Below are 110396 nucleotides of genomic sequence, written 5' to 3' on the forward strand. Positions count from 1 at the left end.
CCAGCTTGTCCACCGCACGCAGCACCGCCAGGCGCTGGCCCGCATCCTCGACCCCGGCGGCGCTCAGAAGGCCGTTCAGGAGCTTGCGATTGTTGATCTTGACCACCGCCTGGCCGGGCTGAAGGCCGATCGCCTCCAGCCCCTGGCTCATCATGGCGATCATCTCGGCGTCGGCCTCGGGACGGGCCGAGCCCACCGTGTCGGCGTCGCACTGGATGAATTCGCGGAAGCGGCCAGGCCCCGGCTTCTCGTTGCGCCAGACCGGGCCGACAGCATAGCGGCGGAATGGCTTGGGCAGGGTCTCCCAGTGCTGGGCGGAAAAACGGGCGAGGGGCGCGGTCAGGTCATAGCGCAGCGCCATCCACTGCTCGTCATCGTCCTGCAGGGCGAAAACGCCCTCGTTCGGCCGGTCGCTGTCGGGCAGGAACTTGCCGAGCGCGTCGGCATATTCGAACGCGCCGGTGTCCAGCCGCTCGAAACCGCAGCGCTCATAGACTTCCGCGATCGCCTCGATGATCCGGCGCTCTGCGCGCAGGTCGGCGGCGCGCTTGTCGGCGAAGCCGCGCGGCGTGCGGGCGATGGGTCGGAAGGTCTCGCTCATGCTGCGGCGCATAAAGGATCGCGCGCGCGGGGGCAAGAAAGCCGCTCGCCGCCGGGGCTGGAACCAGCGGAACGGGCGCCCTATCTCTCCCGTTCGCCCCAGGATCGAAAACGACGGGCGCAGGAGCCTCGAACACCATGAGCAAGGCTGCAGCATCCGAGGCTGAGTCCCCGTCGCGCCTGATCGACGCTCGCATCGCCGAGCTGGGCGACTGGCGCGGCGAGACCCTCGCCCGCGTCCGGGCCCTGATCAAGGAAGCCGAGCCCGAGGTGGTCGAGACCTGGAAATGGCGCGGGGTGCCGGTCTGGGAACGCGACGGCATGATCTGCACTGGCGAGACCTACAAGGCCGCCGTCAAGCTGACCTTCGCCAAGGGTGCGGCGCTGGACGACCCGGCAGGCCTGTTCAACTCCAGCCTGGACGGCAACGTCCGGCGCGCCATCGACCTCCACGAGGGCGAGCCGGTCAACGGCGAGGCGCTGAAGGCGCTGGTGCGGGCGGCCGTGGCCCTGAACCGGTCGAAGGGTAAGAAGTAGCGAGCATCGGGCGGTAGCACCCCGTTTACCGGATCGGGTTAACACCGGGGAAACCACGTTCGCGCTCACGAGGCCGTCCATGTCCTGCGATGTCGCCGTCGCCGCCTTTTTAATGTTCGCCTCCGCTGGCGACGCCCAGCAGGCGCGGCTGATCCTGGCCGACGCCGCGGCGCCGGCCTCGGTGGCTGGCGAGCCGCTGTTCCACGACATCGTGCTGAGGGCGGCCGGGCTGAAGTCCCAGGTCGAAACCTGGCGCGCCGGCATCGGCCAGGCCGCGGGCCCCGTGCCGCTTAGCGGCTTTGAGGCCTTCAGCGCCCGTATCGGCGAGCTTTCGGCCCTCGACGAGAACGGCCACAAGCTACTGGTCTCGCGCGGCGCGGCCGACGACCTCAAGTGCATCCTGCACGGCATCGCCCAGGACCTGCCGGCCAAGCTCGAAGCGGTGAAGGCGGCCAAGACCGGTCATGAGGAAGACCTGGCCCTGCGCGACATTGCCTATCTGCTCAACGACAATGTCGAGGTGATCACCGCCCCGCCGCAGCCGCCGGCCTGATGGACTTCAAGGTCACCGCGATCGTCGCCGCCGCCGCCCTGGCCGCGACGCTCTTCTTCGGCTGGCGCGGGGCGCGGCCGCCCAACCTGATCAAGGGGCCGCGCATGATACCGCACCGGTTCCTGATGGTGCTGTCGGCGGCGGTGCTGCTCTTGATGCTGGTGCATCTGGTCAACCTGGCCGGCATCCACACCGGCGGGACCACCCGCTGATCTAGACTTCGGTCTTGGTGATCTTGCCGGTGGCCAGGCGGCGGTCGGCGGCGCCCGAATATTCCGTGCCCAGATAGGTAGCCCGGGCCCGGTCCAGGGTCTCCTTGCCGCCGCGCAGGCCGCGCTTGTGGCCGCCCTGGCCCATCATCTGGGCGGCGTAGGCCGCTTCGCTGACCTTGGGCGGTTCCGGCTCCTCGCGGACGGGCGTGGTGGCGATGGCCGGCAGGTTGGGCTGGGCCGGTTCGGCCTCATGCGTCTCCTGCGCTTCGGCGCCCGAGACGCCGCCCACGCGCACCACCCGGCTGACGCCGGAGACGGGTCTCAAGGGGCGGATCGGGTCGGTCATCGCGCGGCCAGCCTAGATTGCGCCGGTTAAGAAGCCGTGGCCGGTTCCGCGGGCCTATTCCTTCGCCGCCAGCTTGGCGATCTGCTGCTGCATTTCCTCGATGCGCTTCTTCAGGTCGTCCAGGCCGGTGTCGGCCGGCGGGGGCGTTTCGGCGGCCGGCTCCGCCGCCGGGGCCGCAGCGGCGGGCTCGTCCGGGCGGCCGAAGGCGAATGGGGTGAACATCTTCATTGCCCGGTCGAACATGGCCATGTTCTGACGGACCTGCTCCTCCATGAAGCCCATGCCTGGCGGAACCGAAAGCCCGGCCGCGCCCATCTGCCCGCGCATCCGCTCCTGCTGGCGGGTGAAGTTGTCCAGGGACAACTCCAGGAAGCTCGGCACAAACGCCTGCATGCTGTCGCCATAGAAGCGGATCAGCTGGCGCAGGAACTGGATGGGCAGCAGGTTCTGTCCCCGGCTCTCTTCGTCGAAGATGATCTGGGTCAGGACGGACCTGGTGATGTCCTCGTTGGTCTTGGCGTCGTAGACGACGAAATCGACGCCCTCCTTGACCATCTCGGCCAGGTGCTCGAGCGTCACATAGGCGCTGGAGCGGGTGTTGTAGAGCCGCCGGTTGGCGTACTTCTTGATGACCACGCGCTCACCGGTTTGGTCGGCTTCTGCCATCGGGTTCCTCAGGGCGGCGCCACTCAAGGGCAATGGAATCGTTGTTTTCCGCGCTGCAGTATCGCGGATGCAGCAGACAAGCGCCAGTCGTCGATTTGACACTCGAAATCGGCATGATCGCGTGACGAACCCGCCCGGTTGGGGCAATGGTTAGGAGAGCCGCGCCCGCGGCCGCACGGCCGGTATCGTTTGGGCGCACACTTGTGGAGCAAGGTTCATGAGCAAAGTCGTCATCGTCTCCGCCGCCCGCACGCCGGTCGGTTCTTTCAACGGCGCCCTCTCGAGCCTGCCCGCCCATGAGTTGGGCGCGATCGCCATCAGGGCCGCGGTCGAGCGCGCCGGGGTCGACGCCAAGGAGGTGGACGAGGTGGTGATGGGCCAGGTGCTGCAGGCCGGCGCCGGCCAGGGCCCCGCTCGCCAAGCCTCGATCAAGGCTGGCGTGCCGGTGGAGAGCCCGGCCTGGAGCCTGAACCAGCTCTGCGGCTCGGGCCTGCGCGCCGTGGCCCTGGGCGCCCAGCAGATTCTGGAAGGCGACGCCAAGATCGTCGTCGCCGGCGGCCAGGAGAGCATGAGCCAGTCGCCCCACGCCGCGAACCTGAGGAACGGCCAGAAGATGGGCGACCTCGGCTTCGTCGACACCATGATCAAGGATGGCTTGTGGGACGCCTTCCACGGCTATCACATGGGCCAGACCGCCGAGAACATAGCCGCCCGCTGGCAGATCACCCGCGAAGACCAGGACAAGTTCGCGGTCGCCTCGCAGAACAAGGCCGAGGCCGCCCAGAAGGCCGGCCGCTTCAAGGACGAGATCGCCCCCGTCACCATCAAGGGCCGCAAGGGTGACACCGTGGTCGACCAGGACGAATATATCCGCCACGGCGCGACCTACGACAGCGTCTCGGGCCTGCGCCCGGCCTTCACCAAGGACGGCTCAGTCACCGCCGCCAACGCCTCGGGCCTCAATGACGGAGCCGCAGCCCTGGTGCTGATGAGCGAGGACGAGGCCAAGAAACGGGGGCTCAAGCCCTTGGCCCGCATCGCGTCCTGGGCCCATGCCGGGGTCGAGCCGGAGATCATGGGCACCGGCCCGATCCCCGCCAGCCGCAAGGCCCTGGCAAAGGCCGGCTGGTCGATCGGCGACCTGGATCTGATCGAATCCAACGAGGCCTTCGCCGCCCAGTCGCTGAGCGTGGTGCGCGAGCTGGGCCTGGATCCCGACAAGGTCAACGTCAACGGCGGCGCCATCGCCATCGGCCATCCGATCGGCGCCTCGGGTGCGCGGATCCTGACCACCCTGCTGCACGAGATGGGCAAGCGCGACGCCAAGAAGGGCCTGGCGACCTTGTGCGTCGGGGGCGGCATGGGCGTGGCGCTCTGCGTCGAGCGAGACTGAACTAGAAACGGCGAGGCTTGGGCGAGGAGACGGCAGCATGAGCAGAGTTGCTATGGTCACGGGTGGGACCCGCGGCATCGGACGGGCGATCGTCGAGCGGCTGAAGAACGACGGCTTCAAGGTCGCGGCCGGCTACGCCGGCAACGAGGAGGCCGCCAAGGGCTGTAGCGACGAGTTGGGCGTGATGATCGTCAAGGGCAATGTCGGCGACTTCGCCGACTGCAAGCGGGCGGTGGCCGAGGTCGAGGCCGAACTCGGACCCATCGACGTGCTGGTCAACAACGCCGGCATCACCCGCGACGCCATGTTGCACAAGATGACCTTCGAGCAGTGGAACGAGGTGATCTTCGTCAACCTGGCCTCGATCTTCAACATGAGCCGCCAGGTGATCGAGGGCATGCGCGAGCGCGGCTACGGCCGCATCATCAATGTCTCTTCGATCAACGGCCAGAAGGGCCAGATGGGCCAGACCAACTATTCCGCCGCCAAGGCCGGAGTGATCGGTTTCTCCAAGGCCCTGGCCCAGGAGACGGCCTCCAAGGGCATCACGGTCAACACCGTGGCGCCCGGCTATATCGACACCGAAATGATGTCGACCATTCCCCAGCAAGTGCTGGACAGAATCGTCGGCGGCATTCCGGTCGGGCGGCTGGGCAAGGCCGAGGAGATCGCGGCCTGCGTCGCCTTCCTGGCCCGCGAGGACGCCTCCTTCATCACCGGGGCCACCCTCACGGTCAACGGCGGCCAGTATATGGCCGGTTGAGCGTCTAAAAAGCGCCCTAGTCCGAGTGCATTCGCAAGGAATGCATAGTCTAGTCCTGCCACCGCCGAAGCAGGCGTCCGCGCGGCGCGGTCGCGGCTGTCGCGCGGACAGGGCTCGGACGGCGTGCAGCGTCGCCGAACGTCGTTCTTCGGGCGCGCGGCTCGTGGCCTATGCTTGGCTGATGCTTGGCCTGCTCTTCTGCGCCGATCCAGCGGCGGCCGGCGGGGTCAATCTGCACAGCATGCTCTTCGGCGGCCACGGCCAACCGCAGCAGCACCCGGACGCGCCGCCGGTGGGCCGCTACCAGCCGGAACGCGGCGAGGGCTTCGTGCTCGACCAGTCCGGCACCCCCACCCTGCTGCGTTTCGAGGGCAGTCCGGAGGTCTGGGTGCTGCGCGCCCAGCCAGGTCCGCGGGGCGACACCATCTATCGCAACGACATGGGCCAGCCGGTGCTGAGGGCGACCAAGCTCGGCGGCATGACCCTGTTCACCCTGGACAATCCGGACGGCTCGGCGGTGGCCTATGACGGCGAGGCCGGCTCCCTGCGCCTGCCTTCGATCATGTCGGCCAGCGTGCTGTTCCAGCACATGTACCAAGCCAGCGTTCGCTCCAGCCACGCGGCCCAGCGGGTGATCCCGTTCATCTCCGTCGACGACGCCACGCCCGAGACCGCCAGCCTGATCGCCGATTCGGCCACCGTCACCGCCGAGGCCATCACTCGCGTCTCGCGCCTGGCCAACGGCCACGTCACCCTGACCCGCGTGGTCAAGGTGCTGCTGGCCAAGGGCCGCAAGCCCGACGCCCAGATCAATTCCGGCGGGGCCTTGACGGTGTTCTACACCCCGGAGGCGGGGGTCGAAGGCCGCCCCTCGTCGGAGCGGATCTTCCACATCATCGTCAAATAGGGCTCACCCGGCGATGTAGTCGTCGATCACCCGGGCCAGCACGGTCAGCGGCACCGTGCCGGCGGTGACCACCACGTCGTTGAAGTCGCGCAGGTCGAAGCGAGCGCCCATGGCCTTCTTGGCCTTCTCGCGCAGGCGCACGATCTCGGTGTGGCCGACCTTGTAGCCGCAGGCCTGGCCGGGGCCGGAACAGTAGCGGTCGACCTCGCTGGTGATGGCGGCCTTTGAGCGACCGGTGGCGCCCACCATCCACTCCACCGCCTGTTCGCGGGTCCAGCGCTCGGCGTGCAGCCCGGTGTCGACCACCAGGCGGCAGGCGCGGAACTTCTGCCCCTGCAGATAGCCCAGCCGGCCCAGCGGATCGTCGTCGTACAGACCGACCTCGTCGGCCAGTTGCTCGGCATAGAGCGCCCAGCCCTCCACATAGGCGTTGAAGCCCAGCATGGTGTTGATCAGCGGCAGGGTGTGCCGCTCGGTGACGAAGGCCCCCTGCCAGACGTGGCCGGGAATCGTCTCGTGATAGGTCAGGGATGGCAGCGAGAAGCGCGGCCAGTTGGCCGTGTCATGCAGGTTTATGTAGTAGGTCGAGGGCCGCGAGCCGTCGAGCGCGCCGGGGTTCATGTAGCCCAGGCCCTGGCCCAGCTCGATATCCACCGGCACCCGCTTGACCACCACGTCGGCCCTCAGGTGCATCCTGGACAGCTTCGGCATCAGCGGCCGTACGGCGGCGATGCGGCCGCTGAGATAGTCCAGAAGCTGGGCGCGCCCATCGTCGGTATTCGGGTAGAGGTTCTTGGGGTCCTTGCCGAGCGCGGCCATCCGCTGGCCCACCGTGCCCTGGTTCAGGCCCTGGGCGCGGAGCAGGGCGTCCATCCGGGCCTCGATCGCCTTGTTCTGCTCGATCCCCATCAGGTGAACCTCGTGGGGGGTGAGGGGCGTCGAGGTGCCCACCTTGAGGCACCAGGCGTAGTAGGCTTCGCCATCGGGCAGCCGCCAGACGCCGGCGTCATGGCCGGCCTTGGCCGCATTGGCGTCCAGGGCTGCGATCTGCCGGTCCAGCGCCGGGAACACCTTGTCCTCGACAAGCTTGGCGCAGCGTGTGGCGTAATCGGCCGAGAGCCCCTTGGCCGCCGCGCGCTTGGCCAGCGAGGCGACCAGGCCCGTCTCGGCCGCGGGCGTGGCGCGATAACCCTTCATCTGGGTCAGGGTCGTGGCCAGGATGAAGTCCGGCGGGATCACGCCCAGGCCCGCGTCCTTCTTCACCCGCTCGGTCTGCTGGTCCAGCTGCGCGGCCATGGCCTCGACCCGGGTCAGATAGGCGTCGGCGTCGGCTGCCTCGTCGATCTTGTGCTGCGAATTGAGGAATTCCGGCACGCCGCTGAAGGCGCCGGTCTGCTGGCTGACCACATAGGGCGTTGCCGCCTCGCCCATGGCGGTGATCAGGGTGTTGTCGCCGTACTGGAACTTGGCCGCCGCCGCGCCCAGCTCGTTGGCGTAGACCACGGCGTCATAGTTGGTGGCGTCCGCGCCCTTCAGGGACGCCCGGTCGATCGCCTTCAGCTCCTTCAGGCGCGCCGCGCTGCGGGCGTTGGCCGCTTCCACTGCCGCCCAGCTGGCATCGTCCAATTTGCTCTTCAGCGCCGCATGCGGGCCCTTGTCGAGGCCGAGGGCTGTGGCGCCTTGCGGGCTCTCCTGCAGCAGTTCTTCCGCGTAGCCGTCGAACAGGACGCTCAGGGGGCTGGCGGCCCAACCCTGGCCGGGCTCCAAGCCCACGCCCAGCGCCAGGCCCGCGGCCCCGGTGGAAAGCAGGAAATCGCGGCGATTCAACATGGAAAGACCCTGGCTACGCTCGAAACAGGGCCAAGGGGTAGGCCGGGATGGAAATTTCGGCAAGCGGGGGAATAAAATCGCGCCCCGCCCGTCTGGAGAAGGGAGAACCCTTCCCAGACCCGCGAGGCGCCATGTCCGACCCGTCCCTCAATCCCGAAGCCGAAGGGCAGGGCCTTGCCCGCCGCGGCCTCCTGAAGTGCATGGCCTGGGCCGGGACCGGCATGGTCTGGTCCTTCAGCGGGGGGGTCGCCGCCTCCAGCCTTCTGGGCGCTGGCCCGGCCGTTGCGGCGCCGGCCGCCGGCCTTTCCTTCGTGCAGATCAGCGACAGCCACATAGGCTTCAGGAAGCCGGCCAATCCCGACCCCATGGCCACCCTGCGCGAGACTATCTCCAAGATCAAAGCCCTGCCGGTGCGGCCCGATTTCGTGCTGCACACCGGCGACATCACCCACCTGGCGACGCCGGACCAATTCGACACCGCCTATCAGGCCATTTCCGAAATCGGCCTGCCGATCCATTTCGTCCCCGGCGAGCACGACATTGTCGGCGGGACCGATCCCGGTCCCTATCGCGATAAATTCGCGCCCCAGTCCAAGGGGAACGGCTGGTACAGTTTCGACGCCGGCGGCGCGCACTTCATCGCACTGGTCAATGTGGTCACCCTGGGCGACCGCGGCATGGGGACCCTCGGCGCCGATCAGCTCGCCTGGCTGAAGGACGACGTGTCGGGGCTCTCGGCTTCGACCCCGATCGTGGTCTTCTCGCATTTCCCGATGTGGGCGCTTTTTCCCGACTGGGGCTGGGGCACGGCCGACTCCGCTGAGGCGCTCAACACCCTGTCCCGGTTCGGCTCGGTCACGGTGCTGAACGGCCACATCCACCAGGTGCAGCAGAAGGTCGAGGGCAAGGTCACCTTCCACACCGCCCGCTCGACCGCCTATCCCCAGCCCGCCCCCGGCGAAGGCGCGGGACCCGGCCCTCTGGTGGTGCCCCCTGAACAGCTTCACGGCGTCATCGGCCTGACCGAGGTGCGGGTGCAGCCGGGTTCGGGCCCCCTGGCCATCGTCGATCAGTCGCTCGCCTAGAAGGTCCGTTCCATGTTTGCTTTCCGCCTTCTCCCGCCCCTGGCGACGGGCTTCGCCGTGCTCGCCCTGGCCGGCGCAGCCGAGGCCAGCGACGCGTTCGCCGCCCTGCACGGCGATCCGGTTCACGGCAAGACGCTCTACCAGGCCTGTTCCGGCTGCCATTCGCTGGACGAGAACGACGTCGGCCCCAAGCACCGCGGCGTGGTGGGCCGGCACGCGGCGATCGTGCCCGGCTACAACTATTCGCCGGCGCTGAAAGCCTCGGGCCTCACCTGGACCAAGGCCAATCTCGATCGCTGGCTGACCAATCCGCAAGGGCTGGTCCCCGGCGCCCGCATGTTCTTTTCGGTGAAGGACCCTCAGTCCCGCGCCGACATCATCGCCTATCTCAGCGAGCAGCGTTAGCATGGGCCTCCCTTAGCCGACGCCGCCCGCCCAAGGACAAAGTTGAACCCGAGGCCGCCCACAAAGGACGAGACCGCGCGCTTTTCGGCCCTCGCCCTGCCGCACACCGACGCAGCCTACAACCTCGCCCTGCGCCTGACGCGGCAGGCCGAGGCGGCGGAGGACGTGACGCACGACGCCTTCGTCAGCGCGCTGGCGGGGTTTGCGGCCTATCGCGGCGGCGACGCGCGGGCCTGGATCCTGACCATCGTGCGGCGCAAGGCCTATGACTGGCTGCGGGCTAGGGCGCGGGTCGTGCCGCTGCACGGCGGCGCCGAGGGCGAGGAGGAGCTGGAGTTCGACATGGCCGACCCCGACCAGGAGAGCCCCGAACAGGCGCTGATCCGCAAGGGCGAGGCGGCCGGGGTGCATGCGGCGCTGGATTGCCTGCCGCCCCGCCTGCGCGAGGTCTTGGTGCTGCGCGAGATGGAGGAGCTGAGCTATCGCGAGATCGCCGAGGTCACCGACGCCCCGATCGGCTCGGTGATGTCGCGCCTGGCGCGGGCCCGCGGCCAGCTGGCCGAGGCCTGGCGGCGGCTGCAGGGGCAGAAGGAGGGCGCGGCATGAGCGACTGCGGCCACGATCCCCTGATGATCCAGGCCCTGGCGGACGGCGAGCTTGACGCGGTCCACGCCGCCGAGATCGAACGCCGCATCGGAGCCTGCCCCGACTGCGCCGCCCTGCACGCCGAGATCCTGGCCCTGCGCGACGCCCTGGCCACGGACGGCATGCGGGTCGCCGCGCCGGACCGGCTGAAGCGGCGCATCGCCGAGAGCCTCGCGGCGGCTGCGCCGGCCGAGGCTATGCCGCGGATGACTCGCCGCCCTCGCCATTGGGCCTGGCTGGGCGCCGGCGCTGGTGTGGCGGCTGCCGCCTCGATTGGCCTGTTCGCCGTGGTGGGCGCCTTCCAAGAGGACGTGGCCCTGACCGCCGACCTGGTCGGCGGCCATGTGCGCTCGCTGCAGGCCTCGCACCTAGTGGACGTGGAAACCTCGGACCACCATGTGGTCAAGCCGTGGTTCGACGGCCGGCTGACCTTCTCTCCGCCGGTGATCGACCTGAAGGACCAGGGCTTCCCACTGGTCGGCGGGCGGCTGGACTATGTGGCCGGCCGGCCCGCGGCGGCGGTCGTCTATCGGCGCGGTCGCCACCTGATCAACCTGTTCGTCTGGCCGGACGCTTCGGCCGGGGGCCTGGAGCGTTCAACCGAAGCCGACGGCTATGCCGTACGCCGCTGGCGCGCCCACGGCATGGCCTTCGCTGCGGTTTCCGACGTCAATCCGGCCGACTTGGCGCTGTTCGAGACGGATCTGAAGGCCAGCGGCGGCTGAGGGCGGCAGGCCCCTGTTTGCGTGGTTCGAGACGCTCGCTTTCGCGAGCCCTCACCATGACGAAGATGGGGGATTGCTAAGCCTGGTCATGGTGAGGAGCGACCCGCCAGGGTCGCGTCTCGAACCACGCAGCGGCGGCTGAAATCCTAACGCCGCCGCAGCCACAGCAGCATCAGCACCGGCGGCAGGGCCAGCTCTATGATCATCAGGCTGAGGAAGACCGGGTGCGGCGGCCCGACCCGCCACCAGGCGATCGCCCGGCCCACCCCACCGGCGAAGAACACGGCGGCCAACAGAGGCACGCGGTGGCGCTCGCGGCGCAGGTCGCGGGCGGTCATGACGGCGAATCCGCCATAGACCACCCAGAAGGGCGCGTAGAAGCGCAGCTCGCTGTCGGCGGTCGGGGTGAAGGGCTCGGTGAGCAGGGGCGGCGCGCGGCTGATTAAACCGAACAGGGTTTCGGCCGAATGGGCCGTTGGGGTCGGGCCCAGGAGGACGATCGACAGCCCGATCGCCACCGCTGCGACCCCCAACGCCATCAGAAGGCCGCTCAGAATCCGCACGCCGGCCATGGCCGATCTTCCCTATCCGAAGGCCCTGCGCACCTTCAGGCTCAGGATCGGTCCGAACTGCATGCGGCGATAGTCGAATTCGTAGGGCGTGGGGGTCAGCGCCCGGTCGGTCGCATAGAGGGCGAAGGTGCGGACAAAGCCGCCAGAGAACAGGTTGCCGGCCTCGGCGCGCATGCTGAGACGGTCGGTGGGCTTGTATTCGATGAAAGCGGTCAGGCGCGGGGCATAGTGCAGCAGGTCGACCTCGTCGAACCGGTAGTAGGTTTCCTTCCAGCCATAGAGGAAATCCAGGCCCCAACTGGCGCGCCAGGACGGTATGTCCTGGGTGAAATGCGCCTCGGCTTCCAAGGGATGAACCTGGGTCTGGGCGCGGACCAGGTGGGTGGTGGGGTCGGTGACCTCCGCGTCGCGCCAGGTGGCGGTGGCCTTGAACTGCCCATGTTTGATGGCCAGGCGGTCGAGCGGCACGGTCACATCGACGATCAGGTCGTTCTCGCGTCCCCTCGGCAGGTTGCCGCCTTCGTCGAACTGCTCGCCGCTATTCGGATCGAGGCCGACGATCCGGTCGACCGCGGCCTTGATATCCAGATGGCGCAGGGTGACGGTGGCGTCTCCGCCGCCCCAGAAGCGCCGCTCGAGGGCGATTTCCGACACCCAGGACTGCTGCGGCAAGGCCTGGGGATTGCCGGCATGCACCCCGCCGGCGTTCAGCGAGCCGGAGGCGGAGAAGGCGGCGAAGTCCAACTGGCCGACCTCGCGTTCGCCGCGGATGCGGATCTGGTCCTTGGGATCCGGCGACCAGGTGAACACGGCCCTGGGCTTGGCGTAGAACAGGGTCTTGCTGGCGGTCACCCCGCCGGTGGCTGCGACGGTGGACTCTTCGAGCCTTATCCCGGTCTCCAGCGTGTAGTGCGCGTTCGGGCTCCAGGTGGCCGACAGCGCCTCGTCGCCGCGCTTTTCCGAGACGTGTTCGTTGGCCGCCGGCAGTTGCACCGGCGACAGGTTGACCACGTAGGATGTCTCGGATCCCAGGGTGTTGTAGGCAGCCTCCAGGGCGCCTTCGATGGTCAGGGTCGGCGTCGGCCGATAGCGCAGGGTGCTGCGGGCGATGCTTTCGGCGGTGACATTGGAGATCGAATACACCTCGTCGTCGTGGCCCGGCTGCCCGTCGAAGGCGTTGTAGAAGGCGTGCTCGTGCGAGCGTGAAAGCTGCTGGATGGCCAGGGCCTCCCAGGTCAGCTTGGGGCCGAAATTACGCTCGTAATGCAGCCCCAGTTCGCTCTTCAGCGTGTCGTTGGCGTCCTTATAGGTGTCGTCCGCCGACGGGCCGGGGAAGTAGGCGGCGTCGACCTCGTGGTCGAGATAGGTCTCCAGGCTGACCTGGCCGTTGATCTTGAACTTGCCGCCCGCCAGCGGGCCCTGATAGGCCACGGTCAGGCTGGACTGCTGGTCTCGCCCCTTGGCCGAAAGATGGTAGGCGTCCAGCAGGTTTCCGGCGCCATCCCTCAGGCTGTGCGGCCCCGAGCCCAGGCCGTCGTCGACGAAGCGGCCCGAGAACAGGCCGATCTCCAGGCTGTGGTCGTCGAGCCGCTTGCTCCACTCGATCCGGATCGCCGGCAACGCGCCGCTGCCCTCGACCAGAACCTTGTCCTGCAAGGTCACGGCGCCGACCGCCGCGCCGGAGCCGGTCTTGCGCACGATGTTGGCCACCAGGGTGCGGCCCTGCATGTCGATGCCCGGTGCGCCGCCGCGGATGATGTCGATATGGTCCACCTGGGTGGCGGGGATGCGCTTCAGCGCCTGTTCCAGGTCGTCCTGTTTGCTGGTCGGCCGCTCGCCGTCGATCAGCACATTGCCCGCCCCGTCGGCGAAGCCGCGCACCTGCGCCCCGCCATCGAAGGTGAAGCCCGGCAGGCGCAGGATCATGTCATAGGCGGTGGCCGGCCGCGCGGCGGCGAAGAAGTCAGCATTGTAGCTGGTCACGCCCCGGCTAGGGGTCTTGGCCTCGGCGTCGGTGATGATCGGGGCGGCCGCCGTCGTCGCCAGCGCCGGCGCCGGGGCGACCACCACCGCCAATATGCTCGCCGCCGCGCCGCTGCGCCAATCCATGCCCGTCGTCTCCCCGCTTCGGCCTCTTTGTCTGCGCGGTCGGGGCCCCAGGGCCAGTTAAATTTCGGACATGCAACAAGGCCATTTTGCGGCGAACTTGGCTGGGTGCTAGAGCGAGGCCATGGCCTGGACCCGCCGCTACGACGACGCCGAACCGCAACGGATCAACAAGTGGCTGGCCCAGAGCGGGGTCTGCTCCCGCCGCGAGGCCGAGGCCCTGATCGCCCGGGGGCTCGTGAGCATCGACGGCGAGACGGTCAGCGACCCCGGGCGCAAGATCACGGCCGGCCAGACCCTGGTGCTGGCCGATGAGGCCACGGGCGAGTTGGGCTCGACCCTGACCGCGGTGCTGCACAAGCCGGTGGGGGTGGTCTCGGCCCAGCCGGAGCCCGGCCAGGTTCCCGCCGTCCGCCTCCTGACCCGCGCGACCCTGGTGGGCGAGAGCCCGAGCATCCCGGGCCGCGACACCAGCCTCGCGCCGCTCGGCCGGCTGGACATGGACTCCCGCGGGCTTCTGATCCTCTCCGAGGACGGGGTGCTGGCCAAGGCGGTGATCGGCCCGACCTCGACCCTGGACAAGGAATACCGGGTGCGGGTGGCGGGCGAGATTACCGAGCGCAAGCTGGAGCGCCTGCGCCACGGCCTGTCGCTGGACGGCCGTCAGCTCCGCCCGGCCAAGGTGACGCGGACTGGAGACCAGGCCCTGACCTTCGTGCTCAAGGAAGGCCGCAACCGCCAGATCCGGCGCATGTGCGACCTCGTCGAGCTGAAGGTCGTCGACCTGTTCCGCGTCCGCATCGGCCCCCTGCGCCTGGGCGACCTGAAGGAAGGCCGCTGGCGGGCCCTGACGCCCGAAGAGCGCGCCGCCATGCTGGCCTGGCGGTAAGGATCAGTCGCTCGACAGCGCCTCGACCAGCCGGGCCATGAAGGCGGCGCCGCGCTCCATCTGGGCGATCTCGACATATTCGTCCGGCTGGTGCGCCTGGTCGATCGAACCGGGGCCGCAGATCACGCTGGAAAAGCCGGCCTGCTGGAACTGGCCGGCCTCGGCGGCGTAGGGCACGGCGCGCGGCGGGCCGTTGTCGCCGGCCAGGCGCCGGGCGAAGGCCTCTGCGGCGCCGCCTTCTTCCATCGCCAGGGCGGGGGTCATGGCTCGGGTCTCGATCCTGGCGCCCGCGTCCGGGAAGCGGGCCTTGAGTTCGGCGTCCATGGCCTCGACCTCGGCCCGGAAATCGGCCAGCAGGGCCAGGGGGTCCATGCCGGACGGGGTGCGCAGGTCGAAATAGAAGACACACTCGCGGGCCAGGATATTGACCGCCGTGCCGCCGTTGATCAGGCCGATGGTCAGGGACGCGCCCTTGGGCGTGAACGGCGAGGCCGGGTCGGCGTCCCTCGCCAGGCGCTCGGCCAGGGCCGACAGCGACCCCATCAGCCGGATCGCCGCCATGTTGGCCGAGGCGCCAAGGTGGGTCTGGCTGGAATGGGCCTCGTGGCCGTTCACGGTGACGCGGAAGCTGGCGATGCCCTTGTGCGCGCTGACCGCCTCCATGTCGGTGGGTTCGCCGACGATCACCAGGCCTGGCCGCGGCAGGCTCCTGACGATCTCCGCGATCAGGTGCGGCGCGCCCAGGCAGCCCACCTCCTCGTCATAGGAGAAGGCCAGATGCGCCGGCCGCTTCAGGGCGGCGGCCTTGAACTGTGGCGCAGCCGCCAGGGCCAGGGCCAGAAACCCCTTCATGTCGCAGGTTCCGCGGCCGTAGAGCCGCTGGCCCTTGCGCGTCAGGGTCCAGGGATCGCTGGTCCAGGGCTGGCCGTCCACCGGCACCACGTCGGTATGGCCTGACAGCACCACACCGCCTTCCACAGCCGGGCCGATGCTGGCCAGAAGGTTGGCCTTGGTCCCGTCGGGACTGACCACGCGGCGGGACTCGATCCCGAGCTTGGCCAGCTCGGCCTCGACATAGGCGATCAGTTCCAGGTTCGAATTGCGCGAGGTGGTGTCGAACGCAACCAGGCGGGCCAGTTCTTTGGTCGCTCGGGCGGCGAGGTCTTCGGTGCTCAGCATGGGGCGACCCTAGCCTTGTGCGCGCCCCAGCCCAAGGGGCGGGATCTCAGCTAGGCCAGGTCTCTTCGCTCATGGCCAAGGCTTCACCGGCGAAATGCAGCCCGCCGCACAGGATGACGTGCGGGGCCGGCCCGTCGACGCGCAGGGCGCGGTCCAGGGCGGCAGGGATGTCGGCGGCCACGTGCGGCTCCAACCCGACCTGGGCGGCGGCCTCGGCCAGCTCTTCGCGGCTGGCGGCGTTGGGCGAGTCGAAGGTCGTCACGAACACGGCCGGCTTCAGCGAGGCGAAGGGCTCGAAGAAGCCGCGGGCGTCCTTGCGGGCGAACATGCCTACGATCAGAGTCACCGGGCGGCCGTCCTTGGCGGAGAGCCGGCGGACGGCGTCGGCCAGGGCGCGGCCGGCGTGCGGGTTGTGGCCGCCGTCGATCCAGAGGTCGGCGCCGCGCGCCTGGGCCCTCTCGCCGAGCGGCCCCTTGATCAGGCGCTGGAAGCGAGCCGGCCAGACGGCAGAGGCGACACCCTTGGCTATGGCTTCGTCGGTGATGCGCGGATCGCCGAGCTTGACGATCGCCGCCACCGCCAGGCCGGCGTTGTCGAACTGGTGCTGGCCGAACAGGCTGGGCGGGGGCAGGTCGAGCAGGCGATCCTCCAGCTGCACCCGAAGGCGGCCCTGGTCTTCGAAAGCGTCGAAGTCGCGGCCCATCAGGGTGATCGGCGCGCCGACCAGCTCGGATTCGGCCTCGATCACGCCGAGAGCCTCCTCCATCTGCCGGGCGCAGACGCAGGGGCGGCCGGCGCGCAGGATGCCGGCCTTCTCCCAGGCGATCTTGCCGAGCTCTGGGCCCAGCAGCTCCAGGTGGTCGTAGTCGACCGGGGTGATCACGGTCACCGCCGGGCTGTCGAACACATTGGTGGCGTCGAAGCGCCCGCCCAGACCTACCTCGATGATGCAGAGGTCGGCGGGCGTATCGGCGAAGGCCTTCAGCGCAATGGCCGTGGTCATTTCGAAGAAGCTGATCGGCTCGCCGGCGTTGGCGGTTTCGGCCTGTTCGATCAGATTTTCCAGCTGGGCTTCGGTCAGCAGGGTCCCGGCGACGCGGATGCGCTCGACAAAGCGGACCAGGTGCGGCGAGGTCAGGACGTGGACCTTCAACCCGGCCGCCTCGGCCATGGCGCGCAGGAAGGCGGTGGTCGAGCCCTTGCCGTTGGTGCCGGCCACGTGGATCACCGGCGGCAGCTTGTCCTGCGGCCGCCCGAGAGCGTCCAGCAGGCGCAGGATGCGGCCGGTGGTCAGGTCGATCAGCGAGGGGTGCAGGGCGCGAAGGCGCTCGACCAGCACGTCCTGGGCGCGCAAGGGGTCATACATGGCTTAGATGATGGCCTTAAGCGGCGGGGCGGCGAGCGCGCCCCATCAGAAGCGTGGTCATGATCGAGCCCAACGTGGCCGGCAGCTCGCGTCGCCCCACAACCCGGTCGACCATGCCCTTTTCCACCAGGTATTCCGAGCGCTGGAAGCCGGGCGGCAGGGTCTCGCGGATGGTCTGCTCGATCACGCGGGGGCCGGTGAAGCCGATCAGGGCGCCGGGCTCGGCCAGGTGGATGTCGCCCAGCATGGCATAGCTGGCCGTCACCCCACCGGTGGTGGGATCGGTCAGGACCACGATATAGGGCAGGCGGGCCTTCTTCAGCTCCTGGATGGCCAGGGTGGTGCGGGCCATCTGCATCAGGGCGATAGCGCCCTCCTGCATTCGCGCCCCGCCCGAGGCGGTGAAGGCCACCAGGGGAACTTCGCGCTTCAGCGCCTCTTCAGCCGCGGCGATGAAGCCTTCGCCGGCCGCCATGCCCAGGGACCCGCCCATGAAGGCGAAGTCCTGCACCATGACCACGGACTTGACGCCCTTGATCTCGCCGGCCGCGACGGCCACCGCGTCGGTCTCGCCGGTGGACTTGCGGGCCGCCGCCAGGGCGTCCTTGTAGGGCTTGCCCTCGACGAACTTCAGCGGGTCGTCATTGGTCTTGCGGATCGCGACCACATCGTGGGCGCCGCCGTCGAAAGTATAGGCGAAGCGCAGCTTCGGCCCGATGCGCATGTGCCGGCCGGCCGGAGTGACCCAGAGGGCCGCCTCCAGGTCGGGCCGATAGATCATCTCGCCGGTGTCGGGGCACTTGACCCACAGGTTCTCGGGCGTGTCGCGCTTGGCGACCAGGTTGCGCACGCCAGGCGCGATCTTGGCCAGCCAGCCGCCCCGTTCCCGGGCCGGGCGTTGGTTGGAAGTCGATGCGCCCGGAGGGACGCCCTGTCCCCCGCGGGGGCCTTTGGCTTCGGACATGCTCATGCCGGGACGGAACCTTGGTCGATTCTCGCGCGACGCACAGCCTGGGCCAGGGCGCGCGCGGTATCCAGAACTCGCGTAGTCACATTTTCGTTTGGCGCGGCTTCGGCGATCTGTTCGACCAGGGCCGAGCCCACCACCACCGCGTCGGCCACACGGGCGACCGCGGCGGCGCGCTCAGGCGTCTTGACGCCGAAACCGACCGCGACCGGCAGGCCCGAGGCCTTGCGCACCCGCGCCACGGCTGGCGCCACGGCGTCCGCGTCGGCTTCCTTGACCCCGGTCACCCCGGCGACCGAAACATAGTAGACGAAGCCCGACGTGCGCCGGACCACCACCTGCAGCCGCGCATCGTCCGAGGTCGGGGTCGCCAGGCGGATCAGGGCGACCGCTTCCTGGTCCAGGGCGTCCAGCAATGGATCGGCCTCTTCCGGCGGGCAATCGACCACGATCAGCCCGTCGACCCCGGCCGCCGCCGCATCGGCCGCGAAGGCCTCGAGACCGTAGGACAGAAGCGGGTTCAGATAGCCCATCAGGATGATCGGGGTGTCCTGGTCGCCCTTACGGAACGCATGGGCGAGGGCCAGGGTCCCGCTCAGGGTCATGCCGGCGGCGAGGCCCCGCTGGGCGGCGCGCTGGATCGGCGGCCCCTCGGCCATGGGATCGGAAAAGGGATAGCCCAGCTCGATCAGGTCGGCCCCGGCGGCGGGCAGGCCCTTCAGGATGGCCAGAGCCGTTTCCCGGTCGGGATCGCCCGCCATGACGTAGGCGACGAAGCCGGCGCGGCCTTCGGCCTTCAGCGCGGCGAAGCGCCGTTCGATACGTTGAACCGTCAAATCTTACGTCCCAGGTGATCGGCGACCGTGGCCACGTCCTTGTCGCCGCGGCCAGACAGCAGCAGCACCACGATCCCGTCCTTGCCGACCTCGCGCACCACGTCGGGCAGACGGGCCATGGCGTGGGCGGGTTCGAGCGCGGGGATGATGCCTTCCAGCTCGGCGCAGCGCTGGAACCACTCCAGGGCTTCGTCGTCGGTGGCCGAAAGGTACTGGGCCCGGCCGATGTCGTGCAGGAAGGCGTGCTCCGGCCCGATGCCGGGATAGTCCAGGCCCGCCGAGATCGAGTGGGCGTCGGTGATCTGCCCGTCCTCGTTCTGCAGCAGATAGGTCTTGTTGCCGTGCAGCACGCCCGGGCGGCCGCCGGTCAGGGAGGCGGCATGCAGGCCGGTGGAGATGCCGTGGCCGGCGGCCTCGACCCCGACCAGGCGCACGCCCTCGTCGGCCAGGAACGGGTGGAAGATGCCGATCGCGTTCGAGCCGCCGCCGATGCAGGCCACCACCGCGTCGGGAAGGCGTCCCTCTGCTTCCAGAATCTGGGCTCGCGTCTCGTGGCCGATCACCGCCTGGAAGTCGCGCACCATGGCCGGATAGGGGTGCGGGCCGGCCGCTGTGCCGATGATGTAGTAGGTGTCGTGCACGTTGGTGACCCAATCGCGCATGGCCTCGTTCATGGCGTCCTTCAGCGTGCCGGTGCCGCTGGTGACGGGGCGGACCTCGGCGCCCAAAAGGTTCATGCGGAACACGTTGGGCTTTTGCCGCTCGACGTCGGTCGAGCCCATATAGACCACGCAGGGCAGGCCGAAGCGGGCGCAGACCGTCGCCGTGGCCACGCCATGCTGACCGGCGCCGGTCTCGGCGATGATGCGGGTCTTGCCCATGCGCATGGCCAGCAGGATCTGGCCCATGCAATTGTTGATCTTGTGCGCGCCGGTGTGGTTCAGCTCTTCGCGCTTGAAATAGATCTTGGCGCCGCCGAGGTGGGCGGTCAGCCGCTCGGCGAAATAGAGCGGGCTGGGCCGGCCGACATAGTGGGTCAGGAAACCCTTCAGTTCGGCCTGGAACTCGGGATCGGCCTTGGCCGCGGCATAGGCCCGGTCCAGGTCCAGCACCAGCGGCATCAGGGTTTCGGCCACATAGCGGCCGCCATAGTCGCCGAAGCGGCCCACGGCGTCCGGATAGGCGCTGTAGTCGTTTGGTTTGGCGGTGACGTTCACTGAATGACCTAAAAGGTTAAACGCGGCGTACGGCGTCCAGGAAGGCGGAAATGAGGCCGGGGTCCTTTAGCCCCGGGCCGCGCTCCACGCCAGAGGAAACATCCACCAGCGGGGCGCCGGAGGCCTTTGCGGCCTCGCGCACGTTCCAGGGATCGAGCCCGCCGGCCAGGAAATGCGGCCGCTGAAAGCGCCGACCGGCCAGGATCGTCCAGTCGAAGCTGGCGCCCATGCCGCCGGGCAGGTCCGCGCCCTTGGGCGGCTTGGCGTCGAACATCAGGTGCTCGACAAGGCCGTCATAGCCGCCGGCGGCCTCCAGGTCTGGGCTTTCCGAGACCGGCAAGGCCTTGATCAGGCCGGCGCCGGTGCGCGCGGCGATCGCGGCGGCGCGCTGGGGGCTCTCCTTGCCGTGCAGCTGGATCAGGTCCGGCTTCAGGCTGGCCATGATCCGATCGAGGACCTCATCGTCGGGATCGACAGTGACGGCGACCACGCCCGCCTTGCCCCGGGCCGGCTCGGCCAGGCGCGCAGCCAGTTCGGGCCGCACGTTGCGTGGACTCCTGTCGAAGAACACAAATCCGATATAGGCCGCGCCCCCCTCCAGCGCCGCCTTGACGCTGTCAGGCGTCGACAGGCCACAGATCTTGGCGGCGAGGGGTTCGGGGCGCATGAGCGGGGATTAGGGGGCGTTGGGCGACAAGATCAAGGCCCACATATACCGCTCATCCCCGCGAAGGCGATGGCGCCTACCCCCGGCTCTTCAAGAGATCCCGAATTTCGCCCAACAGGGCCTCGGTCGGTGTCGGCCCCGCCGGCGGAGCCTCTTCCCCGGCCTTCTCCCGCTTCAGGCTGTTCACCCCCTTGACGATCAGGAAGATCACGAAGGCGACGATGACGAACTGGATCACGGTGTTGATGAAGGCGCCGTAGAGAATGGCCACCTCCGGCTTCTTGGCGGCCTCGTCGGCGGCCTTCAGCACGATCTTCAACTGAGAGAAATCGATGCCGCCGGTGACCAGGCCGATGGGCGGCATGATCACCTGGTCGACCAGGCTCTTGACGATGGCGCCGAACGAGGCGCCGATGATCACGCCGACGGCGAGATCGACAACATTGCCGCGCGCGATGAACTCCCGGAATTCCTTGAACATCTCAGGTCCCTCCAACCCCGCCCTCTGGTGGCCAGGGTTGAACGGCTCAGCAGCGCCCGTCAACCGGATATGTGAGGGGCCTATTCGTCCTCGGCGTTCAGCCGCTCGCGCAATTCCTTGCCGCTCTTGAAGAAGGGCACGTGCTTGGCCTTCACCGCCACGGTTTCGCCGGTGCGAGGATTGCGGCCGTTGCGGGCGGGCCGGGAGCGAACAGAAAAGGCGCCGAACCCGCGCAATTCCACCCGGCCGCCGCTCTCCAGGGCCTGGGTCATCCGGTCGAGGATCACCGCCACGACCTTCTCCACGTCCTTTTGCGTCAGGTGCGGATTTTCGCTCGCGAGCTTGGCGATCAACTCGGACTTAATCATAGGCAGCCCACCCCCCCTTTGACCGCGCGGACCATGACCAACTCGCGCAGGATGTTCAAGGGCTTAGCCGTCAAATTGTTGCGGGAGCCGCCTCCTGAAGCGCAAGTTTTCGCCAAGCTTGACCGAAACGCCAAAGAAAACGGCGGCCGAGCTTGCGCCCAGCCGCCGCGATGGTCTCTCGAATTCGCCCGCCGGAACGGGCGAAGGCGAGCCTTATTCCTTGTTGGCCTTCTCGCGCAGGGCGGCGCCCAGGATGTCGCCCAGCGAGGCGCCCGAGTCGGAAGAGCCGAACTTTTCGATGGCTTCCTTGTCCTCGGCCATTTCCAGGGCCTTGACCGACAGCGACACGCGGCGGGCCGCCTTGTCGATATTGGTCACCTGGGCGTCCAGGCGGTCGCCGACGGCGAAGCGTTCCGGGCGTTGCTCGGAGCGGTCGCGCGACAGGTCCGACTTGCGGATGAAGGCGGTCATCGGCGCTTCGTCTTCACCGAACTTCACCTCGATACCGCCGGAGGTCACATCGACCACCGTAACGGTGACCGTCTGGCCCTTGCGGTAGGTGTCTTCGGCCATCGGGTCGCCGGCCAACTGCTTGATGCCGAGCGAGATGCGCTCCTTCTCGATGTCGACGTCGAGCACCTTGGCGCGGACCATCTCGCCCTTCTTGTAGCGCTGGATGGCTTCTTCGCCGGGGGCGTTCCAGTCGATGTCCGACAGGTGCACCATGCCGTCGATGTCGTTGTCCAGGCCGATGAACAGGCCGAACTCGGTGGCGTTCTTGACTTCGCCCTCGACGGTCGAACCGACCGGATGATTGACCAGGAACGAATCCCAGGGGTTGTCCATCGCCTGCTTCAGGCCGAGCGAGACGCGGCGCTTGGACGAATCGACGTCCAGAACCACCACATCGACTTCCTGGCTGGTGGAGACGATCTTGCCGGGGTGGACGTTCTTCTTGGTCCACGACATTTCCGACACGTGCACCAGGCCCTCGACCCCGGCTTCCAGCTCCACAAAGGCGCCGTAGTCGGTGATGTTGGTGATGCGGCCGGTGAACTTGGCGCCGACCGGATACTTGGCCTCGACGCCATCCCACGGGTCGGACTGCAGCTGCTTCATGCCGAGGCTGATGCGCTGGGTGTCCGGGTTGATCTTGACGATCTGCACCTTGACGGTGTCGCCCACGGCCAGGACTTGGCTCGGATGCGAGACACGCTTCCAGGACATGTCGGTGACGTGCAGCAGCCCGTCGATGCCGCCCAGGTCCACGAACGCGCCGTAGTCGGTGATGTTCTTGACCACGCCTTCGCGGATTTCGCCTTCCTGCAGCTGGCTGACCAGCTCGGTGCGCTGTTCGGCGCGGGCTTCTTCCAGGATGGCGCGGCGCGAGACGACGATGTTGCCGCGCGGGCGGTCCATCTTGAGGATGGCGAAGGGCTGTTCCTTGCCCATCAGCGGGCCGACGTCGCGCACGGGGCGGATGTCGACCTGCGAGCCGGGCAGGAAGGCCGAGGCGCCGCCGAGGTCGACGGTGAAGCCGCCCTTCACGCGGCCGACGATCGAGCCCATCACCGGCTCGTTCTTGGCGAACACGCCTTCCAGGCGGGTCCAGGCCTCTTCGCGGCGGGCCTTGTCGCGGCTGATCACCGCTTCGCCGAGGGCGTTCTCGACGCGCTCCAGATAGACTTCGACGGTGTCGCCGACCTTGACGGTCGCCTTGCCGTCCTCGCCGACGCCGAATTCCTTGACCTGGATGCGGCCTTCGGTCTTCAGACCGACGTCGATGATCGCAAAGTCCTTTTCGATCCCGACAACCTGGCCCTTGACCACGGAGCCTTCCAGGAAGTGGCGGCCGCCGAGGGCCTCGTCGAGCAGCGCGGCGAAATCGTCGCGGGTGGGGTTCATGCTGGCGTCGTCAGCCATGGGTGTCTTTCTTGCAGGTTTTCGGAAAGCGCCTTCCGGCCCACGCGCGAACGGCGTCGGCGCGTCTATGCGCGTCCCTTTGGGTTAGGGGTTGAACCGAAGAGCGCGAGGCGGGGTCTTTTGGGTCCCGTATCGCACCGGATTAGTCGCCCGCGGCCGTCTGAGGGGAAAGGCGCGGTTGGATTAGCCCTTCTGAGAAGCTTCCCCTTTTAGAGAGGTTTCCCAGCGGGCGCGCGCCGCCTCGACGATGCGGCGGGCCGCATCGGCGGCCTGCTCTATAGTCATTTCGCTCGTATCGAGCAAGACCGCGTCCTTGGCCTGGACCAGGGGGGCGGTCGAGCGGGCGCTGTCGCGTTCATCTCTCAAGGCGATATCGGCCAGGATCTCGTCCAGGCTGACGCCCTGGTCCTTCAGCTGCAGCCAGCGGCGATGGGCGCGCACCTCGGGGCTGGCGGTGACGAACAGCTTGGCCGGCGCGTCCGGCGCGATCACCGTGCCGATGTCGCGGCCATCGATGACCGCACCGGGCTCCTGGGCGGCGAAGGCGTGCTGGAAGTCCAAGAGCGCCGCGCGCACGCCGGCGTGCACAGCCACGCGGCTGGCGGCCTCGCCGGCCTCGCGGGTGCGCAGGGCGGGGTCTTCCAGGTCGTGCGGGTCGAGCCGGCGCGCGGTCTCGGTCGCGGCCGCGGCGTCGTCCGGGTCTCCGCCGGCGACCTGCAGCGCCCGGCCCACCGCTCTATAGAGAAGGCCGCTGTCCAGGTGGGGCAGGCCGAGTTCGCGGGCCAGGCCCGACGCCACCGTGCCCTTGCCCGAGGCGGCCGGGCCATCGACGGCGATGACGAAACTCATCCCAGGTCCGCTCCCAGCCCGCGCATCAGCTCGACAAAGCCGGGGAAGCTGGTGGCGATCATGCCGGGCTCGTCCACCTCGACGGCTTCCTGCGCGGCCAGGGCCAGGACCAGGTGTGACATGGCGATGCGGTGATCGCCGTGGGTGACGACCCGGGCGCCGCCTCGGACGGGATGGTTGGCGCGGGCGGAACCGATCACGGTCAGGGCCTCGGGCTCCTCCTCGACGCCGACGCCGCAGGCGGAAAGGCCGGCGGCCATCAGGGCCACGCGGTCGCTCTCCTTGACCCGCATCTCGCCGATGCCGCGCATGACCGTGCGGCCCTCGGCGAAGGCCGCGGCCACGGCCAGGATCGGATATTCGTCGATCATCGAGGGCGCGCGCTCGGGCGGCACCTCGACGCCCTTCAGCGCCGAATGGCGGGCGGTCACGTCGCCGACGCTCTCGCCGCCGGCGTCGCGCTCGTTCGAGATGGTCAGGTCCGCGCCCATCTCGCGCAGGGTTTCGAACAGGCCGGTGCGCAGGGGATTGAGCAGCACGCCCTTGACCGTCACCTCGGAGCTCGGCGTGACCAGGGCCGCGACCAGGGGGAAGGCGGCGGAGGACGGATCGCCCGGCACCTCGATCGTGGTCGCCATCAGGCTTTGGCCCGCGGCCAGCCGGATGACGCGGACCCCGTCCTCGTCCATGACCTCGACCACGGCGCCGAAGGCCCGCAGCATGCGCTCGGTGTGGTCGCGGGTCGGCTCCGGCTCGCGGACCGTGACGCCACCCTTTGCGTTCAGCCCGGCCAGCAGCACGGCCGACTTCACCTGGGCCGAGGCCATTGGCAGGCGATAGTCGATCCCTTCCAGCGCTCCGCCTTTCAAGGTCAGGGGCAGTCGCCCGCCGGCGCGGCCCAGGAAGCGGGCGCCCATCTGCGACAGAGGCTCAAGCACCCGGCCCATCGGCCGCTTTCTCAGCGAGCCGTCGCCGGTGAAGGTGGCGGCGAGGTCGAAGCCCGCGGCGGCGCCCATGATCAGGCGCACGCCCGTGCCGGCGTTGCCGCAGTCGACCACATCGGCCGGCTCGGAAAATCCGCCCTGGCCGACCACCCGCCAGGCGCCTTCGCCCAGCCGTTCGACTTCGGCCCCGAAGGCGCGCATGGCTGCGGCGGTTCTCAGCACGTCGTCGCCTTCCAGAAGCCCGCTCACCCGGGTCTCGCCACGCGCCAGGGCCCCCAGGATCAGCGAGCGGTGCGAGATCGACTTGTCGCCCGGCGCGCGGACTTCGCCTCGCAACGGGCCGCCAGGCCGAGCTTTCAGAGCCTCCGTGGCCATGCCGCGAACCAAACCTTTTCGACTGGGGGCGAAAATAAGGGGATCAGCTTTTGACAGCGGCCTTCCCGCGTGGCAAGGGAGCCGCCGCTTTCGCACAGCATTCAAGAAGGTCACGCCTTGGCCAATCCCGAACTGGGCGCCAAACAGATCTGCCCCAATTGTCAGAGCAAGTTCTACGACCTGGGCAAGCGCCCGGCCGTCTGCCCCAAGTGCGGCACGTCCTTTGATCCCGAAGAAGCCCTGAAGACCCGCCGCGTGCGGGCCCGCTCGGCTGCGCCGGATTACGAGGACGAGGTCGAAAAGCCGGCCAAGGTGGTCACCGAGGCCGACAGCGACGGCTTCGAGGACGAGGTCGACGAAACCCCCGAGATCGACGAAGCCGCCGACGAGGTCATCGAGACCGACGACGACAGCGAAGCCGTCGAGGGCGGGCCGACCAGTCCGGCCGACGACCTGGGCGTGGATTTCGCCGAGGACGAAGAGCTGGACGATGAAGGCGACGACGTTCCGTTCCTTGAGGATGAGGACGACGACGACAATTTCGAAGACGAGATCGAGGGCCTGCCCGACGATCGCGACGAGTAGAAAAGGCGCGACAAAAAATGCTGTCGGGGTGGCTTGATCCGCCGATCCTCTCAGCATAGTGTCCGCCGCCTCGCCGGAGGGGGTCCTTCAAGCCTCCTCCCGCGAAACCCGAGACCTCGGGGCTATAGCTCAGCTGGTAGAGCGCTTGAATGGCATTCAAGAGGTCAGCGGTTCGACTCCGCTTAGCTCCACCATGGAGGCCCGCAGTTCAAAGCTGCGGGCCTTCGCCTTTTCGGCGGGTCGGTTCGAGACGTCGCCGCATGCCAAGCCCCTGACCTGTCTCAAATGTGGCTCGATTGTGACGGGGACCGACCGAGTCGCGCCCCTGTCAGCCCCATTCTCCCGCAAAGCGGGCTGCGACATGGGCGCGCGGCGACGGCAAGCCTTTGTGATCTAGATCAATTTCCACGCCAGATAGCGGCATGTTGCATTCTTGAAAAGTTTGCGGGGCGGTGCTCCACTCGCCCTGTCCGCGCAATCGCTCGACTTCGGTCGCGCCGTGCGTGGCGAAGGCCGGGGGTATTGCGGCATAGTGGACAGGGCCCATGCGCAGACGAGCCATTGTGAGGCTGACCACCCGGTTCATCCTCGACTACATCGCCATCCTCTCGCAGATGTTCGACCACGACATCGTCAAGGGCTTGGTCTATCTGGCCATCTGCGACGCCAACATCGGCTATATCGATGGCCAGGCGGACTTCTCGGAGTACTACGGCCGGCTGGAGCGCACTGCGCCCGATGAGATGCGCCGGCCGATTCGCCCGCACAAGCTGGCCATGTCCTTAGGGATTCCCCGTGAGACCGTGCGGCGCAAAGTCACCGCCTTGATCAAGGCGGGCTGGGTCGTGGAGACCGACCAGGGCGTCTATGTGCCGACCGAGGTTCTTACCAGCGACCAGGTCAAGGCCACGCTCATCCAGAATTCGCGCCTGCTCGTCGAACTCTATGCGCGCCTGGCCAAGGCCGCGGTTCCTGGCGCCGTCGCGCCGCCGGCGACGATCGACGACCTGCCGCACCGGGCGATGGCGCGCGTCGCCGCAGGCTACTGCCTGCGCAGCCTGGAGGAGATGCGCGGCCTGTTCGAAGGCGATCTGCTGACCGGTTTCGTCTATCTGTCGGTGGTCGACGCCAATACCAGCTATCTCGATGACCTGCCGGTCCGCGCCTATATGAACCTCGAGGACCACGTTCCGGACGAGGCGCGGCGGCCGGTGTCGGCCCTGGCCCTGGCTGCACGCACCGGACTGCCGCGCGAGACCGTGCGCCGCCATGTGCGCAAGCTCGAGGCGCTGGGAGTGGTGCGCAGTGTTCACGGGGGGCTGATCGCGCATCAGGAGCATCTTCGCAGCGAGACCGTCATGGCCGCCGCTGCGCGCAACGCCGGCAATCTTCGCCTGCTGATACAGGAACTGCAGGCGGTCGGCTTCCCCCACCCGGTTCCGCACGCTCAGGCGCGGGTCGCCGGGCGCTAGAGCATCGCGAAAGCGGTCCTCAATACTGGACAGGGAACCGGCGTTTCCGCCTCTCAGTGGCTGAACAGCACGCAGCGCGGCGAGGCGGCCAGCAGGTCTTCGGTCACGCCGCCAAGCGCCCATTCCTGCAGGCGGGAACGGCCATAGGCGCCGGCTACGATGAGGTCGGCCTGCAGGCGGTTTGCGGTTCGCTCGATCGCCTCGGCCGCGGTGCCTTGGCCCTTCGGGGCAACCAGGGTGTCGGCGTCGACGCCGTGGCGCGCCAGGCGGGCGGTCACTTCATGCAAACCCACCTGCTCAACCTCTTCGCTCTCGCCGCTGACCACCAGCACGGTGACCTTGTCGGCCCGCATCAGGAAGGGCAGGGCGTCGGCCAGGGCGCGCCGGGATTCGCGGGTATTCTTCCAGGCCACCAGCACCTTTTCCGCCTTCAGCGGCGCGCCGGTGTCGCCTGCCAGCAGCACCGGCGTCCCCGCCTCAAGCACCACGTCGGCGACCGGGGCGGCGAAGGCCGCGGCGGCGCCACGTGGCGGCCGGCTGAGCACGACGAGATCGGCTCCCCGGGCGTGTCGGACGAGTTCGACCGCGGGATAGTCGTAGCCGGTCAGCCAGTCCACGCCCTCGGCGCAGCCCTCGGTCAGCCGGCGAAAGCGCTGTTCGGCCAGCGGCAGGTCTGCGGCGATTCGCTCCCGCACGGCCTCGATCACCATGCCGTCGGCGGCGGCGAACCCCGAGGTCATCAGCGGGAAGAAGCCTTCGGCGCCAAGGCCGACAATCCTGGCCCCGAACATCCGGGCGACACCGCCCGCCAGCGCCAGGCGCGCATCTGCGGCATCGCCGGCCTCAGCGTGGACCAGAAGGGTCTTATAGGACATGGCTCCCCTCCCTTTTCCCGGAGCGCGCCCCGGCAAAGACCAAGCTCCAGCTAACCCAGAGGAAGGCTATGGCGCGCTGACTCAGATCAAATCGACAATGCCTCGCTGCGCGGGATCGTTCAGGGCGCTTTCGGCTTGCGCCGGCCGGCCCCGATCAGCACGCCGGCGCCGAAGCCGGCGAACACCAGCCCCAGCACCACCCCGGCCAGCCAGTTGGGCAGGGTGGGCAGGGCCAGGGACAGGACGACGCCGAACGCCGCCGCCGCCGCTCCGCCGACCACCAGGGCGATCCGGGGCGCACTGTGCGGCTTGAACCGTTCCAGCCCGAACACGATCTCCGCGACGCCCAGCATGATGAAGCCGACCGTGAGCGTCAGGGCCAGTTGCTCCATCGACACGGCGGCATGCCAGACCAGTTGCAGGCCGAGACCCAGACACAGCACCACCCAGCCCACCGCCGCGAAGAAACCGCGCGGCGAGCGGTCCAGCAGCAGCCAGCAACCGCCCCCCAGTCCGGCGAGGCTAAGGCCCCAGGCCAGTTCGGCCCCGCCGAAGGCCGGAGCCAGGGCCGACAGCAGGCCCAGAAGGATCAGGAACACCCCATAGAAGCGGTCGGCCGCACGGGCCCGCTCGAGGGTTTCTGGGCTTTGCATGCTCAATCTCCGCAAGGCTCCCCAGCCTCGGGGCCGGTCAAGCGTCGCTTTCGGCGCCAAGGTTCGCGAGACGGCCTTCACCGTCAACCCCGCACGGCTACGGACCCGGGCGCTGCTTGAACAGCCCCGGCCCGATCTCCACATATGGTGTGTTCCGTCAGGGGCAGGCGCCGCATCAGGGCCTGACCAGGGCGGACGAAGTCGCTTGACCAGTGAGGACTTCGCGATGAACCGCACGCTGATGTTCGACAGCCCGTTTCTGCTCGGCTTCGAGCATACCCGGAACCTGATCGAACGGGCGGCCAAGGCCGCTTCGGAGAGCTATCCGCCCTACAATGTCGAGGAGACCGGCATGGGGCAGGTGCGCATCACCCTGGCGGTGGCGGGCTTTTCGCCCGACCAGCTGCAGGTCACCGTCGAAGACAACCAGCTGATCGTCGCCGGCCGCAAGGACGCCGATCCCAAGAGCGCCGAGGAAAAGGCTTTCCTGCATCGCGGGATCGCAGCCCGGGGCTTCATCCGGACCTTCGTCCTGGCCGATGGCATGGAGGTGGATCAGGCCATACTCGAACACGGCCTGTTGCATATCGATGTCGTGCGGCCCGAGCCGGCCAGGCTGGTCAAGCGCATCCCGATCCGTACGGCCGGCTGAACCCAGCGGCTCGACGGCAGTTGTAGTCATTGGAGGTGGTCAGATGACACCGCATTTCACCAACGAAGCTTTCGCGGCCCTCGGCGCGCCGAACCTGGTCTATGTCCGGCCGATCAAGGCCGGCGAAGTGATCGGCGCCGCGCCGGTGCTGACCGAAGACGGCGTCCGGCTCGAGCCGGACCAGATCCTCTATGCCGTGCACAGCGCCAACGGCGCGCGCATCGCCGTCCTGGCGGACCGCGACAGCGCCATTGCGGCGGCCATGGCCAATGAAATGGCCCCGGTCTCGGTCCACTGACCTACTCGGACAAGTCCTGCGGCCGGTCGATGTCGTAGAGCACCCCGTCGTCGGCCGCCTGGACCGTCGCCAGCGCCGGACCCAACTCCGAGAGCAAGGGCCCGGCGCCGCGGTCGCCCTCCAGCGCCGCGACCGCTCGGAACAGCCCGCTTCCCAGCAGCACCGGATGGCCGCGCCGGCCCTCGAACACCGGCGCAGCGGCGGCCGCGCCCGTGGCCAGGGCCTGGGCCAGGGGTTGCAGGATTTCGGCGGATACGCGCGGCATGTCGCCCAGGAAGACGAAGGCGCCGCCGCAGTCCGCCGGCAGGCTGGCCAGGCCGGCTTGCAACGAGGCCGACAGGCCCTGGGCGTGGGCCTTCGCTTCCACGAGCCGCAAACGCGACTGCTCGCCGTGCGCCGTCGCCCAGGCCTGGGCGGCTTCGGCGACGCGGGGATCCGCGCCCCAGACCAGGGTGACCGTTCGAGTTGGCGCTGCAAAGGCCGCCGCCAGCGCGCCGTGAAGCAACAAGCCGTCGCGCCAGGGCGCCAGCAGCTTGCCGCCGCCGAAGCGGGAGCCGGCGCCAGCGGCCAGGACCAGGGCCTCCAAGGCTTCCAAGGCCGATGTCGGGTCTACCCCTGTCGCCACGCACGTTTCCTGACTATCTTGTGGGGTCCATGACCCCGTTCGACGCCGCCATAGTTCATAGCAGCCCCAACGCCCAGCGGCCCGCCCTGGTCGACGGATTCGGCCGCAAGGTGACCTATCTGCGCGTTTCGGTCACCGACCGCTGCGATTTGCGCTGCGTCTATTGCATGGCGGAGCGGATGACCTTCCTGCCCAAGGCCGAGGTGCTGTCGCTGGAGGAGCTGGACCAGGTCTCCACCGCCTTCATCGAGATGGGGGTCAAAAAGCTGCGCCTGACCGGCGGCGAGCCCTTGGTTCGCAAGGGCTTTCTCGAGCTCGTGGCGGGTCTGGCCCGGCACCTGAAGACCGGCGCCCTGGACGAGCTGACCCTGACCACCAACGGCACGCACCTGGCGCAGTACGCCGCCGACCTGGCCGCTCTTGGCGTACGGCGGGTTAATGTTTCCCTGGACACGCTGGACGCGGACCTCTTCGGCCGCCTGACCCGCGGGGGTCGCCTGGATCAGGTGCTCGAGGGCATAGAGGCGGCCCAGGCCGCGGGCCTTGCGGTCAAGATCAACACCGTGGCCCTGGCCTCGGACAATGCCGCCGAGTTGCCTAGCCTGATCCAATGGGCGCATGGCCGCGACATGGCCATCACCCTGATCGAGACCATGCCGCTGGGCGAGACCGGCGAGGACCGTACTGACCAGTTCCTGTCGCTTCAGGCCGTGCGCCGCGAGCTGGAGAGCTACTGGACCCTGACCGAGCTCGACATGACCACCGGCGGTCCTGCGCGCTACGTACGGGTGGAGGAGACCGGCGGGCGGCTCGGCCTTATCACCCCGCTGACGCACAATTTCTGCGAAAGCTGCAATCGCGTGCGGTTGACCTGCACCGGCACCCTGCACACTTGCCTCGGCCGCGAGGACGCCAGCGACCTGCGGGCGGTGATGCGCGGCGGCGCCTCGTCCGACGAGTTGAAGGCTGCCATTCGCTTGGCCATAGACGGCAAGCCCCAGGGCCACGACTTCCACATCGAGCGCGGCTCGGCGCCGGCCCTCGCCCGGCACATGTCGACCACCGGAGGCTGACGGCCATGGCCCGCGTGCTGCTGTTCGGGCGCCTGGCCGACATAGCCGGCTGGCGCGAGCGGGTATTCGAGCCAACTCCTGCCAGCCTTTCCGCTCTCAAGGCGCTGGTCGCAGCCCTTGATCCCGCCCTGGCTGAGGCCCTGGACGGCAAGGGCGTGACCGCGGCGGTGGCGCGGGTGGCGGTGCGCGGCGACGTGGCTCTCTCCCCCGGCGTCGAGGTCGCCTTCATGCCGCCCATGAGCGGGGGGTGAGGCTTGCGTGTGCTGTTGCAGGCCGAGCCGTTCGATCCGGGCCAACTCCTGACCGGTTTCTCTACGGGCCGCGCCGAGACCGGCGCCGTCGTCAGCTTCACCGGCCTGGCGCGCGCCGGCGAGGGGGCGGTCGAGCGGCTGGTGCTGGAGGCCTATCCCGGCTTCACCGACGCCGAGATCGTCCGCATGGCCGAGGCGGCTGTGGCGCGGTTCTCGCTGCAGGACGTGCTGGTGGTCCACCGCACCGGCGAGATCGCGCCGGGCGAGGCGATCGTGTTCGTGGCCACGGCCGCCGCCCATCGGCGCGAGGCCTTCGAGGCCGCCGACCACCTGATGGACTATCTGAAGTCCCGCGCTCCGTTCTGGAAGAAGGAGCGCGGCCCGGACGGCGAGCGCTGGATCGAGCCGACCGAGCGGGACCTGAAGGACGCCGAGCGGTGGACGTGACGCCGCTCCTTCGATCCCCTAGATAGGCCGCAAGTTCCCGCAACCCGCGAGGCCCGCCATGACCGCCCCCTTTTCCGCCCCAGGCGGCAGAATCGACGAGAGCCTGAACTTCAAGCCGGTACGAGTGGCGGTGCTAACCGTCTCCGACACCCGCGACGAAAGCAATGACACCTCTGGCGATCTCTTGGCCGAACGCGTTGTGGCGGCCGGCCACGTCCTGGCCGCTCGCGCCATCGTCCGGGACGACCGGGCTGCCATCCGGGCCAAGGTGACGGGGTGGATCGCGGCCGGCGAGGTCGACGCCATCGTCACCACCGGCGGCACGGGCCTGACCGGTCGCGACATCACGCCCGAGGCGCTGGAGCCGCTGTTCGACAAGGTGATCGACGGCTTTTCGGTGGTGTTCCACATGGTCAGCTATCAGTCGGTGGGACTCTCGACCCTGCAGTCCCGGGCTACGGCCGGGCTGATCGGCGGGGTGATCGTGTTCTGCCTGCCGGGCTCCAACGGGGCGGTGCGCGACGGCTGGGACAAGGTGATCGCCGCCCAGCTCGACAGCCGGCACAAGCCCTGCAACATGGTCGAGCTGATGCCGCGGCTGAACGAGGTCTGAGCGGCGTGGCCAAACTCACCCACATCGACGACCAGGGCCGCGCGCGGATGGTCGACGTCTCGGACAAGCCCGCCACCGCGCGCGAAGCGGTGGCCGCGGGCCTGGTTCGCATGGCGCCCGAAACCCTGGCCCTGGCGCTCGGCGGCGGGGGCAAGAAAGGCGATGTGCGGGCTGTGGCCGAGATCGCCGGCGTGATGGCCGCCAAGCGGACCAGCGAGTTGATCCCCATGTGCCACCCGCTTGTGCTGTCGAAGGTCGCGGTGGAGGTGGTCGAGGCGCCGGAGGGCCTGGCCGTGACGGCCCGGGTCAAGACCACTGGCCCAACGGGTGTCGAGATGGAGGCCCTGACCGCTGTCTCGGTGGCCTGCCTGACCATCTACGACATGCTGAAGGCGGCCGACAAAGCCATGACCATCGAGGCGGTGCGCCTGTTGGAAAAGAGCGGCGGCGCTTCCGGTGATTTCCGGCGGGACGGGCCATGAAGAACCTAGCGGTCGAGGACGCCCGCGCCCTGGTGCTGAAGGGCCTGCCGCCTGTCGGCGCTGAGACCGTTTTGCTTGCTGAGTGTCCCGGCCGGGTGCTCGCCGAAGCGGTCGTCGCCGCGCGCGACCAGCCGCCATTTGACGCCTCGGCCATGGACGGCTGGGCGGTTCGCGGCCCTGGGCCATACTACCGCATCGTCGGAGAGAGCGCGGCCGGCCACCGTTATCCCCGGCCCCTGGCGGCGGGCGAAGCGGTTCGCATCTTCACCGGCGCGCCGGTCCCGGCGGGCGCCGACAGGGTCGTGCTGCAGGAGGACTGCGCGCGCGCCGGCGACGATGTGAATGCGCCCGCTGCGGAGCCGGGCGCGACCACCAACATTCGCCCAGCCGGCGGTGATTTTCGCGCCGGCGATATGCTGCTCTCGGCGGGCCAGCGGCTCGACGCTTGGCGGCTCGGCCTGGCCGCCGCGGCGGGGCGGGCGAACCTGCTGGTCGCGCGGCGGCCCAAGGTTGCGATCCTCTCCACCGGTGAGGAGATCGTTCCGATCGGCTCGGTCCCGGGGCCGGATCAGATCTTCAATTCCGGCGGCCCGACCCTGGCCAGCCTGGTCGAGCGCTGGGGCGGCGAGGTGGTCCATCTGGGCCAGGCGGGCGACGACGAGACGGCCATCGCCGACGCGGTATCGGCCTGTGGCGGCGAGGTGGTGGTGACCCTGGGCGGCGCCTCGGTCGGCGACCACGATCTGGTCAAGCCGGCCCTGACGCGGCTTGGCCTCGATCTCCGTTTCATCACCATCAAGCTGCGCCCCGGCAAGCCGACCTGGTTCGGGATCCTGGACGACGGTCGGCGCGTGCTGGGCCTGCCCGGCAATCCGGCCTCGGGCCTGGTCTGCGCCGAACTGTTCCTGCGTCCGCTCCTCAACGCCCTGCAGGGCGCGGCGCCGGGCCCAAAACTCGAGACTGCGCAATTGATGCGGCCTGCGCCCGCCAACGGCCCGCGCGAGCACTGGGCCAGGGGCCGCCTCGCGACGGTCGGCGGCATCCTGCAGGCGGACATCATGGGCGACCAGGACAGCTCCCTGGTCTCGGTCTTCGCCCACGCGGACGCCCTGATCCGCCGTCCGGCCGGCGCGCCGGCGGCTGAAGCGGGCGCGGTGGTCGAGGTCCTGCGGTTGGATCGGCTCTAAGCCCTCGCGGCGTGGCCTTCGCGCTCGCCGATAATCTCGGCGATGACCGCCACCGCCACTTCCCAGGGCGCCTTGCCGCCGAGGTCGAGGCCGATCGGGCCTTTCAGCCGGGTCAGGGCGGCCTCACCGACGCCGGCTGCGCGCAGGCGCGCCAGGCGCTCGGGCAGGCGCCGGCGCGCGCCCAGCACGCCCACATAGCCGGCGGCTGAGGGCAGGGCGGCCAGCAACGCAGCCTGGTCGGTGTCCCAATCGTGCGTGGCCACCGCCACCGCGGTCCAGGGGTCGGGGTTCAGCGCCGCCAGGGCTTCGGCAGATTCGCTGCGGCTGTAGGCCACGTCGCCGATCGCTGGGGCCTCGGCCGGACCCTTGGGGCGGATCAGATGAGTCTCGAAGCCGGCCTGGGCGCCAAGCTGGGCGATGGCGAGGGCGATCGGGTCGGCCCCGACCACCGCCAGGCGCGGGACCGGCAGGTAAAGGCGGCGCACCTCGAATGGCTCGGCCGAGATCGCGCACGCCGGCGCCTCGCCATTGGGCTCGATCAAATCGCGACGTTCCCCGTCGGTGCGCCAGAGGGCGGGGCGGCGGGCGGTGGCCAGCTCAAGCAGCCGGCCCACAGCTGGGTCATCCGGCGCCAAGCGCTCCACCAAGAGCTCGATCCGCGCCCCGCAGAGCAGGCGGATGTCCGGCCAGGGACCGCCTTCGCCATAGACCAGCCGCCGCGGCCGTCCATCCGCCAGGGTCTCGGCCGCATGCAGGGCCACGTCGCCCTCGACGCAGCCGCCGGACAGGAACCCGGAGACGATCCCCTCGGCGAACAGCATCTGGGCGCCGGGCGGGCGCGGGCCGCCGCCCTCGACCGTGTGCAGGGTGACCAGGGCGGCGGGAAGGCCGCGCGCGCGGGCGTCGGCCAGGGCTGGCCGCATGTCGTCGGCATAGCCGAACAGCGGCCAGTCGGGGAGGGAGGAAAGCATCGCTGTGAAGTTGGGGGCGAGTCGCCGCGCGTCAAGCAATTATCGCTACCAGTTCTTTAATGGTTTTCGGCGCAGGGTAGCGAAACGACAAGAACAATCCGGTGTGATGTCTTATGAGTTCGCCGCTCGCCAGGCTTGGATTCGGGGCTGCGCAGTTTCCGCTGGATGGCGCTGCCCCGGCGCGTGGACGCCCGCCCGAGGCGGAAGTGGCCGAGATCATGAGCCTGGCCGCGCGCTCGGGCCTTTCGGTGTTCGACACCACCCATGGCGCCCCGCACGCCGAGCAGGTGATCGGCGAGCGCATGCCGCGCCCGGCCCCCTATCGCGTGATGGTCAAGACCTCGCGCGCCGATCGCGGCGGCGACTATATCGAGGACGCCGCCCGCGCCAGCCTGCGACGGCTGGGCATGCGCGGCGCCGACGCCATCGTCGTCCAGGTCGCCGGCGACCTGATGAGCCCCTATGGCGGCGACAGCTGGAACCGGCTCTGCGCCCTGCGCGACGAGGGCGTGTTCAAGAAGATCGGCATTTCGGTGTTCGCCTCGGACGACCCGGTGGGCCTGGTCAAGCGCTTCAAGCCCGATATCGTCCAGGCTCCGGCGAGCCTTCTGGACCAGCGCCTGCTGGCGGACGGGTCCCTGGCGCGCATCGCCGAGATGGGGATCGAGGTGCAGCTGCGCTCGATCTTCCTGCAAGGGCTGCTGTTCCTGCCGCCGGACCGCGTGCCGGGGCCGATGAAGAACGCCGCCTCGATGATCTCGCGGGTTCGCCGCATGATCGCCGAGGGCCGCTCCGATCCGCTGCAGGCCGCCCTGGGCTTCGCCCTCTCGCGGCCCGAGGCCTCCAGCGTGCTGGTAGGCGTGACCTCGGCGGCGGAGCTGCAGGCGATCATCGCTGCGGCCAACCGCCCGCCGCCGGACCTCGACTGGAACGAGATGGCTCTGGCCGACGCCAGCGCCCTCGATGGCAAGGGCTACGCGGCCTAGGGGCTACACTCGCAGCCGGCTCTCCACCACCGTCACGGCCTGACCGCGCAGCAGCACGCGTGCGCCCTTCAGCTCGACCTCCAGGTCGCCGCCGCGGCCGGGGTAGGCCTGGTGGCAGCGGAAAGCGGGGCGACCAAGCTTCTCCGCATAGAGCGGGGCTAACATGCAGTGGGCCGAGCCGGTGGTCGGGTCCTCCGGTATGCCTGAGCCCGGCGCGAAGAACCGGCTGACCACCTGATAGGGACGGCCCGCGTCGGCGGTAGCGACTACAGAAACGTTGCCGCAGCCTGCACTGGCCTCGGCGCCGATCGGCTCCAGTTTGCTGAGATTGGGCGTCAGCGCGCGCAGCGTTTCTTCGCTGTCGAGCACCGCAATCAGGTACTGGCCGACCCAGACCTCGGCCGGTTTCACGCCCAGGGCCTCGGCCAGGCCCTCGGGCTCGACGGTGCGGCGGGGCGGGTCGGCGGGAAAGTCCATCTCGATCCCCGCCTCGGTCCGGCGCACGGTCAGGACTCCGGACTTCAAGGTCTCGAAGGCGATCTCGGCGGCCTGGACGCCCAGCTCGTTCAGCAGCACGTGCGAAGAGGCGAGGGTGGCGTGGCCGCACAGCGGGACCTCCACCGCCGGGGTGAACCAGCGCAGCCCGAACCGGGCGGGGTCCGCCGTCTTGAGCAGGAACGCGGTCTCGGCCTGATTGTTCTCCGCCGCCAGGGCCTGCATCCAGCGGGCTTCGGGCCAGGCCTCGAAGGGCTCGACCACACAGGCGGGATTGCCCTTGAACGGGGCGGCGGCGAAGGCGTCGACGGTCCATTGGCGCATGGGAGGGGCTCCAAATTCAGCAATGGACAGAGACATCTCGCGAGATTATCACTATGTCAAAATCAATATTGTCATAGATACAATCATGCAGGCAAGCTGGAGCCCGACCCTGCCGGAGGGCGAGACACCGGTCTACGAGCGTCTGGTCGGGGCGCTGGCGAACGATATCGCCACCGGGGCGCTGGCGCCGGGCGATCGCCTGCCGCCGCAACGCGACCTGGCCTATCGCCTGGGCCTGGGCGTCGGCACCGTCACCCGCGCCTATGCCGAGGCCGAGCAGCGGGGACTGCTGTCCTGCCAGGTCGGTCGCGGCAGTTTCGTCGCCTCCCGGCTGAGCGAGACCCCGGCCGATGGCCCCATCGACCTGACCCGCAGCCTGCCACCCATGGCCGCATCCTCGGCGCGGCTGTCGGCGGCCTTGGCGCGGGCCGCGCGTGATCCCAAGGCGGTTGAGCGACTGGCCTACGCCCCGCCGGCCGGGTTCGCCGAGGACCTGGAGGCGGGCGCTGCCTGGCTGAAGCAGATCCACCGGTGGGACGAACTGGAGCCTGGGCGGTTGCTTACCTGCTCGGGCGCGCAGCAGGCGGTTGCGGTGGCTCTGGGCGTCGCCGCGCGGCCGGGCGAGGCGGTTATCGGCGAGGCCGCGAGCTTCGCGGGCCTCAAGTCCCTGGCCGGTCTGATGGGCTATCGGCTCATCCCCGCCGGCATGGATCGCGAAGGCTTGACGCCCGAGGGGCTGGCGCAAGCGGCCAGGGAAAGCGGCGCGCGGGTCGCCTATGTGCTGCCGACCCAGAACCCCACCGCCCGGCTGATGAGCGAGGCGCGCCGGCGCGAGATCGTCGAAGTCGCGCGATGGCTGGACCTGATCCTGATCGAGGACGACCTCTACGGCGCCTATGCCGGCGGTTTCGGCCTGCCGCGCCTGGCCCCGCTGGCGGCGCTGGCGCCCGAGCGCACCCTGTTCGTCAGCGCTCTATCCAAGTCGGTGGCCCCAGGGCTCCGGCTGGGCTGGCTGGCCCTGCCCGAGGGCGGCGATTGGGCCGACCGGGCCTATTCGGCCCTGCATGCGGTGGCACTGGGCGGGCCGACCCTGGGCGGGCTGATCGCCTGCCGCTGGATCGCCGACGGGACCGCAGAGACCATCCTGGCCGAGAACCGGCTGGAGCTGGAGGCGCGCGTGGACCTGGCGGCGGAGGCGCTGGGCCCGGCGATGGAACGCCCGACCATGGCCGCCTTCCCCCACGTCTGGCTGCCCCTGGCGGAACTGGAGGCCGAGCGGGTGGGAAGCCGGGCGCTGAGGGCCGGGGTGGAACTGACCCCCGCCGATGGGCCGATCCTGCCGGGCGGCGGCATGTCGGGGCTCAGGCTTTGCCTGGGCGGCGCGCCCGACCGGGCCAGCCTGGCCCGCGCCCTCGCCGTCGTGCGCGACGCCCTGGCGCCTGCGGCTGCACGGACCCTGGTCTAGCCATGGCGCAGGTCGTGCAAGCCCCAGCTGGATATGAGTTGAGCGACGATCCCGAGCGGTTCGACTTCGACCGGGGCTGGCGCTGGATCGGCCAGGAGAGCTACTGGGCGGCCGGCATTCCGTGCGACCTGTTCGAGAAGGCGCTACGAAACAGCCTGACCGTCGGCGCCTATGCGCCGGACGGAGCCATGGCGGCCATGGCGCGGGTGGTGACCGACCGGGCGACCTTTGGCTGGGTCTGCGATGTGTTCGTGGACGAGGCGCATCGCGGCGCGGGGCTCGGCAAGGCGCTGATGAACTATCTGAAGGCCCACCCCGACCTGCAGGGCTTTCGGCGGCTGCTGTTGGCCACGCGCGACGCTCACGGCCTCTATGCCGGCTTCGGCTTCAGGCCGCTATCGGCCGTGGAGACCTGGATGGAGATCCGCGAGCCGGACGTCTACCGGCGTTAAGCCACCATTGCTTCGGCCTGCTTCAGGTCAACCGAGACCAGTTGCGAGACCCCGCGCTCGGGCATGGTGACGCCGAACAGCCGGTCCATGCGGGCCATGGTCACCGGGTTGTGGGTGATGGCGATGAAGCGGGTCTGGGTGCGCTGGGTCATCTCGGCCAGCATGTTGCAGAAGCGATCGACATTGGCGTCGTCCAGCGGCGCGTCGACCTCGTCCAGCACGCAGATCGGGGCCGGGTTGGCCAGGAACACGCCGAAGATCAGGGCCGCGGCGGTCAGGGCCTGCTCGCCGCCGGACATCAGGCTCATGGTCGAGAGCCGCTTGCCGGGCGGACAGGCGAAAATCTCCAGGCCCGCCTCCAGCGGGTCGTCGGACTCGATCAAGCGCAGTTCGGCCTGGCCACCGCCGAACAGGGCCAGGAACAGGCTCTTGAAGTGCTCATTGATCACCTCGAAGGCGGCCAGCAGACGTTCGCGCCCCTCGGCGTTCAGGGCCTCGATGCCCTCGCGCAGGCGGGAAATGGCGCCGGAGAGGTCGCCGCGCTCGGTCTTCAGGGTGTGCAGGCGGGTTTCGTACTCGACCATTTCTTCCTCGGCCCGCAGGTTGACCGGGCCGATGGCGTCGCGGTCGCGCTCCAGGTTGGACAGGTGCTGCTCGACCCCGGCCGGATCGGCCGGCACAGCCACGGCGTCGTCGCTGAGCCGGCGGCCGAGCTCCTCCGGCTCCATGCGGACAGCTTCGCGTAAGGCTCCGGCGATCTCCACCAGGCGCTCGCGCCCCGCCTCGTGGCGGGCGGCGGAGGCGGCGCGCAGCTCGCGGGCTTCGCCGGCGGCGGCCTCTGCGGCTCTGGCGGCCTTGTCCGCATCGGTGCGGGCGGTTTCGGCGGCGGTGAGGGCGTCGGCGGCCTTGACCTGGCGGGCCTCAGCGGCGGCCAGCTGGTCGAACAGGTCGGCCCTGCGGCTCTCCAGCCCGCGCGGCGCCTCGCGCGCAGCGTCGAGGGCGATGACGGCCTTGTCGAGATCCAGGCTGAGGGTCTCCAGCCGCTTGGCGGCGGCTTCGGCCCGGCGCGTCCAGTCGGCGCGGTCGCGCTGGGCGCGCTCCAGCCGGGCGGCGCGGCCGGCGCGCTCGCGGGTCTCGGCGTCCAGGGCGGCGCGGGCCCGGGCGGCGGCCTCGCGAGCGGCTGTGACGGCGGCGCGGGTCTCGGTCAGGCGCACGGCGGCCGTGTCATCGGCGCTGAGACCCTGGAAGGCGGTTCTAGCGGCCTCGGCGGCGGCTTCGGCCTCGGCGCGCTCGGCGTCGAAGCGGGCGATGGTCTCGTCCAACGACTGAGCGCGAGCCTCGCGGCGGGCGATCTCGCGGGCCCAGCGGTCGGCTTCGTCGCGGGCGACGCCGACGGCGCGCTCGGCCGCTTCCGGAGCTTTGCGGGCGCTGCGCAGGGCCTCTTCCGCGGCCCGCAGCCCCGTGGTCGCCGCCTGGTGCGCCTTAGCGGCCTCGGCGGCTTCCGGGGTCAGGCTTTCGATCTCGGCCTCCAGGCCCGCGAGGCGGCGGCGCTGCTCCAGGCGCACGGCCGCCGGCCGCGGCGCCTCGGCGCGGGCGACAAAGCCGTCCCAGCGCCAGAGGTCGCCCTCGCGGGAGACCAGGCGCGCGCCTGGCGGGATCAGGGCTTGCAAGCGCTCGCCATCGGCGCGGGCGACCACGGCGGTCAGGGCCAGGCGCGCGGCCAACTCCGCCGGCGCCTTGACCTGCGGCGCGAGAGGTTCGGCGCCCTCGGGCCAGACAATGCTGACGGCCGGATCGCGGCCGGCCCAGTGGGCGGCGGCGCGCTTGTCTAGCGCCGCGTTCAGGTCGTCTCCCAGGGCTGCAGCCAGGGCGGCTTCGTAGCCGGCGTCTGGGGAAACCTGATCCAGGGCCGGCGGGTAGGGGCTCTTGGCCGAAGTCTGGGTCAGCTGGGCGAGGCCCCGGGCCTCGGTCTTCAGCCGGCCCAGGCGGTCCTCGGCCTTGCGCGTAGCGTCGCGGGCGGCGGCCTCGGCGGCGGCGGCTTCGCCTTGCGCCTTCTCCGCGGCGGTCAGGACTTCACGAGCTTCGCGCAGGGCGGCCAGCGCGGCCTCGAAGCGGGCCTTGGCCGCCTCGGCCTCGGGTGCGGCGACGGGGCCCAGGGCCTCGCGGTCGGCCTTGGCGGTGTCAAGCGCCCGGCGGCTGCGGGCCAGGCGCGCTTCGGCCTCGGTCTGGCGCTGCTCGGCGGCGCGGCGCTCGGCTTCTTGCGCGGCGACCTGGGCGGCCAGGGCCTCAAGCCCGCCCTCGGCCTCGGCTCTAGCCGCTTCGGCCGCCTTCACCTGCTCAGTCAGCTCCGGCACACGTTCGGGCGCAGCCTCGGCGGCGGCGTCGAGCTCGGCCAGCTCGGCCTCGATGCGTGAGAGGGCGATCTTGGCGTCCTGGGCGATCTGCTCTTCCCGCTCCTGATCGGCGGTGAAGCGCTCGACGTCGGCGGCGTGGCGGTCGACCTCGGCCTGGGCCTGCTCGACCTCACGCTCCAGCCGGTCGTTCTCGATCGCCAGGCGATGCAGCACGGCGCCGGCGATCTGCGCCTCCTCGCGCAAGGCGGGCAAGCCGGTCTCGGCCTCCGCCGCGGCGGCCTGGGCCGACGCCGACGCGCGTGCGGTTTCCTCGACCCGCGCCAGGGCGTCGCGCGCCTCGGCCTCGGCCCTGGTCAGGGCGGCCAGGGCGTCGCGCCAGCGGGCGTAGTGCAAAGCGCCCTGCAACGCGCGGATCTCGGCCGACAGGCGCTTGAACTTCTCGGCCTGACGCGCCTCGCGCTTCAGCCGGGCCAGGGCCGTTTCCAGCTCCTTGGCCACGTCGTCCAGCCGGTCGAGGTTGGTCTCGGCCGCTCTGAGGCGCAGCTCGGCCTCGTGCCGGCGGGTGTGTAGGCCGGAGACGCCGCCGGCCTCCTCCAGGATCATGCGCCGGTTCTGCGGCTTGGCGGCGATCAGCTCGCTGATCTGGCCCTGGCGAACCAGGGCCGGAGAATTGGCCCCGGTGGAGGCGTCGGCGAACAAGAGCTGCACGTCGCGGGCCCGCAGTTCGCGCCCATTGACCCTGTAGGTGGAGCCGGCCCCCTTATCGATCCGCCGCACCACCTCCAGCACCGGCTCATTGGCGAACTGGGCCGGCGCCGTACGGTCGGCGTTGTCGATGGTCAGGGTGACTTCGGCGTGGTTGCGCGAGGGGCGATTGCCCGAGCCGGCGAAGATCACATCGTCCATGCCGCCGGCCCGCATGGCCTTGGCCGAGGTCGCGCCCATCACCCAGCGCAGGGCTTCCAGAAGGTTGGACTTGCCGCAGCCGTTCGGACCCACGACCCCCGTCAGGCCCGGCTCGATGCGAAACTCGGTCGGCTCGACGAAGGATTTGAATCCGGAAAGGCGCAGCTTCTGGAAGTGCAAGGCGGCCCTAGTGCGCCTTTCGCGCCGCGGCTATGGCGGCGTCCAGCTCGGCGAGAGTCATCTCGCCGGAATCGTAGCGCTTGCCGTTGATGATGAAGGTGGGCGTGCCGGTGATCTCGTCCCGCCTGGAATAGAGGTCCACACGGGCGTCGAGGTCGGCCAGGCCCTTGCCGTCGAATACGCAGGCTTCGAACTGCTGCTGGGTCAGGCCCTGGGACTTGGCCGCCGCGCCCAGCACGCCCTGGATGTCGCCATTCTGATAGATTTCATGCTGGTGGCGGAAGACCTGGTCCAGGATGGGAAAATACTTGGCCTTGCCGCCGCAACGGGCGGTCAGGAACCCCGCCGCCGCAACCTCCGTCGGCGCGGTCAGGATCTCGCGCATCACATAGCGCACCTTGCCGGTGTCGATGTACTTGGCCTTGAATTCGGGGAAAATTTCGTTGTTGAACCGGGCGCAGTGTGGACAGCTGGCCGAGGCGTACTCGATCACCGTCACCTTGGCCTTGGGGTTGCCCAGGGTCATGTCGTCAGGCTTGACCGTGAAGTCCGGCGCAGCCGTGGCGCCAGTCGCCAGGGCTATGACGAACAGGCCCGCCAGGGCGGCGGCTCTGCGATTGAACAGGCGCACCTCGAGGGTCCTTTCGGAAGTCGCGCTACGGATTAAAGCCCGATTCTGGCCTTACGGGCGCCCTTCACCCTATTTCCCCGCCTGGGCGGCGGCGATGGCGGCGTCGAGGCTGGCCAGTGTCTGCTCGCCGTCCAGCTTCTTGCCGTTGACGAAGAAGGTCGGGGTGCCGGTGATACCGTCCTGCTTGGCGTAGCGCTCGACCCGGTCCTGCAGCTGGTTGATGGCTTTTTCGTCGTTGACGCAGTTGTTGAACTGGCTTTCCGACAGGCCGGCGGACTGGGCGATGCGCAAGAGGCCGCCGTGGAAGTCGCCGGACTGATAGATGGCTGTCTGGTCGTGATAGATGGTGTCCAGAACTTTGAAATAATTATCCTTTCCGGCGCAGCGCGCGGTCAGGAAGCCGGCGGCGGCGAAGTTTTCCGGCGGGGTCAGGAACTCGCGGAACACATAGTTGATCTTGCCCGTGTCGATGTACTTGGCCTTGAAGGCCGGGAAGACGTCGTCGTTGAACCGGGCGCAGTGCGGGCAGCTGGCCGAGGCGTACTCGATCACCGTCACCTTGGCGGCGGGGTTGCCCATGCTCATGTCGTCGGCGGTGGCGGCGGCCTTGTTGCCGAACAGTTTGTCGCAGCCCGCCAGGCTGACCGACAGGGCGGCGGCGAGGACGAGGACGCGACGATCGAAAAGACGCATGAGCTGGCTCCTGCCGCAGGCATTGTTCTTTGTTTGCGGCTTCGCCGCTGGCGGGCCGCTTGTCAACGGGCGGGTTGTTGGCGGTTCAGCTTCCCCGCCGAAGAACCTCGCGGCCGAGGGTCCTTAGCGCAGCAGTAAGGCCTAAATCTGTTCCGCGGGCCAGGCTAGCCTCCAGCTCGGCCTCGGCGGCGGCGTCCAGCGGCTTGGCCTTGCGCCGGCGGGTTTCGGCGGCCTTGGTGGCGGCTGGCGGAGGGCGCCGCACCACGCCTTGGACGATGCGCAGCCGCTCGACTGCGCCTGCGCCCAGGAACAGATTGACCCGGGAGATGATATCGGCGGCCTGGTGCTGAATCAGGGTGGCGGCGGGGCCGTCGACCTTCAGCTCCAGCGCTGCGCCGGCGCCGCCGCGGCCCTTGCTCAGCTTCACAGGCTCGGTGCGGGCGGCGATGGCCTCGCCGACGATCTCGCGCCAGCGGGCCTGCAGGCCCTCGGGGCCTTGGCCGAAGCGCTCGTCCAACTGTTTGATCAGGCCGTTCAGAGCCTTGCCGGCCGAGGGCGCGACGCGGCGCACGGGGCGGGTGCGCTTTTCGGCCAGGATGCGGCTGGCTTCCTCGGGGCTGGGCAGTGGGCGCTGCATGTGGAACAGGATAGCTGTGGGCGGCGGCCGAGTCTCGCCCGCATCACCCCAGGAGCATGGATGCTTTCTGTCGCAGAGACCCGCCGTCGGCTCCTCGCCTGGTATGACAAGAGCGCCCGCAGCCTGCCCTGGCGTGCGCCGCCGGGCGCGCATCGGCGGGCCGATCCCTATCATGTATGGCTGTCCGAGGTGATGCTGCAACAGACCACCGTGCCGCACGCCACGCCCTATTTCCTGAAGTTCCTGGCCACGTGGCCGACGGTCGCCGACCTGTCCGCCGCGCCGGACGAGGCGGTGATGGCCGCCTGGGCCGGGCTCGGCTACTACGCCCGCGCCCGCAACCTTCTGGCCTGCGCCCGCGCAGTGGCGGCGCTGCCGGGCGCCGCCTTCCCCGACACCGAAGAAGCCCTGCGAGCGCTCCCGGGCGTGGGCGCCTATACGGCCGCGGCGGTGGCGGCGATCGCCTTCGACCGGGCGGCCAACGTGGTCGATGGCAATGTCGAGCGGGTGATGGCGCGGCTCTACGCAGTCGAGGAGGCCCTCCCTGCAGGCAAGCCGGCGCTGAAGGCCCTGGCTGCGGGCCTCGTGACCGGCGAGCGGCCGGGCGACTGGGCCCAGGCGCTGATGGACCTGGGCGCCACGGTCTGCCGGCCCAAGGCGCCTCAGTGCGAGGCCTGCCCCCTCGCCGGCGGCTGCGCGGCCAGGGCCACGGGCGCGCCGGAGAGCTATCCGCGCAAGCAGGCCAAGGCGGAGCGGCCGCGCCGCTATGGAGCCGCCTTCCTGGCGCTTCAAGGTGACCAGGTCGGGCTGGTGCGACGCCCGCCGAAGGGGCTCCTGGGCGGGATGCTGGCCTTGCCGACCAGCGACTGGGGTGAGCGGCCCCTCGCCGAAGCGGAAATCATGGCGGCGGCGCCGGCGGCCCTGATCTGGCGTCCGGCCGGCGAGATCGAGCACGTCTTCACCCATTTCGCCCTGACCCTGTCGGTCTGGCGGGCCGAGGCGGCGGATGCGGTCGAAGGACTGATCTGGTCGCCGCGCCGCGACCTTGAGGCCCTGCCCAGCGTGTTCCTGAAAGCGGCGCGCCAAGGCCTCGCCGCGCCAGTCGGCAAGGGAGTGAATATGAGGCGGACCGGTTAGATCAGGCGGCGCGGATGCCGGTCGGAGCGAGGTCGCCCTGGACGCCCAGCAGCGCGTCGTAGCCCAGGATCATGTCGACATCGACGCCGTTGCTGGCCAGGGGCAGGCGCAGCCACAGGATCGACAGGTGCCCGGCGCCACGCCAGGCGAAATTGTGCACGCCGACGCCCGGGCGGCGCTGCTCGACCACCTTGTCCAACTCTGCGCGCCAGTACTCGGCCGAAGCGGAATTGTAGACCTCGCCCAGGGTGTGGCCGGTGATCTCGCGGCCATAGACGCTGTAGAGCCCGGTGCCAGCCAGGCGCAGGCGGTAGTCGCGCGGGTCGGACAGCACGTCGATCAGGCTGACCGTGGGCAGGTGCCGCTTGAAATGCGCGGGGTGGATGCTGCGTCGCCCAGGCAGCTTCGCGCCGTCGCGGCGTGAGGCCCAGTAGGCGAACAACTCCTCATGTGCACGAACCGCCGTAGCGGGCCCGCCCGAATGCGCAAGCATCTGCGGATTCCTTAACAACCCGTTGGAATCACAATAAATGATTATCACTCGAGCAACGAATCGCTGGCAAGCGGAAATCCTGTCCGTGACAAGGCTTTGTCGCGGGTTGTGGCGTGAGCTCCGCACAGGTCCGAAGCAGCCGCCCCAATTCGATCGCGTTAAGATTTGGCGTGGGGCGGACCGTTCTTTTCGGCCAACGAAAAACGCCCGGGATCGCTCCCGGGCGCTCTTCTCAAGGTTGTCCCAGTGGGAAGCGGACGGCTCAGCGGCCCTTGCGCGGCGCCTGGCGTCCGCCCTGACCCAGGCCCATCTGCTTGGCCAGGTCCGAACGGGCCTTGGCGTAGTTCGGGGCTACCATCGGATAGTCCTTCGGCAGGCCCCACTTCGCCCGATATTCCTCGGGGCTCATATTGTACTTGGTGCGCAGGTGGCGCTTCAGCGACTTGAACTTGCGCCCGTCCTCCAGGCACACCAGATGATCGGGGGTGATGGAGCGCTTGACCGGGACGGCGGGTTCCTTGGGCGGCGCTTCGACCGGCGCCGGGCCGGCGGTGACCCCGGAAAGGGCCCGATGGATGCTCTGAATCAGCGAGGGAAGGTCGGCGGCCGATACTGAATTGTTGCCCACGTACGCGGACACGATATCCGCCGTCATCTCGATAATTTCCGATGTGTCGTCCATCTTTATCTCTGTCCGTCTCGGTTTGATCCCAGCGGCGCTTACACGTTCTTACGCCAAGTGCCGACCTGCATATAGAGCTTCACAGGCGGGGACAACGGGTAAAATTCAAGCCAGAACACTATTTCAGCGCCAAGAAATGGCCAAGATCACGACATGGCCTCACGAGAGCCACAAATCCTGGAGAGATTGATTTCGAAGTTGAAATCTGTGCTTCAGCTTGCTGTCTTGAACGAACCCGACGGGAGCATGGCCAGCACGGACGTTGCTTAACGCCCGAATTCACCCGAAAACGCGAGCATGGCCGTGCGCTGTGGCACCGAGTATTCGTCGGTCACCCCTGCGCCGCCCTCCTCGATCGCCTTCAGCAGCGCCGGTGTCAGGGCGGAGGACAGGGACCAGTTCCAGTAGCGCAACACCGTCTGCGCCCGGTCGACGGCGATCATGTCATAGGTCACCAGCACCCGCTCGAGCGCGGGGTCGGGGCCGCCGTCGGGGTCCGTTTCGGGGCGGCCCAGGCCGCGCCACAGGCTGCGCAGGGCCGACTTCGGCAGGCCGGTGGCCTTGCACAGGATGGCGATCGGCTCGCCCCCGACATCGGCGAAGATCTTGGCCCCAGTCATCGGCTTGACGCCCGAAAGGTAGGAGATCTCCTCCGCCGTCTCCGAACTCAGGCCCGGTTCGGCGGCGGCGATGGCGGCTTCCAGGCTGTCGAACGGGCTCTTTTCGATCGCGGCCCGGTTGCGCTGGCGCCGTTCGATGAATTGCAGCGCCTTGCGCGAGAGGGGGTCTTGCCAGCTCTCTTCGGCGGCCAGGGAGAAGACGTCGCCGGCGGCCTCCTGCATCACCTCGCGCGACACGGCGAAGCGCTGCAGGATCTGCCTGCGGGCTTCGGCGTCGGCCCACCAGAACAGCACATAGGCGTGGGAGGGGCGCAGCTCAGCGCGGCGCAGCAGCAGCGGCAGGATGCGGGGATGGTTGCGGGTGGCGGCGACCAGGGTTTCAACCGCGTCGGCCGACAGCCGGGCGAGATCGTTGCGCAAAAGGGCTTCGACCACCTCGGGCTCGAGGTCGACGGCGATCAGGGCCTCGGCCACCACGTCGCTGACGCCGCGCCTCTGGGCGACCGCCTTGCGATGGTCGTGGGTCGTGCGGCGGACGCAATCCACCAACTCGGCGTCGCTCAGCGAGGCGCTGTTGGCCAGCAGCACATTGGCCACCTCGAAGGTGTCGCGAAGCAGCAGGCGCGCCAGGGTCGGCGGAATCTCGGTCAGGTTGGCCAGGCGGTTGGCGACGCGCACCCTATCCTCCGCCGAAGCCTCGCGCAGCATCTCGACCAAGAGGTCGGCGGTCACCGCGCGCTCGAAGGTGTTCACGCGGCTCAAGGGCAGGCAGACCACGTCGGCCAGCCGGCGCAGCAGAGCCCGCCGCGCGCGCGACGGCGGCGGTTCGGGCTCCTGGTCGGCGCCCAGGCTGATGGTCGACGGTTCGCTCATGGCGCGGGTTGAACTAGCGCTCGCAGGTATCGCCAGGGACGGACCATGGCGCGCCGCGAGTTAACCCAGGGTTTGCATCGGAAGTCCACCGGCTGGACGCTCGCTAAAACGTCGCAGCCCATGGGCGCCGTCTCCGGCCTACTTGAATTCGGGCTGGGTCCAATTGGGCCAGATGTCGGGCAGGTCGCTGGACACGTGGTTCGGATAGTTCGGCGCCCGCTTCTCCAGGAAGGACGAGACCCCTTCCTTGGCGTCCTCGGCGCGGCCGCGGTACTGGATGGCGCGGCTGTCGGCGCGGTGGGCGTCCATGGGATGGGCGGCGCCGAGCATGCGCCACATCATCTGCCGGGTCAGGGCCACCGAGACCGGGGCGGTGTTGTCGATGATCTCGCGGACGATCGCGCGGGCGGCGGGAAGCAGTTCGTCCGGCGCGTGCAGCGAACGGACCAGGCCGCGCTCGTGCGCCTCGGCGGCAGGGAACACCCGGCCGGAATAGCTCCATTCCAGGGCGGTGGAGATGCCGACGATGCGTGGCAGGAACCAGGACGAGGCGGCCTCCGGCGTGATTCCGCGGCGGGCGAAGACAAAGCCGAAGCGGGCCTCGGTCGAGGCGATGCGGATGTCCATGGCCAGCTGCATGGTCACCCCGATGCCGACCGCCGCCCCGTTCACCGCGCAGATCACCGGCTTGAGGCTGTCGAAGATGCGCAGGGTGACCCGCCCGCCGCCGTCGCGATAGACGTCGCCGACCTTGGCCTCCTCGCGGGCGCTCTCGCCGCGGGCGGCGTAGTCGAAGGTCTGGCCGCCGCTGGAGAGATCGGCGCCGGCGCAGAAGGCCCGCTGGCCAGAGCCGGTGACGATCACCGCCTTGACCGCGTCGTCGGCGTCGGTCTCGTCGAACGCCGCGATCATCTCCAGCATCATCTGGGCGGTGAAGGCGTTCATCTTGTCGGGGCGGTTGAGGGTGATCGTGGCGATCCCGTCCTCGACCGAATACAGCAGGGTTTCGAAGCTGGGCGTCGCCATTCTCTAAGCTCTCCTCTGGTCTTTCCCCTTGCTGGCGCCCCTGTCCGAGCGTCAGTCAAGACGGCCTGTCGCCCAACGTTGCCAAGCGCGCCAGGGCGGGCCATACCACCTTAGTGAACAACGATAATACGTCCAGGAGGAGACGATGGCCGAACGGCTGGAAGCCGACTACGTGATCGTGGGGGCCGGCTCGGCGGGCTGCGTGCTGGCCAATCGGCTGAGCGCCGACGGCCGGACCCGGGTGATCCTCTTGGAAGCCGGCGGCGATGACCGTCCGACCAGGAACCCCGGCCAGTTCATGTCCAACCTGATGATCCACGTCCCGGTCGGCTATGCCGAGACGCTGAAGGATCCCAAGGTCAACTGGCTCTATCCCACCGAACCCGATCCCGGCACCGGCGACCGGGTGCACGTCTGGCCGCGGGGCAAGGTGCTGGGCGGCTCGTCCTCGATCAACGGCCTTTTGTATATCCGCGGCCAGCACAGCGACTACGACAACTGGCGCCAGCTGGGCTGCGAGGGCTGGTCCTGGGCCGACGTGAAGCCCTATTTCCTGCGCGCCCAGCATCAGGAACGGGGCGATATGGGCGGTATGCACGGCGTCGGCGGGCCGCTGAACGTCTCGGACGTGACCCAGAAACATGAAGTCTCCGACGCCGTGATCGACGCCTGCGTCGAGGCCGGCATCCCGCGCAACGCCGATGTCAACGGCGCCGAGCAGGAGGGCGTCTGCTACTATCAGCTGACGGTCAAGAACGGCCAGCGCTGCTCGGCGGCGGTGGCCTATCTGCACCCGGTGATGGGGCGCTCGAACCTGCGCGTCGAGACCGAGGCCCTCACCGGCAAGGTGCTGTTCGACGGCAAGCGGGCCGTGGGCGTCGAGTTCGTGCAGCACGGCCAGAAGAAGACGGCCATGGCCGCCCGCGAGGTGATCCTGTGCGGCGGGGCGATCAATTCGCCCCAGTTGCTGCAGCTCTCGGGCGTCGGCCCGGGCGAGCTTTTGCGCGAGCATGGGATCGAGGTTCTGGTCGACGCCCCGGGCGTCGGCGGGAATCTGCAGGATCACTACGTGATCAGCGCCACCTATCGCCTGAAGCCGCATGTGATCTCGGTCAACGAGCTGACCAAGGGCGGCCGCTTCGTGGGCGAGGCGATCAAGTACTTGTTCCAGCGCAAAGGGCTTCTGACGCTGTCGGCCGCCCATATCGCCGCTTTCTGCAAATCGCGGCCGGACCTGGCCAGCCCCGACATCCAGTTCCACATCCTCCCGGCGACCATGAACGTCGACAAGCTGGTCAACGAGCAGAAGATGGTGCTGGAGGACTTGCCCGGCCTGACCATCGCTCCCTGCCAGGTGCGCCCCGAGAGCCGCGGCGACATCAGGATCAAGTCGGCCGACCCCAGCGTCTATCCGGCGATCCGCGCCAACTATCTGAGCAACCCCCTGGACCAGGAGGTGGCGGTGGCCTCGCTGCACTGGGCGCGCAAGATCGCAAGTCAGCCTGCGCTGGCGCCTTACGTCGATCACGAGATGGCGCCGGGACCGGACTTCGCCACCGATGCGGCCCTTCTCGAATATGCCCGCATGGCTGGCTCGACCATCTATCACCCGGTCGGCACCTGCCAGATGGGCCACGGGCCGCAGGCGGTGGTCGATCCGCAGTTGAAGGTTCGGGGCGTCGAGGGCCTTCGTGTAGTCGACGCCTCGGTGATGCCACGCCTCGTCTCCGGCAACACCAATGCCCCGACGATCATGATCGCCGAGAAGGCGGCGGACATGATCCTGGGCAAAGCGGCGCTCGCCAGCGCCGCCTGAATGCTTGCCGGCCCCGGTGAAATGGGTCATCAAAACGCGCGTTTAAATTTCGGAGGAAGCCAGATGGCCGCTGTCGAATTCAAGGATCTGCCCGGACTGGTCGGCCAGGAGGTCGGGGTCTCCGACTGGCTGGAAATCACCCAGGACCGCGTGAACAAGTTCGCGGACGCCACCGGCGACCACCAGTGGATCCACGTCGATGTCGAGCGCGCCACCAAGGAGATCGGCGGCCCGATCGCCCATGGCTACCTGACCCTGTCGCTGATCCCGTTCCTCGGCGCCGGCCTTTTGAACGTCAAGGGCGTGACCCGGGGCATCAACTACGGCTCGGACAAGGTGCGCTTCACCAACATGGTCCGCGTCGGCAAGCGCGTGCGCCTGCGCCAGAAGCTGATCGGCGCCGAGCCCAAGTCCGGCGGCATCCAGCTGAAGAACGAGTGCACCATCGAGATCGAAGGCGAGGAACGCCCAGCCTGCGTCGCCGAGACCATCAGCGTCATTTACGGCGGGTGAGGTTTTTCTCTTTTCCCCCGCAACGGGGAAAGGGGCTAAGACCGAGCGCGATGTTTAAAGGACCCCGCCCATGGCCGATTTCCGCAAAGTCACCGACGCCTTCACCGTTGCGCCGCAGATCGCGCCCGGGGACCTGGCCGAGGCCGCGGCCATGGGCTTTACGCTGGTGATCAACAACCGCCCGGACGGCGAGGCTCCCGGCCAGCCGACCAGCGCGGAGATGGCGGCGGCGGCCGAGGCGGCGGGGCTTGCCTACGTGCATATCCCAGTCATCGGCGGCCCTGGCCCGGCCCAGGTGCAGGCGGTCGCCGAGGCGGTCGCCGGGGCCGAGGGCCCGGTGCTGGCCTTCTGCCGATCAGGCACCCGCTCGATCGTCACCTGGTCGATCGGCCAGGCGGTCAGCGGCGCCCGCCCCCGCGACGAGCTGATCAAGCTGGGCGCCTCAGCCGGCTACGACCTTTCCGGGGTGCTCGGAGGCTGATCCGATGATCCCCTTCGTGCGCGAGATCGAGTTCGAATATGGCAAGCCGGACCAGGTCTCGCCCCTGATCCGGCGGGTGGTGGCCAACAATCCCGGGCCGTTCACCTACAGGGGCACCGGCGTCTATATCGTCGGCCGCGGCGAGGTGGCGGTGATCGACCCCGGCCCGCGGGACGAGGCGCACCTGGAGGCGCTGCTCGCCGCAACGTCGGGCGAGCGCATCACCCACATCCTGACCACCCACACCCATTCCGACCACTCGCCCCTGGCGCGGCCCCTGGCCGATCGGACCGGCGCGGTGGTGATCGGCCGCCCGCCGCCGGGCGACGCCGACGTCGCCATTCGCCTGGACGAGGGCCACGAGGCCGATTTTCGCCCAGACATCGAGGTCGCCGACGGCCAGGTCATCGAGGGCCCGGGCTGGACGCTTGAGGCGATCGCGACGCCTGGCCACGTGTCGAACCATGTCTGCTATGCGCTCAGGGAAGAGAACGCGCTCTTCAGCGGCGACCATGTGATGGGCTGGTCGACCACGGTGATCAGCCCGCCGCACGGGGACATGACCGACTACTACGCCAGCCTGGACAAGGTGGCGGCGCGCGACTTCTCCACCCTGTGGCCCACCCACGGCCCGCCGGTTACCGAGGTCGCGCCCTTCCTCGCAGCCTACAAGGCCCACCGCCTGGAGCGCGAGACGCAGATCATCGCGCAGATCAGGGCCGGCCGGACGCGGATTTCCGAGATGGTGCCGGTGATCTACGCCGCGGTCGATCCGCGCCTGCACCCTGCCGCCGCCCATTCCGTCCTGGCCCACATCATCCACCTGGAGCGCCAGGGCGTGATCGCCGCCGAGGGGCCGATGGGGCCGGGGGCGTCGTTCCGGGCGACCTGAACCCCCAGGAATACGAATGCAGGACCCATTTGCGGGCTAGGCTTTGCGCGCGCCGTCCGCATGATCGCCGCCAACGAGATCATAGGCTTAGGGGGTCAGCATGGCGCGGCGCGTGGATCATTGGCTTTTGGGCGCAGCAGTGGCCGCGCTTGTGGCCAGCTCCGCTTCGGCGGCCACCGCGCCCAGCTACAGCCTGACGGCGAACGGCGTCACCCTCGAGGTCAGCGCGCCCCGGGCCGACATCGTGCGCATCCGCGCGGGCCATCCGGGCCTGCCGGAGGACGCCTCCTGGGCCGTCCTGCCCAGCGCGCGGGCGCAGAAGACGCCGCTGGAGGTCGCCGAGACGGCGGCCGAAGCCACGCTCACAACCTCGGCCCTCAGCGTGACCATCGACAAGACAACCTTGCACGTGACGGTCAAGGACCGCAGCGGGCGGTCGGTGCTGGACGACGCAGCCGGCGCCGGCCTCGCCTTTGGCCAGGGCGGCGGGTTTCGCTTGAAGAAGGCCATGCCGGCCGACGCCCACTATTTCGGCCTGGGCGACAAGGCCGGGCCGCTGGACCGGCGGGGCGGGTCCTTCACCATGTGGAACACCGACGCCTACGGCTACGACGCCGCCAGCGACCCGCTTTACAAGTCGATCCCCTTCGTCCTGGGCGCCGACGAGACGGGTCATGCCTTCGGACTGCTGGTCGACGACACCTGGCGCAGCAATTTCGACTTCGGCAAGGCCGCGCGCGACGTGCTGGAGGTCTCGGCCGAGGGCGGGCCGGTCGACTACTACGTAATGGCCGGCCCGGACCCGAAGGCGGTGACCGAGGAATATGCCTGGCTGACGGGTCCTGCGCCCCTGGCCCCCGAATGGGCCCTGGGCTTCCAGCAGTCGCGCTATTCCTACGAGACCGAGGCCCGGGTGCGCGAGATCGCCGGGCGGCTGCGCGCCGACCGCCTGCCGGCCGACGTGCTCTATCTCGACATCGACTACCAGGACCGCAACCGGCCGTTCACGGTCAACGGCAAGAGCTTCCCCGACCTGAAGAAGCTGGTCGGCGACCTGAAGGCGCAGGATTTCCGCGTGGTCCTGATCACCGACCTGCACATCGCCGATGCGCCGGACCAGGGCTATGTCCCCTACGACACGGGCGCGAAGCTGGACGCCTTTCTGAAGGCGCCCGGCGGCGGGACCTATGTCGGCGAGGTCTGGCCGGGGCCGGCGGTGTTCCCCGACTTCAGCCGGGCCAAGGTGCGAGGCTGGTGGGGCGGGCTCTACAAGGATTTCGTGGCCGACGGCGTGGCCGGCTTCTGGAACGACATGAACGAGCCGGCGATCTTCAAGCGCCGTGACCGCACCATGCCGCTGGACACAGTCCATCACATCGACGAGCCGGGCTTCGCCAGCCGCGACGCCAGCCACGCCGAGATGCATAACGTCTATGGCATGCTGAATTCCGAGGCGACCTATCAGGGCCTGTTGCAACTGACCCCCGACCAGCGGCCCTTCGTGCTGACCCGGGCGACCTATGCCGGCGGCCAGCGCTATGCGGCCACCTGGACCGGGGACAATTCCTCGACCTGGGGGCATCTGAAGCTCTCGACCGCGATGCTGGTCAATCTGGGCCTGTCGGGCTTTGCCTACAGCGGCGACGACATCGGCGGCTTCGCCGGCGACCAGCCGAGCGCGGACCTTCTGACCCGCTGGATCGAGGTCGGGGCCTTCAATCCCATCTTCCGCGACCACGCCGCCAAGGGTAAGGCCGACCAGGAGCCCTGGGTCGGGGGTGCCGAGCACGAGGCGATCCGCCGCCAGTACATCGAGGCGCGCTACCGCCTGATGCCCTATCTCTATGGCCTTGCAGAGGACAACAGCCGCGCAGGCCTGCCGATCATGCGGCCGGTGTTCCTGGAATATCCGACTATCCTCGGCGGCGGCGACATGGCCAATATGGCGGCCAACCAGTTCATGCTGGGGCCGGACCTGATGATCGCCCCGCCGGGCACCTGGGAGTCGCCCTCGTCCTATCCGGTGGTGCTGCCGGGCGGCGGCTGGTTCGACTACTGGACCGGCCGCAAGGTTGCGACGCCAATCACCCAGGAGACGCCGCGGCTGGATCGCCTGCCGGTGTTCGTGCGCCCGGGCTCGATCATCCCGCGCCAGCCCCTGGTCCAGTCCACCATGGAGACGCCCAAAGGCCCGCTGGAACTGGCGGTCTATCCGGGGCCGGACTGCAAGGGATCGGTCTATCTGGATGATGGGACCAGTTTCGCCTACCGAAAGGGCGCGTTCCTGCGGCAGGGGTTCAGTTGTTCGTCTGCGAACGGGTCGACCACAGTGCGCATCGAGCCGCGCAAGGGATCATTCAAGCCTTGGTGGACCGGCCTGACCGTGACACTGCATGGCTGGGCGGCGCCGGCGGCCAAGGCGACGCTAGACGGCAAGCCGGTCCCGATGCGCTACAACGCCGAGCGTCAGGCGGTGATAGTGGACTTGTCCGACGTAGTGGGAACGCTTGTCGTTGAGGGGCGATGACCTTCAGTCAAACTGCCGCTCGGGCCCACCTATATCGATGGAGAATTCGCTGTAACGCTTTGATAACGCCGCTCTGAGCGCAAGCACCGAACAGGGAATACCTGCCAGATAGCCAATGATGGCTGAGGCCGTCATTGGCAGCTGACCGGCGCCGGCAAAGCCGAAAAGAAATGCGATGATAAATGTGGTGGCGGCTCCTCCGGCCGCGCCGAAGATCGTTGCTCGCCAAAAGAATGCCCACCAGATCGCGACCAATTGTTTATTGGTTAGCGGAGTAGAACTCATACAGGCCCCCAACCTGAACCCCGACCTTTTCCTCAGCTTCCATCACTCCGCCGCCTTCACCCCCGGCAGCTTGTAGTCGGCGAACTGCTGGCGGATGACCTTCTTGTCGATCTTGCCGGTCGCGCCCAGCGGGATGTCGTCGACGAAGACCACGTCGTCGGGCATCCACCACTTGGCGATCTTGCCGTCCAGGAAGGCCAGGTATTCTTCGCGCGTCGCCGTCTCGCCGGGCTTCAGCTTGACCAGCAGCAGGGGCCGTTCGTCCCACTTGGGATGGAAGACGCCGATCACCGCGGCGATGGCCGACTTCGGGTGGCCGCAGGCGATGTTCTCGATCTCGATCGAGCTGATCCATTCGCCGCCGGACTTGATCACGTCCTTGGCCCGGTCGGTGATCTGCATAAAGCCCATCTCGTCGATGGTGGCCACGTCGCCGGTGTCGAAATAGCCCTCCTCGTCCAGGATCTGGCCGCCGTCGCCCTTGAAATATTCGCGAACGATGAAGGGGCCGCTGACCTTGAGCTTGCCGAAGGTCGAGCCGTCGTGCGGCAGGCGCTGGCCGGCCTCGTCGGTCAGCTTCAGCTGCACGCCCAGCGGGGCGCGACCCTGCTTGAGGCGGTATTTCAGCTGCTCTTCGTAAGGAAGCGCCGCGATCGCGGCGTTGGGCGTGGCCTGGGTGCCGAGCGGCGAGGTCTCGGTCATGCCCCAGGCGTGGGTCACCTCGACGCCGAAATCGTCGCGGAAACTGCGCATCAGGGCCTCGGGCACCGCCGAGCCGCCGATGACCACACGCCTGAGGCTGGTCAGCTTCTCGCCAGTGGCCTGCAGGTGTTGCAGCAGCATCTGCCAGACGGTGGGCACGGCGGCCGAGAAGGTGACCTGCTCGGTTTCCAAGAGCTCGTGGATCGAGGCGCCGTCCATCTTGGCGCCTGGCATGACCAGCTTGGCCCCGACCGCCGGCGCCGAGAAGGCGATGCCCCAGGCGTTGGCGTGGAACATCGGCACCACCGGCAGGATGGTGTCGCGGGCGGACAGGCCCATGACGTCGGTCTGCAGGGTGGTCAGGGTGTGCAGGAAGTTGGAGCGGTGCGAGTAGAGCACGCCCTTGGGATTGCCGGTGGTGCCCGAGGTGTAGCAGAGGCCGCAGGCCAGGTTCTCGTCGAACCCGCCCCAGACGAAGTCGGGCGAGGACTGCTCGATCAAGGTCTCGAAGCAGAGGGCGCCCGGGAAGTCGACGCCTTTCATGGTCTCGGCGTCGGTCATGACCACGAACGCCTTCACGCTCGGCATCTTGTCGCGGTTGGCCAGGAGCGTCGGCAGGAAGGTCAGATCGCTGAAGATGATCTTATCTTCGGCGTGGCCTATGATGTAGCAGAGCTGATCTGCGAACAGCCGGGGGTTCAGGGTGTGGCAGACCGCCCCCATGCCCATGGCGGCGTACCAGGCCTCCATGTGCCGGCCGGAGTTCCAGGCGAGCGTCGCGACCCGGTCGCCGACCTGGACGCCCAGGGCCTTCAGCGCGTTGGAAAGTCGCTTGGCCCGCTCCTCCATCGCCGCATAGGTCGTGCGGACGATCGGGCCCTCTATCGAGCGGCTGACCACCTCGCGGTCGCCGTGCCAGCGTGCGGCGTGATCCAGAATCCGATCCACCGTCAGCGGCCAATCCTGCATCAGGCCCAGCATGGTCACGTCCCCCTATTGTGCGTTGCGCAAATCGTAGTGCGCTGGGGGCTTGCGGGCAATCTCGCCGGAGCTCGCGGATCTTAAGGATAGAGCCGTGTCGTCGCCCAGGCAGCGTCCGGCGCCGAGCGCGTGAACACCAGCCTCTCGTGCAGGCGGAAGGGGCGGTCGCGCCAGAACTCCATGGCCAGGGGGCGGATGCGAAAGCCGGACCAGTGCGGCGGGCGCGGCACCTTGCCGACACCGAATTTCAGGGCGTATTCGGCCACCCGCTTTTCCAGGGCGAAGCGGTCGGGCGCCGGGCGCGACTGGTCCGAGGCCCAGGCGCCGATCTGGCTGTGACGGGCGCGGCCGGCGAAATAGGCGTCGGCCTCGGCCTCGCTGACCTGCTCGACCAGGCCGCGGACGCGCACCTGGCGGCGCAGGGACTTCCAGTGAAACAAGAGGGCCGCCTTCGGCTGGGCCAAAAGCTCCACACCCTTGGCGCTCTGGAAGTTGGTGTAGAATGTGAAGCCGCGGGCGTCGAAGTCCTTGAGCAGCACCATGCGCACGTCGGGCAGGCCATCGTCGTCGACGGTGGCGACGGCCATGCCGTTGGGATCGTTGATCTCGGCCGCCTTGGCTTCCTCGAACCATTCGGCGAACAGGGCCAGGGGGTCGGCGCCGTCCGGCAGGGGCGGCTCTGCGGCCCGGCCTGTGGCGTCATAGTCGGTCTCACTGGGCGAGGGCGGGATCAGGGTCGGCTTGGTCATGGCAGGGATATAGCGCCTCGCGGCGTCTCGCGCATCGCCTCAGGCTTAACCGACCATTGACCAAAATCAGGCCACGCTCCGGCGATGAGCCAGGGGGAACCCGTCACCAGCTTTGTGCGCGCCGCCCGGGTTCTGGGTGTGGAGGCCGATTGCGGGCCCGATGCGCTGCAAAAAGCTTTCCGCGCCGCGGTCAAGCGCGCCCATCCCGACCGCCCTGGCGGCGACGCTGCACGGCTGAGGGCGGTTATCGAGGCGCACGAACTGTTGCGCGGGCGGAGAGAGACATCGCCTGCACCGTCGCCCGCCATCCTGACCATCACGCCGGGCGAGGCGCTCGCCGGCCTGCGCCGGCCCTTGCCGGCCGCGGACGGAACCATCCGCTTCGCCCGACTGCCTGCGGGCCTACGCGCCGGCGACCGGGTTCGGTTGGGGGCCGAGATCCTGACCATCGCCATCAAGAGCCAGGCGGGCTTGTCGGTGATCGGCGACCACCTCTGCCTGAGCATCGAGGTCGAGCCTGCCCTGATGCGCCAGGGCGGCGAGGTTGGGGTGCAGACCCCCGCCGGTTCCCGCGCCCTGCGCGTCACTCGCCAGGACGCCATCCGCGGCCTCGCTCGCGTGGCCGGCGCGGGCCTGCCGGCGCGGGGAAGCCGGCCTCAGGGCGACCTCTTGGTGTGGCTGAAGCCCATGGACCTGCCCCAGGCCGGCGAAACCTCGGCCCAGGTCAAGCTGCGCCGCTTCGCCGCCGCCTGGGCCGCCTAATTCTCAAGTTTCAACTTGGCCGAAGGATGCTCTAGAAGCATCCGCATGTCGCACAACACCTTCGGCCACCTGTTCCGCGTCACCACCTGGGGCGAAAGCCACGGCCCGGCGCTGGGCTGCGTGGTTGACGGCTGCCCGCCGGGGCTGAAGTTGACGGCGGAGGACCTGCAGATCTGGCTGGACCGCCGCCGCCCGGGCGCCGGCAAGTTCGTCACCCAGCGCCAGGAGCCGGACGCGGTCCGCATCCTCTCCGGCGTGTTCGAGGACGAGCGCACCGGCGGGCCGGTCACTACGGGCACGCCGATCTCACTGATGATCGAGAATGTCGACCAGCGCTCGAAGGACTATTCCGAGATCGCCCGCGCCTTCCGGCCGGGCCATGCCGACTATGCCTACTTCGCCAAATATGGCGTGCGCGACTATCGGGGCGGCGGCCGTTCCTCGGCGCGCGAGACCGCGGCGCGGGTGGCGGCAGGCGGGGTGGCGCGCAAGGTTCTGGGTGAGGGCGTCACAATCCGCGCCGCCCTGGTGCAGATCGGCCCGCACGCCGTCGATCGCGCCCGCTGGGACTGGAACGAGATCGAGAAGAACCCCTTCTGGTGCCCGGATGCAGCCATGGTCGACGTCTGGGAGCGGCACCTGGAGGCGACCCGCAAGGCCGGCTCCTCCACCGGGGCCATCGTCGAGGTCGAGGCCACAGGCGTGCCGGCCGGCTGGGGCGCGCCGCTCTACGCCAAGCTGGACGCCGAGCTGGCCGCGGCCCTGATGTCGATCAACGCCGCCAAAGGGGTCGAGATCGGCGAGGGCTTTGCGTCTGCGGCGCTCAGCGGCGAGGACAACGCCGACGAAATGCGCGCCGGCAATGACGGGCCGATCTTCCTCTCGAACCACGCCGGCGGCGTCCTTGGCGGCATCTCCACCGGCCAGCCGGTGGTGGCGCGGGTGGCGTTCAAACCGACCTCGTCCATCCTCACCCCGCGTCGCTCGGTCGACGAGAGCGGGGCCGAGATCGAGCTCAGGACCAAGGGCCGCCACGACCCCTGCGTCGGCATCCGCGCAGCCCCGGTGGTCGAGGCCATGACCGCCTGCGTCCTGGCCGACGCTTTCCTGCGCCACCGCGGCCAGATCGGCTGAGATTTCACGGCCGGCAGGCGAGATGACAAGCCCGGCCGCGGCGCCCAGTATGCGTCGTCGTCGGGCTGATGATTCGCCGAACCTATGGGTTGAAGGGCCGAATTCAGTCTAGCGGCGCGGGCCATTATCGACCCAGGCGTTCAGGCGAAGAATACGGCGCAGAATTGCGGTACGACCTTCTGAGCATACTGCTGGTTGACGACAACCATCACATGCGGGCGCTGCTCACGGCGATCCTGCGCGCCATCGGCGTGCGCAACATCTTCGACGCCGGCGACGGCGCCGAGGCCCTGCAGATCCTGCGCAACCACCCGGTCGACCTGATCATGACCGACCTGCAGATGCAGCCGCTGGACGGGCTCGACTTCGTGCGGCTGCTGCGCAATTCGCCGGACAGTCCATGCCCGATGATCCCGGTGATCATGATCACCGGCCACTCGACCCTGCGTCGGGTGGGCGAGGCGCGCGACGTGGGCGTGACCGAGTTCCTGTCCAAGCCGGTGACCGCGCGGGGCGTGCTGCAGCGGATCGGCCTGGTGGTCGAGCATCCCCGCCAGTTCGTGCGCACCGAGGACTATTTCGGCCCCGACCGGCGGCGCAAGCGCGACCCGGTGGCCGCCATGGCCAAGCGGCGTGCGGGGGAGCGGTAGAGCAACCCAACATCCTTATCCTGAGGCGCCCGGCGCGAAGCGTCGGGCCTCGAAGGACGCAGTGGCGGCTCAGCGCGTCCTTCGAGGCCCGCTGCGCGGGCGCCTCAGGATGAGGATGTTTGTAGGGCCGCCTGATCTGCGAGGCCGGCGCGCCCCTCCTCAGAGCCCCAGCGAGCAGCTCTCGCCGATGGTCGGGCGGGCGACCGTGATGCGCGACAGGCCGGGGAAGTCGGGCCTGAGCTTGCGGGCGAAGAACTGGCACAGGTGCTCCAGAGTCGGATTCTCCAGTCCCTCGTGCTCATTCAAGAGGCTGTGGTCCAACTCCAGCGCCGCGGCGCGAAGGGCATGGTCCAGGGCGCCCAGGTCGGCGACCCAACCGTCCGGCTCGCTGGCCGGGCCCCGCACCGTGGCCTCGACGCGGAACGAATGGCCGTGCATCCGCCGATAGGGATTGTCGGTCGGCCCGTTGTTCAGGTGGTGGGCCGCGTCGAAGGTCGCGGCCTTGGTGATTTCGAAGATGTCGCTCATGAGTCCATGCGCCGCCGGACGCGCAGCAGCGCTAGGGCAGACCGAGATATTTGTGGGTTTGCACGCTTAAACGCCACTGAGGGTGGGAAAGGCAATAGTCGACCGCCTTTTGCGTATTGGCCTCGCGCTCGGGCCCGTCCATCGGCTGCAGGAAAAAGCGCTCGAAATCGAGGCCGGCGAAGCGGGCCGGGTCGACGCCCGCTTGCGGATAGACCAGCTTGAGTTCCTGGCCGCGGGTCTGCAGCACCGGCGCATCGGCCTTGGGGCTGACGCAGATCCAGTCGATGCCGGGCGGGGCTTCGAGGGTGCCGTTGGTCTCGACCGCGATGGAAAAGCCGCGGGCGTGCAGGGCGGCGATCAGGGGCTCATCGAGCTGCAGCAGGGGCTCGCCGCCAGTGCAGACCACCAGGCGGTTCCGGTCCTCGCCGCGCCAGAGCGCAGCCACCGCGTCCGCCAGTTCGTCCGGCGTCTGGAACCGCCCGCCGCCCTCGCCGTCCATGCCGACGAAATCGGTGTCGCAGAAGGTGCAGACCGCCTTGGCCCGGTCGATCTCGCGCCCGCTCCAGAGGTTGCACCCGGCGAAGCGGCAGAACACCGCCGCGCGGCCGGCCTGGCCGCCTTCGCCCTGAAGGGTGAGAAAGATCTCCTTGACCGAATAGGTCACGGGACCGCCTCCAGCGCCGGCTGGCCCTCGGCCGACCACTCGGCCCAGCCCTTGGCGCGAAGTTCGCAGGCCGGGCAGGCTCCGCAGCCGGCGCCCCAGTCGTGCGGGGTGCGCTCGCCGGTGTAGCAGGTGTGGCTGTGGGTGATGGTCAGGTCGACCAGCGCCTGGCCGCCCAGGGCCTTGGCCAGGCCCCAGGTCTGGCTCTTGGTCAGCCACATCAGAGGGGTCTCGATACTGAAGTCGCGGGCCATGCCCAGGTTGATGGCCGCCTGCAGCGCGTCCAGGGTCTCGCGCCGGCAGTCCGGATAGCCGGAATAGTCGGTTTCGCACATGCCCCCGACCAGCACCTCCAGGCCCCGCCGATCGGCGAGGGCGGCGGCGTAGATCAGAAACGCAAGGTTGCGCCCGGGCACGAAGGTGGAGGGCAGGCCGCGTTCGGTCATCTCGATCGCACGGTCGGCGGTGAGGGCCGATTGTGCAACTTCGCCAAAGCTTTTCAGGTCTATGCGGTGGTCTTCGCCCAGCCGAGCCGCCCACGCGGGAAAATTGCGTGCGACCTCACGTCGCACCGCCTCGCGCGCCCGAAGCTCCACCGCATGGCGCTGGCCGTAGTCGAAGCCCACCGTCTCCACCCGCGGCCAGCGCTCCAGGGCCCAGGCCAGGCAGGCGGTGGAGTCCTGGCCGCCGGAGAACAGCACCAGGGCGCCGGGGGCGGTGTCAGCGGGCGCGGTAATGATCTATCTCCTTGAAGCGAAAGGCGGCCTCGGGCCGGCGGGGCGAAGCCCGATCATATAGACGCCGGTGACCTCCGCCCCAAGGGGCGGCTCGGCTCCGCGGCGCCGGCGCCCGATCTTTCGCCAAGGTCGCGGCGCCGGGCGAAACCGCGCACGCCCCTGCGCGGCGGGTTCACGCCGCATCCGGGAAAATACGAACTGCTAGCGGTTTTAACGACTTTGCAAGCGAGAGGCGGCATCGTCGCCTCACAACTTGAGTCAGCATGCGCAGAATGCCCGGCCTATCCAGTCTCATCGAAGTCTTCGAGCCGATCGACTCGAACGCCACCTGCGGGATGGCGCTCGATCGGTTCCTGGACGCTCCGCACTGTGACCTGCTTGTCACAGTCGAGGCCGGTCGTCCCGCCGGCGTGGTCGTCCGTGGCGCGGTCCGCGCCCATGACGCCGCCCGCCCGATCGGCGACCTGACCAGCCGCCCCCTGACCATCGAAGCCGACGCCGACCTGGAAGAGGCCTGCGCCCTGGTGCTTGACCATGCCGAACCCGTGGCCGGCCTGGTGGTGGTGCGGGACCAGCGCTATGTCGGCGTAGTCTCTGTTCGTAGCCTGCTGCGCGCGCGCAAGCCGGCCGAGTCCGGCGGCGACCGCCGCTTCCTCGACCTGATCAGCCATGAGATCCGCTCGCCGATGAACGGCGTGGTGGCCGTGGCCGAGCTGTTGCAGCGGCAGCCGCTGACCGCCGACGCCCACGCCTTCGTGCGCACCATCCTGGAATCCAGCCAGGCCACCTTGCGCGCGCTGAACGACGCCCTGGATCTGTCCCAGGCCGAATTCGGCCAACTGGCCCTGCAACCGAGTTCGGTGTTCCTGCGCGATGTGATGGACGGGGTGCAGGAGTGCTGGCAGGCCCGGGCCGCCGCCGACGGGGTCACCCTGCTGGTCGCCTATGACGGCGAGCCGGACCTAAACGCCACCCTGGACGCCGGCCGCATGCGCCAGGTGTTCGACAAGCTGATCGAAGCGGCCATCGCCGACGGCGCCGGCGGCGCGGTCGAGGCCAGCCTGCGCGCGGTGCGCGCGCCGGGCGGATTGAAGCTGGAAGGCCGCGTGCGCGGCGGCGGCGGTGGCCTGGCGGCCCTGCATCTGGCCGAAGCCCTGGCGACTCCCGCCAAGGGGCCGGCTCAGGACGACATTAGCGCAGGCCTGGGCCTGGCGCTCTGCCAACGCATTCTCTCGCGCATGGGCGGCTCGCTCAGAGTCGACGACAATGTCGGCGCCGGCGCCACCATCGCCTTCGAACTGGAAGCGCCTGAAACCGTCGCCCCCGCGGCCGAGAGCCTGGGCGAGGTCCAGGGACCGCGGGGCGCCGCCCATATCCTGGTGGTGGACGACAACGCCACAAACCGCATGGTGGCCGAGGCCCTGTGCGAAATGTTCGACTGCACCTCGGAATGCGCCGAGGACGGAGTAGAGGCGGTTGAGGCCGCTCGCACCGGCCGGTTCGACCTGATCCTGATGGACATCCGCATGCCGCGGATGGACGGGGTCGAGGCCGCCCGCGCCATCCGCGCCATTCCCGGCCCGGCCGGCGTGGTGCCGATTATCGCCCTGACCGCCAACGCCGACCCGGAAGACGCCAAGACCTATATCGAAAGCGGCATGCACAGCGTGGTCGAAAAGCCGATCAAGCCCGAGCGCCTGCTGCAGGCGATCAACGCGGCTCTGCCCGGCGCGCCGGACAGATCTGCGGCGGCGGCGTAGACCAAGTTCAGTTTTCAAAACTTCGCTGCAAAGCCCTTCTCCCGATGAGAGAAGAAGGGACCCATTCGCACAGCGGCTGCGAAACGACCCGCGGCAGGTGGCGCGGCGCGTCAGCGTCGTGAAGGAGGGGGCGAGTCGGCCGTCGACGATCGCGCCCGAACCAAATCCGCTTTCTCTCAATGCACGGCCGAGGTCAGTGCCTCGGCTAACTGGTCCTGCTCGTAGGGCTTTCTGAGGTGAGAGGCGTCCAGCCCATCGTCCAAGTCTTCTGAATCGCCGTAGCCGCTGGCGAAGATCACTTTCAGCTCCGGGCGCATGGCCCGGGCTTGCTGCGCCAACTCGGTGCCGCGCACCCCCGGCAGGCCGATGTCTGTGAACAGCACGTCGACCGGCTGCTTGCGCCTCAGGATCTCCATGGCGCTCGGCGCGTCTCCAGCCTGCAGCGGGGTGAAGCCCAGGGCCTCGACCATGTCCACCGCCGCCATCCGGACCAGGGGGTCGTCCTCCACAACCAGCACCACCGGCCGCGCAGCCTTCAGCATGGCGCTGATCCGCCGGGCCAGGGTCTCGCGGTCGTAGGGCTTGGACAAGAGCTGCACCCCCTCATCGACCCTTCCATCGTGGACAATGGCGTCCTCGGCATAGCCGGAAGTGTAGAGCACCGGCAGGCCCGGACGCAGCGCCTGGGCCTCGCGGGCGAGGTCGCGGCAGGTCACCGGCCCCGGCATGACCACGTCGGTGAACAGCAGGTCGATCCTGGCGCCGCTCTCCAGCATGTTCAGCGCAGCCGCCCCGTTGGGGGCGTGGATGCAGGTGTAGCCATGCTCGCGCAGGATGCCGACCGCCGAGGCGCGCACCATGTCGTCGTCTTCGACCACCAGGATCACCTCGCTGGAGCCGTGCAGGGCGCCGGCCGGAGCTTCTGACGCTTCCTCGACCGCCTCCAGGCTGCGTGGCAGGTAGATTTTCACCGTCGCCCCCTCACCGGGCGCGCTGAACATCTGCACGTGGCCGCGGCTCTGCTTGACGAAGCCATAGACCATCGAGAGGCCGAGGCCGGTGCCCTTCTCCGCCCCCTTGGTGGTGAAGAACGGTTCGAACACGCGCTTCAGCGTCTCCTTGTCCATGCCGCAGCCGGTATCGGACACCGAGATCAGCACATAGTCGCCGCGCTCGAGTTCGCCGTCGCCGCCGGCGGCGACGCTTGTGTTCTCCAGCGCGATGGTCAGCCTGCCGCCGTCGGCCATGGCGTCGCGGGCGTTGATGGCCAGGTTCAGCACCGCGCTCTCCACCTGGGCGGGGTCGGCCGAGGTGTTCCACAGGTCCTCGGCGATCCGGGTCTCCACCTGCATCCTCTCGCCCAGGGTTCGTCGCAGGATCTCGGTCATGTCGCCGATCAGGCGGCCGAGATGGATCACCCTCGGCTCCAAGGGCTGGCGACGGGCGAAGGCCAGGAGCTGACGGGTCAGCTGGGCCGCTCGCTCGGCGGCGTGCAGGGCGTTCCTGACCCGGGGCGCGCTCGGCCCTTCGCCGACCTGGGACGAGATCAGCTCCAGATTGCCGCGGATCACCTGCAGCAGGTTGTTGAAGTCGTGGGCTATGCCGCCGGTCAGCTGGCCGATCGCCTCCAGGCGCTGGCCACGGCGCATCTGCTCCTGGGCCCGCTCGCGATCGGTGACGTCGCGGCTGGAGCCGACGATCCGCTCCACCTTCCCATCGGCGCCGCGCACAGCGGTCAGCAGGGACTCCCAGATCCGTTCGCCCTGGGGCAGAAACACATGGTCGCGGCTGAACAGCGGATGGTCGACGGCGCAGACCGCGTCCAGATGGCGGACAAGTTGCGCCCCCCGGGCCTCGCCGGCCAGCACCTCTACGTCCAGCCCGCGAAGCTGCGCCAGGCTGGCGCCCACGGCCCTCTCGTAGGCCGGATTGACCTCGGCCATCACATAGCGGCCGTCTGGGGTCACATCGAGCACGTAGAGCAGGTCGGCGGTGGTGCGGAACACCGCGCGGTAGCGCGCCTCGCTTTCGCGCAAGGCGCCTTCGGCGGCCTCGCGCTCGCCCACCTCGTGCCGCAGACGCCGATTGGCCCCAGAGACCGAGACGGTCAGGATCCCCAGGCCTGCAATGGCCGATCCGGCCAGCAGCAACCCGACCAGATAGCCGGTCAGATCCACGCTCGCCGCCCGCCGGGCTCGCTGGGCCAGCAGCGCGTTCTCGGCGTCGATCACCCCCTGGATCTCGCCCCGCAGCGCACCCATCGCAGCCTGGCCCTCTCCGAACTGCACGGTCCGCGCCAAATCCATGCGCCCGCTTCGCGCCAGCTCCACGCGCCGCTCGGCGACCGCCACCCGCTTGTCGACAAGATCCTCGACGGCTCGCACCCGGGCGGTCTGGTCGGCATTGTCGCGCACGAGGTCGCGAAGGTGCGCTTCGGAGGCCGGAATCTGGGCTCGGCTCGCATCGTAGTTGTCGAGGAAACGCGCGTCGTTCGTGGCCATGTAGCCGCGTTCGCCCGCCTCCACGTCCTGCACCAACGAAAACAGCCCGCGGGTAGCGTCGATCACCCTGTAGCTATGGTCGACCCAGTCTCGGCTCTGGCGCACCGAATAGAGGTGACCTGAGGCCAGGGCCAGGGCCAGCACGGCCAGCAGGACGAGCAGAGCCATAGGCGCGAGCCGCCCCTCATAGGCTTTCAGCCCTTCAGCCTTCGATCCGGTCACGGCCACCCGCGCCGCCTGTGACGGCGGTCCTCCACCTGTCACCGAAAACACTAGCAGCGCCGATCGCTTACGGCGAGGGCCGTTTCGCGCCAGAGGCGAGCGGCTGCTCTGCGCACGCGCGTGCGGTTGTCCTTGCAAGCTGTGCTGCTATCGTCCGCCGGGTGACGCGTTCGGGAGGGGTGATGCGGCTTCTGGTGTTCGGTGCGGCGTTCGCACTGCTTTCGGGGGCGGCCCATGCCGCCGACAAGCCGGTGATCGGGCCGCCGGCGCCCTGGGTCCAGCCGGCCTCGTCGAGCAAGGCGCTTGCGGCCGCGGCCGACCAGGCCGCCTTCCACGTGCTTTTGCTGGACCAGCAGGTGCATTTCGGCGACGAGGGCGTCTCGACCTATGCCGAGACCCGCACCCGGGTCCAGACCGCCCAAGGGCTCGACGCCCTGGGCACCACGGTCCTGCCCTGGAACCCGGACACCGACACCTTGACCGTGCACCGTCTGGACATCCTGCGCGGCGGCCAGGTGATCAACGTGCTGGCCAAGCAGAACTTCACCATCGTCCGCCGCGAAAACAATCTCGAGCGGGCCATGCTGGACGGCGTGCTGACCGCGGTGATCCAGCCCGAAGGCCTGCAGGTCGGCGATGTGGTCGACCTGGCCTACACCCTGACACGCAAGGACCCGGCGGTTCAGGGGCGTGGCGAGCATCTGATCGGCGCCCTGCCCGACACGCCGATCGATCGGGTCCGGATGCGCGCGGTCTGGAGCCAGGCCAGGCCCGTCCGCTGGCTGGTCGGCGACGGTTTCGACCAGCCAGCGCCGAAGCCGTCCGGCGGCGCGGTCGAGTTGCTGCTCGACAAGGCCAACCTGCAGCCCCTGCATCCACCGACCGGCGCTCCTGGACGCTTCGCCTATCCGCGCAGCATGCAACTGAGTCAGTTCAGCTCCTGGGCGGACCTTTCCAGCATCATGCAGCCGCTCTACGCAAAGGCGGCCAGGCTGGGGCCGGACTCGCCGGTGGCGGGCGAGGCGGCCAAGATCCGCGCCGCTACCACCGACCCCAAGGCGCGAGCGGCCGCGGCCCTGGCCCTGGTGCAGAACCAGATTCGCTATGTCTTTCTGGGCATGAACGACGGCGGCCTGGTGCCGGCCGGCGCGGACCAGACCTGGAGCCGTCGCTTTGGCGATTGCAAGGCCAAGACCGCCCTGCTGATCGCTCTCCTGAACCAGTTGGATGTTCCCGCCGAGCCGGTGGTCGTCAGCAGCACGGGCGGCGACGGCATGGACGGCCGCATCCCCGCGATCGGCTATTTCGACCACGTGCTGGTGCGCGCCACCATAGCCGGGCGCGCCTATTGGCTCGACGGCACCCGCACGGGCGACACTTCTCTCGACACCCTGAAGACCCCGGCCTTCGGCTGGGGCCTGCCGATCCGCGCGGCCGATGCGGCCCTGATCCGGATGACGCCCGAGCCGCTGGACAAGCCGCAGGAGGAGCGGTCGCTGAGGCTGGACGCCACGGCCGGGATCGATAAGCCCGCGCCGGCCCACGCCGAAGCCGTCTTCCGCGGCGATGAGGGGCTGCTGATCAAACTGAAGCTCGACAACGTCACCGCCACGGACCTGGACCGGGCGTTGAAGCACTACTGGACCGAAAATTACGACTTCATCGAGCCGTCCAAGGTCTCGGCCCAGTTCGACGCCAGGACGGGCGAGGAGCGGCTGACCCTGGACGGAACAGCGAAGATGAACTGGGAGGACCTGTCCGGAACCTCCGAGCGCCGCTATGAGGCCGAGAGCACCAGGCTGGGCTGGAAGGCGGACTTCAAGCGCGATCCGGGGCCTCATGCAGACGCCCCGTTCGCCGTGCCCTATCCCGCCTATGCCGAGGCGCGAGAGACGGTGCTGCTGCCGAACAATGGCGCGGGCTTCACCTTCAGCGGCGAGCAGGTCGACAAGACCGTGGCCGGCCGCGCCTTGCGGCGCACCATCTCGATCGACAAGGGCGTCTTCACCGTGGTGGCCAGCATGCGGTCCGTAGCCCAGGAATTCCCGGCAAGCGAGGCGCCGGCGGCGACCACAATCCTGACCGACATGTCCAAGAAGACGGTCTACCTGAACTCGCCCAGCCTTTTCAGCCAACCGGCCGACAAGGCCAAACCGGCGCCCGAGGCGAAGACCACGGCAGATTTCATGGACCGCGGCCGGGCCAGAGCCACCAAGGGTCAGATCGCCGACGCCCTGGCTGATTTCGAACGCGCCATCGCCCTCGACCCGCAGAACGCCGCGGCCTATTCCGCCCGCGGCCTGATCCACCTGCAGCAGCGGCGACTGGACATGGCGCAGCAGGATTTCGACAAGGCCTTCTCGATCGACCCCAACGACTTCAACGCCACCCGCGGCCGCGCGGTCATCGCCGCCGAACAGCATCGCTACGCCGAGGCCCTGACCGGGCTGGACAAGGTGCTGGCCCTGGCCCCGAGCGACGCCTACATCCTCAATGTTCGCGCAGGCGTCTACAGCGCCACTGGCCGGTTCGAGGACGCCCTGACGGACGCCGCCGCAGCCATGCAGGGCGATCCCGACAACCTGCAGATCGCCGCTTTCCGTATCAATCTCCTGGCCATGATGGGCGACCCGCGAGCCGTGGACGAGGCGGACCAGGCCCTGGCGCGGCATCCGGGAAACACCGGCCTGCTCTATGAGAAGGCCCACGCCCTGGCGCGCCTCGGCCGGCGCGCCGACGCGCAGAAGGTCTATGACGCGATCATCGCGGCCAAGCCATCGGTCGTCGCCTATCTGGCGCGGGCCCGAAACCGCGACCCTGCCGACCTGGACGGTCAGGTCGCCGACGCCGACGCGGCCCTGAAACTCGACCCCACCGCCGACGAGGCCCAGCTCATCCGCGCCGCCGCCCTGCTGCAGAAGGGCGACCGCGCCGGCGGCCAGGCGGCCATGGCCAAGGTGAGGATCGGCCCGCGCGATGTCCGCCTGAAGCTGGCCAGGGCCACCGCCTACGCTCGGAGCGGCCAGACGGCTCTGGCCAACCAGGACTTCTACGACCTGCGCACCGGCGCCGACAAAAACGCCACCCTGCTGAACGACCTCTGCTGGCGACAGGCGGTCCTGGGGATCAATCTCGATTCGGCCCGCGCCGACTGCGAAAGCGCGCTCAAGCTGTCGCCGGACTATGCCGAGGCGGTAGACAGCTACGCCTTCGTGCTGCTGCGCCAGGGCCGCGTCGACGATGCCCTGGCCCAGTACCAGGCCGCGGTGAAGCTGCGCCCCAAGCTGGCCGCCTCGCTCTATGGCCGGGGCTTGGCCGAACTACGCAAGGGCCTGACCGCCGAAGGCCACGCGGACCTTACGGCCGCCCGCGCCGCCTCGCCGACCATCGAAGCGGAATTCGCGAGCTATGGGATGAAGCCGTAGGGGGGGGCAGGAAGGGCCCTTCTTCGCTGAAGCTTCGAAGGGCATCCTGCTTCGACTGGGTATTTTGCGACAGGTCCTGCGAAGCGCGGAGCGCGAAGCAGGATGGCTGGGGGACTAGGACTCGAACCTAGAATAACGGTACCAAAAACCGCTGTGTTACCATTACACCATCCCCCAGCAGGGCCGCGGTGTGCGGCGCGGTCACCCTGGGGCGCCGCGAGGCGGTGGGAAATATCGCAACCCCTCGGCCAATGCAACAGCGGCTGACGCACGATCGCAAAAACGGCGAAGCTGAAAGCGCTGTTCCCTGTGGGCGAGGCCCCGAAGCCTTGGATTTCCTGGCCTTTCGCCGCACTGCGACACAGTGTCGGACGAAAGGCGCGCCGGCGGGCGCGAGTCGGCTTGCGGCCCCGGCGCGGCTGATCTATAAGCCGCGCCTCGCGTCGGAGTGTAGCTCAGTCTGGTAGAGCACCGTCTTCGGGAGGCGGGGGTCGCAGGTTCGAATCCTGCTACTCCGACCAATTTTCCCGCCCCCAAAAATCGCCGCCCTCGGCAAGAACCGGACATGGCCCCGCAAGCTTCCGGACCACGATCTTGCTATTATTTAATCGGTCGCGGCCCTATGCACGCGCCGAGCGGCTGCGTATTGACGGGGCGAGGCTTCAACCTGCCGAAAACCGCCTGTCCGGGACGAAGATGAGACAATTTCTGCTGACCATGGCCGGGGTCTTCGCCGGGCTGGTGCTGTTCTTCATCGGCGTGCCGTTCCTGATCCTCAGCCTGATCGCCAGTGCGGCCCATCCCGCTGCGACCCCGGCCAAGACGGTGCTGGCCCTGGACCTGCGCCGGGCGATGACCGACCAGGAACCCGACGGCGTGCTGCCCTTCACCAACCGTGGCCTGGCTGTGATGAGCGTGGTCCAGGCGCTGCATCGGGCCGAGGGCGACGGCCGGGTCAAGGCCCTGTTCGTGCGCCTGCCGGAGGGCGGCATGGAGCCGGGCGAGGCCGATGAGCTGCGCCTGGCGTTCAAGCATTTCCGCGAGTCGGGTAAGCCGATCATCGCCCACAGCCAGGGGCTCTATTCCTCCGGCGCCATAGCCTCGACCTACATGCTGGGGGCGGCGGCCGACCAGTTCTGGATGCAACCGGGCGCGCCGTTCCAGGTCACCGGCATGTCGATGTCGGACGTGTTCTTCAAGCGCTTCTTCGACAAGTACGGCGTCACCGCCGACTTCGAGCAGCGCAAGGAGTTCAAGAACGCGGTCAACGGCTATCTCTACGACAACTACACCCCGGCCCACCGCGAGGCCGAGACCGGCTGGATGACTTCGGTCTACGACAGCGCCACCGACGCCGCTGCGGCCGACCGTAAGAAAGCGCCCGCCCAGCTGCGCGCCGTGCTCGAAGCCGGGCCTTATGACGCGGCCGACGCCAAGACCAAGGGTCTGATCGACCATGTGGGCCAGGTGCCCGAGGCCGAGGAGGCGGCGATCATCCAGGGCGGCGACGGGGCCAAGGTGGTGTCGGTCGACGACTATATCTCGGCCAACAAGACCGTCGAAGCGTCCACGGTCGGGCAGCCGGTGGTGGCGGTGGTCAACGCCGAGGGGGCCATTATGACCGGCCCCAACGAGGCCAGCTTCGGGGCCGAGAACGCCAATTCCGACGCCATCGCCGGCGCGCTGCAGGCCGCGGCCAAGGACAGCGCGGTCAAGGCCATCGTGTTCCGCGTTTCCTCCCCCGGCGGCTCGGACACCGCCTCGGAACAGATCCTGGCCGCCGTGCGCGCGGCCAAGGCGCAGAAGCCGGTGGTGGTGTCGATGGGAACCTATGGCGCTTCGGGCGGCTACTGGATCTCGTCCCAGGCCTCGTCGATCGTGGCTGAGCCCACCACCCTGACCGGCTCGATCGGGGTTTTCGGCGGCAAGTTCGCCCTGGGGCCGGCCCTGGCCCGTTTCGGCGTCGATCTGCACGACATCAATGTCGGGGGCGAATATGCGGGGGCCGACAGCGCGACCCAGGACTTCACCCCCCAGCAGAAGGCCGCCTTCGCCGCCGAGATCGACCGGGTCTATGATGGCTTCATCGGCCGGGTCGCCGAGGGCCGTCACCTGAGCCCGGACAAGGTGCGAGAGATCGCCAAGGGCCGCGTCTGGACCGGGGTAGACGCCAAGAAGTGGGGCCTGGTCGATGAACTGGGCGGTTTCTACCAGGCGGTGGAGCGGGCCAAGGTTCTGGCCCATCTGGAAGGCCAGACCGTGCGCCTGAAGACGGTCAGCATCCGCCGCTCACCCTTCGACGCCCTGGCCAAGGCCTTCGGGGTGGATTCCACTTCGCTGCAGACCATGGCCACGGCGGCGCGGCTGTTCTCCGACCCGCGCGCCCAGGGCCTGGTCCACGCCATGGACCAGGAACGCCTGCGCGCCCAAGGCGCTGACGTCCTGGCCGAGACGCCACGGTTCTGAGGGGGCGCTGGCGATACGGGGCGAACCTACGGAGCACGTCTCTCATTAGCGAGAGGAGCGCGCCGCCAGCGCAACCCGGCCCGAGGATGAGCCACTAGCGACCCAGGCAAATTCCAAACTGACCTACGGCTCTACGGCGCCGGGCTCGAGTTCGTAGGTCCGCGAGCAATATTCGCAGGTGACGTGAATCTTGCCGTCGGCTTCGACCATTTCGGCGCGCTCCTCGGGCGTAAAGCTCCCGACCACGCTCTCGATCCGCTCCATGGAACAGCGACAGAAGGCGTGCAGGGCCTTCGGCTGAAACAGCCGCACCCCCTCCTCGTGGAACAGCCGCCAGAGCAACTGTTCGGGGGCGATGGTGGGGTCGATCAGCTCGTCCTCGCCGACAGTCTCGAACAGAGCCTGGGCAGTGCGCCAGGCCTCGCGGGTCTCGCCACGGGCTTCGTCGCCGGCGATGTTCTGCATCAGGATGCCGCCGGCCCGCCACTTGGGCTCAGCGTCCGTGGTCGCCTGGCCGACCGCGAGACGCACGCGGGTCGGGGTCTGCTCCGACTGGGCGAAATAGTGCTCGGCGCAGAGGGCCAGGGTTTCGCCCTCAATGGGCGTGACGCCCTGGTAGCGCTCCATGTCCGCGCCCTGGTCGATGGTCATGATGAAGACGCCCTGGCCCAAAAGGCTCTTGGCGCCCGGCCGGGTGAAGCCCTTGCTGGCCTCGGCCACCCGTTCGGCGTCGAAGCGGCAATAGCCGCGCAGGAAGCCCTCGGTGTCGTAGTCGGCCACCACATAAGCCACTGGCCCGTCGCCCTGAGCCTGCAGGATCAGCCGGCCGTCGAACTTGAGGCTAGCCCCCACCAGGGCGGTCAAGGCGCAGGCTTCGCCCAGCAGGTTGGCCACGGGTTCGGGATAGTCGTGCCGGGTCAGGATTTCGTCGACCATCGGACCCAGTCGGGCGATGCGACCGCGCACGGGGCGCTCGCCGATCTGGAAGGCGGCGACGAGATCGTCGGTGGGAGGCGGGGCGAGGGGGGTAGGTTCGGTCACTTAGGGCTTGCTGCAAATCTGTCCGCTCATCCCGGCGAATGCCGGGACCCAGATCCTAAAGCGCCGTCATCGGGAATGACTTGCGGCTCTTTCGCCCAGGGGCGAGCCATATGATCTGGGTCCCGGCATTCGCCGGGATGAGCGGGTGTTGTGGGCGGTGGGCCTCAAAATAGGTGAGCCCGCAGGAAATTGCGAGCCTAGCCCCCAAAGCACCAGGCCAGGATGGCCTTCTGGGCGTGGATGCGGTTTTCCGCCTCGTCCCAGACCACCGACTGCGGGCCGTCCAGCACCTCGTCGGTCACCTCCTCGCCGCGGTGGGCGGGCAGGCAGTGCAGGAACAGGGCGTCGGGCGCCGCCAGGGCCATCAGGTCGGCGTCGACCTGATAGGGCTCCAGCGCCGCCAGGCGTTCGTCGTGGTCCAGGTCGCCCATGGAAACCCAGGTGTCGGCGATCACCGCGTCGGCCCCGGCGACGGCCTCGCGCGGGTCCTCGGTGATCTCGATCCTGGCTCCGCGCTCGATCCCCAGCACGATGTCGTCGCGGTTCGGCGCATAGGCGGCGGGCGCGGCGACGCGCAGGGTGAAGCCCAGCTGGCCGGCCACGTGCATGAAGCTGGCGCACATGTTGTTGCCGTCGCCGACCCAGGCCAGGGTCCGCCCCGCCACGTCGCCACGGTGCTCTTCATAGGTCATGAGGTCGGCGATGATCTGGCAGGGGTGGCTCTTGTCCGACAGGCCGTTGATAACGGGCACGGCCGAGGCGGCTGCGAAGCGCTCCAGAGTCTCGTGGCTGTTGGCGCGGATCATCACCGCATCGACCATGCGCGAGAGCACCTTGGCGGTGTCCTCCACCGTCTCGCCGCGGCCGAGCTGCATATCGCTGGCGGTGGCGATGATCGAGCGGCCGCCCAGCTGGCGGATGGCGGCGTCGAACGAGAAGCGGGTGCGGGTCGAATTCTTCTCGAAGATCATGGCCAGGGTGCGATCCCGGGCCGGGGCGTCGGCGTCGAAGCGGCCCTTGGGCCAGCCCAGGCGAGCGGTCTTGCGGGCGCGGGCGTCGGCGATCAGGGCGCGCAGGGTCGCCACGTCCTGCTTCCAGAGGTCGACGAAATGGCGGGGATGAGCGGTCATCGGGGAAAATCCGAGAGGCGCCCCGCTCTGGTCTCAGAACGGGGCCACCGAGGCCAAGGGGATACGCATGAAACGCTTGGGCTGTCTTAAGCGGCCGCTTTTCGTCGGGCGGCTTCGCAGGCCTTCTCGAATTTCTCGATCGCCTCGCGGGCCTCGTCCAGCGACAGCACGAGGGGCGGCAGCAGGCGCACGCAGTTGTCGCCGCCGCCGGCGACCAGGAGGTGCTGGTCCCGCGCCAGGCCCATGAACTCGCGATTGTTGGTGGCGAGCTTGACCCCGATCAGCAGGCCCTTGCCGCGGATGTCCAGCACCACGTCGGGATAGCGGTCCTTCAGGCCCGCAAGCTGCTGGGTCAGGTAGCCGGAGACCTCGCGCACATGGGCCAGGGTCTCGGGCTTCGTGATCTCTTCCACTGCGGCGCTGGCCACGGCCATGGCCAGGGGGTTGCCGCCATAGGTCGAGCCGTGCGAGCCGACGGTCATGCCCTTGGCGGCCTCGGCGGTCGCGAGGCACGCCCCGACCGGGAAGCCGCCGCCAAGGGCCTTGGCTACGCACATGATGTCGGGGTTGGCCTCGCCGTCGGCCCAGTCGTGGGCGAACAGGCGGCCGGTGCGGCCAAGGCCGCACTGGACTTCATCATAGATCAGCAGTGCGCCGGATTCGTCGCAGATCTGGCGCAGTTCCTTCAACTGGGCCTCGGTCAGCGAGCGGCAACCGCCTTCGCCCTGCACCGGCTCGACGATGACGGCGCAGGTGGTGGGCGAGATGGCTGCGCGCACCGCCTCCATGTCGCCGAAGGGCAGGCGGGTGAAGCCGGGCAGCGGCGGGCCGAAGCCTTCGACATAGGCCGGGTTGCCGGCGGCGAACACCGCGGCGTAGGAACGGCCGTGGAAGGCGCCCTCGAAGCCGATCACGTCGATCCGCTCCGGCTGTCCATTGGCCCAGTGATACTTGCGAGCGGTCTTCAGCGCGCACTCCACCGCCTCGGTGCCGGAATTGGTGAAGAACACCACGTCGGCGAAGGTCGCGTCGCACAGCTTGCCCGCCAGGGCCTCCTGCTCGGGGATGCGATAGACGTTGGAGACGTGCCACAGCTTCTGCGCCTGGGCGGTCAGGGCTCCGACCAGCTTGGGATGGGCGTGGCCCAGCGCATTGACGGCGATGCCGGCGACGCAGTCCAGATAGGCCTCGCCCTCGGTGGAATACAGGCGGCAGCCTTCGCCTCGCTCGAAGGCCAGCGGGGCGCGATTGTAGACGCCCATGATATGGTCGGTGCTGGCGGCGGGCTTTGCGTCGGACATCGAGGCCTCCCAAAGACGCAAGGGCTCCCACGCGGGGAGCCCGGAAGGCCGAGGCTTTTCGCCGTAGCGGCGGTTTCTGTCAACCTTGTGGGTGTGACAGAGGCCAGACCGGCCTCAGGTCTTCAGGCGATACCCCGTCTGGAACAGCCACCAGCAGGCCCCGGCCATGATCACGGTCAGCACCGCAACCAGCCACACACCGGCGCTGAGCGAGCCGTCCATCTGGCCGATGAAGCCGTAGCGGAAGCCGGAGATCATGTAGAAGAAGGGGTTGTAGTGCGACACCGTGCGGAACGGCTCGGGCAGGCGGTCGACCAGATAGAAGGTGCCGGAGAGGAAGCTCATCGGCATGACCACGAAATTGGTCACCGCAGCCAGATGATCCCATTTCTCGGCCCACAGGCCCCCGACCATGCCCAGCATGCCCATGACCAGCGAAGCGCCGAAGCCGAAATAGAGCACCGCCCACCAGTGCGTGATCTGGAAGCGAGCGAACACGAACACCGAAAGCGCCGTGATCACACCGACGAAGATACCCCGGGTGGCCGAGCCGGCGGCGAAGGCCCAGACCTGTTCGGTGGGGGTCAAGGGCGGGGTCAGGAAGTCCTGGGTCAGGCCCATCATCTTGGCCTGCATCAGCGACGACGACGAATTGGCGAAAGCCGCGTTCATGATCGACATCATGATCAGGCCGGGGCCGATGAATACGGCGAAGGGCACGCCGTTGACCGGGGGGCGGGCGCCCTTGGCCGCCACGGTGAACACCATCAGATAGAGCAGGGTATTGACCACGGGCGCGGCCACGGTCTGCATCCCGACCTTCCAGAAGCGCCGCACCTCTTTCAGGTACAGGGTCTGGACGCCGGTCCAATTGACCCCCGGATAGGCCCTGGGGATCGGCGGGATCACGGGCGATGCCGTGCTGTCGGCCATGTCTTTCATGCGCCTTGATGTGCGCTCTGGCGCCGGCCTCGGCAAGGGGCGCCGCGCAAGCGCCACGCAAGCCTCGTGGCATGCGACTCATTAACCCACTATATATTGATCCTGTGGACGGACGACATGGCGCCCATTGTGTCCGTTAAGAGTTTAGTTACTGTATCTAGTAGGAGCGAGCCCCGGTCGGGGCGCCTGGGACTAGATGTTGAATCCCGAGGCGGGCGGGGCCGCATGAAGGCGGGTGGAGGTGAGCCGTGGGCTGGACCGATGAGCGCGTTGAGAACCTGAAGCGTCTTTGGCTGGACGGCCTGTCCGCCAGTCAGATCGCCAAACAATTGGGCGGAGTGACCCGCAACGCCGTGATCGGCAAGGTCCACCGGTTGGGCCTGTCGGGCCGAGCTGCGCCCTCGCAGCCTACCCGCCCGGTGTTCAAGGCCCCGCGGCCGCCGCGTCCGGTCGCCACCGCCCCGGCTCCGCGCCGGGTCGAGACGCCCGCTCAGCCGGCGCCGGTCCCGACCGTCTATGTGGAGGAGCCCGGCTCGGCCACCGTGCTGACCCTGGGCGCGCACATGTGCAAGTGGCCGATCGGCGACCCGTCCTCGGACGGCTTCACCTTCTGCGGACGCCGCGCCGGCGAAGGCCCCTATTGCATCGAGCACGCCCGGGTGGCCTATCAGCCGCAACAGCCCAAGAAGCGCTCCGGCGCCACCGAACTGGCCCGCTCGCTGCGGCGCTATATCTAGTTTTCGAGTTCAGTGAGCTTCCCGAGGGGGGAGCGGTGAGGCGGCGGCCATGATCTATCTCGTGCGTCATGGCCGGACGACCTACAACAACGAGGGGCGATTCCAGGGGGGACTGGACTCGCCCCTCACCGCCCTGGGCCTGGAGCAGGCCTCAGCCAACGGGCGGCTTCTCAAGCGGCTGATCGGCTCGCCCGAAGGCTGGCGCATCCAGGCCAGCCCGCTCGGGCGAACCATCCACACGGCCCGACTTCTCTGCGCCGAACTGGGTCCGGGCGTCGGTTTCGAGACCGATGCTCGCCTGGCCGAGGTCCGTCTTGGCGAGTGGGAAGCGCTGACCGACGAGGAGATCGAGTCCGCTTCGCCAGGCGCCCGGGCCGGGACCACCCGCTACGACTTCTTCTTCCGCGCCCCGGGCGGCGAGACCTATGAGGCCTTCGCCGCGCGCCTGGGCGACTGGCTGGCCGAGGCGCAGGCCGATGCAAAGCCGCGCATCGCCATATCGCACGGCGTCGCCGGCCGGGTGTTGCGCGGGCTTTATCTGGGCCTGGAGCCGGCCGAGGCCCTGCGCCAGGAGGCGCCGCAGGACGCGGTGTTCCGCCTGGCGGATGGGCGGGTGGAGAAGATCGCCGCCGGCTGAAGCGCTTTCCCGGCGCCCTTTCCCCGGCTCAGGCTTTTTCGCTATCCATGCCGGCCATGGTCTCGGGGAGTGTCGGAATGCGCAGGGTCTGGTTGTCTTTCGTCGCGGCGGCGGCGCTGTCGCTCGCCGAGGGTTCGGCCATGGCGGCGCATCCGACAGCCGATGCTCAGTTCAAGGCGATCTATTCGCGCGAATGGGCCTGGCGGAAGGCGCAGCTTTTGGTCGATGACGACGATACCGGCGGGCCGATCGAGGCGCACCTGCCGGACGTCAGCGCCAAGGCGCAGGGCCTGCGGCTGGCCTACTGGACCAAGACCCTGGGCGAGCTGGACCGGATCAAGCCCGCCGAACTCTCCAAAGGCGCCCAGGTCGACTACGCCGTCTATCGCGCCCAGATCGTCTCGCTGCTGAACGCCCAGAAATTCCGCGAGTGGGAGAAGCCGCTCAATTCCGACAGCTACTTCTGGGGCGACCTCGCCGGCGAGAGCCGCGAGACCTTCAAGACGGAAGCCGACTACAAGAACTTCCTGACCCAGCTGAACGAGGTCCCGCGGTATTTCGCCGACGAGACCGACAATATGCGCGCCGGCCTCGCCCGCGGCTTCACCCCGCCCAAGGTCACTCTGCAGGGCCGCGACGCCACCATCGCCGCGGTAGCCGAGGCCAAGGACCCGAAGGACACCACCTTCTACAAGCCGTTCGTCGACATGCCGGCGGCGATCCCGGCGGCCGAGCAGGCGGCGCTGCGGGCCGAGGCGATCAAGACGATCGCCGAGAAGGTGATCCCGGCGCACCAGGCGCTGCTGAAATTCATGCGCGAGGACTACCTGCCCCATGCGCAGGAGAGCCTGGCGGCCGAGGCCATGCCGGACGGCAAGGCCTATTACCAGTCCAAGATCCTCGAATTCGCCACGGTCGACCTGACCCCGGACCAGATCCACCAGATCGGCCTGTCGGAAGTGGCGCGCATCCATACCGAGATGCTGCAGGCGATGAAGGACTCCGGATTTTCCGGTGATTTCCCGGCCTTCCTGACCTTTCTGCGCACCGACAAGCGGTTCTACGCCCAGACGCCGGACGAGCTTTTGAAAGACGCCGCCTTCATCGCCAAGGAGTTCGATGGCAAGGCGGGGACCTGGTTCGGCCACCTGCCGCGCTCCCGGTTCGCCATCACGCCCGTGGCGCCCGAGATCGCCCCCTACTACACCGCCGGCCGTGGCGGGCCGGGGGTCTATCTGGTCAACACCTATGACCTGCCTTCACGTCCGCTCTATGCGCTTAGGGCGCTGACCCTGCACGAGTCCGCCCCCGGCCACGCTTTCCAGATCCCGTTGGCGGCGGAGAACAAGGCCCAGCCGGAGTTCCGACGCCGCAGCTACATCTCGGCCTATGGCGAGGGCTGGGCGCTCTATTGCGAGCAACTGGGCGACGAAATGGGCATGTACCCCACGCCCTATGACCGCTTCGGCATGCTGAGCTATCAGATGTGGCGGGCGGCGCGCCTGGTGGTCGACACCGGCGTGCACCACATGGGCTGGAGCCGCCAACAGGCTCAAGGCTACCTGCGCGACAACACCGCCCTCTCCGAGCGCGAGATCACCACCGAGGTCGACCGCTACATCTCCTGGCCCGGCCAGGCCCTGTCCTACTATCTGGGTGAGCTGCAGATCGAAAAGGCGCGGGCCAAGGCCGAGAAGGCCCTTGGGCCGAAGTTCAACATCCGCGCCTTCCACGATGCGGTGCTGGAGCTGGGCTCGGTGCCCCTGCCGGTGATCGACGCCCGCATCGACCGCTTCATCGCCGAGGGCGGCAAAGGCCCCTATCCGGACGAGGAATAGATTTCAGCGCGCCGCGTCGATCGCCGCCTGGGTCATCAGGGCCTGGCGCGTCTCGCGTACGTCATGCACGCGCACCGCGGCGACGCCGGCCCGGGCGCCGGCCAGGACCACGGCCAGCGAGCCGCCCAGGCGGTCTGCTGCGGTGGCGCCGGCGGGGTCTATCTTGCGGATCATGCTCTTGCGGCTGGCGCCCAAGAGCACCCGGTGGCCCAGGCCGACCAGCCGGTCCATATGAGCGATCAGGGCCAGGTTGTGCTCCAGCTTCTTGCCGAAGCCGACACCGGGATCGAGCCAGATGGCCTCGCGCCGGACGCCGGCGGCGACCGCGGCCTCGACCCGCTGCATCAGCCGAGCGGCCACGTCCTCGACCACGTCGTCATAGCGCGGGTCGTCCTGCATGGTCCGGGGATCGCCCAGCATGTGCATCAGGATCACCTCGCAGCCGAGCTCGGCTGCGGTCTCCGGGGCGCTGGGCGCGCCGAGGGCCATGACGTCGTTCCAGATGTTCGCGCCGGCCTCGATGGCCGCGCGGGCCACGGCCGGCTTCATGGTGTCGACCGAGATCGGGATGGCGCTCTCGGCACGGATCGCCCTGATCACCGGGATAACGCGAGCCAGCTCCTCGGCCTCGGACACGGGCGCCGCGCCGGGGCGGGTGGATTCGCCGCCTATGTCGAGCAGGTCGGCGCCCTCGGCGACCAGCCTGCGCGCATGCGAAACGGCGGCCGGCTCCTCAAGGAAACGACCGCCGTCGGAGAAGCTGTCGGGGGTGATGTTGACCACCCCCATGACCAAACAGCGCCCGGAGATCACGCCGGCTTGGGGTCGGCGTGGGTCAGGGGCACCGAGACCGAGGGGCCGATGGGCCGGCGGTCTTCCACGTCGTCGCGCACGGGCTTGATGCCCTTCATCACGTTGACGATCTCCTCGCCGCTCAGGGTCTCGTATTCCAGGAGCGCCTTGGCCAGGGTGTGCAGGTCGTCGAGCCGCTCGGACAGGATCCGGCGCGCCTCGTCCAGGCCCATCTGCACCAGGCGGCGAACCTCCATGTCGATCTTCTGGGCGGTGTCTTCGGAGACGTTCTGGGTGCGCGCTACAGAGTGGCCCAGGAACACCTCTTCCTGGTTGTCGCCGTAGGAAACCGTGCCCAGCAGGTCGGAATAGCCCCAGCGGGTGATCATGTTACGCGCCAGGCCGGTCGCGGCCTGGATGTCGCTGGACGCGCCCGAGGTGATCTTGTCCTTGCCGAAGATCAGCTCCTCCGCCACCCGGCCAGCCATCATGATCGCGAGGCGCGAGGTCATCTGCTGGTAGTTCATGGAATAGCGGTCGCCTTCCGGCAGCTGCATGACCATGCCGAGCGCGCGCCCGCGGGGGATGATGGTCGCCTTGTGCACCGGGTCGGCGCCCGGGACGGTCAGGGCCACCAGGGCGTGGCCGCCCTCGTGATAGGCGGTGTTCTTCTTCTCTTCCTCGCTCATGGCCATGGATTTGCGCTCGGCGCCCATCATGACTTTGTCCTTGGCCATCTCGAAGTCGTACATCGAGACCATGCGCTTGTTGCGCCGGGCGGCCATCAGGGCCGCCTCGTTGACCAGGTTGGCGAGGTCGGCGCCCGAGAAGCCGGGGGTGCCGCGGGCCAGGGTGCGGACATTGACGTCGCTGGCGAGGGGCACGTTGCGCATATGGACGCGGATGATCTTCTCGCGGCCGGTCACGTCGGGATTGGGCACCACCACCTGGCGGTCGAAGCGGCCGGGGCGCAGGAGGGCCGGATCCAGCACGTCGGGGCGGTTGGTCGCGGCCACCAGGATAATGCCCTCGTTGGCCTCGAAGCCGTCCATCTCGACCAGCAGCTGGTTCAGGGTCTGCTCGCGCTCGTCATTGCCGCCGCCCAGGCCGGCGCCGCGGTGACGGCCCACCGCGTCGATTTCGTCGATGAAGATGATGCAGGGGGCGTTCTTCTTGGCCTGCTCGAACATGTCGCGCACGCGGCTGGCGCCGACGCCGACGAACATTTCCACGAAGTCCGAGCCGGAGATGGTGAAGAAGGGCACGCCCGCCTCGCCCGCGACCGCGCGGGCCAGCAGGGTCTTGCCGGTGCCCGGAGGGCCGACCAGCAGGGCGCCCTTGGGGATCTTGCCGCCCAGCTTCTGGAACTTGCCGGGGTCCTTCAGGAAGTCGACGATTTCCGACAGCTCTTCCTTGGCCTCGTCCACCCCGGCGACGTCGTCGAAGGTGACGCGGTTCTTGTTTTCGGTCAGCAGGCGCGCCTTGGACTTGCCGAAGCCCATGGCTCCGCGGGCCCCGCCCTGCATCTGGCGCATGAAGAAGATCCACACGCCGGCGATCAGCAGGATCGGCAGCAGCTGCACCAGGATGGAGACCACGGGATTGCCGCCGATCGGCTTGACCCTGATGTCGGCCTGCGCCGTTTCCAGCTTCTTGACCAGCTCGTCCTGGTTTTCTGGCGTGGTCGCGGTGATCGTATGACTGTTGCCGACTTCGGCCTCGACCTGGTCGCCCTTGATCGTGGCCTGCTTCACATGGCCGGCGTCGACCTGATGCAGCAACTGCGAGTAGGTCACTTCCTCGCTGGCGGGCTTTCCGGTCGTCTGCATGATGCCGAACAGCGCCACGGCCACGATAATGATAAAGGCCCAGATCGCCAGATTACGCAGATTCATCAACCTCGCCCTCAATAGGCAGTCTTCAGACGTCCAAACATAGGACGCCCCACGTCATTCCGCCACGCGCGTCAACGCCGCGCCAGCAACTTCGCTCCGAAATTCCTGCGAGATCACGCCGCAGGCGCCCCAGAACCGGGTCTTGACCAGCGTTCGGGCCAAAAGGCCGCGGCAAGGTCCCAGAACCGGTGAACAGGCTTCGCCGGAAGCGCCGACAATCGCCGGCAGGCCCCCGCGCAGAGCCGCGGGCCACGCCCTTAGACTATCGCGCTGGTCTTTACAAAGCCTCGCCGCGCGGCCGGCCAGGGGCAGGACCTGGGCGGCGGCGTCCGAGCGGTTCTCGATTTCGAAGCGGCCGTCCCAGACGCCGGTCTCGCCCGGCGCCAGCTGGAGGCCGGGTAAGGCGTGGCGGCGATAGGCGCCGGCTTCGCGCGCGAGACGGATATCGTGGTCGGCTTCCAGCCGCACGCCGGCGAGGGTGGTGATCCAGGTGCGGGTCCCGGCCAGGCGGGCGACCAGGGCTTCCAGCCGCTCCCGCCGCGGCGGGGCCTCGCCGCCGCCGACCGAGGCCAGGGCGGCGGAGAGCAGGCGGCGGGCGATGTCGGGCGGCGTAGCGACGAGGCTCGCACGATCGAAGGCGAGGCCGCCGGCGTCGTCTGCCCGCGCGGAAGCGGCGAGGACGGCCAAGGCTTCAATGTCCCGGTCCTGCGGCAGGGGCGGCAGGGTCTCGCTCCCCAGCCGTAGGCGGGCGCGGGCCCGCGGCGAGGCCGGGTCGACATTGGCCGGGTCCTCGATCCAGGCCAAGCCCAAGGGCTCCAGGCGCGCGCGGATCTCGGCCCGGCGCAGGCCGAGCAGGGGGCGCAGCAGGAAGACGCCGCGGCCTTCGGGCCAGACCGGCGAGGGGCTCCATTCGCGCAGCCAGCCGAGGCTGGAGCCCTCGGCGCGCATCAGTTCGGCCTCCAGGCGGTCGTCGGCGGTGTGGCCGAACACCACGACCTCGGCGCCCCTGGCGCGGGCGGCTTCGGCGATCAGGGCGTGGCGGGCGCGGCGGGCGGCGGCGGCGAGGCCACGTCGGGGCTTCTCGCCGGTCCAGGCGAGGACGGCGAAGTCGGCGCCGAGCTGGCGCGCCGTCGCCTCCGCCTGCCGCGTCCAGGCGCTGCTGTCGGCCTGGAGGCCGTGGTCAACGTGCAGGGCGATGACCGGCCGCTCGGCCCTGCGCGCCCAGGCCAGGGTCGCGACCAGGGCGGCGAGGGAATCCCCGCCGCCGGAATAGGCGACGGCGATGGGGCGGCGGCTGTCCGGCGCGAGCTTCCGGTCGAAGGCGGGAGTGATCAGATTGGAAACAGGCGGCTCCAAGTCACCACCGCCTCACCGCCCGCACTGCGCCTGCTGGCGGACGGCGGCGGCGCGGGACTTGGTGGCGGGCGGCGCCTTGGGGTATTTGCGCTCCAGCTCGTGCAGGGCGGCGCAGGCGTCGTCGGGCTTGTTCAGCTTGATCAGGGCCTGGGACATGTCGATCACCGCGTCGGGGGCCCAGGCGGTCTTGGGCCAGCCGCGGATCGAGGCGATCGAGGCCTCGGCGGCGCCGGCATAGTCGCCCTCGGCATATTTGACCTTGCCCAACCAGTAGCGGGCGGTGGGGGCGCTGGGCTGGTCGCCATAGCGGTCCAGATAGGCCTGGAGCGCGGCCGCCGCGCCCGGATAGTCGCCGCTGAGCATCAGTTGCCGGGCCTGGTCGTAGGCCGACTTGGCGTCGACGGCGGCCGCCGGGCCAGTGGCCGCCGGCGGGACCGCCGCCGCGTTGGCCGGGGGTGCAGGCGGCGGGGGCGGGGCGGTGAGCAGGGCGACGGTCTTTTCCAGCTTGTCCATTCGATCGGACAGGGCCCCGGCGGCGGCCTGGGCGGTGGCGGCGTCCTGCCTGGCCTGGTCGGCGCGGTGGCCCAGCTCCTCCACCTGGCCGGTCAGGCCGCGCAGGGTGGTCTCCAGGTCGTCCAGCTTGGTCTGCAGGGCGGCGACCTCGGGGTCGGGCCCGGCGTCCTTGATCTCCACCGGCTTGCCGGTGGCCCTGGCCTGCAGGACGATCGAGCGCACCTCGTTGACCTCGCGCTCCAGCCGGTCGAGGCGCTTCTTCGGCGGCTCGTTGGGGTCGAATTGCGGCGCTGCGGCCGCCCCGCCGCCCGCGGACTGGGCGTGGACGGGCGAGCCGATCATAAGCCCGAACAGGGCAAGGGCGCAGGCGGAGCGGAGAAGAGGCTGCATCAGTCGATATGACCTGGAGGCGGGGTCCGAAATACGGCGATGACCCCTGGCGTGAACCAGGGGTCATCTGAACCGGGTACAGAAGCTCCGGCGGCCCTACTGGGCGCCGGCGGTGATCGCGGTATGGCCGTTGCGGTTATGCGCCCAGGCGTCCTCGCCCGTGCCCGGATCCACCGGCCGTTCCTTGCCGTAGGAGACGGTCTCGATGCGCGAGGCGGCGACGCCGTGGGCGACCAGGAAGTCGCGCACCGCATTGGCCCGGCGGCCGCCCAGGGCGAAGTTGTATTCGCGGGTGCCGCGCTCGTCGCAATTGCCTTCGATGCGCACCTTCACCTGCGGATACTTGGTCAGCCAGCCCGCCTGGGCGGTCAGCACCGGCTCAGCGTCGGCTCTGATGTTGTACTGGTCGAGGTCGAAATAGACCCGGTCGCCGGCGTTGACCACGAAGTCCTGGATCGAGCCCGGGGCCGGGCCGACCGGGGCCTGGGCCACGGGGGCCGGCGGCGGGGGCGGCGGCGGCGCGGGGGCCGGAGCCGGGGGCGGGGCCGGCGGCGGCTCGGGCGCCGGCTTGGGATGGGAGGCGCATGCGGCGATGGAGATGGCCGCCCCGGCGACCAGCGCCAGCCTGATGGTCCGCCGAACGTCGAAAGTCATGCGCGTGCTCCTTGGCAGTAGGATCTCGACCAACCTTTGCAGGTCAAAACGTGGCTTCTATAGGACGAACCGGCCCGCAAAATCCTCACAAGCTGGAAACAATATGCGCGAGGGCGGTATCCGGTTCAATTTAACAGCGGCGACCAGGCCGGATCGTCGGCGGCGCCCGGATAAGGCTCAGCCTGCTCCACCCGGCCGCTGACGTCGACGGTCCAGAGGCGGGGCGAGCCACCGGGCTGCTGGCGGAAGAACATCAGCACCCGGCCGTTGGGGGCCCAGGTCGGGCCCTCGTCCAGATAGGCGGTGGTCAGGATGCGCTCGCCCGAGCCGTCCGGCCGCATCACCCCGATGTGGAAGGTGTTCCCTGTCTGCTTGGTGAAGGCGATCAGGTCGCCGCGGGGCGACCAGACCGGGGTGGTGTAGCGGCCCTCGCCGAAGGAGATGCGATGCTGGCCGGACCCGTCGGCGTTCATCACATAGATCTGCGGGCTGCCGCCGCGGTCGGAGTTGAACACCAGCTTGGAGCCGTCGGGCGAATAGGCGGGCGAGGTGTCGATCGAAGGATCGGCGGTCAGGCGCTTCAGCGCCCGCGAGCGCAGGTCCATGACGAAGATGTCGGTGTTGCCGCGCTCCTCGATGGAAAAGGCGACCTGGTTGCCGTCGGGCGAGAAGCGGGGGGCGAACACCATGCCCTTGAACCGGCCCAGGGTCTCCTGGCGGCCGGTCTCGATGTTGAACAGGTAGAGCGAGGCCCCGTCGTCGCGTAGCGACATGTAGGTGATTTCCTGCGTCGCCGCGGAGAACCTCGGGGTGAAGACCTGGGTCGCGCCCTCGGTCAGATAGCTGGGATTGGCGCCATCCTGGTCCATGATCGCCAGGCGCCGGACCCGCTTAGCCTTCGGGCCGCTCTCGGCCACGAACACCACCCGGCTGTCGAAATAGCCCTTCTCGCCGGTCAGCTTCTCATAGACCTGGTCCGAGATCTTGTGCGCCACCCGCCGCCAGTTGTCGGGGGTTGAGGTCAGGGTCATGCCGCCGCCGGCGGCGGTGAGCGGGATCTGCTTCTGCGAAAACACGTCCCACAGGGCGAAATCCACATGCAGGCGGCCGTCCGCGTCCAGGCTGGTGCGGCCGATGATCAGGGCCTGGGCGTTGATCTGCTTCCAGGCCGAGAAGGCCGGGGGCTGGTTCACGTTCAGGCTGTTGTCGGTGAAGGTGGCCGGGTCCAGCGGCTTGAACAGGCCCGAGCGCTGCAGGTTCGCCGTGATCACCTTGGCGATGTCGTCGCCATAGGGCGCCGACCCGCTGAAGCTGGGGATGGCGATCGGCAGGGGCTGCACCGCGGCCTGGTTGACGTCGACGGTGATGTCGGCGCGGGCGGGCGCGGTCGCTAGCCCGGCCAGGCAGAGGGCTGCGAGCAACAGGCGGATGAGAAGCATTGGCCGCATGATCAGGTCACCTCGACTCATCTTTGACCGCAGGCTTGTCTAGCATTGAAGTTCACCGTGATCCTGGGGCCATAGAGCTGGTGCGGCAGGTTCTGGAACGGCGCCGCCTGGCCGACGGCGCTCTTGGCGCGGTCAGAGGCCGCACGCATCACCGGATCGCTGGCGCCGTCGCCGGAAGACTGCACGTCACCGAGCACGCCGCCATTGGGGGCCAGGCGGAAGCTGACCTTGATATTGGCGTCGGCCCCGCCTGAAACGTCGCAATTAGGGTTCCAGATCCGTTGCAGCTCGGCGGCCATCGAGGCGAGGGCTCCTGTGGAGGCCACGTCGCTGGCGCCGGCGGTGGCCTGGGCCTGGACGGCGGTGGCGGGTTTGGGCGGGCCCTTGGCGGCCGAGGACTTCTGGGCGCCGGCCGCGCGCTTGGCGGCGGGGGCCAGGCTCTTGGCCAGGGCGTCGAGGTCCAGGCTCTTCTCTTCCTTGGCCGGCTGGGGCTTCTGCGGCGAGGGCGCTGGCTTGGGCGGCGCCGGGACCGGCTTGGCCGGCGGAGGCTTGGGCTGCGGCGGCGCCGGCTGGGGCACGGGCGCCGGTTCGGGCGCGGCAGTCTGGGCCGGGGCCTGCGGCGTGGGCTCGGGCGTCTGAGCCGGCGAGACGTCCGGCGACTGAGCGGCGTTCTTCAGCGCGCCTTGCTCTTCCGAGGTGATCAGGGTCACCGGCACCACGTCGCCCATCTTCAAGGGGTGGCTCAGCCAGGGCAGGGCGAGCAGGCCGAACGCCAGCACCGCTGCGTGGAGCAGGACCGAGCCGGCCGCCGCCGGAAGCTGCGAGGAGCGCTCGCGCGTCATCAGTGGGCTCCGTAGCCCTCGTTGCCCGGCAAGGGGGCGACCTTTTCAAGGCCGGAGGATGGCCCGCCGGTGTCGGTCATGAGGCCGATCGAGGTGAAGCCCGAGGCCGAGAGGCTGGCCATCACCTGGGCGACGATGGCGTAGGGGGCCTTGCCGTCGGCCCGCACATAGACCGGCTTTTGCGTCCCGCTGTCGGCCAGGGCCCTCATGCGCGGGGCGAGGTCGGCGAAGGGCACTTCGGTGGCCTGCAGGAACAGGATCCCGTCGGCGCGGATGGTCACGGTCAGGGGCTCGTTGGGATTGCTGAGCGGATTGGCCTCGGTCTTGGGCAGCTCCACCGGCACCCCGGCGGTGAGCAGGGGGGCGGAGACCATGAAGATGATCAGCAGCACCAACATCACGTCCACCAGGGGCGTGACGTTGATCTCGGCCAGGGCGCGGCGGCCGCGGCCTCTGCCCCTGCGCCGGCCGCGCCGGGCGTCGGAGGAGTCGAGCGAAAGGGCCATGCCGGATCAGCCCCGCTCGGACAGGCGCTTGGCGATCGCCGCCGCCAGTTCGTCGGCGAAGCCGCCCAGCCGGTCGGCGAACTTGCCGGCGTCGGCGGAGAACTTGTTGTAGAAGATGTAGGCCGGGATGGCCGCGGCCAGGCCCACGGCGGTGGCGAACAGAGCCTCGGCGATCGAGGGGGCCACCACGGCCAGGCTGGTGTTCTTCTGGGCGGCGATCGACTGGAAGGCGTGCATGATGCCCCAGACGGTGCCGAACAGGCCGATGAACGGCGAGGCGGTGGCGACGATGGCCAGGGAGCTCAACCCCGCCTCGACCCGGGCGCTCTCGCGGGCGACGATGATATCCATGCCGCGGTCGATACGCTGCATCAGGAACGCGACCTGGCTTTCGTCCATGGCCGCGCGGCGGCTCTCGCGCCAGGTGCGCATGGCCAGCTGCAGGATGCGCGGCATGGCGCCGGCGGGGTTCTCGCCGGCCTCGGCGGCGATGTCGTCCAGCGGCCGGCCGGAGCCGACCTTGTCCTCGAACTGGTCGGCTTCCTTGTTCAGGGCCGAGAAGCGGAACCACTTGTCGATGATCACGGTCCAGGACCACAGCGAGGCAAGGACCAGGCCGACCATCACGCCCTTGACCACCCAGTCGGCGCGCATGAACACCGAAATGATCGAGAAGTTGTCGCTGCTCAGGGTGCTCTGGACCGCATCCATAGGCTTGAGGGCTCCGAACTTAAGGCCTGTGCGGGCGATGCCCGGCCGAGGTGGTGAAACTAAGGCGGCTATTTTGCAAGCCAGGGAGAAATGGCTTCGACCAGACCCGCCGGCGGCTTGCGCGGGCGACCGCTGAGGCTGATGCAGGCGGCCTCGACCGCGGCCTGAGCGATCAGGGTCTCGGCCCGCAGGATCTTCTGGCTGATCATCAGGCGGGGACCCTTGACGGTGTCATAGGTGGTGCGGACCTCGAGCGCGTCATCGATCCGCGCCGGCTGGCGAAAGTCGATGGCCAGGCGCGTGACCACGAAGGCGGCGGGATCGTCGCGCTCCAGGAGGTCGGTATGGCTGACGCCGGCCACGCGCAGGAAGTCTGAGCGGCCGCGCTCGAAATAGCGGACATAGTTGGCGTGATAGACCACCCCCGTGAAGTCGGTGTCCTCGTAATAGACGCGGACCGGCAGCACGTGTTCCCGGCCTTCGAAGATCCCGGCGGTAGGGGCGGTCATGATCACTCCCCGTCGAACAGCCCCGCCTGCCCCTTGGGCGCCGGGGGCGGGATGAGGCCGATGTGGGTGTAGGCTCTCGCAGCGGCGATGCGGCCGCGGGGGGTGCGCTGGATGAAGCCCTGCTGCATCAGATAGGGCTCGATCACGTCCTCGACCGCGTCGCGCGCCTCGGCGATGGCGTAGGCCAGGGTCTCGACCCCGGCGGGTCCGCCGCCATAGTGCTCGATCAGGCAGCGCAGGTAGCGGCGGTCGAGGCTGTCCAGCCCCGCCTCGTCCACCTCGAGCCGGGCCAGGGCGCGCGAGGCGCTGGAACGGTCGATGGCCTTGGCCCCCTCCGCCTCGGAGAAGTCGCGCACCCGGCGCAAGAGGCGCCCGGCGACGCGGGGCGTGCCGCGCGAGCGGGCGGCGATCTCGGCCGCGCCTTCGGGCGTCAGTTCGGCCCCCATCTTGCGCGAGGCGTGGTTCAGGACCCGCTGCAGTTCCTCGGGCGTATAGAATTCCAGCCGCAGCGGAATGCCGAAGCGGTCGCGCAAAGGCGTAGCCAGAAGGCCCGCGCGGGTCGTGGCCGCGACCAGGGTGAAGGGCTCCAGGTCGATGCGGATCGACCGCGCCGAGGGGCCCTCGCCGATGATCAGGTCGAGGACGTGGTCCTCCATGGCCGGATAGAGGATCTCCTCCACGGTCGAGGCCAGGCGGTGGATCTCGTCGATGAACAGGACGTCGTTGCGTTCGAGATTGGTCAGGATGGCGGCGAGGTCGCCGGCCTTGGCCAGCACCGGGCCGCTGGTGGCGCGGAAGTTCACGCCAAGCTCGCGGGCGACGATCTGGGCCAGGGTGGTCTTGCCGAGGCCGGGCGGCCCAAACAGCAGCACGTGGTCCAGGGCCTCGCCGCGGCCACGCGCGGCCTCGATGAAGATCTTCAGATTGGCCTTGATCGGCTCCTGGCCGACGAACTCGGCGAAGGTCTGGGGCCGCATGGCGCGGTCGTGGCCTTCGGCCTCCTGCGGCTCGCCGGAGAGAATGCGGGTCACCGGCCGAGCTCCTGCAGGGCGGCCTTGATCAGGGCCCGCTCATCGGCGCCCTCGCCCAGGCGGTCCTGGGCCTGCTCCACATGCCTCCGCGCCTGGGCCTCGGCCACGCCCAGGCCCATCAGGGCCGCGACCGCCTCGCCCGAGGCGGTGGGCTGGGCGGCGGCCCTGGCTGCCAGCGCCGGGACGCCCATGACGGGGCTGTCGCTGATCGGCTTGTCCTTCAGCTCGGTGATGATGCGCAGGGCCAGCTTCGGCCCTACGCCCTGCGCGCGGCCCACCGCGGCCTTGTCCTCGCGGGCGACGGCGCCGGCCAGTTCGCCCGGCGTGAGCACGTCCAGCACCCCCAGCGCCGCCTTGGGCCCGACGCCCTGGATGCTCTGCAGGATGACGAAGGCGCGACGCTCCTCGCGGGTCAGAAAGCCATAGAGGCGTGGGCCGGTGGCCTCGGCCCAGTGATGCTCCACGTGCACCAGGGCCTCGCCCCCCGGCGGCGGCAGGCGCGACAGGGTCTTCGAGCCGCAGCGGACCACATAGCCCACCCCGCCGACGTCGATCAGCGCCTCTTCCTCGCCAATCTCGGCCACCAGGCCCGTAAGGCGTCCGATCATGCGGCGGCTCCGATGCGGCGCGCTCGGCGGGCATGGGCGTGGGCGATGGCGACGGCCAGGGCGTCGGCGGCGTCGGCCGTCGGGCCGCCGGCGCCGGGCAGGAGGCGGGCGATCATGAAGGCGACCTGGTCCTTGTCGGCGCCACCCGTGCCGACCACCGCCTTCTTGACCACCTTGGCGGCGTATTCCGCCACCGGGATGCCGGCCTGGGCGGGGGCGATCATGGCCGCGGCGCGGGCGTGGCCGAGCTTCAGGGTCGAAGCGCCGTTGGCGGTGGCGAAGGTCTCTTCGATCGCGGCCTCGTGCGGGTGATGGGTTTCGACGATGGCGGAGACCTCACGGAACAGCCAGACCAGCCGCTCGGCGAGGGACAGGGTGTCCTTAGGCGCGATCACCCCGTGGGCGATGTGGGTGAGGCGCGAGCCCTCCACCGACACCACGCCCCAGCCGGTGCGGCGCAGCCCGGGGTCCAGGCCAAGGATGCGAATCGCGTTCGTCATGTGTTCCCAACCATCGCCCGGAGACGGCCTCCTGGCAAAGGCGGATTTTTCGGTTAACCAGCCCTTAAAGAACGTGGTTATCAAAAGGTTAAAACAAAGTGTGAACAGGGCCTGAAAAATTATGGTTAACGACAGGTTAACGCGTACGGAAGGTGGGATTCTACGTTAACTTTTAAGGGCCTGCCATTTGGGGAGCGGGCGCCTGCCTGTGACGTGAGGGTCACAAATGATCCCTGTTTGTTCCGATATCGCTGGCGGGCATGGCGTGCGCGGGCTGGGGCCCCTATCATGCGGCCCATGGAAACCCCGGAAGAAATCAGAACGCGGTGGCGGTATCTGCGCGACCTGCTCATCGACCAGTTGGGTCGGTTCGAGAGCGGCGCCCTGCGCCTGCACTCCAACGACCTGGACGTCAGCGTCGGCGCCATCGCCAAGCTGAAGCAGAACATACTCGACTTCGATCAGATGATCTCGAGGAGCGAGGCGCGCGAGCTCTGAACCCCGCGGGCGGCCGGGGGCTTACCCCCAGCTGGCCAGCTGCTCGTCGGTGAAGTCGGCGTTGGTGTAGACGGTCTGGACGTCGTCTTCGTCGTCCAGGGCGTCGATCAGCTTGAACAGGGTGGTCGCGTCGTCCGAGGACACCGGCGTCAAGGTCTTGGGCCGCCAGACGATGGCGGTGGACTTGGCGGCGCCCAGGCCGGCTTCGAGGGCCTCGATCACCGCGTTCAGGTCCTCGAAGGCGGTGAAGATGGTGTGGCCTTCTTCGTCGGACTCCACGTCCTGGGCGCCGGCCTCGATGGCGGCCTCCATGATCGCGTCCTCCGAGCCGGCCTCGGCGGGATAGACGATCTGGCCCAGGCGCTCGAACATGAACGAGACCGAGCCGGTTTCGCCGAGATTGCCGCCGTTCTTGGAGAACAGCGAGCGCACCTGGGCGGCGGCGCGGTTGCGATTGTCGGACAGCACCTCGACAATCACCCCGATGCCGCCGGGGCCGAAACCTTCGTAGCGGATCTCTTCGTAGTTGTCGGTCTCGCCGCCGGCCGCCTTCTTGATCGCGCGCTCGATGTTGTCGCGCGGCATGGATTCGGCCCTGGCGTTGTTGATCGCCAGGCGCAGGCGGGCGTTGGCGGCGGGGTCGGGCAGGCCCTGCTTGGCGGCCAGGGTGATGTCGCGCGAGAGCTTGGAGAACAGCTTGGAGCGCTTCTTGTCCTGGGCGCCCTTGCGGAACTGAATGTTCTTGAATTTTGAGTGGCCGGCCATGGGGACCTTAGGTCGTGGTCTGAAACGAAAGTGGCGGGGCTTCTAGCGCCTCGGGCGCCGAAAGGCCATAGCGGGCGGCTTTCCTTCACGGCCGGGCCGCGCTATCGCCTGGGCATGACCCCCTCATCTCCAGGCCGCGTCCTCGTCATCGCCGGATCGGATTCCGGCGGCGGGGCGGGGATCCAGGGCGATATAAAGACCATCACCGCGCTGGGCGGCTATGCGGCGACGGCGATCACCGCGATCACCGCGCAGAACAGCCTGGGCGTCTCGGCGATCCAGCGGATCGAGCCCGAGATGGTCGAACTGCAGGCCCGCGCGGTTCTGGCCGACATCGGCGCCGACGCGATCAAGACCGGAATGCTGGGCGGCAGGAAGATCGTCGAGGCTGTGGCCGCGCTGATCGACGAGGCCGGGGTCCCGGCGGTGATCGACCCGGTGATGCTGGCCAAGAGCGGGGCGGCGCTTTTGAAGCCAGGCGCGATCAAGGCGTTCGAGGCCCTGATGGTCCCCCGCGCGGCACTTCTGACCCCGAACGCGCCGGAAGCCGAGGCCCTGACCGGGCTCAAAGTCGAGGACCTGGACGGCCAGCGCCGGGCGGGCGAGGCGCTGCTGAAACGCGGCGCCAGGGCGGTGCTGATGAAGGGCGGCCATGTAGCCGGAGCGACGGTCACCGACCTCCTGATCACTCCTGACGGCGAGACCAGCTTCGCCGGCCCCCGGCTCGAGACGCGCCACACCCACGGCACCGGCTGCGCCCTTGCATCGGCCTGCGCTACCGGCCTGGCCCAGGGCATGTCCCTGGAGGCTGCAGTGGCGCGGGCCTGGGCCTATGTCGGCGAGGCCATCCGCCAGGCCCCCGGCTTCGGCGGCGGCGCCGGGCCGCTGGATCTTGGCTGGCCGCTGAGGGGCCGGGTTTGAGCGATCTCCAGGCCGAGCGCCTGGCCGAGATGCTGGCCGCAAGCCCTACGCTGATGCGGGTCCTGACCATCGCCCGGGATCTCGCCCTGCCCGACTGGCGGCTGGTTTCGGGGGCGGTCTATCAGACGGCCTGGAACGCCCTGACCGGGCGCGCGCCGGACTACGGGATCAAAGACTACGACCTAGTCTATTTCGACGCTGCCGATGTCAGCTACGAGGGCGAGGACGCGCACATCCGCCGGGCGGCCGCGGCCTGTCCGCCGGATCTGTCGGACAAGGTCGAGGTGAGGAACCAAGCGCGTGTGCACCTGTGGTTCGAGGCCAGGTTCGGCGAACCCTATGCGCCGCTAGCCTGCACCGACGAGGCGCTGGAGCGGTTCGTCTCCCCGGCCTACGCCGTGGGGGTGCGCTTGGAGGCGGACGGGCGGCTCGACATCGCCGCCCCCTTCGGCCTGGACGAGTGTTCGCCCTGCGGCTGAGGCCCAACCCGCGCCGCGGCCTCGCCTCCAGCTGGGCCAGGGTCACCCGCGGCGTGATCGCGCGCTGGCCCGAGGTCGCGGTCGAGGGGCCGCCGCTTTAGGGCGTCAGGCCGAGCCAAGCGCCCGAAAGGACTGTCGATCCTAAAGCGCCCGCGCGCGGCGCAGGGTTTCGGCGTCTTCCAGTTGCGAACGCCGCTGGGCGATCTGTGTGTAGATCGTGGTGTCGACCACAACGGTCTGGGTCAGGCATTCGATCGCTTCATCAATATCCAGAGGCGCCGGGCCGGCGTCAGGAATCGGCGTGAGGTCGGGATCGATGGGCAGGTCCATGTCGCAAGGTCCCTCGGTGTAAAAATGAACGAATGCTTAATTCGTGCGACTGTGCCCGGGATCACGCGATTGGGAAGTGAATTGTGGCGTGATCTGGGCGGCTTCACGCGTTGTTGACCGGTAGCCCGCTGCAGAGCTGGCCGGTGACCCAGGTCACTGGCTTCACCGTTTCCGGGCGGATTCCTGATCAAGCTTCAGAAATGAGGTTGGCGCGCCCGGCGGGGTGGGTTTAGGCTCGCTTGCGATAACGCCGCGTCGGGGAAGGGTCGGAAGCCTCCAGCGTTGGATGCGTCCCCTCTTTCGCGAGAGTAGAGCGTCGCGAGAGGAAAGACATTGCAGCGTACCCAGACCGATGGGGCCGATTACTTTCATAAAGTCGTCGATTGCCAGTGGGCCTGTCCGGCCCACACGCCTGTCCCCGAATACATCCGGCTCATCGCCGCCGGCCGTTACGCCGACGCCTACATGGTCAACTGGAAGTCCAACGTGTTCCCGGGGATTCTCGGACGCACCTGCGACCGCCCGTGCGAACCGGCCTGCCGGCGCGGGCGAGTCGAGGACGAGCCGGTGGCCATCTGCCGGCTCAAGCGCGTCGCCGCCGACAACAAGGGCGAGCTGAACGGGCGCCTGCCGACGCCGGTTTCCACCACGAACGGCAAGCGCATCGCCCTGATTGGCGCCGGCCCGGCCAGCCTGACCGTCGCGCGTGATCTGGCCTCCTTGGGCTATGAGCTGACCCTGTTCGACGGCGAGGCCAAGTCGGGCGGCATGATCCGCAGCCAGATCCCGCGCTTTCGCCTGCCGGAAGAGGTGATCGACGAAGAAGTCGGATATGTCACGCGCCTGGGCATGGAGCTGCGCCTGGGCGAACGCATCGACAGCCTGAAGGCGCTATTGGCCCAGGGCTATGACGCCGTATTCGTTGGCTCCGGCGCCCCGCGCGGCCGCGACCTCGACCTGCCGGGCCGCCGGGAGGCGGCGGCCAACATCCATATCGGCATCGACTGGCTGTCCAACGTCTCGTTCGGTCATATCGAGAAGATCGGCCAGCGGGTGATCGTGCTCGGCGGCGGCAACACCGCCATGGACTGCTGCCGCACCTCGCGCCGCCTCGGCGGGACCGACGTCAAGGTGATCGTCCGCTCGGGCTTCGAGGAGATGAAGGCGTCCCCCTGGGAGAAGGAGGACGCGATGCACGAGGACATCCCGATCCTCAACTTCCTGACCCCCAAGGCCTTCACCCACGACAATGGCCGCCTGACCGGCGTCGTGTTCGAAAAGGTCCGCGCCGAATACGACGCCAAGGGGCGCCGCCGGCTGGTCCCCGCGGGAGAGCCGGACCAGCATTTCGAATGCGACGATGTGCTGGTGGCGGTCGGCCAGGAAAACGCCTTCCCCTGGATCGAGCGCGACATCGGCCTTGAGTTCGGCGAGTGGGACATGCCCAAGGTCGATCCCGTCACCATGGGCTCGTCCCTGCCGAACGTGTTCTTCGGGGGCGACGCGGCCTTTGGCCCCAAGAACATCATCTGGGCCGTGGCCCACGGTCACGAGGCGGCCATCTCCATCGACCGCTACTGCCAGGGCCTGGACGCAAGCCAGCGCCCCGCGCCGGGGGTCACCCTGGCCAGCCAGAAGATGGGCATCCACGAGTGGAGCTACGACAACGACATCTCGAACGACGAGCGCTTCCGCGTCCCCTTAAGGGACAAAGCCCAGGCGCTGAAGGACGTTCGGCTGGAGGTCGAGCTCGGCTTCGACAAGGGCCTCGGCTACAAGGAAGCCCAGCGCTGCCTGAACTGCGACGTGCAGACGGTGTTCGCAGAGCCCCTGTGCATCGAGTGCGACGCGTGCGTCGACATCTGCCCGATGGACTGCATCACCTTCACCGACAACGGCCCTGAAGATGAGCTCAGGGAGCGCCTGAAGGCGCCGGCCCTGAACCTGGATCAGGACCTCTATGTCTCCTGGCCGCTAAAGACCGGCCGGGTGATGGTCAAGGACGAGGACGTCTGCCTGCACTGCGGCCTTTGCGCCGAGCGCTGCCCCACTGGGGCATGGGATATGCAGAGGTTCACCCTGGAAATGACGCACGCGGGGTCCTCATGCCCAAGCCGCTGATCCGTACGAACGACTTTGTGGTCAAGTTCGCCAATGTGAACGGCTCCGGCTCGGCCAGCGCCAACAGCCTGTTCGCCAAAGCGATCCTGCGCATGGGCGTGCCGGTGGCCGCCCGCAACATCTTCCCCTCCAACATCCAGGGCCTGCCGACCTGGTTCGAGGTGCGCGTGTCCGAAGCGGGACACATGGGCCGCCGCGGCGGGGTGGACATGGCCGTGGCCATGAACCCGCAGACCTGGGACAAGGACGTGGCCGAGATCGAGCCTGGCGGGTATCTGTTCTACGACTCGACCAAGGTCCTGCCGCCGTCCAAGTTCAGGGCCGACATCACAGTCGTCGGCGTGCCGCTGACCGAGATCTGCAATGCGGCCTATACCGACGCGCGCCAGCGCCAGCTGATGAAGAACATCATCTATGTCGGCGCCCTTTCGGCCCTGCTGGAAATCGAGCCCCAGGTCATCGAAGCTCTCCTGGCCGAGCAGTTCGCGTCCAAACCCAAGCTGGTGGCGGCCAATATCGAGGCCATGAACCTCGGCCGCGACTGGGTGCTGGCCCATCTCGAGCCCGTGGGCCTGAAGGTGCGGCGCGCCGACACGGTGGGCGATCGCATCTATGTCGACGGCAACACCGCTGCGGGGCTGGGCGCCGTCTATGGCGGAGCCAGTGTCTGCGCCTGGTATCCGATCACGCCCTCGACCTCCCTGGCCGAGGCCTTCACCGACTATTGCCACCAGTTCCGCATGGACCCGGAGACCGGCAAGGCCCGCTTCGCCATCGTGCAGGCCGAGGACGAGATCGCCTCGATCGGCGTGGTCATCGGGGCGGGCTGGAACGGGGCGCGGGCCTTCACCTGCACCTCCGGCCCCGGCGTCTCGCTGATGCAGGAGTTCGTGGGCCTGTCCTATTTCGCCGAGATACCGGCGGTGATCTTCGACGTGCAGCGCGGCGGCCCGTCCACCGGCATGCCGACCCGGACCCAGCAGGCCGACATCCTCTCGGCCGCCTACGCCTCGCACGGCGACACCAAGCACGTGCTCTTGTTCCCCGAGGACCCGGGCGAGTGCTTCGAGATGGGGGCCCAGGCCTTCGATCTGGCCGACCGGCTGCAGACCACCGTCTTCGTCATGCTCGATCTCGACATCGGCATGAACGACTGGCTGACCAAGCCCTTCGCCTGGGACGACGCCAGGACGCTCGACCGCGGCAAGGTGATGACCTTCGAGGACCTGGAGGCGGGCAAGGAGTTCGGCCGCTATCTCGATGTCGATGGCGACGGCATTCCCTATCGCACCCTGCCCGGCGAGCATCCGACCCGCGGCGCCTATTTCACCCGCGGCACCTCGCGCAACCCCTATGCCCGCTACAGCGAGGAGGGGCAGGTCTATCAGGCGAACGTCGACCGGCTGCTGCGCAAGTTCGACACCGCCAAGGCCCTCGTGCCCCATCCCCTGCGCCGCCCCGCGCCACGGGCGACCAAACAGGGGGTGATATATTTCGGCTCGACCACCCAGGCCATGCACGAGGCGCTGGAGGTGCTGCGCGCCCAGGGCCGCGACCTGAATGGCCTGCGCGTCCGCGGCTTTCCCTTCTGCGACGAGGTGTTCGACTTCATCGGCGAGCACGACACGGTGTTCGTGGTCGAGCAGAACCGCGACGCCCAGCTGCGCACCCTCTTGATGAACGAGGGGAACGTGGACCCGGCCAAGCTGGTGCCTATCCTGCACTATGACGGCGCGCCGATCACCGCGCGCTTCATCGCCGCCACCATCGGCGACCGCCTGGGCCAGCGCGCCCGGGTCACGGAGGCCGCCGAATGACCTATATCCTCAAGCCGCGCCTGCACCATCCGGGCCTGGCGGCCAACGACCTGGGCTTCACCCGCCGCGACTACGAGGGCTCGGTCTCGACCCTCTGCGCCGGCTGCGGCCACGACTCCATCAGCGCCGCGGTGATCCAGGCCTGCTACGAGCTGGCCCTGCCGCCGCACCGCATCGCCAAGCTGTCGGGCATCGGCTGCTCGTCCAAGACGCCAGACTATTTCCTGGGCCAGAGCCACGGCTTCAACAGTGTGCACGGGCGCATGCCTTCGGTCTTGACCGGCGCCAACCTGGCCAATCGCGAGCTGATCTATCTGGGCGTCTCCGGCGACGGCGACAGCGCCTCGATCGGCTTCGGCCAGTTCGCCCACTCGATCCGGCGCGGGGTCAACATGACCTACATCGTCGAGAACAACGGGGTCTATGGCCTGACCAAGGGCCAGTTCTCGGCCACCTCGGACAAGGGCTCGAAGAGCAAGAAGGGGGTGGTCAACCACGACTCGGCCATCGACCTGGTCAGCGTGGCCCTGCAGCTGGGCGCGACCTTCGTCGCCCGCAGCTTCTCCGGCGACAAGGCCCAGCTGGTCCCGCTGATCAAGGCTGCGCTGAGCCACCGCGGCGCGGCCTTCATCGACTGCGTCAGCCCCTGCGTGCAGTTCAACAACCACGCCGGCTCGACCAAGAGCTTCGACTATGTGCGCGAGCACAACGAGGCGGTGAACCGGCTGGACGTGATCAGCGCCCGCGAGCCGATCCACATCGACCATGAGCCGGGCACCACCCAGCTGGTCACCCAGCACGACGGCTCGGTCCTGGCCCTGCACAAGCTGGGCGCCCACTACGACCCCAGCGACCGCGTCGGCGCCATCACCTACCTGCAACAGCGCCAGGCCCTGGGCGAGATCGTCACCGGCCTGCTGTTCGTCGATCCCGCGGCCGAGGACATGCACGACGCGTTGGATACGGTGGACAAGCCGTTGAACGCGCTGACGGACGCGGAGCTGGTGCCGGGGGCGGGTGCGCTGGCGGCGGTGAACGCGGCGCTGCGTTAGCTTACCCCGCTCATCCCTGCGAAGGCGGGGACCCAGGGGCCGTCTTCACCGGCCGGTGGATGAATCTGGATCCCCGCCTTCGCGGGGATGAGCGGAATGGGTAAAGCCGGCGACTTGATTCAATCTGTTCCAACTTCGATGCAGCGTTGTCCCCTGCGAGCCTAGTGGCTCGATCTTCGCCATCGCCTCCACCCATCCAATCTCCGCACGCTCCGCCTCGCGCCAGCAGTCTTTCACCACCGCCTTCAGCTCAGCCAGCGAGCCGTCACGCGCCGCCTCGATTCGCGCCACGAACCCCGCCTCGATCGAATCCCGCTCCGCCGTGATCACCGCCGCCCGCGCCGCATAGTCCTCCAGCACGGCCCGGTGCAGCCGCTCGTGCCGCCACCAGAGGCTCTGCGGGTCGGACTGGTCGGTCGGCGCTGGGCCTTGCGGCGGCAGGCCGGTCTCGAACAGCACCGGCTTGAACAGGCTCAGGCACGGGGCCGAGGTCCCCGTCACCCAATGCACCGATCGCGCGCCGCCGAGGTCCGAGACCATCGAGGCCACGCTCTGGCTGCGCCGGGGCCCCTGGGCGGCGTGCATGCAGAGGCTGCGCCTCAGCGTCCTGGCCGGGGTCCAGGCGGGATCGCCCTCGGCCTCTTCGCCATGGTCGCGCAGGATCGCCATCATCGCCGCCGGCGTCAGGGCGCCGTCCTGGCGATCTAGCAGCGCGGTCCCGCGTGCGCAGCGCCCGCGGCCGAAACTCGCCGCATCGCGCGCCGGGTCGATCAGCCGCTCGGCGAAGTCGAACTCGCCCTCGGCGTCCGCCCAGCCCTCGGCCTTGGCATGGTCGACAAGGCCCGCGCTGATCCGCCCCCCGCGGCCGATGCTGAAGGCGTTGGAGAGGGCCCTGCGGCGCTCGACCTTCTCTACCGCCCACCAGCGCCCGACCGTCTCCAGCACATAGGCCTCGGTCCGGTCGGCGACGATGAAGCCGTTGTGATAGTAGAAACGCCCCAGGTGCCCGCAGTCCCCGCCCTGGCCGTGGGTTTCCAACAGGGCGATCATCACCTCGACCGCTTCGGCCGCGGTGGCGCCCCGCTCCAGGCCCAGCCGCACCAGGTCCATGCCGATCAGGGCGCGCCGGCGCTGGGCGGGGATGTGCGAGTGCATGGCCTCGTTGCCGATGGCCACGCCGTGCGCGTTGGCGCCCATCTCCGCGCCCCACATCCAGAACGGGCGGCTCAGCAGCACCGCATGGGTGCGGCGCGCCTGGGGGATCTCGATATAGGTGGCTCGCAGCCGCGCGCCTTCGGGATGCTCGGCCGCCGGGTGCAGCTCCAGCCCTTGCGCTTCGTTGCGCTCGCGGTCGCTGTTCTTCGCGAACAACACCCCGCCCGCGGCGGTGGCGGGCGGCAGGGCGACCAGGGTGTCACACATCCGGCGGGGATTCCTCAGGCGGGTCGATCGGCGCCGCTGGCGCGCGCTGAAATTTCAACGTAACTAGCCAATAGATCGATTTGAACTCAGAGCCGAGCCTTGGCCCACGCCGACACCCTGGAAAGCCCGTTCGAGGACTGGTCGCCGGACCTGCAGAAGGCGCGGGTCTATGAGCAGATCCTGCTGGACATCATCCTCGGCGAACTGGCCCCCGGCGCGCGGCTGGACGAACAGGCGCTCTGCCGCCGCTACGACGCGGGCCTCGCTGGGGTGCGGGATTCGCTCTCGCGCCTGGCGCTGGAAGGCCTTGTCGCGCGCAAGGCCCGGGCCGGGACCACGGTCGCGCCGCTGGACGTGATCGAGGTGCGCCAGGCCTATGAGGCGCGCGGCCTGATCGAGCCGCACTGCGCCGCCCTCGCCGCCGCCAACGCGGGGCCGCAGGACATCGAGGCCCTGCGCCACGCCTTCGACGGAGCCGAGGAGGCGATCCGCACGAACGACGTGCGCGCCCTGGTGGCCATGGACCAGCGCTTTCATGCCGCCCTGGCGAGGGCGGGGCGCAACGCCACCCTGGCCCGGATCATCATTCCCCTGCACCACAAGGCGGCGCGGTTCTGGATCTTCTCCATGGCCGACGACACCGAGGAAGAGCGCTTCGCCGAGATCGCTCATCATCGCGAACTGGCCGAACTGATCGCCGCCGGCGACATCGACGGCGCCCGCGACGCGGTCATGGGGGTGCTGGGCGTCTTCTCCGACAACCTCAAGCGCATGGTCGCCGGCGGCCCGATCAGCGGTGGTTTGGCGTTCCGGGGCGGGCGGCGGGGATGAGCGGATTTAAGGAAGCCGCGTCAACTCGCCGACGAAGCGCTAAAGACTGCCAACTGAGCGTCGAAAGCCCGCTTGAAAGCCGGCCGGGCTTCGCCGCGGGCGACATAGGCTTCGATCTTCGGATATTCCTGTAGCAGGCCCGAGTTCATCAGCCGGCGCAGCACCACCACCATCATCAGGTCGCCGGCGCTGAAGGCGCCGTCCAGCCATTCGGCGTGGCCGAGCCTGGCGGAAAGCTGGTCCAGCCGCTGGCGGACGCGGTCCTGCAGCATGGGTTGGCGCGCCTCGTACCAGGGCTGGTCGCGCTCCAGGATCATCGCCATGCCCAACTCGACGATCGGCGGCTGCACCGTTGCGAGCGCCGCGAACATCCAGGCGACGGCGCGCGAGCGGGCGTCGGGCTCGTCGGGCAACAGGCCGGCATGGCGCTCGGCGATATGCAGCACGATGGCCCCGGACTCGAACAGGCCAAGCTCACCCTCCTCATAGGTCGGGATCTGGCCGAACGGCTGTAGCGCCAGGTGCGCGGGCTCCTTCATCTCGGCGAACGTCACCAGGCGCACGTCATAGGGCTGGCCCACCTCCTCCAGCGCCCAGCGAACCCCCATGTCCCGCGCCAGCCCCCGGCCGCGATCAGGCGACTGGGCGAAGGCGGTGATGGTGGGGGGCATGGGAGGGCTCCGGCAGGTGGAGCCGAAGCTAAACCCTTCCCCCCTTGCGGGGGAAGGAGGAGCCCGCCCGCGCAGCGGGTGGGAGGATGAGGGGTTGCGCGGAGCTCTCCAAAACCTCCTCGCGGCGGCGCTGATCTTTCGGAAAGGCCGGCGCGACCCCTCATCCTCCCGCGCCTTCGGCGCAGGCCCCTCCTTCTCCCACAGGGGAGAAGGGATTAGGCGCGCGCAAAAAACTCGCGGCTTCCGCAGCGATACTGGGATGCAAATGCAAATCGGGCTGCTATTTATGTGTCGATTAGACGCTCATTGTCAAATGTATTGTAAAATTTCAGTCTGAATTCGAGATTGCGGAGGAACGAGCGCCCCTCCGTTCGAACGCGGGGGCGTCATGCCGAGGAATCTTCGTTGTCTGTTGCTGGCTGGGTCCGCGGCCGCCGTTACCGCCGGCGCCGCCCGGGCCGCCGACGCGCCGCCGACGCCCGCGACCGAGATCGTGGTCACCGCCGACAAGGCCGGCCTTCTGGAGCGCAAGCCCTCGTCGACCGTGTTCGGCCTGAAGAAGCCGCTGATCGAGACCCCGCGCGCCGCCAGCTTCGTCAGCGACCTGACGCTCGACCGCTATGGCATCCAGACCCTGGACAAGCTGACCGCCGTCTCGCCCGGGACCTATACGGCCAGCTTTTACGGTGTGCCCGGCTCGGTGCAGATCCGCGGCACCCTGGCGGAGAACTATTTCCGCGGCTTCAAGCGGATCGAGGACCGCGGCACCTATGCGACCCCGATCGGCGACGCGGCCCAGATCAACATCGTCCGCGGCCCGCCGACCCCGCTGTATGGCCCCGGCAAGATCGGCGGCCTGGTCGATTTCGAGCCCAAGACGGCGCGGGACGAAGGCCGCTTCCTCAGCGAACCCACCGGCGAAGTCACTGCGACCTTGGGCAGCTATCAGAAGAAAAGCCTGACCGGCCAGGTCGGCCTGCCGGTCGATCTCGGCGGGGTCCAGGGCGGGGTCTACGCCTATGGGGAGCTGGACGACTCGCACAGCTTCTATCGCGGCATCTATCCCAAGCATCAACTGGGCGAGATCTCGGCGGATTTCGACCTCGGCCAGGGCTGGACCACCGCCTTCGGCGGCATGGGCTATCATTCGACCGGCGATGTGCAGACGCCGGGCTGGAACCGGCTGACCCAGGCCCTGATCGACAACCAGACCTATTTCACTGGGCGCAACACCTATCTGAGCGACCTGAACCACAACGGCCGGCTGGACCCGTCGGAGACCAATCCGCCCAACGGCTTTTATCCCTATACCACCGGCCTATATCAGGGCTATTTCGGCTTCACGCCTTCAGCGGATCCGCGCTTCGCCCTGGACACCGGGGTCGGGACCACCAAGCTCAGCCCGCGCACCGTGTTCGTCAGCGCAGCCGATTTCTCCCGCACCGGTACGGCCACCTACTACTACGACCTGGCCAAGGACCTGGGCGGCGACCGCTCGCTGAAGCTGCAGCTGTTCTATGACAACCTGAGCAACAAGCGTTTCGTCAGCTATGGATTTCCGGCCGACTATCACGCCTGGACCTTCGAATCCCGGCTGGTCTACGACTTCTCCCTGGACGCCTTGGACGGGCTGGTCACCTCCAAGGACCTCATCGGCGCCTCCTGGCGCCACTACAAGGGCGAACAGAAGGAAACCTACGACAGCGGCATGATCGCGCTGGACCGGCGCGACCTGTCGTTCGGCCCGACCGCGACCGACATCATGGCCTCGCCCTTCGAGGCGGGCAGCGGCGTCGGCTGGGAGACGGACATTCACAGTCGCTGGGACGATGCGGGGGTTTTCGCCACCAGCGACATCACGGTGGCCAAGAAACTGAACCTGGTCCTCGGCGGGCGCTTCGACAACTTCTCGGCCACCTCGCGCGACACTGGCGTCTTCTCCTTCGAGACGCCGGCGACGGTGAGCGCGGGCAAGGGCAAGTGGACCTATTCCGCCAGCGCCAGCTACCAGCTCGGCTGGGGCCTGATGCCCTACGCCACCTATGCCCAGGCGGCCGCACTCGAGGTGGAACAGGCCGGCAACCTGCGCCCCAGCGTGATCCAGGCGAACGGCTGGGTCTCGGGCTCCGATCTGTCCGAGGCCGGGATCAAGTTCCAGCTGTTGCACAGGACCCTGGTCGGTTCGATCGCCGTCTATCGCCAGGATCGCACTGAGCTGAGCGGCCTGAACAGCGCCATCATCGGCACCCGCGGCAAGGGGGTGGAGTTCGAGGCCCGCTACCTGGCGACAGACAATCTCAGTTTCACCTTTGCCGGCGACACCCAGCGCACCGAGGTCAAGGGACCGGATCACTCGGTGGTCTATCTGCCGGCCTATACGGTCGGCGTGCCGGGCGCGCAGGCCTATGGCGGGGCCTATCTGACGTTCGATTTCTCGACCCTGCCTGGGCGACAGCATGACTATGAGGACACCCTGGTCCCGCACACCGTACTCAGCCTGTTCGGGACCTACACCAGCGACCGGCACGGCTGGGGCCAGGCCGGAGCGACCCTGGGAGCGACCTACGCCTCCAAGACCTCGGCTCTGGTGCAGAACGCGGTGACCTACCCGGACTACACCCTGGTCAATGCGTCGGCGTTCTATAAGCGCGGGGCTTACGAGGTCACGGTGAATGTCGATAATCTTCTCGACAAGCTCTACTTTACCCCCGACCAGGACACCTACGCCAATGTCGGCGCCTTGCCCGGTCGCGGGCGAGAGTGGCGCGTGACCCTCAAGCGCAGTTTCTGAGTTCAGCCCGTGCCCCAGTCTCAGACCCGCCTGTTCATGCCCTTCACCAGCGCCGCCTGGCGGCCCTGGGTGCTGCTGGGCGTGTTCAGCCTGACCGGCTTTTTGATCAACGCCGCGACCTTCAACTCCCTGGGCGTGGTGCTGCCCAAGATGGTGGCCGACGAGGGCTGGAACTGGCGCGAAGCCGGCGAGGGGTTCACGCTTCTGGGCGCGGCCTGCGGCTTTTCCTCCTTCGCGCCGGCCTTCCTGATCCGGCGGGCCGGGGTGCGGGTCACGCTTGTGCTGGGCGCGGTGGTGATGGCCGGAGGCTTCGCCGCCCTGGCCCTGGCCCATGGCCTGACGCCATACTTCATCGGCGCGGCGCTCTGCGGCGTCGGTTACCAGATGATGTCGCTGATCCCGGCCACTCATGTGCTGGCGGCGATCTTCCCGCACCGTGCGCGGCCGTTCGGCATCTATTTCACCGCCTGCGCCCTCGGCGGCGTGGCCGGCCCGTGGATGGCCGAAGCGGCCCTGACCGGGTTCCACGACCAGTGGCGGCTGTTCTGGCAGATCCTGGTCCTGGTCTCCCTGGCCCTTGGCCTCGTCAGCGCCGCCCTGGCCGGCAGCCGCCGCTGGCTGGCCCAGGCCTCGGAGCGCACCGACCGCGAGGTGGCGGTCGAGGTCGCCGCCCCGCAGCGCCTCGGGGTCTATCGCACGGCGGTCGACTGGACGGTGAAGCAGGCCGTGCGCACCCCTCAGTTCTATGTGCTGCTGGCCGCCTATTTCGGCCACCTATTCGTCGGGGTCTCGGTGGCCAGCCTCGCCGTCGCCCACCTGACCGAGCGCCATGTGGCCATGACTGTGGCGGTGGCCATGCTCAGCGTCGAGGCGCTGGCCCAGATGGTCGGTCGGGCGATCGGCGGCGTGGTCGGCGAGCGGGTCGAGCCGCGTCTCCTCCTGATCGCAGCCCTGGCTTCTCTGACCGTCGGCGCCGGCGCCCTCAGCATCGCCCACACCTATGCGACCATGCTGGTCTTCGCCGTGGGAAGCGGGATAGGCTTCGGCCTCACCGCCTTCTCGGTCACCATGCTGCTGCTCAACTACTTCGGCCGAAAGCACAACCTGGAGATCTTCTCCCTGACCTGCCTGATCGGCGGGGTCTCGGCCCTGGGCTCGACCATCGGCGGCGCCCTGCGCGACGCCAGCGGCGGCTTTTCCTCGACCTTCGAGATCTATGCCGGGGTGATCGCCGTGATCCTTCTCGGCGCGGTCCTGATGCGTCCGCCGCGGATGGGTGGCGGCCCGCGCAGCGCGCCCGCCGTTGGCCAGGCCGGACTGGCTCAGGACCATGCCTAGCCCTTCCAGCCACAAGGATTTCGGCGTCTTCCTGCCGGTGGCCAATGGCGGGTGGATCGTCTCCGAAACCACCCCGCCGCTCGACGGCCTCTGGCCGCAGAATCTCGCGGCCGCCCAGGCGGCCGACGCCATCGGCCTCGACTTTGTCATGTCCATGGGCAAGTGGCGCGGCTTCGGCGGGGCCACCAACCACTGGGGCGTCTCGCTGGAATCCATCACCCTGATGGCCGCCATCGCCCAGGCGACCAAGCATGCGAAGGTCTGGGCCACCGCCCACGCCCTGCTGCACAATCCGGCGGTCACGGCCAAGATGATCGCCACCCTGGACCACATCTCCGGCGGCCGGGCCGGCTTGAACATCGTCGCCGGCGCCTACCGCGAAGAGTTCGAGCAGATGGGCGCCTGGGACGACGCCCTGACCCACGATGCGCGCTACGACCTGGCCGAGGAATGGACCACGATCGTCAAGCGCCTGTGGGTCGAGCCCAGCGTCGATTTCCACGGCCGCTGGTTCCAGATGCACGGCTGCGTCTCCGATCCCAAGCCGCTGGCCCAGCCCCGGCCGGGCCTGATCTGCGCCGGCATGTCAGACCGTGGCTTCGAATTCGCCGTGCGCCACGCCGACGCCGTGTTCATCGGCGGGCGGGACCTGGACGAGCACCGCGACCACAGCCGCCGCGCCAAGGCGGTGGCCGAGGCCCATGGGGGCGCCCTGCGCACATACGCCATGTGCACCATCGTCCATGCCGGAAGTGACGCAGCGGCGGAAGCCTTGGCGCAGCGCTACGCTGACGGCGCCGACATGGGCGCCATCACCAGCATCCTTCGAAGCTGGGGGGCGCCGGCCGACCAGCTCGACGCCCTGGCGCGCGCCCAGGGCGCCTTCATGACCCAGACCGTGGTCGGCTCGCCCGCGACCTGCGCCGAGAGGACCGCCCACTTCCTCGACTATTGCGAGTTGGACGGGCTGATGCTCATCTTTCCCGACTATGGCGAGGGCTTGAGCATGTTCGGCGCGGAGATATTGCCCCGGCTCAGGGCCGGCGGATGAGCGGCGCGGAGGGGCTCGCCGCCTGGATCGCGCCGCGGCGGACCGCCCTGGTCATCGTCGACTTTCAAGTCGATTTCGCCTCGCCCGAGGGCAAGCTGGCCGAATGGGGCGCGGACCTGTCCGGAGCGCCCGTCGCCATGGCCGCGGCCGAGCGCCTGGCCAAGGCGGCGCGCAGGGCGGGCGCCCCGGTCGCCTTTGTCGGGATGGAGACTACGGCCGAGGCGGATTCGCCAGCCTGGGCCGAGCGCATCCGCCGCCGCGGCGGCGACCCGCAGATCGACCTCGCCCTCTGCCGCCGGGGCGAGCCTGGTTCTGCCTTCGTCGGGCCTCTGCCCCAGGATGGCGACCTCGTCATCCGCAAGACCCGCTTCAGCGGGTTTCACGGCACGGCCCTGGACGCCGAGCTGCGCGGGCGGGGGATCGACACCCTGGTGGTCTGCGGCATGACCACCGAGTGCTGCGTCGACTGCACGGTGCGCGACGCCTATCACCTGGACTACCAGGTGTTCCTGGCCGCAGACGCCTGCGCCGCCTACGAGCCGGACCTGCATGCGGGCGCGCTCAAAAGCCTGGACCTCAGCTGCGCCATCCTGGTGACCGCCGACCAGGTCGCCAAGGCCTGGGGCCGGCCGCTTCAGTCCTGATCGAAACCGGTCGAGAGGCTGACCGCGCGCCAGGCGGCGATCTCGGCCTGGAGTTGGGTGATGCGGCCCTCGGCATAGCCGAGGGCGTCGGCGCCCAGCAGGAGATGCACCGGAGGGTCCGGGTCATCGACCAGATTCAGGATGGCGGCCGCGACCTTCACCGGGTCGCCCGGCTCGGACCCGGCATGGTCGGCCAGGATGCGGCTCGCCGCGCGGCCCGGCCCGTCCTCATAGTCGGCGATGCGCCGGGCGGCCTGGACCAGCGAGCGGCCGGCATAGGCGGTGCGCATGCCGCCCGGGGCGACATTGCTGACCCTGATCCCCAGGGGCGCCACCTCCGCCGCCAGGGTCTCGGCCAGGCCCTCAAGGGCGAACTTGCTGGCGCAATAGATCCCCGTGCCGGCCCAGGTCGCCAGGCCGCTGACCGAGGTGATGCTGACGATCCGCCCCGCCCGGCGGGCGCGCATGTAGGGCAGCACAGACTGGATGGCTGTGAGCGGGGCGAACAGGTTGACCTCGAACTGGGCGCGGGCCTCGGCCAGGCTGGCCTCCTCCACCGCCCCTACCAGGCCATAGCCCGCGTTGTTGACCAGCACGTCCAGGCCGCCGGAGGCCTGCTCGGCCCGGTCCACGGCGGCCTTGAGCGCCGACTCGTCGGTCACATCCAGCATCAGGCCCAAAGCGCGGCACGGCGCCAGGGCCTCGAAGGCGGCGAGGTCCTGCGTCTTGCGCACCGTCCCCGCCACCCAGTCGCCCCGCGCCAGGGCCGCCCGGGCGAGGGCGGCGCCCAGGCCGGAGCTCACGCCGGTGATCAGCCAGTTGGTCATGGGCGGCTCCGCGCTTGAAACCCTGGCCTGAGGGTCTATCCCACCCCTTCGTCTTGGCCCAGAATCCTCTTCCGCCCCTTACGGAGTTTCGCATTGCCCAGACCCGGCCCCAGAAACCTGA

At 68.9% G+C, this 110396-nt stretch carries 109 protein-coding genes, 3 tRNA genes and 1 pseudogene (2 of these 113 cut by a window edge); 53 read left to right on the top strand and 60 right to left on the bottom strand.

What is annotated here, in order from left to right; translation table 11 throughout:
- Window positions 1-601, bottom strand: the beginning of a protein-coding gene (hisS, locus tag KCG34_RS18595; protein ID WP_376788202.1) for a histidine--tRNA ligase. Its footprint begins 866 nt before the window's first position; the window shows 601 of its 1467 coding nt (coding positions 1-601); it begins with the start codon at window positions 599-601; the stop codon falls past the left edge of the window.
- 137 nt (window positions 602-738) lie between these two features.
- Here hisS and KCG34_RS18600 point away from each other — a divergent pair, with 137 nt between their 5' ends.
- The 3 genes from KCG34_RS18600 (at window position 739) to KCG34_RS18610 (ending at window position 1902) form a co-directional block, all read left to right on the top strand.
- Entirely contained in the window at window positions 739-1137 is a 399-nt protein-coding gene (locus KCG34_RS18600) for a DUF1801 domain-containing protein (protein ID WP_211937109.1), read from the top strand.
- Between the two features lie 79 nt (window positions 1138-1216).
- Window positions 1217-1690, top strand: a complete 474-nt coding sequence (locus tag KCG34_RS18605) for a hypothetical protein (protein ID WP_211937110.1) — start codon at window positions 1217-1219, stop codon at window positions 1688-1690.
- A complete protein-coding gene (locus KCG34_RS18610; RefSeq protein WP_211937111.1) occupies window positions 1690-1902 on the top strand; it encodes a hypothetical protein in 213 nt (70 codons plus the stop codon). Before KCG34_RS18605 ends, KCG34_RS18610 begins: the two co-directional genes overlap by 1 nt.
- A gap of 1 nt (window position 1903) precedes the next feature.
- Here KCG34_RS18610 and KCG34_RS18615 read toward each other — a convergent pair whose 3' ends face one another.
- Both KCG34_RS18615 and phaR read right to left on the bottom strand, forming a co-directional pair.
- Complete coding sequence (locus tag KCG34_RS18615) at window positions 1904-2248, bottom strand: hypothetical protein (RefSeq protein WP_367576008.1); 345 nt, start codon at window positions 2246-2248, stop codon at window positions 1904-1906.
- Window positions 2249-2302: 54 nt separating this feature from the next.
- Window positions 2303-2914 carry a polyhydroxyalkanoate synthesis repressor PhaR gene (phaR, locus tag KCG34_RS18620; RefSeq protein ID WP_211937112.1) on the bottom strand — a complete coding sequence of 204 codons (612 nt, stop codon included), beginning with the start codon at window positions 2912-2914 and terminating at the stop codon, window positions 2303-2305.
- Window positions 2915-3131: 217 nt separating this feature from the next.
- Between phaR and KCG34_RS18625 the strand changes: the two genes are divergently transcribed.
- The 3 genes from KCG34_RS18625 to KCG34_RS18635 all read left to right on the top strand — a co-directional run bounded on the left by KCG34_RS18625 (window position 3132) and on the right by KCG34_RS18635 (window position 5977).
- Window positions 3132-4307 (top strand): acetyl-CoA C-acetyltransferase, encoded by a 1176-nt coding sequence (locus tag KCG34_RS18625; protein WP_211937113.1) that lies wholly within the window; start codon window positions 3132-3134, stop codon window positions 4305-4307.
- 37 nt (window positions 4308-4344) lie between these two features.
- Window positions 4345-5070, top strand: coding sequence for an acetoacetyl-CoA reductase (gene phbB, locus KCG34_RS18630; protein WP_211937114.1), 726 nt, complete (start codon window positions 4345-4347; stop codon window positions 5068-5070).
- Between the two features lie 163 nt (window positions 5071-5233).
- A complete protein-coding gene (locus tag KCG34_RS18635; RefSeq protein ID WP_211937115.1) occupies window positions 5234-5977 on the top strand; it encodes a DUF4908 domain-containing protein in 744 nt (247 codons plus the stop codon).
- A gap of 3 nt (window positions 5978-5980) precedes the next feature.
- Here the strand turns inward: KCG34_RS18635 and KCG34_RS18640 are convergent, their stop codons facing one another.
- The gene (locus tag KCG34_RS18640) at window positions 5981-7807 is read right to left on the bottom strand and encodes a DUF885 domain-containing protein (RefSeq protein ID WP_211937116.1); all 1827 of its coding nucleotides are present in this window, start codon (window positions 7805-7807) and stop codon (window positions 5981-5983) included.
- A gap of 131 nt (window positions 7808-7938) precedes the next feature.
- Here KCG34_RS18640 and KCG34_RS18645 point away from each other — a divergent pair, with 131 nt between their 5' ends.
- Genes KCG34_RS18645 through KCG34_RS18660 form a run of 4 tightly spaced genes read left to right on the top strand, consistent with a single transcriptional unit; the run spans window position 7939 to window position 10667 of the window.
- Window positions 7939-8892: a metallophosphoesterase family protein gene (locus tag KCG34_RS18645; protein ID WP_211937117.1), complete on the top strand. Its 954-nt coding sequence runs from the start codon at window positions 7939-7941 to the stop codon at window positions 8890-8892.
- Between the two features lie 12 nt (window positions 8893-8904).
- Window positions 8905-9297: a c-type cytochrome gene (locus KCG34_RS18650; RefSeq protein WP_211937118.1), complete on the top strand. Its 393-nt coding sequence runs from the start codon at window positions 8905-8907 to the stop codon at window positions 9295-9297.
- Window positions 9298-9339: 42 nt separating this feature from the next.
- Window positions 9340-9903, top strand: coding sequence for a sigma-70 family RNA polymerase sigma factor (locus KCG34_RS18655; RefSeq protein WP_211937119.1), 564 nt, complete (start codon window positions 9340-9342; stop codon window positions 9901-9903).
- Window positions 9900-10667, top strand: coding sequence for an anti-sigma factor family protein (locus tag KCG34_RS18660; protein WP_211937120.1), 768 nt, complete (start codon window positions 9900-9902; stop codon window positions 10665-10667). The genes KCG34_RS18655 and KCG34_RS18660 overlap by 4 nt, the downstream gene beginning before the upstream one ends.
- Window positions 10668-10813: 146 nt before the next feature.
- Here the strand turns inward: KCG34_RS18660 and KCG34_RS18665 are convergent, their stop codons facing one another.
- Both KCG34_RS18665 and KCG34_RS18670 read right to left on the bottom strand, forming a co-directional pair.
- Complete coding sequence (locus KCG34_RS18665; RefSeq protein WP_211937121.1) at window positions 10814-11239, bottom strand: DUF4345 domain-containing protein; 426 nt, start codon at window positions 11237-11239, stop codon at window positions 10814-10816.
- 12 nt (window positions 11240-11251) lie between these two features.
- Window positions 11252-13348: a TonB-dependent receptor plug domain-containing protein gene (locus KCG34_RS18670; RefSeq protein ID WP_211937122.1), complete on the bottom strand. Its 2097-nt coding sequence runs from the start codon at window positions 13346-13348 to the stop codon at window positions 11252-11254.
- 121 nt (window positions 13349-13469) lie between these two features.
- Here KCG34_RS18670 and KCG34_RS18675 point away from each other — a divergent pair, with 121 nt between their 5' ends.
- Window positions 13470-14234, top strand: coding sequence for a pseudouridine synthase (locus tag KCG34_RS18675; protein ID WP_211937123.1), 765 nt, complete (start codon window positions 13470-13472; stop codon window positions 14232-14234).
- A gap of 3 nt (window positions 14235-14237) precedes the next feature.
- Here the strand turns inward: KCG34_RS18675 and argE are convergent, their stop codons facing one another.
- The 11 genes from argE to aroA form a co-directional block, all read right to left on the bottom strand.
- On the bottom strand, window positions 14238-15413 hold the full coding sequence (argE, locus tag KCG34_RS18680) for an acetylornithine deacetylase (protein ID WP_211937124.1): 1176 nt from the start codon (window positions 15411-15413) through the stop codon (window positions 14238-14240).
- A 46-nt stretch (window positions 15414-15459) separates the two neighbouring features.
- Window positions 15460-16779, bottom strand: coding sequence for a bifunctional folylpolyglutamate synthase/dihydrofolate synthase (locus KCG34_RS18685; RefSeq protein WP_211937125.1), 1320 nt, complete (start codon window positions 16777-16779; stop codon window positions 15460-15462).
- Between the two features lie 16 nt (window positions 16780-16795).
- The gene (locus KCG34_RS18690; protein ID WP_211937126.1) at window positions 16796-17749 is read right to left on the bottom strand and encodes an acetyl-CoA carboxylase carboxyltransferase subunit beta; all 954 of its coding nucleotides are present in this window, start codon (window positions 17747-17749) and stop codon (window positions 16796-16798) included.
- On the bottom strand, window positions 17746-18582 hold the full coding sequence (trpA, locus tag KCG34_RS18695; RefSeq protein ID WP_211937127.1) for a tryptophan synthase subunit alpha: 837 nt from the start codon (window positions 18580-18582) through the stop codon (window positions 17746-17748). The genes KCG34_RS18690 and trpA overlap by 4 nt, the downstream gene beginning before the upstream one ends.
- Window positions 18579-19799, bottom strand: a complete 1221-nt coding sequence (gene trpB / locus KCG34_RS18700) for a tryptophan synthase subunit beta (RefSeq protein WP_211937128.1) — start codon at window positions 19797-19799, stop codon at window positions 18579-18581. The genes trpA and trpB overlap by 4 nt, the downstream gene beginning before the upstream one ends.
- Window positions 19800-19815: 16 nt before the next feature.
- Window positions 19816-20466, bottom strand: coding sequence for a phosphoribosylanthranilate isomerase (locus tag KCG34_RS18705; RefSeq protein ID WP_211937129.1), 651 nt, complete (start codon window positions 20464-20466; stop codon window positions 19816-19818).
- A gap of 76 nt (window positions 20467-20542) precedes the next feature.
- Window positions 20543-20947, bottom strand: a complete 405-nt coding sequence (gene mscL, locus KCG34_RS18710; protein ID WP_211937130.1) for a large-conductance mechanosensitive channel protein MscL — start codon at window positions 20945-20947, stop codon at window positions 20543-20545.
- An 80-nt stretch (window positions 20948-21027) separates the two neighbouring features.
- Window positions 21028-21315, bottom strand: a complete 288-nt coding sequence (locus KCG34_RS18715) for an integration host factor subunit beta (RefSeq protein WP_211937131.1) — start codon at window positions 21313-21315, stop codon at window positions 21028-21030.
- 213 nt (window positions 21316-21528) lie between these two features.
- Window positions 21529-23238: a 30S ribosomal protein S1 gene (gene rpsA / locus KCG34_RS18720; RefSeq protein WP_211937132.1), complete on the bottom strand. Its 1710-nt coding sequence runs from the start codon at window positions 23236-23238 to the stop codon at window positions 21529-21531.
- Window positions 23239-23421: 183 nt separating this feature from the next.
- Window positions 23422-24087 (bottom strand): (d)CMP kinase, encoded by a 666-nt coding sequence (gene cmk / locus KCG34_RS18725; RefSeq protein ID WP_211937133.1) that lies wholly within the window; start codon window positions 24085-24087, stop codon window positions 23422-23424.
- A complete protein-coding gene (gene aroA, locus KCG34_RS18730) occupies window positions 24084-25406 on the bottom strand; it encodes a 3-phosphoshikimate 1-carboxyvinyltransferase (protein ID WP_211937134.1) in 1323 nt (440 codons plus the stop codon). The genes cmk and aroA overlap by 4 nt, the downstream gene beginning before the upstream one ends.
- A 117-nt stretch (window positions 25407-25523) precedes the next feature.
- Here aroA and KCG34_RS18735 point away from each other — a divergent pair, with 117 nt between their 5' ends.
- From KCG34_RS18735 to KCG34_RS18745, 3 genes are all read left to right on the top strand, one after another.
- Window positions 25524-25991 (top strand): TIGR02300 family protein, encoded by a 468-nt coding sequence (locus KCG34_RS18735; RefSeq protein ID WP_211937135.1) that lies wholly within the window; start codon window positions 25524-25526, stop codon window positions 25989-25991.
- Between the two features lie 118 nt (window positions 25992-26109).
- Window positions 26110-26185 (top strand) — tRNA-Ala (locus KCG34_RS18740).
- Window positions 26186-26536: 351 nt separating this feature from the next.
- Window positions 26537-27463, top strand: a complete 927-nt coding sequence (locus tag KCG34_RS18745) for a winged helix-turn-helix domain-containing protein (RefSeq protein WP_211937136.1) — start codon at window positions 26537-26539, stop codon at window positions 27461-27463.
- Between the two features lie 53 nt (window positions 27464-27516).
- On the opposite strand, the gene KCG34_RS18750 is transcribed toward KCG34_RS18745, so the two are convergent.
- On the bottom strand, window positions 27517-28338 hold the full coding sequence (locus KCG34_RS18750) for a universal stress protein (protein ID WP_211937137.1): 822 nt from the start codon (window positions 28336-28338) through the stop codon (window positions 27517-27519).
- Between the two features lie 119 nt (window positions 28339-28457).
- A complete protein-coding gene (locus KCG34_RS18755; RefSeq protein ID WP_211937138.1) occupies window positions 28458-28991 on the bottom strand; it encodes a hypothetical protein in 534 nt (177 codons plus the stop codon).
- 226 nt (window positions 28992-29217) lie between these two features.
- On the opposite strand from KCG34_RS18755, the gene KCG34_RS18760 reads away from it, so the two are divergent.
- Window positions 29218-29643, top strand: coding sequence for an Hsp20 family protein (locus KCG34_RS18760; protein WP_211937139.1), 426 nt, complete (start codon window positions 29218-29220; stop codon window positions 29641-29643).
- A 43-nt stretch (window positions 29644-29686) separates the two neighbouring features.
- Complete coding sequence (locus KCG34_RS18765; RefSeq protein WP_211937140.1) at window positions 29687-29941, top strand: DUF1150 family protein; 255 nt, start codon at window positions 29687-29689, stop codon at window positions 29939-29941.
- A 1-nt stretch (window position 29942) separates the two neighbouring features.
- Here KCG34_RS18765 and KCG34_RS18770 read toward each other — a convergent pair whose 3' ends face one another.
- Window positions 29943-30566 (bottom strand): nucleotidyltransferase family protein, encoded by a 624-nt coding sequence (locus KCG34_RS18770; protein WP_249138077.1) that lies wholly within the window; start codon window positions 30564-30566, stop codon window positions 29943-29945.
- Window positions 30567-30595: 29 nt separating this feature from the next.
- On the opposite strand from KCG34_RS18770, the gene moaA reads away from it, so the two are divergent.
- The 6 genes from moaA to KCG34_RS18800 are packed head-to-tail and all read left to right on the top strand — an operon-like array spanning window position 30596 to window position 34619.
- Window positions 30596-31639, top strand: a complete 1044-nt coding sequence (gene moaA / locus KCG34_RS18775; protein WP_211937141.1) for a GTP 3',8-cyclase MoaA — start codon at window positions 30596-30598, stop codon at window positions 31637-31639.
- Window positions 31640-31644: 5 nt separating this feature from the next.
- Window positions 31645-31890: a MoaD/ThiS family protein gene (locus KCG34_RS18780; RefSeq protein ID WP_211937142.1), complete on the top strand. Its 246-nt coding sequence runs from the start codon at window positions 31645-31647 to the stop codon at window positions 31888-31890.
- A gap of 3 nt (window positions 31891-31893) precedes the next feature.
- Window positions 31894-32337 carry a molybdenum cofactor biosynthesis protein MoaE gene (locus KCG34_RS18785; RefSeq protein ID WP_211937143.1) on the top strand — a complete coding sequence of 148 codons (444 nt, stop codon included), beginning with the start codon at window positions 31894-31896 and terminating at the stop codon, window positions 32335-32337.
- A gap of 58 nt (window positions 32338-32395) precedes the next feature.
- Window positions 32396-32950 (top strand): molybdenum cofactor biosynthesis protein B, encoded by a 555-nt coding sequence (gene moaB, locus KCG34_RS18790; RefSeq protein ID WP_211937144.1) that lies wholly within the window; start codon window positions 32396-32398, stop codon window positions 32948-32950.
- A gap of 5 nt (window positions 32951-32955) precedes the next feature.
- Window positions 32956-33432 (top strand): cyclic pyranopterin monophosphate synthase MoaC, encoded by a 477-nt coding sequence (moaC, locus tag KCG34_RS18795; RefSeq protein WP_211937145.1) that lies wholly within the window; start codon window positions 32956-32958, stop codon window positions 33430-33432.
- Window positions 33429-34619, top strand: coding sequence for a molybdopterin molybdotransferase MoeA (locus tag KCG34_RS18800; RefSeq protein ID WP_211937146.1), 1191 nt, complete (start codon window positions 33429-33431; stop codon window positions 34617-34619). Before moaC ends, KCG34_RS18800 begins: the two co-directional genes overlap by 4 nt.
- On the opposite strand, the gene KCG34_RS18805 is transcribed toward KCG34_RS18800, so the two are convergent.
- Entirely contained in the window at window positions 34616-35590 is a 975-nt protein-coding gene (locus KCG34_RS18805; RefSeq protein ID WP_211937147.1) for an XdhC family protein, read from the bottom strand. The two genes, KCG34_RS18800 and KCG34_RS18805, sit on opposite strands and share 4 nt — an antisense overlap.
- Window positions 35591-35703: 113 nt before the next feature.
- On the opposite strand from KCG34_RS18805, the gene KCG34_RS18810 reads away from it, so the two are divergent.
- Entirely contained in the window at window positions 35704-36576 is an 873-nt protein-coding gene (locus tag KCG34_RS18810) for an aldo/keto reductase (RefSeq protein ID WP_211937148.1), read from the top strand.
- Between the two features lie 3 nt (window positions 36577-36579).
- Here KCG34_RS18810 and KCG34_RS18815 read toward each other — a convergent pair whose 3' ends face one another.
- A complete protein-coding gene (locus tag KCG34_RS18815; RefSeq protein ID WP_211937149.1) occupies window positions 36580-37395 on the bottom strand; it encodes a PhzF family protein in 816 nt (271 codons plus the stop codon).
- 85 nt (window positions 37396-37480) lie between these two features.
- On the opposite strand from KCG34_RS18815, the gene KCG34_RS18820 reads away from it, so the two are divergent.
- Both KCG34_RS18820 and KCG34_RS18825 read left to right on the top strand, forming a co-directional pair.
- On the top strand, window positions 37481-38860 hold the full coding sequence (locus tag KCG34_RS18820) for an aminotransferase-like domain-containing protein (protein ID WP_211937150.1): 1380 nt from the start codon (window positions 37481-37483) through the stop codon (window positions 38858-38860).
- A 38-nt stretch (window positions 38861-38898) separates the two neighbouring features.
- A complete protein-coding gene (locus tag KCG34_RS18825; RefSeq protein ID WP_249138078.1) occupies window positions 38899-39312 on the top strand; it encodes a GNAT family N-acetyltransferase in 414 nt (137 codons plus the stop codon).
- Here the strand turns inward: KCG34_RS18825 and KCG34_RS18830 are convergent.
- The 4 genes from KCG34_RS18830 to KCG34_RS18845 all read right to left on the bottom strand — a co-directional run bounded on the left by KCG34_RS18830 (window position 39309) and on the right by KCG34_RS18845 (window position 44713).
- Entirely contained in the window at window positions 39309-42752 is a 3444-nt protein-coding gene (locus KCG34_RS18830; protein WP_211937152.1) for an AAA family ATPase, read from the bottom strand. The genes KCG34_RS18825 and KCG34_RS18830 overlap by 4 nt on opposite strands.
- A gap of 7 nt (window positions 42753-42759) precedes the next feature.
- Window positions 42760-43383: a DsbA family protein gene (locus KCG34_RS18835; RefSeq protein WP_249138079.1), complete on the bottom strand. Its 624-nt coding sequence runs from the start codon at window positions 43381-43383 to the stop codon at window positions 42760-42762.
- A gap of 69 nt (window positions 43384-43452) precedes the next feature.
- Window positions 43453-44076 carry a DsbA family protein gene (locus KCG34_RS18840; RefSeq protein WP_211937153.1) on the bottom strand — a complete coding sequence of 208 codons (624 nt, stop codon included), beginning with the start codon at window positions 44074-44076 and terminating at the stop codon, window positions 43453-43455.
- An 85-nt stretch (window positions 44077-44161) separates the two neighbouring features.
- Complete coding sequence (locus KCG34_RS18845; RefSeq protein ID WP_211937154.1) at window positions 44162-44713, bottom strand: DUF721 domain-containing protein; 552 nt, start codon at window positions 44711-44713, stop codon at window positions 44162-44164.
- A 60-nt stretch (window positions 44714-44773) separates the two neighbouring features.
- Here KCG34_RS18845 and mutY point away from each other — a divergent pair, with 60 nt between their 5' ends.
- On the top strand, window positions 44774-45850 hold the full coding sequence (mutY, locus tag KCG34_RS18850; protein ID WP_211937155.1) for an A/G-specific adenine glycosylase: 1077 nt from the start codon (window positions 44774-44776) through the stop codon (window positions 45848-45850).
- A 1-nt stretch (window position 45851) separates the two neighbouring features.
- On the opposite strand, the gene mopJ is transcribed toward mutY, so the two are convergent.
- The 4 genes from mopJ to KCG34_RS18870 form a co-directional block, all read right to left on the bottom strand.
- Window positions 45852-46343, bottom strand: a complete 492-nt coding sequence (gene mopJ / locus KCG34_RS18855; RefSeq protein WP_211937156.1) for a motility/cell cycle regulatory protein MopJ — start codon at window positions 46341-46343, stop codon at window positions 45852-45854.
- A 262-nt stretch (window positions 46344-46605) separates the two neighbouring features.
- Window positions 46606-47025, bottom strand: a complete 420-nt coding sequence (locus KCG34_RS18860) for a Ros/MucR family transcriptional regulator (RefSeq protein WP_211937157.1) — start codon at window positions 47023-47025, stop codon at window positions 46606-46608.
- A gap of 266 nt (window positions 47026-47291) precedes the next feature.
- Window positions 47292-48518: a DUF2336 domain-containing protein gene (locus KCG34_RS18865; protein WP_211937158.1), complete on the bottom strand. Its 1227-nt coding sequence runs from the start codon at window positions 48516-48518 to the stop codon at window positions 47292-47294.
- Between the two features lie 138 nt (window positions 48519-48656).
- Window positions 48657-49544 (bottom strand): crotonase/enoyl-CoA hydratase family protein, encoded by an 888-nt coding sequence (locus KCG34_RS18870; protein WP_211937159.1) that lies wholly within the window; start codon window positions 49542-49544, stop codon window positions 48657-48659.
- 145 nt (window positions 49545-49689) lie between these two features.
- Here KCG34_RS18870 and KCG34_RS18875 point away from each other — a divergent pair, with 145 nt between their 5' ends.
- The 5 genes from KCG34_RS18875 (at window position 49690) to KCG34_RS18895 (ending at window position 55773) form a co-directional block, all read left to right on the top strand.
- Entirely contained in the window at window positions 49690-51360 is a 1671-nt protein-coding gene (locus tag KCG34_RS18875) for a GMC family oxidoreductase (RefSeq protein WP_211937160.1), read from the top strand.
- Window positions 51361-51423: 63 nt separating this feature from the next.
- Window positions 51424-51873 carry a MaoC family dehydratase gene (locus KCG34_RS18880; protein WP_211937161.1) on the top strand — a complete coding sequence of 150 codons (450 nt, stop codon included), beginning with the start codon at window positions 51424-51426 and terminating at the stop codon, window positions 51871-51873.
- 70 nt (window positions 51874-51943) lie between these two features.
- Entirely contained in the window at window positions 51944-52354 is a 411-nt protein-coding gene (locus KCG34_RS18885) for a TIGR01244 family sulfur transferase (RefSeq protein WP_211937162.1), read from the top strand.
- A gap of 4 nt (window positions 52355-52358) precedes the next feature.
- Window positions 52359-53246 (top strand): MBL fold metallo-hydrolase, encoded by an 888-nt coding sequence (locus KCG34_RS18890; protein WP_211937163.1) that lies wholly within the window; start codon window positions 52359-52361, stop codon window positions 53244-53246.
- Window positions 53247-53346: 100 nt separating this feature from the next.
- Window positions 53347-55773 (top strand): glycoside hydrolase family 31 protein, encoded by a 2427-nt coding sequence (locus KCG34_RS18895; RefSeq protein WP_211937164.1) that lies wholly within the window; start codon window positions 53347-53349, stop codon window positions 55771-55773.
- 3 nt (window positions 55774-55776) lie between these two features.
- On the opposite strand, the gene KCG34_RS18900 is transcribed toward KCG34_RS18895, so the two are convergent.
- From KCG34_RS18900 to pdxH, 3 genes are all read right to left on the bottom strand, one after another.
- Window positions 55777-56058: a hypothetical protein gene (locus KCG34_RS18900; RefSeq protein ID WP_211937165.1), complete on the bottom strand. Its 282-nt coding sequence runs from the start codon at window positions 56056-56058 to the stop codon at window positions 55777-55779.
- A gap of 42 nt (window positions 56059-56100) precedes the next feature.
- The gene (locus KCG34_RS18905; RefSeq protein WP_211940892.1) at window positions 56101-57741 is read right to left on the bottom strand and encodes a long-chain-fatty-acid--CoA ligase; all 1641 of its coding nucleotides are present in this window, start codon (window positions 57739-57741) and stop codon (window positions 56101-56103) included.
- An 80-nt stretch (window positions 57742-57821) separates the two neighbouring features.
- The gene (gene pdxH / locus KCG34_RS18910; protein WP_211937166.1) at window positions 57822-58490 is read right to left on the bottom strand and encodes a pyridoxamine 5'-phosphate oxidase; all 669 of its coding nucleotides are present in this window, start codon (window positions 58488-58490) and stop codon (window positions 57822-57824) included.
- An 84-nt stretch (window positions 58491-58574) separates the two neighbouring features.
- On the opposite strand from pdxH, the gene KCG34_RS18915 reads away from it, so the two are divergent.
- The 3 genes from KCG34_RS18915 (at window position 58575) to KCG34_RS18925 (ending at window position 61036) form a co-directional block, all read left to right on the top strand.
- Window positions 58575-59252, top strand: coding sequence for a molecular chaperone DnaJ (locus KCG34_RS18915; RefSeq protein ID WP_211937167.1), 678 nt, complete (start codon window positions 58575-58577; stop codon window positions 59250-59252).
- A gap of 45 nt (window positions 59253-59297) precedes the next feature.
- Window positions 59298-60386 (top strand): chorismate synthase, encoded by a 1089-nt coding sequence (gene aroC, locus KCG34_RS18920; RefSeq protein WP_211937168.1) that lies wholly within the window; start codon window positions 59298-59300, stop codon window positions 60384-60386.
- A gap of 164 nt (window positions 60387-60550) precedes the next feature.
- Window positions 60551-61036 (top strand): response regulator, encoded by a 486-nt coding sequence (locus KCG34_RS18925; RefSeq protein ID WP_211937169.1) that lies wholly within the window; start codon window positions 60551-60553, stop codon window positions 61034-61036.
- Between the two features lie 159 nt (window positions 61037-61195).
- On the opposite strand, the gene KCG34_RS18930 is transcribed toward KCG34_RS18925, so the two are convergent.
- Genes KCG34_RS18930 through queC form a run of 3 tightly spaced genes read right to left on the bottom strand, consistent with a single transcriptional unit; the run spans window position 61196 to window position 62962 of the window.
- Complete coding sequence (locus KCG34_RS18930; RefSeq protein WP_211937170.1) at window positions 61196-61564, bottom strand: 6-pyruvoyl trahydropterin synthase family protein; 369 nt, start codon at window positions 61562-61564, stop codon at window positions 61196-61198.
- A 31-nt stretch (window positions 61565-61595) separates the two neighbouring features.
- A complete protein-coding gene (queE, locus tag KCG34_RS18935; RefSeq protein ID WP_211937171.1) occupies window positions 61596-62228 on the bottom strand; it encodes a 7-carboxy-7-deazaguanine synthase in 633 nt (210 codons plus the stop codon).
- Window positions 62225-62962 (bottom strand): 7-cyano-7-deazaguanine synthase QueC, encoded by a 738-nt coding sequence (gene queC / locus KCG34_RS18940; protein ID WP_249138359.1) that lies wholly within the window; start codon window positions 62960-62962, stop codon window positions 62225-62227. Before queC ends, queE begins: the two co-directional genes overlap by 4 nt.
- A gap of 263 nt (window positions 62963-63225) precedes the next feature.
- Between queC and KCG34_RS18945 the strand changes: the two genes are divergently transcribed.
- Window positions 63226-64722, top strand: coding sequence for a response regulator (locus tag KCG34_RS18945; RefSeq protein WP_211937173.1), 1497 nt, complete (start codon window positions 63226-63228; stop codon window positions 64720-64722).
- Window positions 64723-64898: 176 nt separating this feature from the next.
- Here the strand turns inward: KCG34_RS18945 and KCG34_RS18950 are convergent, their stop codons facing one another.
- Entirely contained in the window at window positions 64899-67445 is a 2547-nt protein-coding gene (locus KCG34_RS18950) for a response regulator (protein ID WP_211937174.1), read from the bottom strand.
- 182 nt (window positions 67446-67627) lie between these two features.
- On the opposite strand from KCG34_RS18950, the gene KCG34_RS18955 reads away from it, so the two are divergent.
- Window positions 67628-70870 (top strand): tetratricopeptide repeat protein, encoded by a 3243-nt coding sequence (locus KCG34_RS18955; protein WP_211937175.1) that lies wholly within the window; start codon window positions 67628-67630, stop codon window positions 70868-70870.
- Window positions 70871-70973: 103 nt separating this feature from the next.
- Here KCG34_RS18955 and KCG34_RS18960 read toward each other — a convergent pair.
- Window positions 70974-71047, bottom strand: a tRNA-Gln gene (locus KCG34_RS18960).
- Between the two features lie 267 nt (window positions 71048-71314).
- Here KCG34_RS18960 and KCG34_RS18965 point away from each other — a divergent pair.
- Window positions 71315-71391, top strand: a tRNA-Pro gene (locus tag KCG34_RS18965).
- A gap of 175 nt (window positions 71392-71566) precedes the next feature.
- The gene (gene sppA, locus KCG34_RS18970; RefSeq protein WP_211937176.1) at window positions 71567-73336 is read left to right on the top strand and encodes a signal peptide peptidase SppA; all 1770 of its coding nucleotides are present in this window, start codon (window positions 71567-71569) and stop codon (window positions 73334-73336) included.
- Between the two features lie 123 nt (window positions 73337-73459).
- Here sppA and KCG34_RS18975 read toward each other — a convergent pair whose 3' ends face one another.
- The 4 genes from KCG34_RS18975 to KCG34_RS18990 form a co-directional block, all read right to left on the bottom strand.
- Window positions 73460-74377: an Hsp33 family molecular chaperone gene (locus KCG34_RS18975; RefSeq protein WP_211937177.1), complete on the bottom strand. Its 918-nt coding sequence runs from the start codon at window positions 74375-74377 to the stop codon at window positions 73460-73462.
- Window positions 74378-74574: 197 nt separating this feature from the next.
- Window positions 74575-75507 carry an ornithine carbamoyltransferase gene (argF, locus tag KCG34_RS18980; protein WP_211937178.1) on the bottom strand — a complete coding sequence of 311 codons (933 nt, stop codon included), beginning with the start codon at window positions 75505-75507 and terminating at the stop codon, window positions 74575-74577.
- Window positions 75508-75593: 86 nt separating this feature from the next.
- Window positions 75594-76808 carry an aspartate aminotransferase family protein gene (locus KCG34_RS18985; protein ID WP_211937179.1) on the bottom strand — a complete coding sequence of 405 codons (1215 nt, stop codon included), beginning with the start codon at window positions 76806-76808 and terminating at the stop codon, window positions 75594-75596.
- Window positions 76809-76922: 114 nt separating this feature from the next.
- The gene (locus KCG34_RS18990; protein ID WP_249138080.1) at window positions 76923-77741 is read right to left on the bottom strand and encodes an ABC transporter permease; all 819 of its coding nucleotides are present in this window, start codon (window positions 77739-77741) and stop codon (window positions 76923-76925) included.
- 257 nt (window positions 77742-77998) lie between these two features.
- Between KCG34_RS18990 and gcrA the strand changes: the two genes are divergently transcribed.
- The 3 genes from gcrA to KCG34_RS19005 all read left to right on the top strand — a co-directional run bounded on the left by gcrA (window position 77999) and on the right by KCG34_RS19005 (window position 80962).
- Window positions 77999-78487, top strand: a complete 489-nt coding sequence (gene gcrA / locus KCG34_RS18995) for a cell cycle sigma 70 cofactor GcrA (RefSeq protein ID WP_211937181.1) — start codon at window positions 77999-78001, stop codon at window positions 78485-78487.
- 49 nt (window positions 78488-78536) lie between these two features.
- Window positions 78537-79124 carry a histidine phosphatase family protein gene (locus KCG34_RS19000; protein ID WP_211937182.1) on the top strand — a complete coding sequence of 196 codons (588 nt, stop codon included), beginning with the start codon at window positions 78537-78539 and terminating at the stop codon, window positions 79122-79124.
- 140 nt (window positions 79125-79264) lie between these two features.
- Entirely contained in the window at window positions 79265-80962 is a 1698-nt protein-coding gene (locus tag KCG34_RS19005; RefSeq protein WP_249138081.1) for a DUF885 domain-containing protein, read from the top strand.
- Between the two features lie 3 nt (window positions 80963-80965).
- Here KCG34_RS19005 and folP read toward each other — a convergent pair whose 3' ends face one another.
- The 13 genes from folP to ruvC all read right to left on the bottom strand — a co-directional run bounded on the left by folP (window position 80966) and on the right by ruvC (window position 92717).
- Window positions 80966-81751, bottom strand: a complete 786-nt coding sequence (gene folP, locus KCG34_RS19010) for a dihydropteroate synthase (RefSeq protein WP_211937184.1) — start codon at window positions 81749-81751, stop codon at window positions 80966-80968.
- A gap of 20 nt (window positions 81752-81771) precedes the next feature.
- On the bottom strand, window positions 81772-83649 hold the full coding sequence (gene ftsH / locus KCG34_RS19015; RefSeq protein ID WP_211937185.1) for an ATP-dependent zinc metalloprotease FtsH: 1878 nt from the start codon (window positions 83647-83649) through the stop codon (window positions 81772-81774).
- A gap of 54 nt (window positions 83650-83703) precedes the next feature.
- The gene (tilS, locus tag KCG34_RS19020) at window positions 83704-85005 is read right to left on the bottom strand and encodes a tRNA lysidine(34) synthetase TilS (RefSeq protein ID WP_249138082.1); all 1302 of its coding nucleotides are present in this window, start codon (window positions 85003-85005) and stop codon (window positions 83704-83706) included.
- 12 nt (window positions 85006-85017) lie between these two features.
- Entirely contained in the window at window positions 85018-85908 is an 891-nt protein-coding gene (gene ybgF / locus KCG34_RS19025; protein WP_211937186.1) for a tol-pal system protein YbgF, read from the bottom strand.
- Between the two features lie 96 nt (window positions 85909-86004).
- On the bottom strand, window positions 86005-86562 hold the full coding sequence (gene pal, locus KCG34_RS19030) for a peptidoglycan-associated lipoprotein Pal (RefSeq protein WP_211937187.1): 558 nt from the start codon (window positions 86560-86562) through the stop codon (window positions 86005-86007).
- A gap of 125 nt (window positions 86563-86687) precedes the next feature.
- Entirely contained in the window at window positions 86688-88001 is a 1314-nt protein-coding gene (gene tolB, locus KCG34_RS19035) for a Tol-Pal system beta propeller repeat protein TolB (RefSeq protein WP_376788225.1), read from the bottom strand.
- Between the two features lie 26 nt (window positions 88002-88027).
- Complete coding sequence (gene tolA / locus KCG34_RS19040) at window positions 88028-88852, bottom strand: cell envelope integrity protein TolA (protein ID WP_211937189.1); 825 nt, start codon at window positions 88850-88852, stop codon at window positions 88028-88030.
- Window positions 88852-89358 carry an ExbD/TolR family protein gene (locus KCG34_RS19045; RefSeq protein ID WP_211937190.1) on the bottom strand — a complete coding sequence of 169 codons (507 nt, stop codon included), beginning with the start codon at window positions 89356-89358 and terminating at the stop codon, window positions 88852-88854. Before KCG34_RS19045 ends, tolA begins: the two co-directional genes overlap by 1 nt.
- Window positions 89359-89364: 6 nt before the next feature.
- A complete protein-coding gene (gene tolQ, locus KCG34_RS19050; protein ID WP_211937191.1) occupies window positions 89365-90069 on the bottom strand; it encodes a protein TolQ in 705 nt (234 codons plus the stop codon).
- 68 nt (window positions 90070-90137) lie between these two features.
- On the bottom strand, window positions 90138-90578 hold the full coding sequence (ybgC, locus tag KCG34_RS19055; RefSeq protein ID WP_305825977.1) for a tol-pal system-associated acyl-CoA thioesterase: 441 nt from the start codon (window positions 90576-90578) through the stop codon (window positions 90138-90140).
- 2 nt (window positions 90579-90580) lie between these two features.
- Window positions 90581-91609: a Holliday junction branch migration DNA helicase RuvB gene (gene ruvB, locus KCG34_RS19060; protein WP_211937192.1), complete on the bottom strand. Its 1029-nt coding sequence runs from the start codon at window positions 91607-91609 to the stop codon at window positions 90581-90583.
- Window positions 91606-92217 carry a Holliday junction branch migration protein RuvA gene (gene ruvA / locus KCG34_RS19065; RefSeq protein ID WP_211937193.1) on the bottom strand — a complete coding sequence of 204 codons (612 nt, stop codon included), beginning with the start codon at window positions 92215-92217 and terminating at the stop codon, window positions 91606-91608. Before ruvA ends, ruvB begins: the two co-directional genes overlap by 4 nt.
- Entirely contained in the window at window positions 92214-92717 is a 504-nt protein-coding gene (ruvC, locus tag KCG34_RS19070) for a crossover junction endodeoxyribonuclease RuvC (protein ID WP_211937194.1), read from the bottom strand. Before ruvC ends, ruvA begins: the two co-directional genes overlap by 4 nt.
- Window positions 92718-93005: 288 nt before the next feature.
- Between ruvC and KCG34_RS19075 the strand changes: the two genes are divergently transcribed.
- A complete protein-coding gene (locus KCG34_RS19075) occupies window positions 93006-93215 on the top strand; it encodes a hypothetical protein (protein ID WP_211937195.1) in 210 nt (69 codons plus the stop codon).
- A gap of 21 nt (window positions 93216-93236) precedes the next feature.
- Here the strand turns inward: KCG34_RS19075 and KCG34_RS19080 are convergent, their stop codons facing one another.
- Window positions 93237-93980, bottom strand: a complete 744-nt coding sequence (locus tag KCG34_RS19080) for a YebC/PmpR family DNA-binding transcriptional regulator (protein ID WP_211937196.1) — start codon at window positions 93978-93980, stop codon at window positions 93237-93239.
- 114 nt (window positions 93981-94094) lie between these two features.
- On the opposite strand from KCG34_RS19080, the gene thiD reads away from it, so the two are divergent.
- Together thiD and KCG34_RS19090 are read left to right on the top strand one after the other, a co-directional pair.
- Window positions 94095-94901, top strand: coding sequence for a bifunctional hydroxymethylpyrimidine kinase/phosphomethylpyrimidine kinase (gene thiD, locus KCG34_RS19085; protein ID WP_211940895.1), 807 nt, complete (start codon window positions 94095-94097; stop codon window positions 94899-94901).
- 29 nt (window positions 94902-94930) lie between these two features.
- A pseudogene (locus KCG34_RS19090) lies at window positions 94931-95481 on the top strand (nucleotidyltransferase family protein).
- 40 nt (window positions 95482-95521) lie between these two features.
- Here KCG34_RS19090 and KCG34_RS19095 read toward each other — a convergent pair.
- On the bottom strand, window positions 95522-95710 hold the full coding sequence (locus KCG34_RS19095) for a hypothetical protein (RefSeq protein ID WP_211937197.1): 189 nt from the start codon (window positions 95708-95710) through the stop codon (window positions 95522-95524).
- Window positions 95711-96043: 333 nt separating this feature from the next.
- Here KCG34_RS19095 and KCG34_RS19100 point away from each other — a divergent pair, with 333 nt between their 5' ends.
- From KCG34_RS19100 to KCG34_RS19110, 3 genes are read left to right on the top strand one after another with little or no spacing between them, the layout of a single operon-like run.
- Entirely contained in the window at window positions 96044-97831 is a 1788-nt protein-coding gene (locus KCG34_RS19100; protein WP_211937198.1) for an FAD-dependent oxidoreductase, read from the top strand.
- Window positions 97816-99648: a 2-oxoacid:acceptor oxidoreductase subunit alpha gene (locus KCG34_RS19105; protein ID WP_211937199.1), complete on the top strand. Its 1833-nt coding sequence runs from the start codon at window positions 97816-97818 to the stop codon at window positions 99646-99648. The genes KCG34_RS19100 and KCG34_RS19105 overlap by 16 nt, the downstream gene beginning before the upstream one ends.
- Window positions 99645-100700, top strand: a complete 1056-nt coding sequence (locus KCG34_RS19110; RefSeq protein WP_211937200.1) for a 2-oxoacid:ferredoxin oxidoreductase subunit beta — start codon at window positions 99645-99647, stop codon at window positions 100698-100700. The genes KCG34_RS19105 and KCG34_RS19110 overlap by 4 nt, the downstream gene beginning before the upstream one ends.
- A gap of 45 nt (window positions 100701-100745) precedes the next feature.
- Here the strand turns inward: KCG34_RS19110 and KCG34_RS26070 are convergent, their stop codons facing one another.
- Window positions 100746-102122 (bottom strand): peptidase C69 family protein, encoded by a 1377-nt coding sequence (locus KCG34_RS26070; RefSeq protein ID WP_211937201.1) that lies wholly within the window; start codon window positions 102120-102122, stop codon window positions 100746-100748.
- A 99-nt stretch (window positions 102123-102221) separates the two neighbouring features.
- Between KCG34_RS26070 and KCG34_RS19120 the strand changes: the two genes are divergently transcribed.
- Window positions 102222-102953 carry a GntR family transcriptional regulator gene (locus KCG34_RS19120; RefSeq protein WP_211937202.1) on the top strand — a complete coding sequence of 244 codons (732 nt, stop codon included), beginning with the start codon at window positions 102222-102224 and terminating at the stop codon, window positions 102951-102953.
- 20 nt (window positions 102954-102973) lie between these two features.
- Here the strand turns inward: KCG34_RS19120 and KCG34_RS19125 are convergent, their stop codons facing one another.
- A complete protein-coding gene (locus KCG34_RS19125; protein WP_211937203.1) occupies window positions 102974-103624 on the bottom strand; it encodes a glutathione S-transferase family protein in 651 nt (216 codons plus the stop codon).
- A gap of 388 nt (window positions 103625-104012) precedes the next feature.
- Between KCG34_RS19125 and KCG34_RS19130 the strand changes: the two genes are divergently transcribed.
- From KCG34_RS19130 to KCG34_RS19145, 4 genes are read left to right on the top strand one after another with little or no spacing between them, the layout of a single operon-like run.
- Entirely contained in the window at window positions 104013-106415 is a 2403-nt protein-coding gene (locus KCG34_RS19130) for a TonB-dependent siderophore receptor (RefSeq protein ID WP_211937204.1), read from the top strand.
- Between the two features lie 9 nt (window positions 106416-106424).
- On the top strand, window positions 106425-107753 hold the full coding sequence (locus KCG34_RS19135) for an MFS transporter (RefSeq protein WP_249138083.1): 1329 nt from the start codon (window positions 106425-106427) through the stop codon (window positions 107751-107753).
- The gene (locus tag KCG34_RS19140; protein WP_211937205.1) at window positions 107746-108804 is read left to right on the top strand and encodes an LLM class flavin-dependent oxidoreductase; all 1059 of its coding nucleotides are present in this window, start codon (window positions 107746-107748) and stop codon (window positions 108802-108804) included. Before KCG34_RS19135 ends, KCG34_RS19140 begins: the two co-directional genes overlap by 8 nt.
- Window positions 108801-109448 carry a cysteine hydrolase family protein gene (locus KCG34_RS19145; RefSeq protein WP_211937206.1) on the top strand — a complete coding sequence of 216 codons (648 nt, stop codon included), beginning with the start codon at window positions 108801-108803 and terminating at the stop codon, window positions 109446-109448. The genes KCG34_RS19140 and KCG34_RS19145 overlap by 4 nt, the downstream gene beginning before the upstream one ends.
- Here the strand turns inward: KCG34_RS19145 and KCG34_RS19150 are convergent.
- Window positions 109439-110275 (bottom strand): oxidoreductase, encoded by an 837-nt coding sequence (locus tag KCG34_RS19150; protein ID WP_211937207.1) that lies wholly within the window; start codon window positions 110273-110275, stop codon window positions 109439-109441. The genes KCG34_RS19145 and KCG34_RS19150 overlap by 10 nt on opposite strands.
- Window positions 110276-110368: 93 nt before the next feature.
- On the opposite strand from KCG34_RS19150, the gene KCG34_RS19155 reads away from it, so the two are divergent.
- Window positions 110369-110396: the beginning of a P1 family peptidase gene (locus tag KCG34_RS19155; RefSeq protein WP_211937208.1), read on the top strand. It continues 971 nt past the right edge of the window; 28 of the gene's 999 nt are visible here — the first part of the coding sequence; the start codon lies at window positions 110369-110371; its stop codon lies off the right edge, out of view.

The sequence above is a fragment of the Phenylobacterium montanum genome (assembly GCF_018135625.1).
Classification (GTDB): Bacteria; Pseudomonadota; Alphaproteobacteria; order Caulobacterales; family Caulobacteraceae; genus Poindextera; species Poindextera montana.

Excerpts from the sequence above, each read along its gene's own strand:
- KCG34_RS18600 (WP_211937109.1), top strand. The coding sequence starts at position 739 with ATGAGCAAGGCTGCAGCATCCGAGGCTGAGTCCCCGTCGCGCCTGATC.
- KCG34_RS18605 (WP_211937110.1), top strand. The coding sequence starts at position 1,217 with ATGTCCTGCGATGTCGCCGTCGCCGCCTTTTTAATGTTCGCCTCCGCT.
- KCG34_RS18610 (WP_211937111.1), top strand. The coding sequence starts at position 1,690 with ATGGACTTCAAGGTCACCGCGATCGTCGCCGCCGCCGCCCTGGCCGCG.
- KCG34_RS18615 (WP_367576008.1), bottom strand. The coding sequence starts at position 2,248 with ATGACCGACCCGATCCGCCCCTTGAGACCCGTCTCCGGCGTCAGCCGG.
- phaR (WP_211937112.1), bottom strand. The coding sequence starts at position 2,914 with ATGGCAGAAGCCGACCAAACCGGTGAGCGCGTGGTCATCAAGAAGTAC.
- KCG34_RS18625 (WP_211937113.1), top strand. The coding sequence starts at position 3,132 with ATGAGCAAAGTCGTCATCGTCTCCGCCGCCCGCACGCCGGTCGGTTCT.
- phbB (WP_211937114.1), top strand. The coding sequence starts at position 4,345 with ATGAGCAGAGTTGCTATGGTCACGGGTGGGACCCGCGGCATCGGACGG.
- KCG34_RS18640 (WP_211937116.1), bottom strand. The coding sequence starts at position 7,807 with ATGTTGAATCGCCGCGATTTCCTGCTTTCCACCGGGGCCGCGGGCCTG.
- KCG34_RS18645 (WP_211937117.1), top strand. The coding sequence starts at position 7,939 with ATGTCCGACCCGTCCCTCAATCCCGAAGCCGAAGGGCAGGGCCTTGCC.
- KCG34_RS18650 (WP_211937118.1), top strand. The coding sequence starts at position 8,905 with ATGTTTGCTTTCCGCCTTCTCCCGCCCCTGGCGACGGGCTTCGCCGTG.
- KCG34_RS18660 (WP_211937120.1), top strand. The coding sequence starts at position 9,900 with ATGAGCGACTGCGGCCACGATCCCCTGATGATCCAGGCCCTGGCGGAC.
- KCG34_RS18665 (WP_211937121.1), bottom strand. The coding sequence starts at position 11,239 with ATGGCCGGCGTGCGGATTCTGAGCGGCCTTCTGATGGCGTTGGGGGTC.
- KCG34_RS18670 (WP_211937122.1), bottom strand. The coding sequence starts at position 13,348 with ATGGATTGGCGCAGCGGCGCGGCGGCGAGCATATTGGCGGTGGTGGTC.
- KCG34_RS18675 (WP_211937123.1), top strand. The coding sequence starts at position 13,470 with ATGGCCTGGACCCGCCGCTACGACGACGCCGAACCGCAACGGATCAAC.
- argE (WP_211937124.1), bottom strand. The coding sequence starts at position 15,413 with ATGCTGAGCACCGAAGACCTCGCCGCCCGAGCGACCAAAGAACTGGCC.
- KCG34_RS18685 (WP_211937125.1), bottom strand. The coding sequence starts at position 16,779 with ATGTATGACCCCTTGCGCGCCCAGGACGTGCTGGTCGAGCGCCTTCGC.
- KCG34_RS18690 (WP_211937126.1), bottom strand. The coding sequence starts at position 17,749 with ATGAGCATGTCCGAAGCCAAAGGCCCCCGCGGGGGACAGGGCGTCCCT.
- KCG34_RS18705 (WP_211937129.1), bottom strand. The coding sequence starts at position 20,466 with ATGCGCCCCGAACCCCTCGCCGCCAAGATCTGTGGCCTGTCGACGCCT.
- mscL (WP_211937130.1), bottom strand. The coding sequence starts at position 20,947 with ATGTTCAAGGAATTCCGGGAGTTCATCGCGCGCGGCAATGTTGTCGAT.
- KCG34_RS18715 (WP_211937131.1), bottom strand. The coding sequence starts at position 21,315 with ATGATTAAGTCCGAGTTGATCGCCAAGCTCGCGAGCGAAAATCCGCAC.
- rpsA (WP_211937132.1), bottom strand. The coding sequence starts at position 23,238 with ATGGCTGACGACGCCAGCATGAACCCCACCCGCGACGATTTCGCCGCG.
- cmk (WP_211937133.1), bottom strand. The coding sequence starts at position 24,087 with ATGAGTTTCGTCATCGCCGTCGATGGCCCGGCCGCCTCGGGCAAGGGC.
- aroA (WP_211937134.1), bottom strand. The coding sequence starts at position 25,406 with ATGGCCACGGAGGCTCTGAAAGCTCGGCCTGGCGGCCCGTTGCGAGGC.
- KCG34_RS18745 (WP_211937136.1), top strand. The coding sequence starts at position 26,537 with ATGCGCAGACGAGCCATTGTGAGGCTGACCACCCGGTTCATCCTCGAC.
- KCG34_RS18750 (WP_211937137.1), bottom strand. The coding sequence starts at position 28,338 with ATGTCCTATAAGACCCTTCTGGTCCACGCTGAGGCCGGCGATGCCGCA.
- KCG34_RS18755 (WP_211937138.1), bottom strand. The coding sequence starts at position 28,991 with ATGCAAAGCCCAGAAACCCTCGAGCGGGCCCGTGCGGCCGACCGCTTC.
- KCG34_RS18760 (WP_211937139.1), top strand. The coding sequence starts at position 29,218 with ATGAACCGCACGCTGATGTTCGACAGCCCGTTTCTGCTCGGCTTCGAG.
- KCG34_RS18765 (WP_211937140.1), top strand. The coding sequence starts at position 29,687 with ATGACACCGCATTTCACCAACGAAGCTTTCGCGGCCCTCGGCGCGCCG.
- moaA (WP_211937141.1), top strand. The coding sequence starts at position 30,596 with ATGACCCCGTTCGACGCCGCCATAGTTCATAGCAGCCCCAACGCCCAG.
- KCG34_RS18780 (WP_211937142.1), top strand. The coding sequence starts at position 31,645 with ATGGCCCGCGTGCTGCTGTTCGGGCGCCTGGCCGACATAGCCGGCTGG.
- moaB (WP_211937144.1), top strand. The coding sequence starts at position 32,396 with ATGACCGCCCCCTTTTCCGCCCCAGGCGGCAGAATCGACGAGAGCCTG.
- KCG34_RS18800 (WP_211937146.1), top strand. The coding sequence starts at position 33,429 with ATGAAGAACCTAGCGGTCGAGGACGCCCGCGCCCTGGTGCTGAAGGGC.
- KCG34_RS18805 (WP_211937147.1), bottom strand. The coding sequence starts at position 35,590 with ATGCTTTCCTCCCTCCCCGACTGGCCGCTGTTCGGCTATGCCGACGAC.
- KCG34_RS18810 (WP_211937148.1), top strand. The coding sequence starts at position 35,704 with ATGAGTTCGCCGCTCGCCAGGCTTGGATTCGGGGCTGCGCAGTTTCCG.
- KCG34_RS18815 (WP_211937149.1), bottom strand. The coding sequence starts at position 37,395 with ATGCGCCAATGGACCGTCGACGCCTTCGCCGCCGCCCCGTTCAAGGGC.
- KCG34_RS18820 (WP_211937150.1), top strand. The coding sequence starts at position 37,481 with ATGCAGGCAAGCTGGAGCCCGACCCTGCCGGAGGGCGAGACACCGGTC.
- KCG34_RS18840 (WP_211937153.1), bottom strand. The coding sequence starts at position 44,076 with ATGCGTCTTTTCGATCGTCGCGTCCTCGTCCTCGCCGCCGCCCTGTCG.
- KCG34_RS18845 (WP_211937154.1), bottom strand. The coding sequence starts at position 44,713 with ATGCAGCGCCCACTGCCCAGCCCCGAGGAAGCCAGCCGCATCCTGGCC.
- mutY (WP_211937155.1), top strand. The coding sequence starts at position 44,774 with ATGCTTTCTGTCGCAGAGACCCGCCGTCGGCTCCTCGCCTGGTATGAC.
- mopJ (WP_211937156.1), bottom strand. The coding sequence starts at position 46,343 with ATGCTTGCGCATTCGGGCGGGCCCGCTACGGCGGTTCGTGCACATGAG.
- KCG34_RS18860 (WP_211937157.1), bottom strand. The coding sequence starts at position 47,025 with ATGGACGACACATCGGAAATTATCGAGATGACGGCGGATATCGTGTCC.
- KCG34_RS18865 (WP_211937158.1), bottom strand. The coding sequence starts at position 48,518 with ATGAGCGAACCGTCGACCATCAGCCTGGGCGCCGACCAGGAGCCCGAA.
- KCG34_RS18870 (WP_211937159.1), bottom strand. The coding sequence starts at position 49,544 with ATGGCGACGCCCAGCTTCGAAACCCTGCTGTATTCGGTCGAGGACGGG.
- KCG34_RS18875 (WP_211937160.1), top strand. The coding sequence starts at position 49,690 with ATGGCCGAACGGCTGGAAGCCGACTACGTGATCGTGGGGGCCGGCTCG.
- KCG34_RS18880 (WP_211937161.1), top strand. The coding sequence starts at position 51,424 with ATGGCCGCTGTCGAATTCAAGGATCTGCCCGGACTGGTCGGCCAGGAG.
- KCG34_RS18885 (WP_211937162.1), top strand. The coding sequence starts at position 51,944 with ATGGCCGATTTCCGCAAAGTCACCGACGCCTTCACCGTTGCGCCGCAG.
- KCG34_RS18890 (WP_211937163.1), top strand. The coding sequence starts at position 52,359 with ATGATCCCCTTCGTGCGCGAGATCGAGTTCGAATATGGCAAGCCGGAC.
- KCG34_RS18895 (WP_211937164.1), top strand. The coding sequence starts at position 53,347 with ATGGCGCGGCGCGTGGATCATTGGCTTTTGGGCGCAGCAGTGGCCGCG.
- KCG34_RS18900 (WP_211937165.1), bottom strand. The coding sequence starts at position 56,058 with ATGAGTTCTACTCCGCTAACCAATAAACAATTGGTCGCGATCTGGTGG.
- KCG34_RS18905 (WP_211940892.1), bottom strand. The coding sequence starts at position 57,741 with ATGCTGGGCCTGATGCAGGATTGGCCGCTGACGGTGGATCGGATTCTG.
- pdxH (WP_211937166.1), bottom strand. The coding sequence starts at position 58,490 with ATGACCAAGCCGACCCTGATCCCGCCCTCGCCCAGTGAGACCGACTAT.
- KCG34_RS18915 (WP_211937167.1), top strand. The coding sequence starts at position 58,575 with ATGAGCCAGGGGGAACCCGTCACCAGCTTTGTGCGCGCCGCCCGGGTT.
- aroC (WP_211937168.1), top strand. The coding sequence starts at position 59,298 with ATGTCGCACAACACCTTCGGCCACCTGTTCCGCGTCACCACCTGGGGC.
- KCG34_RS18930 (WP_211937170.1), bottom strand. The coding sequence starts at position 61,564 with ATGAGCGACATCTTCGAAATCACCAAGGCCGCGACCTTCGACGCGGCC.
- KCG34_RS18945 (WP_211937173.1), top strand. The coding sequence starts at position 63,226 with ATGCGCAGAATGCCCGGCCTATCCAGTCTCATCGAAGTCTTCGAGCCG.
- KCG34_RS18955 (WP_211937175.1), top strand. The coding sequence starts at position 67,628 with ATGCGGCTTCTGGTGTTCGGTGCGGCGTTCGCACTGCTTTCGGGGGCG.
- sppA (WP_211937176.1), top strand. The coding sequence starts at position 71,567 with ATGAGACAATTTCTGCTGACCATGGCCGGGGTCTTCGCCGGGCTGGTG.
- argF (WP_211937178.1), bottom strand. The coding sequence starts at position 75,507 with ATGACCGCTCATCCCCGCCATTTCGTCGACCTCTGGAAGCAGGACGTG.
- KCG34_RS18985 (WP_211937179.1), bottom strand. The coding sequence starts at position 76,808 with ATGTCCGACGCAAAGCCCGCCGCCAGCACCGACCATATCATGGGCGTC.
- KCG34_RS18990 (WP_249138080.1), bottom strand. The coding sequence starts at position 77,741 with ATGGCCGACAGCACGGCATCGCCCGTGATCCCGCCGATCCCCAGGGCC.
- KCG34_RS19000 (WP_211937182.1), top strand. The coding sequence starts at position 78,537 with ATGATCTATCTCGTGCGTCATGGCCGGACGACCTACAACAACGAGGGG.
- KCG34_RS19005 (WP_249138081.1), top strand. The coding sequence starts at position 79,265 with ATGGCGGCGCATCCGACAGCCGATGCTCAGTTCAAGGCGATCTATTCG.
- folP (WP_211937184.1), bottom strand. The coding sequence starts at position 81,751 with ATGGGGGTGGTCAACATCACCCCCGACAGCTTCTCCGACGGCGGTCGT.
- ftsH (WP_211937185.1), bottom strand. The coding sequence starts at position 83,649 with ATGAATCTGCGTAATCTGGCGATCTGGGCCTTTATCATTATCGTGGCC.
- ybgF (WP_211937186.1), bottom strand. The coding sequence starts at position 85,908 with ATGCAGCCTCTTCTCCGCTCCGCCTGCGCCCTTGCCCTGTTCGGGCTT.
- pal (WP_211937187.1), bottom strand. The coding sequence starts at position 86,562 with ATGACTTTCGACGTTCGGCGGACCATCAGGCTGGCGCTGGTCGCCGGG.
- tolB (WP_376788225.1), bottom strand. The coding sequence starts at position 88,001 with ATGCTTCTCATCCGCCTGTTGCTCGCAGCCCTCTGCCTGGCCGGGCTA.
- tolA (WP_211937189.1), bottom strand. The coding sequence starts at position 88,852 with ATGACGCGCGAGCGCTCCTCGCAGCTTCCGGCGGCGGCCGGCTCGGTC.
- KCG34_RS19045 (WP_211937190.1), bottom strand. The coding sequence starts at position 89,358 with ATGGCCCTTTCGCTCGACTCCTCCGACGCCCGGCGCGGCCGGCGCAGG.
- tolQ (WP_211937191.1), bottom strand. The coding sequence starts at position 90,069 with ATGGATGCGGTCCAGAGCACCCTGAGCAGCGACAACTTCTCGATCATT.
- ybgC (WP_305825977.1), bottom strand. The coding sequence starts at position 90,578 with ATGACCGCCCCTACCGCCGGGATCTTCGAAGGCCGGGAACACGTGCTG.
- ruvA (WP_211937193.1), bottom strand. The coding sequence starts at position 92,217 with ATGATCGGACGCCTTACGGGCCTGGTGGCCGAGATTGGCGAGGAAGAG.
- ruvC (WP_211937194.1), bottom strand. The coding sequence starts at position 92,717 with ATGACGAACGCGATTCGCATCCTTGGCCTGGACCCCGGGCTGCGCCGC.
- KCG34_RS19075 (WP_211937195.1), top strand. The coding sequence starts at position 93,006 with ATGCGGCCCATGGAAACCCCGGAAGAAATCAGAACGCGGTGGCGGTAT.
- KCG34_RS19080 (WP_211937196.1), bottom strand. The coding sequence starts at position 93,980 with ATGGCCGGCCACTCAAAATTCAAGAACATTCAGTTCCGCAAGGGCGCC.
- thiD (WP_211940895.1), top strand. The coding sequence starts at position 94,095 with ATGACCCCCTCATCTCCAGGCCGCGTCCTCGTCATCGCCGGATCGGAT.
- KCG34_RS19095 (WP_211937197.1), bottom strand. The coding sequence starts at position 95,710 with ATGGACCTGCCCATCGATCCCGACCTCACGCCGATTCCTGACGCCGGC.
- KCG34_RS19105 (WP_211937199.1), top strand. The coding sequence starts at position 97,816 with ATGCCCAAGCCGCTGATCCGTACGAACGACTTTGTGGTCAAGTTCGCC.
- KCG34_RS19110 (WP_211937200.1), top strand. The coding sequence starts at position 99,645 with ATGACCTATATCCTCAAGCCGCGCCTGCACCATCCGGGCCTGGCGGCC.
- KCG34_RS26070 (WP_211937201.1), bottom strand. The coding sequence starts at position 102,122 with ATGTGTGACACCCTGGTCGCCCTGCCGCCCGCCACCGCCGCGGGCGGG.
- KCG34_RS19125 (WP_211937203.1), bottom strand. The coding sequence starts at position 103,624 with ATGCCCCCCACCATCACCGCCTTCGCCCAGTCGCCTGATCGCGGCCGG.
- KCG34_RS19130 (WP_211937204.1), top strand. The coding sequence starts at position 104,013 with ATGCCGAGGAATCTTCGTTGTCTGTTGCTGGCTGGGTCCGCGGCCGCC.
- KCG34_RS19140 (WP_211937205.1), top strand. The coding sequence starts at position 107,746 with ATGCCTAGCCCTTCCAGCCACAAGGATTTCGGCGTCTTCCTGCCGGTG.
- KCG34_RS19145 (WP_211937206.1), top strand. The coding sequence starts at position 108,801 with ATGAGCGGCGCGGAGGGGCTCGCCGCCTGGATCGCGCCGCGGCGGACC.
- KCG34_RS19150 (WP_211937207.1), bottom strand. The coding sequence starts at position 110,275 with ATGACCAACTGGCTGATCACCGGCGTGAGCTCCGGCCTGGGCGCCGCC.